Below are 104,551 nucleotides of genomic sequence, written 5' to 3' on the forward strand. Positions count from 1 at the left end.
CGGCTCGTCCTCCTCGGCCGGCTGGAAGATCAGGCGGACGGTGCCGCCGAAACTGTCGCGCGTCCGATGCAGATGGGCGGCCACCGCAAACCCCATCGCGGCATGGGCATCGTGACCGCAGGCATGCATTACGCCGGGATTGACCGACGCGAAGTCGACGCCGGACTCCTCCTCGATCGGCAAGGCATCGATATCGGCACGAATGGCGATTTTGCGGTTCGACGGCCGGCCGGTACCGACAATATCGACGGCAAGACCGTAGCCGGCGACGGCGCGGATATTCTCGATCCCCTGCCCGGCGAGCATCTCCCGCAAATAACTTTGCGTTGCCGCTTCGCGGTTCGAAAGCTCCGGATGGCGATGCAAATGCCGGCGAACCTCGATCATCCGGTCGAGAATTCCGCCGTCGATGCTGATCGGGGCGGCAATCGCGCTATCCTCAGGGTTTGACATGGATTTCTCGCGGGAACCTGGTCAGGGTCTCGTTGCCGGTTTCGGTTATCAGGATGGTCTCGCTGATCTCGATGCCCCAGCCATCCATCCACATACCGAGAATGGAATGAACGACGTTGCCGGGTTGAAGCACCGTCTTGTCGCCGGGCCTCAGGCTGATCGTGTGTTCGCCCCAATCCGGCGGATAGGCGACGCCGATGGAATAGCCGATGCGCGATTCCTTCTTCAGTCCGTAGCGTTGAATGACCTTGCGCCAGGCGGCTTCCACCGCTTCGGCGGTGGTTCCGGGCCTCGCCGCCTCGAGCACCGCGTCCATGCCCTCGATCACCGCCTTTGCCGTGTCCGCGACATTTGTCGGCGTCTTGCCGAGCTGCAGGGTTCTTGCGAGCCCGGCAGCATAGCGACGGCAGACCCCGGCGAGTTCGAGCGCGATCGTCTCGTCTTCGCCGAACCGCCTGTCGCTCCACATGATGTGCGGAGCCGAAGCGTTCTCGCCGCCGAGGATGGTTGGAGGAAGAGCGGTGATGTCGCCGGCGAAGTCCGGGCTGCCGGCGATCTGCGCCGCCTGGATGGCGGCGATCGCGTCGCATTCGCGAACGTCTGGCGCGATGACCTCGTAGGCCCGCGCGACCGCCGCCTCGGCCAGTCTCGATGCCTTGCGCAAGTAATCGATCTCGGGCGCCGATTTGACGGCGCGGATCCAGTTCACCAGGAGATCGGCGTCATGCCATCTGGCATTGGGCAGTCCGGCGACGAGCCGGGCATGCGCTTTCGGCGAAAAGTAATAGGCTTCGAGCTCGATGCCGATGTGACGATTGCCCCAGCCCTTGGCGACGATCCAGCCTGCTATCCAGTCCATGGGATGCCGATCGGCGCGCTGGACATGGTCCTCCGGGAAGCCGACAACGTTCTCGGGCTTCATCCAGGCGGTGAGCAGGCCGCCGGCGGCATCCATGGCGCGGCCGATCCAGACCGGCTCGATCTCCTCGATCGGAACCAGCACCATTTGCGGCGTGTAGAACGACCAGCCGTCATAGCCGGTGATGTAGTGCTGGTTGGCCACATCGTTGACGATCAGAAGCTCCACGCCGCGCCTTGCCATCTCGGCGCGGATCTTGCGAAGCCGCTGCTGGTATTCGTCGCGCTTGAATGGCAGTTCGATCATCTTTTCCCCATGCCTTGCTCGATCAACAGTCGCGGGCGTGCCGCAGCCTACCCTTGAAATGGTTGTGACCTAGCGGCAATCGGCCAAGCCGGCGCGTGGACAGGGCCTGGACCGATATGCCCGGTAATTTCCGGCCGCGCCCGGAAGGTCGTTGACTCGGGTTAAGTTGTAGGATGATATGTATCACCCGATATCCAGACATTACCGCTCATGACCGTTCACCGCCTCTCGCCGGAAATCCTCAGCGCCATGGAGAGCGCTGTCGGGCAGAGCGGCGTCGCCATCTCCGGCTCCGACATGGCTAAATATCTCGGCGACTGGTCGGGCGATCATCGCGGCGGCGCACTTGCCGTGCTGAAGCCGGCTTCGGTCGCCGAGGTCCAGGCCGTGGTGCGGTTGTGCGGCGCGCTTGGGCTCGGCATCATCCCGCAAGGCGGCAACACCGGACTGGTGGCAGGCGCGATCGACATCGAGGCGCGGGGCGCTGTGGTGATCAGCCTGGAGCGGCTGAACCGCATCCGCCTCGTCGACGCCGACAACTTCATCCTACAGGCCGATGCCGGCTGCGTCCTGCAGGCGATCAAAGACGTCAGCGAGGCGCATGACTGCCTGTTTCCGTTGGCGCTCGGCGCCCAGGGTAGCTGCCAGATCGGCGGCAATGCGGCGAGCAATGCCGGCGGCGTCAACGTCTTGCGCTACGGCATGGCGCGTGACCTCATCCTCGGCCTTGAAGTGGTGCTGCCCGACGGCGAACTGTGGGACGGCTTCTGCGGCCTGCGCAAGGACAATCGCGGCTATGACCTGAAGCAGCTTTTCATCGGCTCGGAGGGCACGCTCGGCATCATCACCGGCGTCGAGCTGAAACTGTTTCCGAGGCCGGCCCGCATCGAGACCGCCTATCTCGGCCTTGCCTCCTTCGAAGCGGCCGTCGCGCTGTTCCGGCAAGCGCGCCGGGCCACCGCCGACCTGATCTCGGCCTTCGAGATCATCGGCCAGGAATGCATCGATCTCGCGCGCCTGGTCGACGCCGATCTCGCATCGCCTGTCGAGGCTCCGGTTCATGTGCTGATGGAGCTTTCCGCCAGTGCCGCTGTCGACCTGCGTGCCTTGCTGGTCGATTTCCTCGCCGGCGCCATGGAGAGCGGCCTGGTCGCAGAAGCCCTGCTTGCCGACAGCGATGGCCACGCCAAGGCATTCTGGGCGATCCGCGAGGGGCTGGTCGAGGGCCAGGCAAAGCGCGGCTACCATGTGCGCACCGACCTTTCGGTGCGGATCTCGGACATTCCTGCGCTCGTCGACCAGGCGCGCCACTTCGTGGCGCTGGAGCATCCCGGCTGGCTGCCGCAGGCCTACGGCCATGCCGGCGACGGCAACATTCATTTCAACGTCCTGCCGCCGGAAGGCCTGACGGTAGTCGAGGCGCGCAACCGGGGCGCCGACATCACCGCCGGACTCTACCGCATCGCCAATTCGCTTGGCGGCTCGATCAGCGCCGAGCACGGCATCGGCCGCAGCCGCCATCGCGCCTTCTGGGCCGGGCTGCGCCCGCCCATCGCCGCCTCGTCACCACGCTGAAACAGGCGCTCGACCCTGAGGGCCTGATGAACCCCGGCTGCCTGCTGCCGCCAACGGAGACCGTTCCATGAAGCAAAGACTGGCCGCCATCGGCACCGTCGAAACGCTGCCGCACCGCGTCGCTGCCTTCCTCAGCCGCGAGATCGAATCGGGCGAGCTCAACCCCGGCACACGGCTGCCGACCGAACAGGAGCTTTCGGAAAAGTTCGGCGTCAGCCGCAACGTGGTGCGCGAGGCGATCGCCCAGCTTCGTGCCGACGGCATGATCGAGGCCCGGCAAGGTGTCGGCGCCTTCGTGCTGGCGCCGGAGCAGCGCGCCTCGATCCGCATCGACGGCGAGGCGCTGAAGGACAGCGAGAACATGGAGCGGCTTTTCGAGCTGCGCTGCATCCTCGAGGCCGAATCCGCGGCACTTGCCGCCGAGCGGCGCGGACAGGAGCACCTCGACGCCATCAAGGCAACGCTCGACCGCATGAGCGGCGAGGAGCGCTGGGAGGAAGGCAGCATCGATGCGGACCTTTTGTTCCACCGCGAGATCGCGCGCGCCACCGGCAACAGCTACATCCACACCTTCATCTCCTTCGTCTGCGAACAGATCCGCCGCTCGATCCACTACGCCCGCCTGACCAACCCGCTGCACGATCTGGTCGAGGTCAATGTCGGCGAACATGTGCGCATCTACGAGGCGCTGGTCGCCGGCGATCCCAGCGCCGCCGAGGCAGCGATGCGCGCCCACATCATCGGCGCGGCGGAGCGCGTCGGCGTCAAGCTGCCGGCAGCGCGGCGCAAACAGTCCGGCAAGGGAAAGTAAAATGCCGATCGGGGACACAAACGCGATTTCGGATGTCTGCCTGCTCGTCGAGGACATCGAGCGCACGGTGGCGTTCTATGTCGAGAAGCTCGGCTTCCGGCTGCGCCGCCGCGCCGAGGGTTTTGCCGACTTCCATGGCGAGGGCGTGACGCTTGCCGCCTGGGAGATCGACCACATCAACCGGCATACCGGCGTGTCCAAGCTGAGATCGCCGCGCCAGGCGCACAAGGTCTGCGTGGCGGTGCGGCTCGACAGCCCCGGCGAGATCGACCGGCTGCATAGCGAGCTGAGCGCCAAGGGCGTGCCCTTCTATGGTCCGCCGCAAGACTATGTCTGGAACGCACGCTGCGCCTACTTCACCGATCCCGACGACACGCTTTGGGAATTATACGCCTGGCTCGACGGCGGCCCCGGCGACTACCACGACGAACAGCCGTAGACGGCGCGCCGTGGGAGCGGCGCGCAATGAAGAAACCTCTTGCAACAGGAGCGAAAAATGAGTGGGAACAGGCATTTCGACATGAACCGCCGCAGCTTCGTGAAATCCGGCATCGCCGCCGTCGCCGCCGCGTCCGCCGGCATGCAGCTGGTGCTGACGCCAGGCGCCAAAGCGGCCGGCAAGGTCGTCATCCAGTATGACTGGCTGATGTCCAACGGCCAGATCGGCGATATCGCCGCCGTCGCCAACGGCTATTTCAAGGCCGCCGGACTGGAGGTCGAGTTCAGCCCCGGCGGACCGAACGCAGCGACCGTGCCGCCGGTGGTCTCGGGCGCCGCCCAGCTCGGCCAGTTCTCGGAAACGCCGCAGCTCTACGCGGCGCGCGCCAGCGGTGTGCCGGTGAAGATCATCGCCTGCGGCTTCCGCACCGGCCCCTATGCCTTCACCTCGAAGCCGGCGAAGCCGATCCGCGGCGTTGCCGACCTCAAAGGCAAGAAGATCGGCATCCAGCCGACGGCGCGGTTCGTCATCGACGAGATCCTGGCCAAGAACGGCATCGATCCGTCGGAAGTCACCATCGTCAATGTCGGCTTCGACAAGGCGCCGCTGGTGCGCGGCGATGTCGACGCCATCGGCGGCTGGATCACCAACACGCAGGCGCTGAGCGTCGTCGGCGACGACCGCATCGACCTCCTCGTGCGCGATCTCGGGCTTAGTTCCTACGCCGATGTCTATTTCGCCACCGACAAGGCGATCGAGGAGAATGCAGACACGCTGGCGAAGTTCATCGGCGCCGTCGCCAAGGGTTGGGGCTGGGTGCATGCCAACCCGCAGGACGCGGTGAAGAAGATGGTCGCCGCCTATCCGGAGATGGATCTCGGCTGGGAGGAAAAGACGATCAACCTCGTTCTCAAGCTTTCCTTCGACGGCGCCACCGCCAAGGACGGCTGGGGCACGTTCGACCCTGCCTCCATCGAGGAGCAGCTGGCGCTGCTCGACAAGGTCGGCCAGTACCCGAACGGCCGGCCGGCGGCCGCGGATGTCTACACCACCAAGATCCTCGAACTGTCGGCCGCCGACCGGCCCAAGCTCGACGCGCCCGCCGCCTGATGGCGAACGCGATCGAGGCAAGCCGACTGGATGTCGGCTATGGCGTCCGGCAGACGGCGGTGAAAGTGCTCGCCGGCCTCGACCTCACGGTCGCGGCCGGCTCCTTCCTGTCGATCCTCGGCCCGTCGGGATGCGGCAAGTCGACCCTGCTGCGCGTGGTCGCCGACCTGCTCGACCCGCTCGGCGGCACGATCAGCGTGCTTGGCGACACGCCGCATGCGGTGCGCTCGCGCCGCGATGTCGGTTTCGTCTTCCAGGATTCGACGCTGCTGCCCTGGCGCACGGTGCGCGACAATGTGCGTTTGCCGCTTGCAGTCGGGCAAGGCAGCCTGACGCGCAAGATCGAGGACCGCAGCGAGGAATTGCTGGCACTGATGGGGCTTGCCGGCTTCGGCGAGCGCCTGCCGCACCAATTGTCGGGTGGCCAGCGTCAGCGCGTGGCGATCGCCCGCGCACTGCTCGGCGAGCCCAGGCTGCTGTTGATGGACGAGCCCTTCGGCGCGCTGGACGAGATCACACGCGACCGCCTCAACGACGAATTGCTGGCGCTGTGGCGGCGCACCGGCACGACCATCCTCTTCGTCACCCATTCGATCGCCGAAGCCGCCTATCTCGGCGAGCGGGTCATCGTGCTTGCCGCCAATCCGGGACGGCTGATCAAGGATCTCGACATGCGGCCGTTCAAGCAGGACGGCAACCGCTGCTCGCGCGAAGGTCCGGCTGTCATCGCTGCCATGGCGGAACTGCGCGCGGCGCTGGAGCGCGCGTCATGAGACAGGCACCCTTGCCGCCGGCGCTGGCGATCGCGCTGCCCATCCTTGGCGCGGCCTCCATCCTGTTCACCTGGCAGTTCCTGCTGCCGTGGCTCGGCGTGCCGGCCTATATCGTGCCGACGCCGACGGCGATATTCGGCGTGTTCCAGAAGAGCTTTGCATTGCTGCTCGGCAATCTCTGGCCGACGCTGATCGAGGCCCTGGCCGGCTTCGTCATCGGCAACCTCGCCGCCGTGATGCTCGCCGTGCTGTTCGTGCACAGCCGCGTGCTGCAGGCCGCTTACTTCCCGATCGTGCTGTTCTTCAACACCATCCCGATCCTGGCGCTGTCGCCGATCATCATCCTGATCTTCGGGCTCGGCATGACGCCGAAGATCGTCATCGCCGCGGTGATCTGCTTCTTCCCGACGCTGGTCAACATGATCCGCGGACTCGATTCAGCCAGCAGCAGCGAGCACGAGCTGTTCAGGGTTCTATCGGCGACGCGCTCGGAGATTTTCTGGAGCCTGCGCCTGCCGCGCGCGCTGCCGATGCTGTTCTCCTCGCTCAGGATTGCCTCCGCCACCGCCGTCATCGGCGCCATCGTCGGCGAATGGATCGGCTCGGACAAAGGGCTCGGCGCGCTGATCATCCAGGCGAGCTTCAACTACCAGTCCGACCGGCTCTATGCGGCGATCGTGCTGTCGTCGTCGTTGTCGATCGCCCTGTTCATCCTGGTTGTGGCGATGGAGCGTCGCATCATAAAATACTGAAATTGCTTTTCATTTCGCTCTGCTCACGCCGCCGGCGCGGACCCTCGCAGTCTCCGCCGGCAGGAGCCGTCCCCAACACTAAAATATTTTTGAATTCCATTTGACTGAATAAATCTTCGGTGCGAAGCTCTGCTCTCTTCGGGAGCGCAAGGCATGGCATTGCGGGGGACAAATCAGGAGTTCGGCCGGCCCTACAACCGGCGCATCGTGCTGGAGTCCATCCGCCTTAACGGGCCGATCGCGCGCGGCGATATCGCCAGGGGCGTCGGCCTCACCGTGCAGACCGTGTCGACCATCGTGCGCGAACTGGAGGAACAAGGCTACATCCTGTCGCTGCGTGAAGAGCCTAAAGGCCGCGGCCTGCCGCCGGCGACGCTCAGGATCAATCCCGAAGGGGGCTACGCCGTGGGGATCCACCTCACCCCGCTCGGCATCGACGCGGCGCTGATCAACCTCAGCGGCGACATCATCGAAAGCATGCACAGCGAGGCGCCCAACGTGACGCCCGACCACGCGTTCGACCAGATCGGCGCCATGGTCCGCGACCTGGCCGGACGGCGCGCGGGCGGACGCGTGCTTGGCGTCGGCATGGCGCTGCCCGGCCCGTTCGGCGTCGAGTCCATGAGCTTCATCGGCCCGACGACCATGACCGGCTGGAAGGATGTGGCGCTGCGCGAGCGGCTGACGACGGCCACGGGTTTGCCGGCCTTCTTCGAGACCGACATGGCGGCCGCGGCCATGGGCGAGCGCCTCTACGGCCTCGGCACCGGATATTCGGATTATTACTACCTTTATTTCGGCGTCGGCCTCGGCGGCGCCATGGTGCATGATGGCAGCGTGCTGCGCGGCGCCTGGGGCAATGCCGGCGAGATCGGCCACATCCCGGTCGTGTTCGGCGGCGAACCTTGCCCATGCGGCAACCGGGGTTGCCTGGAGCGCTACCTCTCGCTCGAGGCGCGCGGACGCTGGCACGGCAGCGACGACGCCTGGGTGGCCGAGGTCGGCCCGGTTTTCCGCAACGCCATCACCATCATCGAGAACCTGTTCGACCCCGAGACGGTGGTGCTCGGCGGGCTGGCACCGCCGGCGCTGCTCGAGCGCCTGGCGGGGGCGGCGGAGCTGCCCAATTCGGTCTCGGCCCGCAAGGACCGCGTCACGCCGCGCATCGTCGTCGCCCGCGGCGGCCAGCATGCAGTGCTGCGCGGCGCGGCGGCACTTGCCGTTTCCGGGGTGCTCTCGCCGCGCTTCGGCCAGATCTTCACCGCCAAGCGGCAGCGCGGCGGCGACCTCCTGAAAGGCGGAGACATCGCGGCATGAGCGAACCCCTGCTGGTCCTCGACAACGTCACCAAGAACTACGGCGCCATCCAGGCGCTGAAGGGCATCAGCTTTTCGATCGGACGCGGCGAGGTCGTGGCGCTGCTGGGCGACAACGGCGCCGGCAAGTCGACGCTGGTCAAGATCATCGCCGGCGGGCTGGAGCCGACCTCCGGCCGCATGCTGTTCGAAGGCACGGAGTTCCTGGCCAGATCGCCTGCCGAGGCCAAGGCGGCCGGTATCGAGACCGTCTACCAGGACCTGTCGCTGTGCACCAATGTCGACGTGGTGGCGAATTTCTTCATGGGCCGCGAGATCACCCGCAAAGTGCTCGGCGTCCCCGTGCTCGATGAGCGCGCCATGGAAGACGTGGTCGCCAAGGCGCTCGCCAATGCCGGCACCCGCATCCCGTCGCTGCGCACCAATGTCGAGCATCTTTCGGGCGGCCAGCGGCAAGCGATAGAGCTCAACCGCTTCGTGCACTGGGGCGGCAAGCTGGTGCTGCTCGACGAGCCGTTCGCGGCGCTTGGCGTCGAGCAGACGCGACGCGGCCTCGACATGATCCGCCAGGTAGCGAACCAGGGCATCGGCGTCGTCATCATCACTCATATCATGCAGCAGGCCTTCCAGGTCGCCGACCGGATCGTGGTGATCCGGCAAGGCGTCGTGGCGGGCGATGTCGCACGCAGCAAGACAAGTCCCGACGCGGTGATCAACATGATCACCGGAGAGACGCTGGCCGGTGCCGGACCGGCAAGCTGAGGGACAAATGAGGGGTCCGGCGCAAGAGGAGCGAACGACATGAAGAGAATACTTCTTTCCGTCTTCGGTTTCCTGGCACTGGCTATTGCCACGCTCACGCCGGCATTCGCCCAGTCCAAGGGCACCGTCTATTATCTGGTGCCGACATTGCTCGATGAGTTCCAGACCGGTTCGGTGACCGCGCTGGAACTGTTCCTGAAGCAGGTCGGCTACGACTTCAAATCGCTGAACGCCGACAACAAGACCGACGGCCAGCAATCGCAGATGAACGACGTCATCGCGCTGAAGCCCGCCGCGATCGTCCTTGCGGCGGTCGATTTCAACGCGCTGAAACCGTCCGTCGAAGCGGCCCGCGCCGCCGGCATTCCGGTAGTAGAATTCGACCGCCAGATCACCTCCACCCCGTCCGACTTCACCTCGGTCGCCGGCACGGTCGAGATCGGCTACGTCGCCGCCGACCAGGCCGAGAAGCTCCTGAAAGCGAAGAACGGGGCGGTGAAGGGCAAGATCCTGCAGGTGCTCGGCGATCCCGGCGATCCCTACACGCTCGACATCCAGAAGGGGTTCGAGGAGAAGATGAAGGCGTTCCCGGACGTCAAGATCATCTCGCTTCCGGCCATGCAGTGGGAAGCGAGCAACGCCGGCACCATCGTCGCCGACCAGATGCTCGCCAATCCCGACATCGACCTGATCTTCAGCCATGCCGCGCATCTCTCGGTCGCCGGCGTCGCCTCGCTCGAGGCTGCCGGCAAGAAGCCCGGCGACGTTATGATGATGAGCTCGAACGGCGCACCGGTCGGTCTCGACCTGATCCGCAAGGGCTGGCTCAACGTCGAAGTCGAACAGCCGCTCTACGCCCAGGCCGCGGCCGTCGCCATGTTCATGGACAAGATCGTCAAAAAGGAAGAGATCAAGCCCGGCGAATATGAGGTGCTTGGCCTGAAGTCGACGGTGACCAAGGAAGCCTGGGGCCCGAACATCAAGATCCCCGGCGCCGCCATCACCAAGGAGAACGTCGACAATCCGGCCTTCTGGGGCAACCAGAAGCCGCCGACCGAAACCGTAAAACCGGTCGAGTAACCACGAGGACCGCTCCGGGCTACCCGGCCCGGAGCGCCCCTCAAAAGCGCCGCGCGCGTCGAAACGCGCGAAGCCGCAACATTGTCAAACACCCGCGCCAACCGGATCAGCTCATGAACCCCCGCACCCGCCATGCTCTCGAGCTCATTCTCGACAATCTCGTCTGGTTCATGCTGGTCTTCGTGCTGGTGGTGTTTTCCCTGCTCATTCCGAACTACTTCCAGCTCGGCATCTTCGCCAACATCATCGAGGCCTCCAGCGTGCTGGGCGTGATGTCGATCGGCCTGGCGCTGGTCATCATCGCCGGCCACATGGACCTGTCGGTCGAATCGGTCGCCGCGCTCAGCGCCATGGCGGTCGGCATCCTGTTCTGCTCGTCGGGCATCGGCCTCGGCGTGCAACTGCACCCGCAATGGCTGATGGTCCCGGTTTCGCTGCTGCTCGCCGTCCTCGTCGGCGGCATCATCGGCGTCTTCAACGGCTTCCTGATCGTCAGGCTGAAGATGAGCGCCTTCATCATCACGCTGGCCTCCTACATCTGGGTGCGCGGCCTGGTGCTCGTCGTTTCCGGCGGCCGCTCGGCGCAGGACCTGGCGCCGGCGATCCGCTGGTTCGGCATCCAGCGGCTGATCGGCCTGCCGCTCACCGCCTGGATCGCCATCGCCTGTTTCGTCGTCTTCTCGCTGATCATGGCCAAGACGCCGTTCGGCCGGCATCTGGTGATGATCGGCGGCAACGAGACGGCGACCTTCCGCGCCGGCATCCGCGTCAACCGCAATTTGATCATCGCCTTCGTGCTTGCCGGCGCCATCGCCGGTCTCGCCGGCTGGCTGCTGGCCATCCGCACCTCCGGCGCCACCGCCAATCTCGGCGTCGGGCTTTTGTTCAACGCCTTCGCCGCCGTCGTCATCGGCGGCGTCAGCCTGAAGGGGGGCGTCGGCACCCTGCCCGGCGTCTATGCCGGCGTGCTCTTGCTGTCGGCCATCAACACGGCGATCAACCTGATGGGCCTGCCGGCCAATTTCACCCAGGTGATCCACGGCCTGCTGGTGCTGGCGGCGGTGCTGCTCGACGCCTTCAAGCAGACCATCCGGCAGAGGCTGGCATGACCGGCCGGCTGCAGGACAGGGTCGCGCTCATCGTCGGCAGCGCGCGCGGCATCGGCAAGGGCATCGCGCAGCGTTTCGCCGAAGAGGGCGCGAAGCTCGTGCTGGCCGACACCGAGGCCGGGGCCGGACAAGCCACCGCAAGCGAGTTCGGCGCCGCCTTCATCCGCACCGATATCTCGCAAATGGCCGAGGCCGAGGCCGCCGTGGCGCTGGCGCTCGAGCAGCATGGCCGACTCGACATCCTGGTCCAGAATGCCGGCATTTATCCCTGGCAGCTGATCGAAAACACCAGCCCGGAGGACTGGGACAGGGTGATGGCCGTCAACCTGCGCGGCTCCTTCAATGCCACACGTGCCGCGCTGGTGCCTATGAAAGAGCAACGGGCTGGCCGCATGCTGTTCACCTCGTCGATCACAGGCCCGCATGTGACCAGCCCCGGCCACGGCCATTATTCGGCGACCAAGGCTGGAATCAACGGGCTGATCCGTGCCGCCGCGCTCGAATTCGCCGGCTACGGTATCACCGTCAACGGCGTCGAGCCCGGCAACATCCTCACCGAGGCGATCGAGCTGCATCGCGGCGCGGCCTATATCCAGAACATGCAAGACTCCATCCCGCTCGGACGGCTGGGCAGCCCGCGCGACGTCGCCAATGCCTTCCTGTTCCTGGCCTCCGACGACGCCAGCTACATCACCGGCACGACCATCGTCGTCGACGGCGGCCAGCTCTTGCCCGAGGGCAAGGATTTTCGGCTGCTGCCGCCATGATTGTTGGCGGGCGTGGGCGAACTGCGAGACTCGCTTCAGGGTGACTGCTTGAAGATGGCTGGGATGGTGGGCGATGACGGGCTCGAACCGCCGACATCTTCGGTGTAAACAATGGGCACCCCATTGAACAGCGCGCGATTCCGGGAAAAGAGCACTTCGCAGGATGTCGTTTCCGGCTGGGCGTTCCGTCTAAGTTCCGTTTTCCCGGTTCAGCGTGCCAAAGAGCACTTCGCAAAACAGGCGGCAGGCATGATCGAGAACGAAGTTGGATACGTATATTTCGTCAGAATGGGAACGTACGTGAAGATAGGCCACACGATGGACGTGGCCGCGCGGATGAAAACGATCCAAACGTCATGCCCTGCAGAGATCCATCTTATGACCTTCCTGAAGGACTGCACCGAGCCAGTCGAGATTCCGCCGCCGGTCGTCCGCAAGAATTTCTTCGACGCCGTCCTGAGTTCCCCTCTTGTCGTACAAAGGAGCTAGGAAATGACCGACAGTTGGCTAGACCGTGGCGTCCGGATGATCGAGGCGCTTGACCTTCAGTTGCCGGGTGATATGCCTCTTAGTGACCGGAAGAAGCTGATACAGGCAGAGGCGTGGCGGTTTCACGGCGGCACGTCGTGGGGCCAGAAGGTATGGCCGAAAGCAAAGCGCGCCTATTTCGGCAAGAAGTACGGCGACAGGCCCGCAGTCAAGGCAGGCGTGCCGGAGGGTCATCTGTCGCCGCTGGAGCGGCTTATGGCGAAGTCCGCCATCCGCCAGGACCGCCCCGCATGATCTCGCACCCTCAAGCCCGCTTCACTTTCTTTCTGGTGAAATACATTGGACTGCCATTGGTGGTGGTTGGGGTTGTTTATAGGGTGGGGCAGTGGGTTGGGCGGGCGGCGGGCTGGTGGTAGGCAACCGCTTCCAAAATGGAAGTAGTTCATTGTAGCAAATTACCGTGACTTTTCAAGGAATTATGCTAAGGTGGCGAGATGGAAAATGAGATGATCGAGCGCGTTGCCAAGGCTATTTGCGAAAGCAGCGGGCAGCCTTGGGTGTCGTCCAGTCTAAGCTATCGCGAGATTTGCGAGGGCTTTGCTATCGCCGCCATCGAGGCCATGCGCGAGCCTACCGAAGATATGGTCGAAGCATTCGCGGAAGCCGCCTCTGACGCTCGCGCAGCCGCCCGCGAGGAAAACCGTCTCAAGGACCGCCCGCATCCTAACGCCATCGCGGAATGCCAGTGGTTCCCACCAGCTTACCGCGCCATGATCGATAGTGTCACGCGCGAACTTCGAACGCTGCAGGAAGTCACCGAGAACCCGAGCGGGAAATGGACGCTGTTCCAAGATCGTGCATCCGCGCAAATAGGAGACGAATGAGCATGGACGATCTGACTCAGCACCCTAGCGTTCTGATGATTGGCCGACTGGCCGACTATCTCCTCCCGCTACTGGCTATCGAGGCTCACGATATCGATGACGTCATGACCTCGATGGCCTCCTACCTTGAGGAGGCGCGAAGGAGCGGCATCGAGGATTGCATCGAAGCCATCAAAGAGATCACGCCACCCGGCCACGATGCATTTGGCGCGTTAGCCGCCTGCCGCGATCTCCTGAGGGCCAGCAAGGCATCTTCTCAGCGTGGGGGAAGAGCATGAAACGCTAGACACGCACTCAGGCTGCTGGTACTATTTTCGCATAGGGGCCGCTTCAATGCGCCAAGAAACCGCCACCCGGAGGCAAATTTAACGGGTGGCGGTTTTCATTTCAACTCCCGCTCAAACGCAATCGTCCCCCTCACCCAGCAGGCCAGATAGAGCGGGGCAAGGAGCGGTCAGCCGTTAGCTTCTGCTGGGCTTGGCGCTGCGCCTCTCTGCGATAGTGGGCCTGGATCGGATAATCCTGAGCAGCCCAGATGCCGGAGGGATCATCGGCCGCGAATAGCGCGCGGGCGAGATCGTCTACCGCTTCTGCTCCGTGATCCACCGGAGCGAGCTTGTCGCCTGTAGGCAGTGCTCCAGCAGTTCGGTGTAGGTCAGGTCGCATACCTTGTGTCCGTTGACCATGAGCTCCCATTGCGGCGATTTCCCGTCTGTCGAGACACGAATGCGGATTTTGTCGGTCATAGAACACCCGTCCAGCGTCCGCGTTCATCGAGGGACATTGCTACCGGCACCACGCGGCCATGAACCAGGACAACGGTCCCGAGCTTTTCGGTGCCCTTGGAATAGGAGAAGAACGGATGCCGGGGATCGACAAGGCAGCCGGTGAACGCACCCCAGAAGAACTTCTCACCGATTTTGATATCCGGGGTCGCAACGCCAATGCGCGAATGGAAATGCCCGATCAGGAGGGAGAGATGACGCCCATGTTCTGCGGGGATTTCCTCAACGATGACGCGCTTGAGGCCGGCTGTGTCCCTGTGGCCGTGGCGAATGAGGATGTCGCCCATTCTGATGGAACTATGCCAGCTCCAGCCGATCGGCGCGTCCAGAAGATCCTCCACCGGCCTAAGGAAGGCGGGAGGAATGCGCCCGCGTGTTCTGGCTTTAGCCAGGCGACCCTCAACGTGGTTCGACACGCATGAGACGCCTTCGGGAAACTCCGCATAGAACGCTCGCATGAATGCTTGCGCGGCAGCCCACTCGCTATGCGATTGATCGACCTCGGGGAGTTTGGCGAAGTCGGAGAGCCAGTTCAAATCCACCTCGTCGCCGATGCAGACGGTGTTGAGGGGCTTGAACTTGTCCCGCACCGCACAGAGAAAGGCCAGCGCGTCCGGATGATGTGCGGGCGCCTGGAGATCGGGAACTATGAGGGTTACCCCCTCGGGGATAGTCCTTGACGTGAACCCGCCACGGCCTGGATCGAAGGTGGCGGCTTGGATGAAATTGCCTTTGATGAGGCGTTCGTAGACGGCGTTGTATTTGACTTTCAATCGTCGGGCCGTCTCGCGGATATTGCCGGTCTGCTCCCAATGGAGAAGCAAATCGGCATCGGAAAACTTGGGTGGAGCACCCATGCGGTTTGGTCCCTATGCTGTTGACGGGAGGGTCTATGGGATAGAGACTGCTGGCTGCTCTGCCTGTTTCGGCGGGAGCCCCTGAGCGCCGGGGGGCGGGCCGTCATACCGGACGCCGCCTTCATCGCCCACGGTGGCGATGACCTGGCCGTTCTCGCCAGCGCCGTCCTTGGCCTCTTGGAGGGCTCCAGCTTGTCCCGAGCTGTACGGCAGACGGTAATACACTGCTGGCCCGGCCTCTGGCTTCAGAAGCGCCCATATGGCCACGTCAATCTCGATATCTGCACCAACCACGACATACCGCCCCGGAGGCGGCTCCGTAACGCGCGGCGAGCCTGTGGGGGCATAGACGGCTAGGGCAGCAACCGTGACGGCCAGAGGAAGCGCCAAGGCCAGCCAGCGGCCAGCATACCATGCGAAGACACAAAGCAGGATGGCGAGGGCAAGCCAGTCGGTCGCGAGCAGGATCACTGCCTGCCCCAATACCAGCCGGCCGCAACAGAGACCGCCAAGAGCACGAAGCACCCCATGGCGGCATACCAATATGCGTCGCCCATGCCTCTGGCGAATTCGTCAATGGTCATTGTCCTGCACTCCTCAACGGCTTGAACACCTTGTTCTCCGAGCCGGGAACGAGATTGCCGTGCCCGTCCAGCTTGAAGCGGATCACGGTTCTCTCTTGCTTCGCCCGAATCTCCATGTCGGTCTTGTCGAGAAGCGCGCCATTAAGCGAAATCTCGACATGCACCATGACCGGAGATGGGATGCTGTAGCCGTGCAGATTGATGACGAACTCTCCGGCCGGTGTTGAGCGGGCAAAGACGCTCTCGCAATTGATCGGGCTATCGTCGTTCACGATGCCCATGTCGTCGCGCAGCAGAGCCCAGACCGGCCCGGATTTGCGGCTGTAGCCGACTGGCTTGGTGTCCTTGGGGTCGGATACCCATACGTCAACGTCAGTGGGGCCGGGAGGCCAGCAGGCAAGGACGGCGATGGTGCCGGGCGGCGGGAGCGCTTCCTGATCCTTCGCAATCGGGTTGATCTGCGCGAGGACCAGCACGACAAGCGCCGTGAGGCCCAAGAGCATGTTCATCAAAAGGTCGCGGACAAGGACCGGGGTCATTTCCAGGCCAGAAATCCGCAGGCGAAGAAATTCACCCAGCACAGCGCAGACGACAAAAGCACCACAAGCGCGCGGGCATAATCGCCACTAGAAAGCGCGGTGATCGCGGCGCAAGTCAGCGCCAGAGCAAGTACCCAATTGACGATGCACGGAACAACCAAAAACCATTTGACGTGGAACATCATTTTGCAGTTCCCTCTATCACCCATGCATTGACGCTGATCCAGAGCGCCGCCACAGCCCCTACAAGCGTGCTACAGAAGGCAACACCCATTCCGGCCAGCAGAGACGCGGCGACCTTCTGGACGCCCTCAGCGGTCCCAAGAGAGCCGGTGTCGATGTTCTGGAGAGCGATGATGAAGCCGACGACGTTGCCGATGAGGCCGAGCGTCACCAGCCAGACCTCAGTGCGCTCTAGGTGCCCTGTCTTACCGAGGAAGACGCCGACCATAGAGGCAACGAACACCGCTGTGATCAGATAGCTGATGTGCGACACGTCATGGGTGAAGACGAAGCCGACGTATCCCAGCCACCACGCCCAAGCGAGGAAGCAAAGGCCGGCGAAATTGAGGATTGCGAGCCGGATCATTGCGCCGCCACCGTATTGGAGCAGCGAGGAAGCAGCATCTCAGCCGGGATGATTAACATGGTGTTGGTCTCGTCGCCCGCCGTTGGGGAAGGGACGCGGACGCGCTTCAGGTATTGGCGCAAGAGGGGCGGTAGGCTTTCGAGATAGAGGCTCCATATCTGGCGGGCGGACCTTACTGCAGCCTTGGTGCGCAGGGCTGTCTTGCGGTCAGACTTCATCTGAAAGGGCTTGTGGAAGCCGAACATCGCGCCTGGATCGGCGCAAGCCTTGATGCCGGTGAATTCCGTAAACAAAAACATGGTACACGCGGACATGCACCAGCCATGGAAATGGATCTCGGTTCCGGCGTTCGAAAGCGCCTTGTAGCGCTGATAGTATTCCGTGACGGAACCGCCGCCGTCGTTGGTGATGTGAACAATGGGCGGGGAAGGCATCGGCGCAGCGTGCGCACGAATGGTCAGGACTACAGACATGAACATGGCCAAGGCCAACGAAGCCAGCAGAATCGAAAACGCAACCCAGAAGCGCGGATGTTCACCCACGGCGGTATTCCTTCGATTTGAGGAGGGTAGGCTTAGTCCCGGTCGCGATCCCGGCCGGAGATTTTCCAGTAGAGCTGGACGAGCAGATACAGGCAGCCCAGGATCGGGAGCATGAGCGCGGCGGCTTGCGAAACTTCTGCGAGCGAAGGCAGCCAGAGCGGCGAGATGACGGAGGCGGCGGCTACAGTATTGGTCACTTTTTCCACCGTCATTTTCCCTCCAAAACGGAGGCTGCTTTCGTCAGCGCTCCATGGCGCCGCGCGCAGATTAGCAATGAGGTTCTGTCCTTGGCCCACAACCGCGCGATTTCGCCCTCTGTGAGGTCGCGCTCGGGGATGGCGACAACGCCAGCGCAGGCTTGCTTGAGCGATTGGGGGATTTTCGCGGTGACGGGCGGCAGGACGGAATGGCGATTGAATGAGGCGCAGCCGGAGAGCGCGATAGCAGCGCACAGGAGAAGGATCTTCATCGGCCTACCCCATTGAGCGCCTTGGCGACATTCTTCGACATCGCCGGCTTCTGGTCCGCGCCTTCGGTGTGGATGGCGGTTTCCAGCGCGACTTGCGTCTCGGCAAGCTGACCCTGAAGTGCTAGATTGTCGGCCTCGATCTGGTCTATCTTGCGCTGATCGGCGGCGACCTTGGCGAGCTGCTTAGCCTGGTCCTCTTCGCGCTGCGCCACCCATGCGGCGCGTTCATGCGATGAGCCATCGGCATAGCCCGCGTTGTATTTATGGGCGCTCCAGAGCAAGAACCCGCCACCAGCGACCAAAGCTATGACCGCATAGACGACTAGGCTGTCTAGACCGAGCGCGCGCGCTATGGCGGCAATCATTTCGGCATCCCCCAGAAAAAGCCCGCAAGAACCCACAGGACGATGAGCAGGCAGACGATGAAGCCTATGGTCGCGAGGCCGGCATAGAGGACGGTTGCGATCGCAGCAGCCATCAGCGTAGGCCCTTCCGGCAAAGAGCCGCCTCTTGCAGCCGGCGCGTCACAAGGCCCTTGATGACCTTGCCGCCAGCCTTCACGAACGAACCGAACGTGTTGCAGGCCGCCACGTAGTTCTTGGCATTGAGCTTTGCCGGCATGGATGACTTGCAGAAGCCGCCGACGCCGATGTTGTAGGTGAGCGAGAGTTCCGCGACGTAGATTTCGGCCGGGATGCCATCGGGGTCTTTGAGGCATGCCCGCATGCCGGCCTCATGCCTGGTCAGGGAATCGATGAACATCACGTCGCATTGCTCGCGGGTGAAGCGCATGCCCTTCTTGATGCCGGCCGTCTCGCCGCGACAAGCCGTCCAGACCCCGATCACGTCCTGATAGGCCACAAGGCGAAGGCCCTCGTAGCCGCCAACCGTGTTGACGGCGAGCGTGCCAAGCGCCGTCAGCGCCCCGGCTGCGCCAACCAGGCGTGTTCTCGTTCCCATGGGAACCTCTTGAGGTCGATGTGAATTGATGCGAGAAAGGCTGATGACAGAAAAAGACTCTCTCGAACCCCGCCCCTCAGTTGACGCTGAGACGTTGAAGAAGATCAGAGAGAGTCGAAAGGCTCCCGTCGAAGGCTCTGGCGCTTGGGGCGACCTTGCGGCCTATCCAGAGTACGCTCCGAGCGCTAAGCCGCCACGCCCTTGATAAGGTTGCTGATTAGGCGCTCGGATGAGCGGCTTTGTAGGCGGCTACCGTCGCCGCATCCCAGACGATATTGGCAATCCGGCGCACCTTCGCGGGAAGCGTTGCCGGGTCCATGTCGGGCGTGTAGACGACGCGGGTGATCCTCCGGCCAATGTCTTCATTGGTGACATCGTCATAAACGATGCGATCCATGCGGGCTTGCAACACGCCATCCGGCAGGATGTTCATGGATGTTTCTTGTCGTTCGGCGAGTGCCATCAGATACCCTCACACATGATAGACACCGATTACGCGAAACGTTGACCCATTGGTCGCATGCAGAACGCCGTTGGCAAGTAAAGTTGTCGCGTTTGAGGTTGCCGCCGCAGTGTTGCCCTCGACGACCAAAGTCGTACCGCTGACGCGAACGAGCATGTCGATGTATGAAGTCGTGGAAGCGCTCCAGCGGACAGGGAAAACGCCCGCGCCACCGGCAGATGTGAAGGGCAGCCCCGTGACAGTCAGATTATTTGCTGTAAGCGTATTCCCTGACGTATTCAGGATCAGAGTGATATCGAACTCGACCAATCGGCCGACTTTTGTATAGACGCCGGTCTGGTTTGAATATGAAAAGGTCGATCCGCTTGCTGAAAACGCAGGGGTAAACGTTCCTTCCTCATAGTCATCCAGGTCATTAGCGCCGGCAGAGGCAACCTGAGTTGCCGGGAAGGTGAGTGCGCCGCCAGTCAGCGACGGAACGCCCGAGAAGACGGCAACGCCCGTAACCGTCGGCGCCCCAGCGAAGACCGCTGCACCTGTTCCGGTTTCATCAGTCAACAGAGATCGAAGATTGGCCGAATTTGGTGTTGCGACGAACGTATCGAAGCCCGATGCCCTGGTGATGGCCGCCCAAGACGTAAGCGCCGACGCGAGCGGCTGATAGAGCGTATCAAAATAGGTCTTCAGCGTGGCCTTGATGTTGGCCCATGTTACCTTTTTGACGACGTAGGAAGCGGCGCTATCCGCCAGCGGGAATTCATCGGCATCGGCCGGCGTCGTCTTTGCCGTCGCTCCATGGATGTCGGTCCCGAGGGCCGGTGAAACCGTTTCCAGCGGCGCATGGACGGCGTTGCCGCTCGCCAGCAACTGGACGCGGATTTGCGTCCTGTCACTGATGCTCTCGATCGGGATGGGTGTAGAGACCATAAGACCTCAGAGGCATTGTAAAGCGCCCAAGCAACACGCATATTGTTGTTATGCGGCTCGGCGTTTTACTTTCAATTTTACTAATATTGGTGGCGGATCAAGCATCCGGCAGCACGTATGGCTTTACCGGAGCTTGGCCGAAGGGGTTCCGCATCCTCTGCCAGGACCATCCCGAGCAATGCCAGATCAGAACGGTGGCCAAGCCAGTCAACTACCTTCAGTGGGAAAGCACGCTAGAGGATGTCAATCGAGCGGTTAACCGCTCGATCAAGTATCGCCTCGACGTAGAGGACCACTTCGATGACGGCCCGGAATGGGGCGACTGCGACGATTTCGCGCTGACCAAGCGGAACATCCTGCTCAAGCGCGGATTCGATCCGTCCAATGTCCTGTTCATCTATGCCCATCTCCATGGGGAGAGCGAGGGCAACGACCACAACGTGCTTGCGATCCGCACTGACCACGGCCTAAAGATCATGGACAACATGACGGACGAAATCTACGGCTTTGACCGAATGATGGTTGATTGGGCCTACATGGAAGGCATTGAAAACCCAAAAGCATGGCTTTCTGCTGACTAGCGTCTACGCCGACCACGAGACGACAACCAGGTCATCGCCGCTGTCGGGGTTGCTTCCGGGGTTGGCGGTTATGGTGACGGACCCCGTGCCCAACCCTGATACATCAGCACCCGACGCGTGAATTGTCAGATCTTCTTGATACCTTGACGTTGCATTGGTCCACGTGGGGTCGATGGTGGAAATGTTTGTTGACCCCGTATAGCCTGCAAGCACAAAGCTCGGAGCGGTAGTGGCTATATTTACGATTACAGATCCAGAGGTTACTGATTGTTCGTCGCTGCCGGTAGCCACCACCGTGCTGTATTTGACGAGGCGCCAGACACCGAACGACACCGCGCCTGCACCACCGCTAAGTGTAATAGCCACCGTTGCCGTTGTTCCCGTAGGAACAATGGCGCTGATAATACCCACCCCAAGTCCGGTAACGCCACCTGTATGCCCGCGCTGAACGTGGATCGTTGCGGCCATCCCGCCGATCGTCGCACTGGTGATTGTTCGGTGGGAGGAGAATTCGTTCCAGTGGACTACTACAGCTACTCGGCGGCTGGCTGTTGCGGCCCCGATGTTGGCTGTTGCGGAGTATGGGAAACCAACACTGTCAATACGTTCAATGAACGCAGCCGAACGGGTCTCTCCGGACGCCGGAAAGCTTGTGAAGCCGGGGAGCATCAGGCCACCGCCTGGATGAGATTACCGAAGATGCGGTCGGTGGCAATGATGTGATAGAACAGCAGATCATTGGCACCAGCGGCCGTGCTGAGTGTCGGAGCTGTTCCGCCGGCGAATTCCCAGTCCGTGCCAAAAGAGAGGGTTCTTGATCCCGTACCGTCCTGCGCGATACGGATGACACCGGACTGCCCAACCTTCTCATTTGTCGGGTTCCCGAGAGCTCTGTTGCCGCCGAGCGTCACCACAGCATTGATGAATGTGGAGAAATCAACAGCGATCGTCGCTGCATCGGTCAATGTGACTTCAGCAGCGGCGCCCCACACTTGATCCACGACAAGCGAGCGCCCCGTGTCGGTGCCCACCCTATATTCCGCTGAGGTGGCGAATTCCGAGACACCCTTGCGCGTCGTGGTGGCTGTGACTGCCTGGAGGTTGGCGGGCGTGATCGCCCTCGCGGTATCGGTGCCTGTCTGCGCTTCGGCATCCGTCGCGAGTTCGAGGAAACCGGCAAACGTAGAAGTTCCGCCAAGCGCCGTGAGATTGCTCGGGGTTAGAACGCGAGAAGTGTCTGTTTTGGCCTGCGCTTCTGCATCCGTGGCAAGTTCGACAATGCCAGAGGCCGAAGTCGTGGCGGCATTGATAACAACAGTCGGATTGACCAAGATCCACCCGCCTGCCGCTGCATTGGCCGCAGTCGAATACTGCACCAGATAGACACCGCCGGCCTGGATTTCAGCACCAGAGAGGGCAGAGTCGCCGCTGGTGGTCATCTTGCGGATGGACTTGGCGCCAATCGAATTGACGTTGAGAGTTGCGGCGGTCGTGTTGTCTGAGGCTGCTGTGAAGGCAAGGAGTCGGCCGTTCGCATAGGTGGTGAAGGCTGAGTTCGCCGTCACCGTGAGCGCATCTGCCGTACCGCCAGCAGTGAGAGCGCCGCCGATATCGCCAATCAGTTCCGCAAGGCGGCCCATCATCTGGCGTGCGGAATTGTTCACCGTGGATGGGGCTTGTCCCTCAACCCAGTTGATGCCGCCGTCAGAAGTGGCGTTGCTTGCGGCGGTCGTGGACCAGTCGTAGATCGATGACATCTGGCTATCCCAAGAGGCGCTGTTTCAAGAGAATGTCGGAGATTGGCGTGGCCTGAAGCTGCTTGAGCAGGCTGTTTCCGGTCTGGCGGGCGTCACCCATCTGCTGGAAGCGAACTGGAGGCGCGTCGGGCGTATCGGCCAGTTTGGCGAAGAACTTTTGGAGTGGGGACTTTTCGTCTGAGGCCGCATAGGCTGCGACATCGGAGGGCACATCAGCAAGGATGCCGCCAGACCCACCGAAGGGCGCTAGGCCGGGCGCCTCGTACTTTGGCGCAGAACCTTCAATGCCGCCACCCAAGCCGCCGCCAGTTTGCCCCTCGACTGCCGAGCCATACCCCCCAGGTTGCGGGTTGTTCTGGACGAATTGGGCGGCCTCGGGGCTTAGAGGAGATGGCGCATTCCCGATGCCCATCATGCCTGTAACGCCCTTGGCCTTTGCCCCATACCATTGGCCCCAGCCCTTCCGCTTGGCTTCATCGAGAGCGAAGTCTATGCCGCCTTGCCAGTTCGTGCGCGGGTCTACGCCAGCGGCAACCGCCCGATCCCCCAAGCCAGCACCATTCCCACTGATGTAGAGTTGGAATGGACCGAACGAGTTTTCGAGGCGCCCGAAACGAGGGTCTTGGCTGCGCGGTGCTGGCCCTTCGCCATGACGGAAAGGATTGGCAAGGCCACCCTCACCACTCGCCACGCGCACGGCAATATCGGGATCAATGCCGCGCGCGGCGGCGGCCTGCCGGATGTAGGCTTCAAGGCTCATTGATGACCTCGGAGAGATGTACTATTTGTTTGGGGATGCAGATCGATCACGACCCGCAGGAACCGCCGCGAGACAGGACCGGCAACGGCGTTCTATGGCTAGCTGGGGGTATGGTTCTTGTTCTGTGGCTCGGGTTTTACTTCTTCGACATGCTTGACTGGCACTCTGCCGCCCTCGGGCTTGGGTCGGGCGTCGTATTCGTCGTGATCATGACAGAGATCACCGGCAATAAAGTCCCGCCGTGGATGCGCCGCTAATTTCCTGTGACTGCCAAAACGCTTGCCGGCCCGGCTATGCGCGACAGGACTGCGCTGTAGATTGCACGGCGGCCAGAGGCATTGAGGTTACGCGCGGTGCCCGTCGAGAGCAGAAGCCGAGCCGCAGCCGGATCGGTCTCCATAAGGGACTGCGACAGGCGGGTAAGGACTGACGGCGGCAAGCCGCGAGACTCGTTGAGTGCCTTCGTCACGCCAGCTATGACCGCTGCGACGGGCCTCCCCTGCATCAGGTTTGTCATGATGGTGGGGTCGAACTTGTTCAGATCGGCAGCATCCGCGAGATTATCGGCGGTCTTAGACCCGCCAAGCGCCGAATTGGCCGTCTCGAACATACGCTGTTCACGAGCAATGCGCGTGCCCATCTGGTCGCCACGTCCCGGAGCCGAGAAAACAGGGAACTCCTGACCCGTCTTCTCTGTCATCAGCATGCGCGCCTTGTTGGTTGTCGGCGAGTTGGATGCGCTCTCAACCTTAGCGATGAGCGGGTCCACATACCCAGCCCTGAATGCACTCTGTTCGGCGGGACTAAGCCCGTTGAAGGTCTGGATATTGTCTGGCGCGCGGGTGCGGCCCGATGCAGCGGCGCGGCCAGTATCAACCGCATTGATGGCGTTGCTCTGTGTACGGAATAGGTCGTTGGCCTGCCGGTAGCCCGGTGATGCGCCCTCTAGGGCAGCGTCCAATTGCCTATTGATCTGTCCGAGGATACGCGCCTGGTTGCCCTTCCCCGTCCGAACCGCCGTTTCGATCTGGTCTGCGATATCCTGCTTCGCTCGCAAAACAGAGTTGAAGTCGGAAACTTGGGACTGACCGTCTGTAAGCAGATTGCGCGCACGACGCACTGCGCCTTCCAAGCTGTCATCCGCGATACCAGAGCCAGGATTGACCAGCCTGTTGACGCCCGGCGTCAAAACATCATTGGCAGCGGCAATCGCGCCAGATACATCCACAGGACCAGCGCCTTGACGGGCAGCGGCATAGTTCACATCAGCAGCCGCATTGCGGGCGCCGGTCAGGGTCGCAGCGCGTTGGACTGCCGTATCGGGCGCAGCGAACCCCTCCGAGAGAGCGTTAGCCAGCCGATCGCCCTGGCCCATCTGACGCTGCTGCAAAGCCTCAACAAGAGTTTGCCTGCCTTCATGCGGGTTGCGCGCGGCAGTCGAGAGCATACGCTGGCCGGCATTGCCGAGAGCGTCAGCCAAGGTGAACATGCCCTGATTGTCGGCCTGCGCATCAGCCAGCGTTTGCGCTATCTGAGCAGGAGTGCGCCCCGAGCGCGACAGAGCTTCTGTCAACGCAGCATCGGCATAATTCTGCGGCTGGAGGCGAGCCATGATCGGCGCGATCAGCGGCTTAGCTGCAGCAGAAGCACCAGCCACCAAATAGGGGGCAACCGCGCCGCCAGCCAAGCCAGCAGCGCCACCAAGCAAGCCACCCTTGGCGCGATCGGCGGAGTCGCCGTTGGCATTGCCTGCACCGAGAAGGCCGCCATATAGCGCCCCATCAAGCGCGCTGCCGAGGGCGACTCTGCCAAGCGTCCCACCCGTCTGTGCCGCGTTCAATCCAAAGCCAGCGCCACCCGTTGCAATGCCCTGTGCAAGACCGCCACCGATCTGGCCGCCCAGATAAGAGCCGAAATTGTCTGCCTGCGCCTTCGCGTCATCGGCGCGCATTTCCTGCAGGACTTGCTTGCGCGGAACGCCAATAAGGGCAGAGCCGAGAAGAGAGGCAATCTCGTCGCCGAAGCCAAACGTGGTAGAGTTCGCAGCACCCATCGCCGCCGATCCCGAGCGGCTATAGTTGTTGGGGGAGAACCCGGGAACGCCTGCCGGCTGGCCAGTCTCGGTATTGACCGGAGTTTCCCGCGAGGCACCGTTACGGAGAGCCTGAGCGCGGGTAATGCCAGCCTGAGCGCGTGCGGAGGCTTCGGCTGTGCCATCGCTCTTGAAATCCTCCCAGGGCTTTTTGCCCTGAGACTGGAATTCTTCCCACGGAAGCGGCATTTAGTTCGCCTTTTCCCAGTTCGAAGGCTCGGAGGGATCGCCGCCCTTGAAGCGGTAGCCGTAGCGGGTTTCTCCCACGGTTGGGGCCTTCTTTGGTGCGCTCTGCGGGCCATTGGCTCCAGGCGTAGTGGTTCGCTGTGCGGGGCCAGTCATAGCCGGGACAGGATCAGCCGATTGATAGAGGCTCTGGACGGCAAGCTGCCGATTGGCCGCCTTTTGCTTGATCACATCCTCGCCGTCGCCGGGCTGCGGGAAGTACTGCTGGCGCGCATTTTGGAATTCGGATTCGCTGATGGCCGCGCCCGATTCACGACGGAGGACGGCATTGATGAAATCGCGCTGCGCCTGGTCGAACTGCTGGTAGTCGTTGCTGACCAGATAATTGCCAAGGCCGAACGGCGCCCCAGCCATTGCATTCTGCCCCATTGACGACCCGGCCGCCGTGACATTGGGCTGAGATACGATTTTGTCCGCCTCCTGTGCGCGGACGGCAAAGCCGCCCGCCTTGCGCATGTCCTCGCTGTATTTCGGCCCAGTTACCGGGATGTTGCCGCCCTGTTGAGGTGCCTGCTGCGGCTCGCCAACAGGTTGGGACGGGCCGCCATTCGCTGGCTGCTGATAAAGCCCCTGTGGCGTCATAAAGATGATTTCGCCGTTCGGGCCGGTTACAGTCTTGCCTGCGGCGACGTTGGCCGCCTGCTCCTTCGTCAGAAGTCCCTGGCTGATAAGATAGTTCAGGCCCTGAGCGTCCACGCTCTTGCCGGTGAACATTTCCTTGCCAGTGTTCTGGTCGCCCGGATAAACAGGCTGGCCAGTATCGACATAGCGCGGCGTGCCGTTCGCGTCGTTTCGAATCTCACGCGCCTTCTTTTCGCTGAAATCCGCCAGCACCTGATAGGTATTGGGATCAACAAGGCGTCCGTTAATCTCGATCGGCTTCTGCCCTTGGGATCGCGCGAGGATGTAGGAGCGCAATGCACCCTTATCCGAAGCAAGCACCGTCGCCGTACCCGGATCGAGGCCTTGGGACTGAAGCCAGCCCACCGTGCGATTGCGCGCGGATGCTTTCGGCGCGAAGATATCACCGAGGATGCCCAAGCTGCCACCATTCGAGGCGGGCGCGGCCTGTGGGGCGCCTTGCGGCATCGGCTGGGCCTGCGGAGCCTGCTGGGGCGCGAACGCCATTGGCTGGGCTGTCTGCGGCTGCTGTGCGCGAAGCGCATTCGGGTTGTTGTGATCCCCGACCTGCGGCACGCCCATAGGCGCGGCCTGCTGGGTGCCGTTCGGGTTCAGGATTGCAGCAAGGAGCGACTGAAGGTCCACCGCGAGACTCCTTTAACCGGCCATCGGGCCGCCAAGGCCGCCGCGACCATTGCCGCTACCCCCATGCCTTTCTTCGACGGGCTTCTTTGGTGCTGCCCCAGGCGCGGCCATGGCGGGAGTGCGTGCCAGCATCCTTGCAACGGTCGCGGCCTGCGCCTGCTCAACACTTGGCGACAGTCCCGGATACTGGGGTGCCGAGATGGGGGCGATCGGCGTCTGCATGTAGCCATGGAACGGCGCGTTGGTGCCGGGTGTGACGGCGCCCATCGGGGAGGCGCCCATCTGCGGGGTGGATTGAGTGGAGCCGCCCATTTACTTGCCTCCGAACAGGCCGCCGATGGCCCCAAGAGCGCCAAGCGGGTTTGAGGATGAGGAATGCCCGGTCTGCGTGCCATAGTCGCCAGCCGCACCGGCTGCAGCCTGTTGAAGCAGGCCAAGCCGGGTCCAGTCCTGATTGTCCTGCGCGTACCAGGAGCTAACAAGGTCACTGAGTTGCCGCTGCGCCTGCGTATCGAGCAAGCCGCCAGCCTGCAGCGTGGCATTCGCCCCGGTGAGCGCGTTCTGGAATTGCTGCTGATCCTGGCCCGACATCGCATTGGTTGCGCTCAGGGCACGATCGAGGCCGGCATTGCGTGATGCGTCCAACTGGTTGTTGGCGGCCAGCATGTTCTGGCTGTCCTGATTGAACTGGTTCATCAGGACGTTGGAGCGGATGTTGCCGAGCTGGTTGGTGAGAACGCCGGTATTCGCGCCCGAACCATAGCGCCCTGCCCCGGAAAACTGGCTCTGGACCTGTGATGCCGTCTGATCGAGCTGACCTTTCAGCGCATCGTTGAAATACGGGTTGCCATTGGCGAGATAGGAGCCATTGGCCATATTCTGGAGATTTTGCTCCGAATAGGACGGGCCGGCCGAAGCGGCGCCAATTCCTTCGAAGAGCGGACGGGTGCCAGCCGTGTTGGTGTTCGCGCCGGCCGTGGCAAGCTGGTTGATGCCGCCAACCGTCGTGCCTGACAGATCGGCTACAGTCGGCCCGGTATAGGTGTTCCCACCAGCGCCGGAATTGTAAATATTCTGCGCTTCGGTGGCAGACTGCTTGAACAGCGGTTCGGCCCATTTGGGCGGGCTGTTCGTCTGCGTCGAGCTAGTGGATGTTCCCATCGGCTTCTACCTTGGTCTTGCGGTAAAGCACCGCGAATGGCTTGTAGCCGTACTGAGCAAGGAGAGGCTTCCAGCCCTCCCGACCCTCCACGGCGAAAACTCCACAGTTCTGCTGTTCGGCCCACGCTTCGACGGCGGCGCACAGTTCAGCCGCGTAGTTATGGACATCGCGCCCGGCGAGGTCGCAGAGCGTGGCAATTCTCTGGCCGGTTGCATCGACGGTTCGAATGGACGACATGCCCATCGAGACGAACCTGTCGCCCTCAAGGATGAGCCAGAGCGTTTTTCTCCCGCTCAGGAACTCCTGAAACAATGCCGCCGTCGTGACATCGCCGGGGAAGCGATCAGCTAACCGGCCCATCTCATGGACCACATCGGACAGATATGGCCCGAGCCGATCCAGATTCCATTCGCTGGCGTTGTAGATCGTGTATTTGCTCAACGCCGCCCCGCCGGCTGCGCTGTGATGTCTACGCCCTGCGCCTGCGACCAGTCCTCGCCGGCAGGGATTGTCACCCTCACTCGCTGGAACCTGGCAGCGCTCAGTTTGTCGAAGCGGCCCGTTGCCGATGTTGCAGTGATCTCCCCAGTGTAGGAGACCGTCTGCCCGCGCTTGAACCGCGTCCCGATCGCTATCGTGCAGTTGTCATTGTCCACCACCGGATAGACCGACGAAATCAACGTCACGCCGCCTGTGATGTCGCCCTGCTCCTGCGTGGTAATGACGGCCTCTTTCGGCTGGCCGTTGAAGAAGCCCATCTGGTAGGTGCTGTTGAACGCCGCAAGGACAGGCGCGCCGCCCTGCCAGACCTTGGAATCGAGCGAATAGGGCAGAGCGTCGAGACTGGATGAAACCGCATCCAAGCCCTCAAGCGTGTAGCCAGCCGTCGCGGCCGGGAAGATGCCGTAATTGACCTGGCTGGCCTTCGACCAACGCTGAAGCAGCCAATCATAGGTCAGAATGGTGTTGAACGAGCCCGTTCCGCCGATGTCCATGGTCCAGTAGGCGCGGGAGTAGAACGGATCAATTGCCCCAACCATCGAACCGATGTCGGAGGACGCCAACTGCCCGAAAATCGTCCTCGAAACCTTCTCGAAACCGATATCGGCAATCGAGCCATCCGCCGCGATCTGGAAAAACGAACCCTCATCCGCGAAGAAGGTATTTTCACCCCGAGAGGCGATCGAATAGGGCGATTTTGCGCCTCGTTTGTCGTGGATCTTCACGAATGAGAAGATGATGGACGAGCCGGGAACGAAGGTGCCCAGATAAATGGCCCGCTCCATGAAAATCAGCGGGTTTGTCGCCCGCGATGATCCTTGAACCGCCCCGCCCTCCGGAAAACTCTGCGTGTCCGAATTGTCGGTGCCGATCGTCCAGCCGGTGATATCGTTCAGTGCCGACCAGTGGACCGCGCTAGCGTCGGTGGCGAGCTGCATCAGGCAGAGGAAATCGCCCCATGCCTTGACAAAGGCTGCCTTCGGAGGGGAGCCGGCCAGATTGTCGAAATCGGTCGAGACGCCGAGGTGAAAGACCTGTGGATTGTCGTTGATGTTGACCGCGACGACGTACTCACCAAACTGCTCAAAGCACCACTGCGCATCGTCGTTCGCGGCATAGGTCGTGGCAGATTTTGACACGTCCTCCCAAGTCAACGTCGTGTTGTCGAGCTTCCACAGCTTGGTTGCGGTGCCGGCAAAGGTGCTTACCTGTCCGCTCAGGCTGCGCGCCTGGAAATAACCCAAGGGCTTGGCTGATAGTGCCGAAGTCAGGGCGGAAAAGTCGGGGAACGGAATATAGGAGAAGGTCGAACACAGGACGTTGGACACGTCGCCTGTCGTCTGTCCGTTCAGTTCCGCCTTGTCGGGCTCCCATGCCGCAAACAGGACAGTGGTCACGGATACCAGCCAGTGAGGTTGTTCAGCGGCCACCAACGCTGGCGCTGGAGCATCGTATCGACGGTCAGTGATGCCCGCTTGTTCTTGGAGATCGCGGCGCGAACCGATGGCAGGGCGCTATTGAGGATAGAAACCCACCGTGCGGCGGCAGGATCGTCCTGAATGAAGATCCCACCCCAGACGAGAACCGCTGCGAGATACACGTCAGGATGGTTGGTCAGCAGCCAGTTGGTCGGCGCGCTGTCCGAGAGGGCGAATTTCTGGCGATAGCGGAAACGGAATGGATAGGCCTGATCGAGCGGGCAATCAAAGTCGATATTGGTCCCATCAATCGCCCAAAAGCGCGGGAAGCCAGAGTTCACGCGGTAAGGAAACGTGCCATCGGCCTGTGGCGTAAGTTCCACCTCATCGCGGCTGGCCTCTGCCAAGAAAAGGCCGATCGGAACGACGCAATTCAGCGACGAAATGTCGATGGAGCGGGAATCGAGCGTCCCGGTGATGGTCGCGTCAGTCTCGACGGCGCCGATCTCGCGGTTCAATGCCGCTTCGGCCAAGGAAATGCATTCCTCTGCCTGCGTGGCGACATCCGGCCGCGTCATCCAGTTGGAGAGCGCGGTCTTCAGCTCTGAAAAGTTAGTGATTGCCATCTGTCAGCCCTTCGGCAGGATCACCCCGGCGCGACCGTCTTTTTGCAGTTCGCGACCTTGGCTCTTGGCCCATGCCGTGACCTTGGGGCCGATCACGGCGTCACTGGCGTCGTCGTAGAGAATGACCTTGCAGCGCTCTCCGAAGCGGTCGAAGAAACCCATGCGATCCCCGAGGACGCGTGGCGGCCCATCGACAAACGCCAGCCCGAATTCCGCCGGCAACTCGTCGGTGAGGTCGTACCAGCCGTCCTTGAGATCGGCCGTCACAAGAATGATGTTGTCCGAAACCCCAGCAACCGCCGCCATCTGCTCAAGCTTCTCGGCAAAGTGCGGGTCGTGCTCGATGCACCAGACTTCTTTGCCGGTGGCAGCCATGGCGATGGTCGAGAGCCCGGAGCCGATTTCGAGAACCGGACCATCTGAAGACCGCGCCAGAGAAGTGGCAACCTGAAGCACGTCGGCCGAAGCCGCCCATTTGTTGCCGATTGAACGAAACGCCTCTTCAAAGGTCGAGAGCTTTGCTTTCCTGGTCTGGATCTGCTCAACTATCCACGCCAGAGACGTCCCATTGCGGCGCCGCAGAGACGCGCCGAGCGTGTCTTTCAGCACAGCCTTGCCGCAATGGCCAAGCTTCAACTCCGGGATGGCAAAAACCTTGCCGCCCATCTCGCGCCAGACCATGCAGAAACGGATGTCGCCGCCTCGCCGGCCACCGCCGTAATAGTCCCGTTCGAACAGGACTGGGTGCAGGCCGTCGTTCTTGAGGAAATGCTTGGCGGTGGTGGCCATGTCCTCAAGCACGCGGCGCTTGATCTTCATGAAGCCGGTCGGAAGCCCTTCGACTTCCAGAAGGCCATCCTCATCGACATCGTTGACGCCGGTCAGCATACGCACCGGCATGTTTTCCTCTTCGCTCTCGCGCCGGTAGGGATAGACCCCGCCGACAAGATCACGGTCGGTCTGGCAGAGCGTCACCAGAGCATCCGGTTCCCACGACACATCGGCATCGAGGAACACCAGATCGGTGCAATCGGACTTCAGGAAGTCGCCGACAACGGCATTTCTGCCGTCATCAACGTGGCAATTGCCTTGAAGAAGATAGTAGGCTGACTGAATGCCCGCCGCCGTAAGCGCCTCTCGGCTTCTGGCGATGGAAAACACATAGGATGCATCCGGGCTGTCATAGACAGTGGTGGCAAGCATGACCTTCTGCCCGGAAGCAGAAGGCCCGGCATCATAATATCTGAAGGACACCGGGCCTCGCTTTTCAGGTCGTGACGATCAGGCCGAGATTGACCAGGGCAACCATCAGGCGGTTGGCCTTGGCTTCATTGAGCGTGGTCGTTGCCGTCGCGGTGTTCGGCCAGGTGACCGAGGGGCGCGCGATCGGCGTCGAGAGGGCATAGAATGCCAGTTTGTCCGTTGCGGACTGCCCGATGCGAGTGCCGGCCGGGCTACCGTCAGAGAGCTGCTTGACAGCCATGGGAGTGGTTCCTTGTGAATGGAGGGAGAAAACGGGGCCGGAGCCCCGTCAGGATCAGGTGCCGCTGATGCGCAGAGCCAGCCGGGGATCGATCGCCTTGACGCCGTACAGGATGTCCAGACGCCAGGCGCTTTCGTCGTTCACGCCGTCATAGACCGGGATCACGCGAACGCTGGTGCCCTTGTAGGTCTGGCGGGACACGTCCACGGCGCCGGGAGGCGACACGAGCGGGACCGAGACCAGGGCAAAGGCGTTCTTGGTGAACATCATGTTCTGACGGTAGTTGGTCGCCGCTGTGCCGACAGCGGTGATCGCTGCCGTGTTCAGGTCGGAAGTGCCCGAAGCAACCGCGACGTTCTGGAAAGCACCAGACCAGATCATGGCCGGATAGAAAACCAGCGTGTTGGAGCTGTAGGAAATGACCGTGAACTGCTTGGCGAAGCCCAAGTCGGCCTTCGACACCGGGTTGACCGCGTTCACGTTGGCAATCGTGAACACGTCGCCGGCATTGAGGTTCAGCGACGCAACCGTGATGGTCTGCTGCATCGAGTCCTTGACCGAGGCGTAGGTCGTGGTGGCCGAGGTGATCGACTGGTTGACCGTGCCGGAGACATCCGAACCCACAAGATGGGTCGGGACGTTCTGCGACATGTAGGTGTCAACGCCGCCGATCATGCCCAGCGAGCCGTTGCGATAGGCGCCCTTGGCCGCGTCCTGAATGTAGAGCGCGGTCTGCGAGCCAAGCAGGCCCCAGTGATCGGCCGGCGACAGAACGGCGCTGCGGCCATCTTCCGGCACAGCATATTCGTCCAGACGCTGGGGGCCCAGCGCGAAGTCCGCGTAGCTGTTGATCGTCTGGCCGGCGGTGCCGACCCAGTTGGGAACGTACTTGTAGAGGCCCATCAGGTCACGATCGACCTGGTTGGCAAGCTGGACCATCGCCGGCTTGATGATGCGCTCGGACAAGTCCTCGATCTTCAGGGTGAGGTCCTGCGACGAGAACTTGAAATCGACGCCCTTGCGCTGGTTGACGACAATCGTGGTCTTGCCTTCCACGGCGTCCTGAACGGCCATGACGGCGCCGTCGCGGACGGTGTAGTCGGTCGGCTTGCGGATCGAGATCGTGTCGCCGACGTTGTAGCCGTTGACCTTCTTGTCGAACTCGTTTTCGTAACCGCGAAACACCTGTTTCGCCATCACAAGGTTGTTGTCGAGGATCATCACTGCCTCTTTGGCAATGATGTCCGCAGTCAAAGTGGTGTTAGCCATGGTAGTTCCTTCGGTCGGCCTTGGCCGCGCTGGGACTGGACGTCATCCGACGTTCAATCGAGGGTGAGGTTTACCGCCTCGCCGCTTCCTGCTTCTTGCGGTGCGCTGCGTACTCCTCCATCGACATGGCGCTCAGGCTCTTGGCGGCTGGCGGGTTGGCCTTGGCCGCGACGACCTTCAGAGGCTCAGTCGGCGGAGGTTTTGGGGCGGATGTTGCTGGTTTGGTGTTGAGGGCCTGGTGGCCGAGCCATGCGAGATGAAGCGTGCGGTAGATCGCGGGGTTGTATGCCGATTTCAGCATGTCCCACGTAAACCCAAGCTCCTTTGTCGCGAAGTCCGTGACCTTCGCATCGATCTCTGGCGTCCAGCCCTTGATTTTGGTCTCAGCGTACTGGCGGGTTTCCTGTAGGCGCCTGGCAGAATCCTGCTGCGCCTGAACAGTCCTCGCGTTCTGCTTTTCGTTCAGGTGATTGGCGACCTGAGAGCGCGCCGCCTGCAACTGCTGCCACTTGCGGAACCCGGCTTGGGCGGCCAGCGGGTCCGTCTGTTCCCACGCGTCCCAGTCCACATTGTCGTAGGACTTGAGGTCGCCATCAATGGCGATGAGCGCTGCGCGGGCGTTCATCTCCTCGTCACTCGCCTTGAACTGCTGGTCGAGACGCTGCGCGCGCTCTTCCAATTCCTTGCGAGTGGCTGCGACTTCCTGGGTCTTGCGGGTATAATCGGCATGCATCAGCACGCCGTCCTTGAGGCCTTTCGGCCCCTTTATTTTCTTGCCGTCCCAGTCGAATTCCTCAAGGTCTTCGTCTGGCTCGGGTGCTTCGGGCGGTTCGCCGTCCGCGAGTTCCGGCGGATTGGGCTCCATCTCCTGTTCGATTGCCGGGGCTTCCGGTTCTACTGGGGCAATAGGTTCCTGTTCACCGTCCATGGGTGCACTCCTTTCGGTTGGTGCAGTTGAAAAACTAGGCGAGCAACGCGTCTATGGTGGGCGCGAATGCCGCTGCCCAAAGCTGTTGCCCGGCATCGTTGAAATGCACGATGTCGATCCAGTAGGTCGATGACCACGCCTGGAACTGCGATATCCCGTCGAGATCGACCAGAACCGTCCCGGTCTTCAGGCTGGCATAATTGGCCTTGAGCCATGTGTTGTAGTCGATGCGGGCCTGGTTCTGCGGCGCCGTCGATGTGTCACGCAATGGCACTGTGGCGACAACCAGAGTTTGGTTCGCATTGAGACCAGATGCGTAGGTCTGGATGGATGTCTGCGCTTGCGCTGCTGTCTGGTTGGCGGTGAAGTCGTTGATTGCCGGGCCGCCCATCACCACGATGTTCTTGGTGTAGGCGGCATCGTAGAGAGCCGCTACGCGAGCGGCTACGTTGGTGGCCATGGTCGAGAGCGTCTGACCGCCAACGCCCATGTTGACAGCGTGGATGGATTTGCCTGTGCTGCTTAGGTATTTCTTGACCCACGTCTCGTTCAACGTGCGGCCGGCGCCTTGTGTGCGGCTGTCCCCGTCGAAGATGACGAGATTGCTCGCCGAAGTGAGCACGTTGCACTGAGCGTAAAGCGCGGTCTCAACCAGGAGGCAATCCGCGTCAGAGAGCGCGGCGTTGTAGATGACGATCGCTATGAGGTCGAATTTGCCGTCGAAGCTGGCGGTGGACGAATGGCTGCCAACGGCGATGCCGGTCTCCGGGCCGGCGGTGGGCGCCGTGGAAAGAAGCTGTGTCGAGCCGTTGACGGCGAACTGCTTGCCGGCGGCACTACCCCTCCAACGCAAGACGTGAGGTTGGGCGCGGGGCATCTTGCGGGTGGAATTGAATGGCGACGAGTTGTTGCCGCGAACGCCAACGTTGGTGGTCTGAGTGAACAGGGAAAGCGTCGTCGCGGTGTGCGGCTGACGGAAATAGTAGTTGTCGTTGAACGAGTGCGTCGGCGCGAGGAGGAAGAACGAGGTGAACGCCGACTTTTCCGTTGCCGGGCCAGTGGCACACACCATGTTCTTCGACGTGACGCCTACAGCGAGATCTGAGCTGTCGAAGTGGACGGCTGGACAACCGGCATACTTGAGATTGCTCGCGGCAGGCTGATTGGCCTTGGTCGCCTGGGTGATATGGTTGCCGTTGCCGGTCTGATCGTAGAGCGTTTTCCAGTTGTGCGTGCCGAGGCCAATACCCGAGACGTCGGCAAACTTGGTGCCGAAGGCGACGTCCGCCTCCACATCGTCAGAAATGCGCTGGGTTCGCCCCGCAGCCCCAGCATAGGCCGAGATAAGCTTGGACGTCCCCACCACGAACGACGGGGACGCTGAAACGGTAGGCAGATATGTCGGATTGGGCGGCGCTGGGGCGCCTCCTGCGCCAAGCCCCATGCTGCCCAGACCGCCAAACCCTAGGCCGAGCATGTTAGTAGTTCAATCCCACAATGTTGGTGGCCGTCGTATTGGTGGACATCACCCGATCGCATTTGAGCGGGATGATAGTGCCGGCCGGCACACCGGAGAACGTAACAGCGGTGCCGTTCACCGGGCGCAAGGCAAGATCGCCAGTGCCGCCGACATAGACGGCGTTGAACAGGACCGCCGTGCTGTCGCTTTTCGTGACGGCGGTCGCATTGCACGCCGTGATGGGCTCAACTGGGCTTGCCATTCGGAACTACCTTCGGTTGCGCGGCAACGGCTGCCGCGTGCGTCTGTGCCTTGAAGAACTCGATTTCCTTGTCGGCCTCGATCTTGGCGGCGGCGACTTCCTTTTCGGACTGCAGCTTGAGCAACTGAATTTGCTGATCGGCCTGCAATTCCGCGATTTTCGCGCTCTGGTCCTGCTTGAGCTTCTGGTTTTCCTCAGAAAGCTTTTGCACCTGAACTTGCAGTTGTTGCATCTGCTGCTGCGCCTGCTCAGGGAGCTTGCCCGAGGCCATAGCTTCCATCTTCTCAGCGATCTTGTCGGCGCCTGGCCAATCGAGGTTCTTCGCCAGCTCAGGGCCGACGATCGGAGCGGATTCGGGGAATGCCCGGATCATCTCAGTCATCTGCGCTGCCGCTTCCTCGCGCCTGGAGGTGAAGCTCGGGCCTGTCGTGACAGTCAGATCGTACTTGCCGGCCGTGAGATCGTGCATGGCCATGATGGCCTGCTGCGTCTCCGGATCAACCATTGGCTGGCCAGTCTCCGGATTCTGTGCCGGATAGGGCTGGTTGATTGGCTTTGCCTGCTGTTCGCCGTCCTCGCCGATCACGCGGATGACGCGCTGGCCGGAATAGACCTTTGGAATGAGATCGATGAGGATCCGGCCCGTATGACGTATGGCACGGGCCATATTGTCGATGAAATGGAAGGTTGAAACGTCGCCTTCGCGTTGACGGGCCATGATTGCCCGGCCTGAAGTCTCATTCGAGCGAGCCCCGAGCGAAGCGTCATAGAGTCCGATGATAGACTTGATATCGTCCGAGGCATTCAGCGCCTCCTGAAGCGCGCCAGCGGCCGTTCCCATGTCCAGGGGCTGCCTTTGCGGCGGCTGCTTGCCCTTGGAGTATTCGAGATAGGCGTGGCTCTTGGTGTTGGCCGTCTGCCAGCGGTCCTGGTCAACGTCGAAAGCGCCCTCTTCGCCGATGAAGGGAACTTTCGGGGCAAGCGCGACCAGTTCGGTCGAAGCCGTGCGCCAGTAGTTGAACATGCGCTGGGCATCGATGGCGTTGTGGATCAGCGAGCGGAAGTAGCGCTTGCCCTCCACATCGAACTCATCCCCATAAACCGGGATGATCGGGATATAGCGACCCGGCCATTCCCTGGTTTCGAGGATTTCGGCGCCGGTCATGAAGCGCTGCGTCACTTTGCAGGACTTCGACACGCGCTCGCCGGCAATCTGGACCACGTTGGCGCTCAGGAGCGTCTGAAACTCGGGCGTTTCCAGATCTTCCTTGTCGTGTACTGACCCATCGGAGAGCAGCACGATCGGCCGCTCGATATCCTCACGCGTCCAGTACTCGGCAACAGTGACGGTCTCGCCATCGCGCCATGCTTCGCCGCATGACTGCCAAGACGTATCGTCCCAATCGACTTGGGCCTTGTCGCCCCATTGAGCCTTGAATTGCTCCTTGGTCAGGCGATCGACAACGAAAGCCTTGTCCCAGTCGGAACTGTCGGCTTCCCTTGAATTCGGATCACCGTAGACCGAGAACGGATTAGACACCCGCTTGATGCAGATGTCCATGTCGAAGGCGTCGTCGTAGGAATAGTCCATGCCGACGCGGATATAGCCAAAGCCGCCAGTGACAGCGCATTCGGTGGCCGTGTCGTAAGCCGTGTCCGCGTTCGAGGTGTATTCGATGTTGCGGATCAGTCCGTTGATGACATCGGCCGTCTCGGGATCGGCTCCACTATCGGCCGCATGCACCTTGATCGACGGCTTGTTCTGCCGCGCATCGTTGACGACCTGGCGAATGAAGGTCGGGAGCTTGTTGACCGTCAGGCAAGGACGCCCATCGATCTGCCGCTGCCTTACGACATCGGACGGCCACTGCTCACCGAGGCGAGCGAATGTGATGTCCTCCAATGCCGTGGTGCGATTGAGGTTTTCCGCGTCGAGACAATCCTGAAATGCGTCTTTTGCCGCCTTCAGGATGTCGTCATCGTCGGATTTCTTCTTGGCTGCCATCAGGAACGCTCGCGCTCGCTCAATATCCCCGCGGCAGCGCAGAGCACTTCAAGGCTTGGAACGTTCGGCATGATTTCCGTATCAGCGCCAATGCGCCGGCATACTTCTACAGCCTGCCTCAAGACATCCTCGGGCATATCTGCCAGTGCACCGTGAAGCTTCATCTTCAGGACATGAAATGCGGAATTCATATGTTGGTCATCCCATCCAGCCGCCGGCTGCATATCGAGGCTGCGCAGCGCGCTTGCGCTCGATTGGCTCCTCGTAGGCCACACACATCAGGCCGAATGCATCGGCACCGTGCGATGACCAGTCATGTTCGGGGCCAAGGCCGATATTGCGCGCCTCGTCAAACTTCTCGTGATACCAACCCAGCGCATCGATGCCGGCGGCGCATGTGGCTTCGTTGAACCAGACAGCAGGGAAAAGTCGCCTCGCCACCTCAACGCGCTTGAGCGCTGCGCCCTTGCCCTGGTTGGGCACCGTGCGAACCTTGAAGCCGGCGGCCGAGATATGATCCTCGAAACGGATCGCCGTTACCGCGTCCTCTTTGCTGCCATCATGAGGCAGAATGCATTCTGCCGAGCCGTAGCCCTTGGATCTCAGCCATTCGAGATGAGCGGCGAGCGGCTGCCTGACTGCCTCGTAATAGTCGAGAACCCGGATGGTCTTGCCGATGAACTGGCAAATCCAGATGGCCGTTGCGTCCCGAACCCCAATGTCCCACACCGCGTAGACCGGCAGGATTGGGTCACGTGAAACAACACCGATGCGGCCCTGCCGCCGCGCTTCTGCCAAGCTCCTAGCGTAATAGGCGCCTTGGAGAACCGTGGCGTAGTCGCCTTCCCAGATATGCGCGTATTGATCGGGATCGTCTCTGAGGCAGTCCATGCGCTCTTGGGCAAGCACGCCCGGGAACCAAGGATTGTCCGACCAGTTGGCGCGAACTACAGCGGCGCCGGTTGGTTTCTTCTCGCCCCTCAACAGAACGTCGATCGGATCTGATTTCCTGCGAGGGTTCCAACTCGCCCATATCTCAGAGCCATCGGCGCGGATTGTCGGGCGAAGCAGTGTCAGCGACGTAGTGGAAAGCGTCTGCGCTTCCTCGACCCAGGCGCGCTTGAAGCCTTCCAGAGACTTGATCGATTCCGCCGTATGGTCCTGCAAGCCTTGGAACAAGATCACGCCATCGCCGGGCGTTTCGATCTTCTCGTTGAAGATCTTGAAGCCGTCCGCAGTCCCAAGCCTGTATTCGGCCAGTTTTGCCTCGATCAGGCGCTTGGCTGAATCCTTCAGGCTCTTTTGTACCTCGCGAACACAGACCGAGAGCAGACCCTTTTCCGCCAGGCTGTCCTCGATCATCAGGCCGGCGAAGAAATGCGACTTGCCAGAGCCGCGCCCGCCGTGTGCGCCTTTGTATCGAGCTGGAGTTAGAAGAGGTTCGAAAACCTCCGCCGTCTCAATTTCCAGTGTTCGCCCGGACAAGGCGGCGCTCAATTACATGGACTAGGCTGATGGGATCGCTTTCGTCATCACCGACAACAGCCTGTGGTACTTTCCCGTCGATGCGATCGGCGATTTCCTTGATTGCCCAGCCTTCGCCGAGAAGTGCTTGGTCAACCAGCATTTCCGCGACTTCGCGCAGCTTCGGCTCGCCTGATTTGCCCGTCGCGGTGATCGCGATCTTCAGCATGTTGGCGAAGGACTTTTCCTTCGGAGGACGGCCAGCCATTAAATTGGCCTAACCGTTTGATTGTTCAAGATTGAACACATTGGCAGTTCCTTTCGGATTGTTGCCGGGAATTATCGTCCGATGAGATCCTTGACCATTGTCGGGAAGCTCCCGAACAAAAACCCCGCGCTCGTAAACGCCAGCTTCTGCAACGGGTCGCTGATTGCTTGGCTGGTCAGCGCCAGATAGCAAACCTCTAGGATTGTGCAGAAGCACACTACGACAAGCAGAATCCATCCCGACATGATGATGAACTCGGCTACACGGCCGATGGGAGGCGATGGTTCTGACATCGTGCCTCGCTTCAAGGTTCGAGCGGCCAGACCTCACAGGCTGGACTGCGCGCGAGTAGCGAACCCGCACCGGATGACGCGCTCTGGCTGCCACGTCTGGCAGATCGGGTTTGCAGGCGGCTCCACGAGATCAGGAGCGCTTACCCGTAGGCAATGCCGTTCACGGCGATGTCCGGAGCCTGCAAAGGGTGATTTGTGGGATTTCTGGCAACATTACCGCCAGTACGACGAACCTAGCATCTCGCGCGCACGACTGTCAAGCACCAGAAATTTATCGCGTCGAAAATTTCCACAGAATGGCCAGCACATCGAGATAGGAGCGCAGATTGTCGGTCATTGTATCGCGCTGCCGGCGCGTCTCCGTCAGTTCATGGATCGACATGCCCTGCCCTGCTATGTAGCCCACCAGGCGATAGGCATATTCGCCATGAGCCTTGAGCAGCGCATCGCGCGCCGACCTGAGTTCGAACCCGGCCTCTAACTGACGAACCGTGATCGGCTCCGATATGCCGCCCCCGTCTACCGGCTCCCTGGAATAGTCCAGCGCACCGGCTCCCGCTCCGCCCATGCGCTCCCACAGCGCGCGGAAGCGATCGGCCGCTGCCGTCTGTGCCTCGTCAATCACCCCCTTCGCGGCGAGTGTGGTAATGGCGCTCTCGCGGATGTTGATCGGCTGCTGCACATAGCGGACATTGGTCTTCACGCCGTCATGGTCCCGCGACCAGTTCGGGTTTTCGATGTTAGCCATGCCGATCTCGATATGCTGAGAGACGAACTCTGGCTTTCTCTTCGTCGCTGCCTTTGCCATACTGTCCCCGTTAGGATTGCTACCGAACTTCGCGAAGGACCCGCCCCATCTTGGCGCGTCGTTCTGGATAACGTCTCTTGGCCGCCAAGATTGACGTGTGGTCACGATTCAGGAGGCGGCCGATATCTGGCAATGAGAACGTCGTGCGCCGACATGCCCAGTAGCAGATGAAAGACCTCACGAATGCAATGCGCTGATCCCTGCGAGGGCTCAGGATCTCTATTTTCGTCACGCCGAATAACTTCATGGCCCGATCTTCGATCTGACGGAATATCCTTCCATTGGGCTTCACGCCCGCCTCGCGAAGCTCTTCCTGGATGGCATTGATGCGCTCTTGTCTTTGGAGCACTTCCAGCCGACGACGTTCCTTTGCGGCCTGTTCCGCCTCCCAGGTGGCGCGCTGTTCAGCCAACCGCAGGCGCCGTCGCTCCTCGCGCTTGGCGGAGCCGCGAAGATAGATGCCGCGCTCTGTATTCCGGTATGAAAAAATGTGCATGGGTTTACTCCTTACGCTCGTAGGGAATTGGCAGATTGCGTTCGATGCAGCGGCCGTTGGTTATGTAGCGCAGCGCTGTAGCCTCTGTGATCCGCATCATTTCGGCGATTGCTGCCGTGTCGCGGCCGAGCTTGAAGTGCTTATAGGCGCGGTCGTAGCGATGGTGGTCCGGGTGCGGTTCTTTGCCCGCATATGCGATGAGCATGACGCTACTCCGCTGTCTGTGCTTGTTTCGATTCCGGCCCGTAGACGATGCCTAGCGAGGCAATCCAGATTGCTCCGGTCGGGACTTCCTTGTTGGCGCTCAGCTTTTTCCACTGGTCGAAGTTGATGCCTTCGAAGAGGACTTTGCGGTGGGCATTCTCGGCCAAGCGCTTCTGTTGCCTGACCTGGAACGGAGCTAGAGGGCCGGGGAAATAGCGAGGTGCCGGGAGTGATCTCTGCGGTTTCGGGTTAGCGTACTCCTGACGCTTGCGGGCTTCCTGAGCGAACCTTGCGGGCGTCGGGGCGTAGTCAGCCGATTGTCCCTCGACAAGGCCTGCATTGAATCGCCGCGCCGCCTCAATGATGGCTACTGGTGATAGGCCCTGAATAGCCAATTCGAAGGCGCTGATCGTCAGGTCTGGGTTCCCCGCCGTCAGCGGAAACCCCTCCAACATCCGTGTCAGTTCGAGATACGCTTGCTGATCCATTGAACCTGTCCATCGCGACATCTGTGAAAGTACGTCTGCGGCCTGTTTCTCGTGGGACAGAGGCCCATTCGTCGTCCCAGCATTCGCCATTTAGCCATGTCGCCGGGTGCTTGAAGTCGATGCGCTCTGGCTTGAAGCGGATGTAATCGGCGATTGCCGCAAGCATCGTTTCGAGCGTCGTCTTGCGGATGGCTTTGTCGAACGCCGATCTGGCGTGGCCCTTGGCGACACGGCGCGGATAGGCTGACCAGAAAGCATCGAAGTCGGTCATACGAGTTGCACCTCTCGCCCATAGAGCGCGTGAAAGAGCTTCGCCTTGTTGATGAAGTCGCGGGTGCGAACACCCTTCGAGTCCTCTGTGACGAGCCTTCCCGTCTTGCTCTCGACATATTCGAAGTCGCCGACATAGGTGGCGACATGCAGGCTGTTGACGGTGAGCGGATAGCGGGGCTGCAGGCGAAGCGCCTTGATCTCCCCTGCCCGCTCCAGAAGCTTCAGTTCGCAATACCGATGAGCCTCGCGCTTTGACGCAAAGCGAATGCCGTCAACGGCTGTCGGCACATTCCGGTATTTTCGAGCCGGCTGCCTCATCCCAGCAAAGCCTCGCATGCCCTATACAGGCAATACGCCGCGCCAAATGCAGCACCGAACCCAATAAGCACGATAGGGATAAGCCCGCGCCAGAGGGGTATGCGGGTTTCTTCCTCGATCTCCGGTTCGTAGTGCCCGGTTGTGGTGTCGTAGTTGTAGACAAGCCCATCATGGGCGATGAAGCGGTGGTGTTTCATGGCTACAGCTCTCCCCGCATTAACTGGACAAGAAAGAAGCCGGCGCCGATGGCGAGAACCCAAAGCACAATGATGAGAGGGGCGCCGACGAGCAAACCCATGATGGAGCTGTCCATGATGTGATCCTCACTTGACCTGGATGTCGGGGATGATGACCGATGGCTTGAAGACGACGCGGTAATGGTACGCATCGGCTGATGCCGGTTCGATTTGCTCGGCGAAGAAAGTCACGTTGTCCGAAAGCCCGAGAAAATGCTTTTTGAACTGGCCCGGGCCGGTCTTGCACGTCACTGACAGTTCGCGTTGGTTGTCGAAGTTGCCGAGAGAGCAAAGACCTTCCACAGTCAGGATGTAATCGCCAGTGATGCCGTTGTAGAAAACGATGCGGCGCTGGATTTCGAAGTAGTCAGCCGCCTTTGAAAGATTGTTGGATGCCACGTCGGCATCCGTGCATCCTGCCAGCGCCGCTAGTAGACATGCGACAGCGATTGCCTTCCTCATCTCATTTCCCTTTCCGCGCCTTTCGCAGCGCGCGCCAAGCCTTGAGCCACCGAATGATGGCCTCCCAGAGTTGCATTGGTTTCCTCGATTTCTCGCGCTTCGCGCTCCATTCGCTCGGCGTCGTTCTCAATCCATGAACACAGATACGCGTACTTGTTACGCAGAAGGCGATACACATCCCCATTGGGGAATTTCATCGTCCGCCAGTTCTTCTGGAGACGCTCTGCTTGAGCCGGCGTAATGCCCGCGTCTACCGCCGCACGGTCGCGCGCTGCCGTCCATGTATCGCCTTGCCCGCGCCAATGGAGTTTGGCAGCGGCATTGAGCAGATGGAACGATTCCTCTGCACAGGCACTCGGATTACTCATGACTTCGCCCCGTTTTGGTACGGATTGGTACCGACTTGGTTCGGACATTTTGGCTTCCTCTTCGCTATGGTGTGTCCGTCACCAAGAACGACTAGGCCAGCACCGCTGGCGGATTGGGAAAGATGTACTTGACCCACGACAACTGGAGAGAAACGGAAAGCGTGGGTGATGCTGTTCGCCGCCTCACTGCAATGATCGACGAACGGAATGCGAAGAAACGAAAACACCTTGCCGGCGGTGGGTTTGCGCCGGCAGAAATTCAGGTTGGCAGCGATGTCCCCGCAGCCGACAGTGGCGGCCCGGCCAATGATGTTAAGAGCCGGGCCGCTCATGACGCTGCCTCCAATGGAGCTGCAAAATATGATTCAACCGCTGATTTGCGTGCTGCGATTGCGGCGTCGAGCGTATCGAAGGAGCCGAGATGCTTATTGCCAAACTTGGCGTACCACTTCGCCCCGGTCTTCGACTGGCGGCGCCTCACGCCATCGATACCGCTAGCGCTCGGCGCGACGGTTCGGTTAAGGACGTTGACGAGGCTTTGCACGTCTTGGAGGTTGCTGATCCGGTTATTGTCTCGGCATCTGTCTATGTGGTCTATTTCGAACTTTGGCATCTGGCCAAAAACATAGAGCCATGCCAACCGATGCGCGCGGTACGCCCGCCCGTCCAAGGTTATATAGATGTAACCTTTGCCATTCTTGGATCCGGCAATATTGCCAGATCGCATGGCATTCCATTTGATCGCGCCCGGCACTGGCTTCCACCTGAAAATGCCGGCCTCGGGATCGTAATCCAGGCGCGAGCGGAGGTATTCTGCGGTGATTGTCAACCTATTGCCCCCACTGGCTGCGTGTCTGGAGAAAGAGGCCCGCCGCGATGCGCAAGGGGTTAATGCGCTTCAAGCGGCGGGCCAGTTTACCGCTACCGCCGAGGGGGAGGATGACCAGCGGCAGCGGATTGGAATAGGCGACGGACGCGCGGCGATACTCGTTCAGAGGACCAACGGTTGCGCGCGTCCTGATGCTCCAGGATCGACCGCTGACTCTACAGATCGCGACACAAGGGACGCCCTGGAGGATTGGTGAGGGGGCCATTATCCGGCCCCCCGGCTGAGAGGTTCACCGTGGACGATGATCCCCCCCTGACTGAGCCCATCATCGTAACCGACATTTTTGCTACCGGCGTCGATGTCGAACGCGTCGATGGTGAGGTACGGCTGATTGCCTGGGTTTCGCACGGCGAGGAACATCGCATCGTCAATCGGCTGGTCTTGCCAGATGCCGTCGCCAGAGCGCTCATGCGTGATTTGAAGAAGGCCCTCGCCAGCGGGAGCAACTAATGTTGCGCCATCATAGGTTGCGGCCTGTAACCGTGCGTTACATTCATTTACAAAGCCGTTACCATTCCCGCAGATCGCTGTTAGTTCTTCTACAGGCGCCCCTTGCTGTCTTCCGCCATAAGCCCCAGCCTCGTGTGCGAAGGGCTTTGGAGGAAGAAAATAATGGGCATCATGCTTGTCGAGCCGACGATCGTTCAGGACATCTTCGTCAATGGCGTCTTGCCCGAGGACATGGGCGATGGAACGATGCGGTTTACCGGCTATTCCAAACAGCGCTCCCTCTCCTTCGAGGGCATAGACTACGTGGTGGTGAACCGCGTCATCATGCCGGTGCCCGCAATCATGGCGTCCATCAAGGAGACCATGAAGGCGCTTGGCGTCCAGTGCTGCGGCGGGGAGAGGATGAGGTTGCTGGCGCATTAAGCGACGGCTCCCGACTGGCGCGCCCGGAACCAATGTCCAATGATCGAGTTCCGGGTGGTGCCGCAAGCCTTGGCGATCTGAGCGGCAGTGGCTTTGTCGCGATTGGCCAGAGCCGTTTCGCGCACAGTCTCACGCAAATCGATATCGCTCGGTCCTTGGGACACTGCGACGAGTTTCGGTCGGCGTCCGGGAGACTTGCGCCGGTCCTTCCTCGGTTCCCGATGGGGAAGATCCATGTGAAGGGCCGCCCAATTGTATATTGCGGCGCCGCTGAAGCTGCGCACGCCTTCAACTGCCGCAACCGCAGCGGAAATCTCTGCCCAGCTTTTGCCTTCGGCATAGAGGCGTCCGATCACTTGCGCGCGAAGCGGCGACACAGACCAACGCGAGGCGGCTTGGCTCTTGATGCCCTTGGCGTTGCAGTAGGTCCGCAAACGTCCCGCAAGGGCGCGACTGCCGTTGGCGATCGAATTAATCGACTGCCCTTGCCTTACCAGTTCGGCCAGAGGAGCCAGTTCGTTTTCCCTGGAGAGAGAGATTTTCAGGAACTCAACGCCGCCCACACTCGCTGCATCGCGAAGCCGGGAAGAAGCGAGGCCGAGAGACTGCCCAGCCTCGCTAAGCGTCATAGGGTGTTCTTTGAGGAAATCCGCCAGCTTTTGAAGCGCTGCGTGATGCATCGCGCGCTTCGACTGGCCGCCGAATTTCTTCACGATCTGGCGAACGCGCTCTCGCGTGATGCCGTAGACCTCGCCGATGCTTTCCAGCGTCTCGCCGGCTTCATTTCGGGCGAGGATATCAAGCGCTCGTTCGTTGGGTTCACTCTGGGGTTGCCGCCCGCGCCTCTCCGGCCAGTCAATGCCGAGTTGTTTGCTGCGGTAGTAGAGGACCGAGAGATTGACGCCCAAGGCGTCGGCCGCTTCCTGCTTAGACAGACCCTCATCGCGGGCTTTGACGAGCAGCGTCTTAATAGCTTCCTGAAAGGCGTTCATTTAGGCGGCCTCCATGCCTTCATAAAGATCGGGTCGGAGATCCTTGCGGGGAATGCCCGTGGCTTTCTCGACAGCAACGAGATGGTCGCTCGGGACGCGCTTCCACTGAAGGATCGCTGCGTGAGTGATTTTGCAGGCGCCGGCCAGTTCAGCCAGGCGCCCGCGTTCTGCTTTGATCCATTCGGTGAGTTTTTCCATGACGCTTGCACGTTAGTCTGGCTAACGCCGAAAGGCAAGAACTTTTTGTTAGTTTGGCTGCATAGACCGATTTTGCCTGCGGGCGGATCATGCTAGGATGGCTAAACAGGTCAGAAAACAGACACTCCAGCGCCGTAGGCCGCGTCATTACGTGAAGCAGTGGCGGGAGTATCGCGAGTTGACCCAGGAGCAGCTGGCCGAGCGCGTCGGAAAATCGCGCGGCCTCATTTCGCAGATCGAGAGCGGCACGACCGACTTGACCGAGGAAATGATTTACGCGCTGGCCGACGCTTTCAATCACACGCCCGGCGACGTTTTCCGGGTGAACCCCCTGAAAGAGGGTGTCGTGGTCGATATCACCGATGCGCTCAGAGGAACGCCCGCCGATATCCAGGCTGAAGCTCTTGGCTTCGTGCGCGGTCTTATCCGGCGCCAGTAGCTCTTCCTCTAGGCCCATGACAGTTGGTGAAGCTGTTGTCCGGGCAAAAGGGTGACTAGCCCCGTGCCTTTCGGCATCCGAGGTTCGTCCCCTTGCTCATGACAGTCGGAGCCTAGCCGCCGCCACGGGCATCGACAGACGTACAACAGCGCTGTCGATCTTCCGCTACTTCACAGCCCTCTGGTAAGGACCGGCGAACACCCCTTCGGAATTTCGGGCTGGGGCTTCCATTTGTTCGCGCCCGGTGGTATGGAGATACCGCTTCACTGCGGTCGAAGTCGCCACCGTCTTTCCAACCTTTCCGACTTCGATTCGGCCCCGGCTCACGACCGGGGCTTTTGCTTTTAGGCGCTTCCCTTCCCGACATCAAGAAAAAAATGTTAGCCAAACTAGCGGACAGGGGTTTACATCCCGGCTGACTATGTTAGTGTGACTAACGAGACGACCACGAAGAAGCGCAAGCCGATCAAGTATTGCAACGGAACTGGCCTCATGATGGACACGCGCGAAACGTGGAGAATGAGATGAGCGAGACAGTAGAACCGCTAAAGGATGCAGAGATCGTCAAGCTCTGGCGCGAATGCGGAGGCAAGACGCAAGACTACTTCGGCAACCCGCGCTCACCGGAAGCCTACGACGAAGCCTATATCATTCCCGATCACGGCTTCATGCGGTTTGTCTCACTGCTCGAAACCCGCATCACAAACATTGCCCGTGAAACCGACGGACGCCTCGCCTTCAAGGCCGGCTGGCGAACGAATGCCACGACTGACCAGTCCCAGGAATATCTCGACGGATGCGAGCGCGTCGATTGGGAGGAGTACAGGGCGCGCGGGCTGTCTGCCTACCTCGATGGCCTGAAACCGGACTCCAAAGCCACCGCCTAACCACCACCCCACCTCTGCCACCCGGCGCCGAAGATAGGGAGATACGAGACACCATGACGAACCAGGTTACAGCTTGGCACTTTGCGGGGAAGACATTGCGTGGCGGCCTTCCGCTGCCGGCCGATGGAGCATGGCTGAGGCATGAAGGCGATGTCGAGATTTGCGCCTCTGGCCTTCATGCCTCCGAGCGCGTTATCGACGCTCTGCAGTATGCGCCTGGCTCCACGATCTGCCGCGTCACTTGCCGCGATATCGTCACCCGCCAGTCGGACAAGTTCGTCTGCCGCGAGCGCCGTATCGACTGGCGCATTGCCGATGGCGACGAACTGCTGCGCTCATTTGCCCGCAGGGCCGCCCTGTCAGTTATCCATCTTTGGGATGCGCCGGCAATAGTCAAGCAATACCTCGAAACCGGCGACGAAAGCATAAGGGCTGCCGCGTGGGCTGCCGCGTGGGATGCCGCGAGGGCTGCCGCGAGGGCTGCCGCGAGGGATGCCGCGAGGGATGCCGCGTGGGCTGCCGCGTGGGCTGCCGCGTGGGATGCCGCGAGGGCTGCCGCGTGGGCTGCCGCGAGGGATGCCGCGAGGGATGCCGCGTGGGCTGCCGCGAGGGATGCCGCGAGGGATGCCAAGCTTACCGAGTTCAATAGCCTTCTTGAGCAGATGCTTATCGAGCATCACGAACGCGAAATGGTGGCAGCCTGAAACCGTCGCCCGAGGTCGGCCGCCTAGGCACCAACCCCACATCATCTCTTCGCTGAGATGGAAGAAAGGAACAGAGCAGATGAGCATCAGCAAGGAAACCGCGATTGATATCGCTCTTGCTTACCGTGAGATCGAGACGGCGGAAGGCCTCCTAGCTGACATCAACAAAGCCGTCGAGCGGCGAGAAGTACCCGATGTCAGGGACGCGTTCGGCCGCTTGCAAGGTGGCTTCCAACTCGGCGTCCCGACAAGCGACACATCGCGCACGCTGTTCAATGTCCCGTGGAACTTGGCTCGCCCTATCATCGAGGCGCACATCGCGGCCAAGAAATCGCTCGTCGGCGCACTGAACGAAAAGGCGCGCGTCGAGATCGACCAGCCGGCCTAAGCCCCAACCATCCCCCATTCGCTTCACAGATCGGGGAGAGAAGGAAAACGAAGATGCAGACCGAATGGACAGCCGAGCAGCAGAAAGAGCACCGGAAGCTTTGGGTGCAGGCGCTGCGCAGCGGAGACTATGAGCAGGGTCAAGACTATCTTGCCAACAAAGGCCTGTATTGTTGCCTTGGGGTCGCCTGCGTCCTTACGGGCATGGATGACGACGAGCTTAGCCTCTGCGGAACTCTGAACGAATTTCCTCACGCCATGTCTTACTTCGGACTTGCGACTTGCACCGGCGAATACGGCGACACGTCCTTGGCCAAGATGAACGACGGCGGAAAAACCTTCTCCGAGATCGCCGACATCATCGAATCCGAGCCTCCCGGCCTCTTCGTGGATCACACCCCATGACTGTCCGCGTCAACCCCGAACAGGGCTTCCAGCATACCTTCGCTCAGGTGCGCGGGGCAATCCTTGCGACTGTCTCTGTCGATGAAGCAGATCGCATTGCCGGTGCATGGCGCATCGCCAGCCAGGAAGTGGATAGCTCGATCCTGATGGTTCGCGTCTACCGGCGGGTTCTGGCCGAGGCCGACGAGATGTTGACGCCGACTGTCCGCCTTCATTCCGAATCCGACGTGGCGCGGGCCGCAAGGCTCCTGCCTTGGCAACTGGCGGTCTACCTCGGGCATGTGCGGACCATATCAGAAACCGAAGCAACCATGAAGGCGCGCGGTATCCGGTTCGCGCTTTCCAGCGACGATTGGAACGCGTGATGTCGCCCGAACTCATCTGGATCGAAATGGCCAGACTGGTCGAGACAAGCACGGCCTGGGAGGTGCGCTTCAGGCGCTATGACAGGCTCATCGACTCCGGTCTGTCCTGTGAAGAAGCCGCGCAGATCGTCGCGCAGTCCGAAGCCGATGCGCTCCTGATGCTCGCCGCTCGGGCTGAGACGGAAAGGCAGGCAGCATAATGGATGCGCACACCAAAATGCTCAACGACGCGCTGGCCATGGCGGAAGCGCCACAGGATGGCTACGGCGCGGGGTATCTGGAGTACCAGGCGCGAACCATCTTCCGCGACCTGGCACGCATCTACGGTTTTGAGGGCGCCAAGGTCGTGTTCACCGAAATCATGCTGTCCGAAGCAAGCCGCAAGAGGATCACCATCGATGGCTAAGGCACCGGACCGCATCCGCGTTGCGCAAGACGAAGATGGATTTTGGACGTGCCGAGAAGCCGTTAGTGGCTCGCCAGAATACATCAACGCCGATGTCGCAAATGAAGTAATTAAAGACATCCTAGCAAGTCTTGTGGCGTCTGTCTCTCTTTTGAAGAGAGGGAACAAGAAGGCCGCACCGTCTGACAAGATGTTTGATATTATGATTTCCGACTACGAAAAGTCAATCGAACGCGCCCGGAGGTTCTTATCATGAGCGAGAACACCAAGCTCTGGGATATCCTTGGCAGGACCGACCCCGCGCACACAAAGAGCTTCACACGCGGCGGCGGCTTCAAGGGGACTGCTCTTAAGCCTATGTGGTCCTTCCGCCGCATGACGGAGGAGTTCGGGCCATGCGGAATCGGCTGGGGTGTTGGCGAGCCGACATTCCAAGTCGTTCCGGGCGAGAACCGGGAAGTGCTGGTCTATTGCACCGCGTCCATCTGGTATCGGCAGGAGAACACCGAAGCCAGGGTCTATGGCGTCGGCGGCGACAAGGTTGTGACGCACATCAAGGCCAACGAGCAATACAAGCGTCCCGAGCGCTGGGAAAGCGATGACGAAGCCTTCAAGAAAGCGTTCACCGATGCGGTAACGAACGCGCTCAAGCTGATCGGCGTCGGCGCCGACATCCACATGGGCATGTTTGACGACAACAAATACGTCAACACCATGCGCCATGAGTTTTCGGATGCGCCGGCACAAAAGCCGACCCGCCATTCTCTCAAGAAGGATATCGGCGACATCACCAAGCCAGACCGCTGGGACGAGTTCGAGCGGGAATTGCTCGAATGCACCACCATCCCGCAGTTGAACAAGTTCAAGCTGGCGTGGAGCGCGATAGCCGAGGCTCAGGGATGGCAGGACGGTGAGCTTGGCTGGCGCACCGTGGCCCGAGAGGAGATCAACAAGCGCCAGCAAGTCATCCTGAACGGACTGCCTGACGACGACACCTTCCCAGGCGATCGACCTTCGAACGGCAATTACGTCTCCACCATTCAAGCAGGCTGAACCAGAGAAGCCGGGGCCGCGAATGGCTCCGGCGGAAAGGCCAAGGGACATGGCAAAGCGATCAGACAAGCCGGTATACAGCTTCATCCGTAAGGGGAACTGCCTGGTTCCCGAGATGGACTACGATCTTCGCGCGCTCGACGGCGTGGCGAATGGCCAGCGCGTCCGCCTCGATGTCAAGGAATGGCGCAACCTCGATAGGCTCCGCGCCTACTGGTCGCTGCTCCATGAAGCTGTAGCCTCAACCGACATGTCGATCAGCGCCGAAAAACTGCATGAGGTTATCAAGCTCGAAACCGGACTTGTCGATCTGGTGCGCTTGCCCAACGGCATGACGGTCGCGATCCCCTCCTCCATCGCGCTGGATCGCATGGCCGAGCCCGAGTTTATCGCCTTCTTCCAGAGCGCCGAGGAATTCCTGGCGCGCGTCTACGGCTTTGTCAGCGAGAAGAGCGAGGCCGCATGATCCGCCAGTCCCGCCAAATCTGGCGCCGCGCCCACCCGGTAAAGCTCCCCAGCCGGGATACGAGCGTCCATGCAGAACTTGCAGATGCGAGAGCAAGAGAAAACCTCAAGCGGTCTCAGCTCTCCGATGAACTGGTCCAAGCGCTTTCATTCGTACTGAGTGAAGCCGGGTTTCTGAGGGAGGAGTGAGGGATGGCGAACCGCAAGGAATTCGGCTCCAAGGTTCGCAAGCAGGCGCTGACACGCTCGGGCATGGTCTGCGAAGCGATCGGTGACTGGTATGGCCTACCGGAAGGCCAGCGCTGCGCGCGCGACCTCGCTTACGGCGTCGAATATGATCACTACATCCTTGACGCGAACTCCAAGGACAACAGCTTGGAAAATTGCCGCGCCGTCTGTCCCGACTGTCACAAGTGGAAGACCGCAAACCGGGACACGCCGCTCGCCGCCAAGACCGTGGCTCAGTCCCTCATGGGCATGAAGACCCGCGTCAAAGTGAAGATCCCGCAGCGTCCGAAATCCCCCAAGCCCAACACCCCCAAGCCAGTCCTTCCCTGGAAGGCGATGTACGGAAGGATAGAGCCGTGATCCATTTTCACGGCACCCCGATCTCGCCGCGCTCCGAGCTCATGAAAATGGCCGGCAAGCACTTCTGCGTGTCATTTGCTGATGCGCGAGATGGCGACTGGTGTCTTCAGAATGCCCAGAGCGTCATGTGGGACAACGGCAGATTTACAGCCTTCACACAGGGCAAGGCGGTCGATGATGCCAAACTTTACGCCTGGCTTGAACCTCGCCTTGGTCATCCGCATTGGGCGGTAATCCCCGACGTAATCGATGGGTCTGTCGAAGATCAGCGGCGTCTCGTTGCTGAATGGCCATTCGACCTCTGGCTTGGCGCACCTGTCTGGCACATGGGGCTTCCAATAGACTACCTCCTAGAGTTGGCGGATCAATGGCCGAGGATGTGTTTCGGCAGCTCGGGGCGTTACTGGCAAGTCGGTTCGTCCGACTGGGAACGCCGCGCTGATGAGGCTTTCAATGCTCTAGCCAAACGCGGGCCGCTGCCGTGGATCCATATGTTGCGCGGCCTCGCGCTTGCTGGGGACCGCTGGCCATTCGCTTCTGCTGACAGCACCAACGTTGCCCGCAATTTCAAGAACGTCGGATCGGAAGTTGACCCCGAGCGGATGGCCCGCCGGATCGATTCCGTACAATGCCCGATCAACTGGGCCACGCGCCCCGAACAACAGGACATGTTCGCAGCATGAATACCTACAGTCACCAATTCTACGCTCGTTGCCCCGGCAGTGGGGATACGATCGAGTACTCCCTCAAACTCGAAACAGGTCGCACCGTCATGGTTGAAGATATCGAGAAGGAATGCAGTTTCCCAGAGCCGGCATATCATGAAGATATCGCCAACAAACTCGCAAAGATATTCGGCGGCCGGCAAACGATATCGGCCTACCACGGCTGCATTCACATCGAGACGGTACGGGTGCGGGCATGACCAAGCTTTTCGTATTAATGGCGACATTCGCCGCTACCGTCCCAGCAGCAAACTGGCTCATCGGCCACATCGGAACCGAATGCATCCCCAATGGCCCATGCATCATTCCGGTTGGCTTCGATCTCACCGCCCCGAGCGGTGTTCTAGTCATCGGCGCAGCTATGGTCCTGCGCGATGTTGTGCATGAGGCAGGAGGCGCGAAGGCTGCCATCCTCGCCATTGCTATCGGTGCGCTTCTGTCGTGGTTCCTGGCCCCGCCAGCGCTGGTTATCGCATCCGTCGCAGCATTTGCCCTGGCGGAACTCGCCGACCTCGCTGTCTACGCCCCTTTGAGACAGAAAGGCCTTGGCGTTGCTGTCCTCGCCAGCGGCATTGCTGGTGCCGTCATAGATAGCGCAGTGTTCCTCTGGTTAGCCTTTGGCTCGCTCACCTTCATTGAAGGTCAGATACTCGGCAAGGCCTGGATGAGCATTGCGGCGTTTGCATTCATGGCCATCCGCAACAAAACCGCACAGGTGCAGCCATGACCCCCACCCCCGCAGTCGCCATCCCAGAGACAACACGCGATCTGGAGGCGGATGCGCTGACGCCCATGTCTGGGTTTCTCATATTCCTCAAGGATATGCGATTTACCGGCTCATGGGATGTGCCGACGCTAAACCGCGCCATAGAAGTCGGCGAAACGATTGTCTCGCAGTCGCTCGCCTCCTCCTCGGCAGCACCATCAGGAGAGGCGGAGCCGGTGGCTTGGCGGTGGACGTGGAAAACCGCGACGGAAGACGACGGCTGGGCCTACACCGAAACCGCTCCCTCCGGGTTTGATGGCCAGCGAATTGTCCAGCCCCTCTACGCCACCCCCACCCGTCCAGCATCACCCATAGAACAGGGCGAGGTGGAAAGGCTGATCGAGGAATATCGGAACCTGGTCAAGACTGGTGCTGAATATGCCGCGAGTGAGTTGCGGCTAGCGCCTACATCAGCCTTCGAAATCTACATGGGCCATTTTCGCGACATTGGCCGCGACATTGAGGCCGCCCTTGCCGCCCTCCAAGCAGAACTTGCCCAGGTGCGGACGGAGCGGGATATCGCCGAAGGTACCGACCTTCTGGACGGCGATGGATGGGTTTTCTGGAATCCGGACAGCGGCGAGGAATATTCCCCAAATCACCCCGTAGAGAGCGGTGAATGCGAGGACGCTGAAAAAATCCGCAATGCTACCGCGCAAGAGGACTTGCTTTGGCAATCTATGCAAAACGAGTTCGCCAGAGCCGAAGCCCTCACCGCTGCTACCGCAGTAGCGGTGCCGGGGATGGTGCTGGTCCCGCGCGATTTCATTGAGTTCGTGAAGTCAGCGCCTGTTAGCAGCGGCGTCTGCTGTTGCGGCGACGACATGGAAACGCACCCTGAGCCGATATCGTGCGGTCACACACCTGTCGATCAATGGCACTATTCGTTGTCTCAGTGGCTCGACCAGATCGCCGCCGTTCCTGTGACTGAGGGCGGGCCATGAGCGACGACCGCAAGCACCTGTGGGAAATTGACCACCCGTATTACATGACGGAGGGCAACTACTTCGCCCGCGATTGCCATACGGAATTCAAAACCTGGGACGAGTTCCTAGACGAGTGGCGCGACAGCGATATGGACTACAATTGGTTCGTTCGCTGGGATTGGCGCGAAGGCGAGAATTGGGATTTGGGCGAATACAACGGTGATGACTACTACCGCCACGCCGTATTCCTCCTTCAGATGATCGGCCAGCGCAAGGCAAAGTTGCTTTCATTCGAGGTTTCGGTTTGTCGAGCCGATGAGCCGGCCATCCTCGAATTTCTCAAGCCGCGATGGGAATACATGAAGCTGATGTGGGAGCCGCTGTCCAATGCCCGCTAACCCCAACCAGGAGAGGGCCATGCCCGATGTAGAGCGAATTGCGGCCGAGTTGCGGGCGATCATCGACCACGACGCATCGCTTGGCTTGAAGCCGCCGCTGCACGCCGAAATCCGCGCTCTTCTAGACGAACTGGCACGTCAAGGCGAGGCGTTGAAGCTGGCGAGGGAGGTGATAGCACCCTTCGCGCTACTCGTTGAGCAGCAAGACGCGTCTGACTGGGCCTTCATCCTACGGGAGGGTGGCGATGAATCGGACATGGCGCACTACGCACCTGACAACGCCAAGGTGCATTCGTCGGGCGAGTTGCGCAATGCGCTCTACCTGACGAAGGGCGATTTCCGCAAGCTCGCGAAGTTCTACCGCGCCTTCCTCTCTACACTGGAGGGAAGTAATGGCTCCTGAGCGCGACACGCTGGTTCTTTCGCTCAAACTCGCATCAGGCGAATTCAATAGCGAGCTGCGAATTCCATTTCCGCTGACGCCAGACGAACGGAATCGCGCCGTCGAACGCTGGTTGGACTTCATGGCAACCGGGCTTCGCCTCAGTGCGGAAGCCATGGACGCAACGTTTCCTGCTTTACAGGGGAGGGAAAGGTGAGCCGGCCCGCGACAGAGTTCCCCACTGTATTCACACCCGGCATGCTCGCTGAGCGCTGGGCATGTTCGGAGCGGCATATCCGCAATATGATAGCGGCCGGCGAGCTTCCTGCCTTCCGGCTGGCGGGCAAGCTCTTGCGCATACGAGGGGCCGACGTGGAGAGGTTCGAATGCCAGACTGGAGCATCACAAGACTGCGGGGAGAACTCTGCCTCACATGGTATGAGGGAGACATCCGCCGACGTTATCGACTTGGAACCGATGACCCGAAGGAGGCGTCCCGCCGCGCCCCGGCTCGATACGCGGAGCTGACGCGGCCGAAGGGCTCTACTGTGCAGGATCTTTGGACGGCCTATTGCCTGGACAAGGAAGGCCGATCAGTCGTGACGACGATGGGCTTCACATGGAAGGCGCTGGCGCCGTTCTTCGCCGACAAGCAGGGCGAAGCCGTGACGATAGCCGAGTGCCGCGCCTACACGGCAGCCAGGCGCAAGGCTGGGAAGAAAGACGGCTCTATCCATACCGAACTTGGCCATCTGCGTTCGGTGCTGGTCTGGGCTCAGAAACAACGGCTCATCACCCATGCGCCGCATATCGAGCGGCCGGCGAAGCCTGACCCGAAGGAGGGATATCTGACCCGGCCAGAAGTCTCGGCACTGATGGAGGCGGCGAACGCGCCACACGTCAAGCTCGCAATACAGCTCATGCTCGGCACCGGGGCTCGAAGCGCAGCCGCGCTGCAATTGACCTGGGATCGGGTGGACTTCGCCCGGCGCATGATCCAGTTGCGCAACCCATTCGACAAGGCGCACCGCAAAGGCCGCGCCACAGTGCCGATAAATGACAGCCTGTTTACCGCCCTACAGGAGGCTCACAAGGGCTCACTGACGCCTTACGTGATCGAGTGGGCAGGCGGCTCCGTCAAGTCGATCAAGAAGGGCATAGGCACCGCAGGCGGGAAGATCGGACGCGATGACGTATCGCCCCACATGTTGAGGCATTCGGCAGCGGTTTGGCTGGCGGAAGATGGGCATTCGATGGAGGAGATTGCGCAGTTCCTGGGCCACTCAAATACGGCCATGACCTACCGAGTCTATGCCCGGTACAGCCCGAATTATCTGCGCCGGCTGTCGGCTTCTTTGGAGGTCTGAGGTTCGATGAACTTGCAGGGAACTTCGCAAAAGGGTATTAAGTACTTGAAAACATGGTGGGCGATGACGGGCTCGAACCGCCGACATCTTCGGTGTAAACGAAGCGCTCTACCAACTGAGCTAATCGCCCGCTCCGGGCCGGACCTTTAAGCAGTTAGGGCAGGCTTCGCAAGGCCAAATGAACAGGCGCCGCGTTGGCCGCGTGGCGGTTTTCCAGCGTAAAGAGGCGGTTGTCAAAAAACCTTCTCCAGTTTGCTGATAAGGTGCTTTGCCGCGCTTGACACCCGGTGGCGAACCCCTTATCCAGCGGCCCAACGACGAACACGGCTGACACGTGGTCGTCAAGTGCGCGGGTGTAGCTCAGTCGGTTAGAGTGCCGGCCTGTCACGCCGGAGGTCGCGGGTTCGAGCCCCGTCACTCGCGCCATTTCTTTCAGTGGCTTGGGCCCTGACTCTGCGGAAAAGCTTCAACTTTCAGGAGCCGGCTTGGGCCCGCTGCGGCGGCACGCCGGTTTTCGCCATTCAGGCCGGCGGCGTGTAATTTGCCGACATCTGGGCCGCCTCGGTGCCTTTCGATCCACGTTTGTAGATCAGGCCGACAACCAGACCGATATATCCAACCTGAAGAATGACCAGCGCAAGAATGGCCCAGCCGAGCGCCTTCCAGACCGAGCCGGTTTCTATTTCGGCCCAGATTGCCGTGATGAACGACGTTGCGAGCATGCCTACTAGAAACTGAGGAAAATACATGGCTGCGGCACTCTGGTCTTGGCGATTCAGGCGGCTTTCAAACTCAGTTGCTAAAGAGCCCGCCGCTCCATTTCTGGAGCGGCGGGGCCCCCCGAATTTGCCCCCCGGCTGCCGGGGTAATTAACGACCCCGGGCATTGCTGACAGTGCAATTGCGATGCCAGAAATGATGACCCATTACGGGACACTCGGGGCAAAGGCGCAAGACCGGATTGCCGATAAACATTACCTGTGGCTAATATGTCACCTTGGCCGGAAGGGACCAAGGTGGAGAGGGTTTTGGCAGGTTTTCTGGCCGCGATGCTGGTGGCGTCGGCAGGTCGGTGCTGGTCCAAGGACACCGACAAACAGATTTCCGAAACCGCCCTGAGAACGCTCAGCGCCCAGATGTATTCCGGCATTCTGAGCCATGAATGCCTGTATGGACGACGCTATCCGCAAAGCCGAATCGAGAACGGCTTCAAAAGGCACTTCGAGGAGATGAAGCTGCAGTTGATCGCCGATGGGTACACCATCGTGCCAGGCGCGGAAGGGCGCAACTCACAGTGGCCCCTTTCGGAGATGGCATTTGACGCCAAACGCCGGCTCGGCCTCCCGCGTCAATTCGGTTGCCTTGAAGCGTATTGGCTCGACGACAATCCCGACTGGTGAGGCAGCTAGGCCCGCTGTCGACCTCAAGTCCGCGCCAGCAGCGCCTCGACCTCCTGCAGCGTCGGCATCGACGGCGCAGTGCCGGGGCGAGTCACCGAAATGCCGGCGACGGCGCAGGCGAAGTTCACCGCCTGCAGCGGCTCGACGCCTTTCGCCAGGGCCGCCGCGAGGCCGCCATTGAAGGCGTCGCCGGCGCCGGTCGTTTCCACAACCGGCCCGGCATTGACGGCGCCGACATGGTCGGAACGATCGTTTGTGTGCAGCAGCGCGCCCTTCTCGCCAAGCGTGACGATGACTGCGCCGACACCTTTCTCGAGCAGGCTGTCGGCGGCGCGGCGGGCGTCGTCGATGGACGACACCTTGATGCCGGTCAGTTCCTCGGCCTCGGTCTCGTTGGGCGTGACATAGTCGCAAAGCGTATAGATGCGGTCGGGCAGCCTGGCGGCCGGGGCCGGGTTGAGGATGGTCGTCACCCCTGCCCCGCGCGCGATCTCAAGCGCCCTCAGCGCGGCCTCGATCGGCTGCTCGAGCTGGGTGACGAAGACGCCGGCCGAGCGGATGAGGCCGGCATGGGCATCGATGTCGGCGGGCGAGATCAGCATCGCCGCGCCCGGACTGACGATGATGGCGTTGTTGCCGGTCGTCTCCTCGACGAAGATATAGGCAGCGCCGGTGTAGCTCTCCGGCGTGTCGATGACCGCCGCCTTCACGCCGGCCGCCTGCCAGGTGTGCCTGGCCATGTCGGCGAAGGCGTCGACGCCGAGCCGGGTCAGGAAGGTGGTGTCGGCGCCCAGCTTGCCGGCGGCGACCGCCTGGTTAGAACCCTTGCCGCCCGGGCCCAGCTTGAACGAGTTGCCGAGGATGGTCTCGCCCATGCGCGGCTGGCGGTCTGCGCGGTAGGCTGTGTCGGCGACGAAGACACCCAGGATGACGACAGGCTTGCCGGCGGCCATCGCCCTACTCCGCATCCGGCGGAATGACGCCCTTGCGGAAGGCGAAGCAGCCATAGAAGCGGCGCTCGCCGGTCTGGATGACGCAATAGGCCTTCTTGGCGCGCTCGTAGAAGGCGTAGCGCTCGATCGAGATCATCGGCCAGGCCTTGCCCTCGGCCTTGTCGATCTCCTTCTGCACCTCCTTCTGCACCGGCGGGATCTCGTCAGGATTGCCGACGATCTCCATGCGGGCGGCCGCGTCGTCGACGAAGCTGTCCAGCGGATAGAGCGACAGCACCGCCTTCACCACCTCCGCCGCCGGCGCGTCGATGCGCAGCAGATAGCCGAGCTCCGTCTGGCGGGCGACCGAATCGGCCGGGAAATTGGTGTCGCAGATGATCAGGTCGTCGCCGTGACCCATCGCCCGCAGTGCCTGGAGCACGTCGGCATTGAGCAGCGCATTGATCCCTTTGAGCATGGCAGTCCTCGCGAAAAATCTGTTGGAGATCAGAGCCGGTTGCCGGTCTCTGCGTCGAAAAGGTGAAGCTGGTCGAGACGTGGCCGAAGATGCAGCGTGTCGCCCGGCTTGAAGTCGTGGCGCTCGCGGAACAGCGCCACCATCTCGCTTTCGCCGAAGCGCACGAAGACCAGGGTCTCGGAACCGGTGGGCTCGACCACGGAAATCCTGGCGGCGACGCCGTCGGGATGGATTTCGAGATGCTCGGGCCGTACGCCGTAGACGACGTTCTGCCCATCCCTGGCGGTGCTGCCGGGGGCAAGCGGAAACGCCGTGCCGGATATGTCGACGACCGGCTTGTCGCCCTTGCGCACGACGCCCTTCAGAAGGTTCATCGCCGGCGAGCCGATGAAGCCGGCGACGAAGAGGTTGGCCGGACGGTCGAACAGCTCCAGCGGCGCGCCGACCTGTTCGATTCGGCCGTCGCGCATCACCACGATCTTGTCGGCCATGGTCATGGCCTCGATCTGGTCGTGCGTGACGTAGATGGTCGTTGTCTTCAGCCGCTGATGCAGTTCCTTGATCTCGGTGCGCATCTGGACGCGCAGCTTGGCGTCGAGATTGGATAGCGGCTCGTCGAACAGGAAGACCTGCGGGTTGCGCACGATGGCGCGGCCCATGGCGACGCGCTGGCGCTGGCCGCCCGAGAGCTGGCGCGGATAGCGCTTGAGATAGGGCGCGAGGTCGAGGATGTCGGCGGCGCGCTTGACCCGCTCGGCGACGATCGCCGGATCGGTCTTGCGCAGCTTCAGCGCGAAGGCCATGTTCTGCTCCACCGTCTTGTGCGGGTAGAGCGCGTAGTTCTGGAACACCATGGCGATGTCGCGCTTCGCCGGCGGCAGATTGTTGACGACGCGCTCGCCGATCGCGATCGTGCCGCCGGAGACCGTTTCCAGCCCGGCCACCATCCGCAAGAGCGTGGACTTGCCACAGCCGGAAGGACCGACCAGCACGACGAACTGGCCGTCGGCGATATCGACGCTGACATCGTGCAGGACCTTGACGGGTCCGAACGCCTTGGCCACATTGGTGATCGCGACTTGAGCCATCATCTCCCCTATCGTTTTCGGTGAAGCTAGCCATTGCCAACGGCAAGGGCAAGTCAGTATATTATAGATAAAAAGCCATTCCTGTTGACAAGGTAATCGATTACGCGAATAGTGGCGAGCGCAAAATCCGATGATCGGTGCTTTGCCGGAAATCGGATCTCCACGCGACGCAGGGTGGGGTCCCACGTCCCCATATGGTATAGGAGAAACGCAGACGTTTCGGCGTCCGATAGGTTGGCACGTCAAATTCACGGCTTTTGTTCTGGGAGGAATGTAGATGAGAGTCGGTCTTTACGAAAAACTGGTCCGCGCGGGTGCCACCCGGCGTGACATTCTCAAGGGCGCGGCCAGCATGGCCGCGATCGCCGCGGCTTCAGGCGCCGGCCTCGGCGCGCTGACCCGGCCGGCCGCCGCGGCCGACGATCTGCGCGCGAAGATCCTGCAGATCCCCGGCGTCGGCAAGGGTCAGCCGACCGATGCCGATTTCCAGAAGGTCGGCGAGCTCTGCCTCGAAGCGACCAAGGCCAACGTCAAGGAAGGCGAGTTCGCCGGCGTCGAACTCACCTTCATGGGCCTCAACAACCAGAACCTGCACAATGTTCTGTTCCGCGGCTTCCTGAAGCCGTGGGAGGCCTATACGGGCGCCAAGATCAGCTGGATCGACCTGGCGCAGGCCGACTACAACGCCCGCCTGCAGCAATCGATCGCCACCGGCACCGTCGACTTCGACATCATCGAGATGGGCGCGCCCTTCGAAGGCGATGTCTGCGGCAAGGGCCTGACCTCCGAAATGCCCGACTGGGTCAAGAAGCAGATCGATTTCGACGACCTGGTCAACTACCTGAAGCCGCCGGTCGGCACCTGGAACGGCAAGCAGTACCGCGTCACCATCGACGGCGACGCGCACAACTTCAACTACCGCACCGACGTGTTCGCCGATGCCGACCTCGCCAAGGCGTGGAAGGAAAGCGGCGCGACGACCGAATGGGGAGTGCCGAAGACCTGGCAGGAAGTGCAGGCCGTCACCAAGTTCCTCAAGGGCAAGCAGTTCAAGGGCCAGGACGTCTATGGCTATCTCGACGCGCCCAAGCCCTGGGGCGGCTTCGGCTTCTACTTCCTCGGCAGCCGCGCCAGCGCCTATGCCAAGCACCCCGACGACAAGGCCTGGCTGTTCGATGCCGACACGATGAAGCCGCGCATCAACAATCCGGCGTGGGTGCGGGCGATCCAGGACGTCATCGACGCCCTGCCCTCGGAGCCGCCAGACCAGATCAACGCCGATCCGAACACCACCGGCTTCCAGCAGTTCCTGGCCGGCACCGGCTCGATGATCCCGTGGTGGGGCGACATCGGCTCCAACGTCAAGACGAACGACTCGTCGGTCATCGGCGACGTCACCGGCTTCTCGATCCTGCCCGGCTCGGACGACGTCTACAATTCGAAGACCGGCCAGTGGGACAAGCTTGCCAGCGGGCCGAACTACTCGCCGAACTGCGCCTATCTCGGCTGGGGCGTCTATGTCATGGCCCGCGTCGACAGCGACGAGAAGAAACAGAAGGCGGCCTGGTCGGCGGCGGCCCATCTCGGCGGCAAGGACCTGTCGCTCTGGTGCGCGGCCTATCCGTCGGGCTTCCAGCCCTACCGCAACAGCCATTTCAACATTCCGGAATGGGTGGCGGCCGGCTACGACGAGGCGTTCATCAGCTCCTACCTCAAGTCCGAGGGTGACAGCTACAACCATCCGAACGCGGCGATCGAGCCACGCATCCCCGGCATCTTCCAGTACTACAGCGCCGCCGAGGACATCCTGGCCAACACCTTCGCCGGCAAGATGAAGGCGCAGGAAGGCGCCGATGCCATCGCCGCCGCCTGGGAGAAGCTCACCGACCAGATCGGCCGCGAAAACCAGATCAAGCTCTACAAAGCCTCGCTCGGCGTGTAGCCTGATCGTATGATGAACCGGGGTCCGGCGACGCGTAGCCGCCGGACCTCGTTTTGACCGGCCAGCCGGTCGCTAGCTTTTGTATCGACGGACGGGACGCGTGGCTGACCAGACCTTGCCCACCAATGCATGGCCGGCAAACGGCCTTCCAGCCGATCTGATCCCACCCGGCCGCAAGCGGCTCGGTTTCGCCCTGATGGCCGCGGCGACGCTCGGCCTGCTCGCCGTCATCGCGCTGCAGATCCTCTACAAGACGGAAGTCACCACGCTCGGCTTCGATACCTGGCGGCCGATCGTCTATGCCTATGTGCTGTGGGGCGTGGCGCTGGGCGTCGGTCAGGTGCTGACGCGCGGCGAGGACGGTCAGCGCGCGCTGTTCCTGCTTCCCGCGCTATTGTTCACCATCGCCATGGTGGTGTTCCCGACGTTGTTCGGCTTCTACATCGCGCTGACGGACTGGAACCTCAGCTCCTTCTCAGGGCGCAAATTTAACGGGCTCGACAATTTCTGGCAGATGCTGGCCGACCCCTACTACCGCAACGCGCTGTTCAACATGGTGCTCTATGTCCTCGCGGTGTTCGTCGAATACATCATCGCCTTCGGCCTGGCGCTGCTCCTCAACGCGCAGATCCGCGCGCGCAAATTCTTCCGGGTCGTCTTCCTGATGCCCTTGATGCTGTCGCCGGTCGCGGTGTCATGGATGATCGGCAAGTCGCTGATGGAGTATCGGTTTGGTCCGGCCGCGACGCTGGCGCGACATCTCGGCTGGGACAATCCAGCCTTCTTCTCCAATCCGATCACCGCGCGCATCTCGATCATGGTGCTGGACGCCTGGACCTTCATCCCGTTCATGATGATCATGCTGCTTGCCGGCCTGCAGGCGATGTCGCGCGAGGTGCTGGAGGCGGCCCGCGTCGACGGCGCCACCACCTGGCAGACGTTCTGGCAGGTCACCTTCCCGCTGATGCTGCCGGTGTCGGTGACGGCGGTGATCCTGCGCATCATCTTCAAGCTGAAGCTGGCCGACATCATCATCACCGTGACGTCGGGCGGCCCCGGCGGCGCCACGGATTCGGTGTCGAGCTTCATCTACCGCGAGTACCGCGACCGCTCGAATGTCGGCTACGGCACGATGCTGGCCATGGCCTATCTCGTCATCATCATCGTGTTCGTGACCTGGCTGCTGAAATTCGCCAGCCGCTTCGTGCGCAACGTCAACTGAGCGGCCGGCAACATGAGCGTCCAGACCACCGACTATTCCGTCTCCGAAATCAGCTCGCCGGCGAGCTTCCTGACCAGCCGCGTCTTCATCTATGGCGCGCTGGTGTTCTGGTCCTTCATCTGCCTTTTCCCGATCTACTGGACGATCACGACGTCATTCAAATCGGCGGTCGACGTCACCCAGGGCCATCTGATCCCGTTCGTCGACTTCCAGCCTGACTGGAAGGGCTGGCGCTCGCTCGGCCTGTCGCCGGACTCGATCACGCAGACCTCGACCGTGCGCGACGAGTTCTTCAAGCGCTTCATGAATTCGGTCATCGCCTCGGTCGGCGCATCCGGCCTCGCCATCATCATCGGCAGCCTCGCCGCCTACGGCCTGACCCGCTACCGCTACCACTTCGCCTGGTTCAAGAACGAGGACATCTCCTTCTTCTTCCTGTCGCAGCTGATCCTACCGCCGGTGGTGCTGGCGCTGCCCTTCCTGGTGCTCTACCGCGAGGTCGGCCTGCTCGACACGCGCGTCGGGCTGATCCTGCTCTACACGCTGATGGTGCTGCCGATCGTCATCTGGATCATGCGCGACCAGTTCAACTCGATCCCGGTCGAGCTCGAGGAAGCAGCGCTCGTCGACGGGCTGTCGATCTGGGGAGCTTTCTTCCGCATCGTCATGCCTATCGCGCTGCCCGGCATGGTCGCCGCCTTCATCCTGGCGATGGTGCTGTGCTGGAACGAGTATTTCTTCGCCGCGCTTTTGACCTCGACCGACGCCAAGACCATTCCCGTCATGGTGGCGAGCCAGACCGGGTCGCAAGGCATCAACTGGTGGTCGATGGCCGCACTCGCCACCGCCGCCATCACGCCGCTTGCCGTCATCGGCATCCTTCTGGAACGCTACCTGATCATGGGCATGACGGCGGGCGCGGTGAAGTAGCGCTTCAGCCCGCCGCCTGCCCCAGGAAGACGGAGCTTATCCGGTCGCGAAACATCTCGGCGGTTGCGGCCGTGCCGAAATCGCGCGTCTCAAAACGCTCGCCCTTCAGCGTCGTCAGGACCACCGAGAAGGTCGGGCCGCCGCTGTCCCATTCGATCGTGCGCAGACGGAAATCGGCAATGTCGTCAGGGCCGAGACGATAGCGGCGCAGGACGAACGGATTGCGCGTCACGATATCGATGCGGCCCGTGCCAACGATCCAGCGCACCGCCGGACTGAAGAGCGCGGCGAGCGCAAGCGGGATGCCGACCGCATAGGCGCCGAGGATGATGAACAGGAAAAAGGGGCTGGCAAAGTTCGGTGGCCAGACACCGCGATAGAGTTCCCATGTCGGGACGATGATGCAGAAGAGGCCGGCAAGGCCGATGAACAGGCGCTTGGCGACGTGCATCGGAACGTCGTGCCGCAACCGTCCATCGCTGCCGATCTCGTCCATTCCGGCCCCCTTAGCGCGGCGATCATGGCGGCGGATGGTGAAAATAGGCGTAACGATTGAGAAGTCGCGTTTCTGTCGGGCGTGGCCAGGCGCTGCTCGCCGCGTCAGGCCGACAGGAGGGCGCGCAGATGCTCAAGGATCATGGCGACGCCCTTCCTGCCCAGCTCTGCCGAAGCTTCCGGCGCGCTCGCCGTGTACCAGCTTGTATTGTCGGCGAAGCGGCCGGCGTCGACCGCTTCGGGGCACAGCGCCAGCATCAGCGAGGTTTCGCCGATGCCGGCATGGTCGAACGGGTACTGGCCGTTCATGGCGGCCGACATCAGCGGATGCACCTGAACCCAATTGAAGAAGTTCTCGCCCTTGGCATGGCCTGCATAGTAGTCGGCCATCGCCTCGGAACCCCACCAGCCCTCGCCGCGCTGCTTTTCCAGGAAGCGGAAGATCGCCTGCCGGCCGGCGGCCTTGAAAGCGAGGTCGGTCGGCATGCCGGCGGTGAAATTCTCGGTCTGGTGGTGGATGATGGCGTGGATGTTGCGAAAGCCGATGCGCAGCAGGCTGAAGAACAGCTCCTCGGCGAACGGCGCCAGCTGATTGCCGCCGACCTGCACCGAGCCGCTGCCTTCAGGCGGCGCCACCGCGTAGCTCGCGGCGCCATAGTAGAAGGCCGGCAGGATGACGATGTCGGCCTCCTTCTCGAACAATTCCAGTGTCTTGACGACGGCCAGCGTGTCCATCCCGACGGCCATGTGCTCGCCATGATATTCGAGCACGCCGAGCGGCAGCACGACCGGCCAGTTTTCGGCGATCGCCTTGCGGATCTGGTGCGGCAGCATCAATTCGTAACGCATCGCCCCTACTCCATATTGGTGTGGCGGGCGCGCATCGCCTCCGGCGAGGCGCCGGTCAGGGCCTTGAGCTTCAGCACCATCACTTCGAACAGCAGGAACAGCGCGCCCTCGAACAGCGACCCCATCGGCAAGACGGAGGTCTTTGCCGCGCCCTGGTCGCTGGCCATGGTCTGCGCCGGGATCAGCAAGGAGAAATCGGCGAGCCTGGCCGCGCTGCTTCCGCTTTCAGCGGTGACGAGCAGCACCTTTGCGCCCGCATCCCGCGCGACCTGCATCAGGGTCAGCACCGTCGTGGTCTCGCCCGGCCCGGAGCTTACCAGGAAGACGTCGCCCTTGCCCAGCGGCGGCGTGGTCATGTCGCCGACCACCGACACCGGCAGGCCGAGATGGTAGAGCCGCATGGCGAAACCCTTGACCTGCAGCGCCTCGCGGCCGCAGCCATAGACGGCGATCCTGCCGGCCCCGACGAGCACTTCGCAGGCGGCGTCGATGCTGGCCCCGTCCACCTTGGCCAGCACGCCGCCGAGTTCCTCCAGCGCGATCGCGAACAGATCCGTACCGGCCTTGGTCATGATGGCTTCACCAGTCTGCCCAGGGGTTGAAAAGGTGGAAGCTTCTGGTCACGCCTTCCCGGGAAAGGCTTGTTTTTGTTCATGTTATCACCGCGAAAATGCCTGTCCATCGGCCGTCGGCGCTTTTGCTGTGCCACGGGCGTGATAGTGTCATGTCAGACAAATCAGCTCCAGGAAAACTCCACGACATGAAGACACGGCATTTCGACCGCATCGGCAATGGCGGCATCGACTTCACCGAACTCGGCTTCGGCACGGCGCCGCTCGGCAACCTCTATCGCGCCGTCTCCGACGAGGACGCCCATGCCACGCTGGAAGCGGCTTGGAACATCGGCTGCCGCTACTTCGACACAGCGCCGCTTTACGGTCTCGGCCTCTCGGAAACCCGGCTCAACCCGTTCCTGCGCGGCAAGAAGCGCGACGACTATGTGCTGTCGAGCAAGGTCGGGCGCCTGATGCGCGCCTGTCCGCCGGCTGAGCGCACCGGCATCGGCAAGTTCTTCGACACGCCGTCGCGCCGGGAGGTCTACGACTACAGCTATGACGGCGTCATGCGCTCCTTCGAGGCCTCGCTGGAGCGCCTCGGCGTCGACCGCATCGACATCCTGTTCGTCCACGACGTCGACATCTTCACCCACGGCAGCAAGGAGGCCTCCGACCGGCGCATCGAGGAGTTCATGACCTCCGGCTATTACGGCCTGCTTTCGCTGCGCGACCAGGGCGCGATCAGGGCCTTCGGCGGCGGCATCAATGAATGGCAGGTGTGTCAGACATTGGCCGAGCGCGGCGATTTCGACCTTTTCCTGCTGGCAGGACGCTACACGCTGCTGGAGCAGGAGGCTTTGCAGTCCTTCCTGCCGCTCTGCCAGAAACGCGGCATCGGCATCGTGCTCGGCGGCCCCTACAATTCCGGCATCCTGGCCACGGGGCCGAAGCCGGGAGCCTTCTACAACTATTCCGAGGCGCCGAAGGACGTGCTCGATCGCGTGGCGCGCATCGAGGCGGTTTGCAAACGCCACGGCGTGCGCCTCATCGAGGCGGCGTTGCAGTTCCCGCTGCAGCATCCGTCTGTCGTGTCGGTGATCCCCGGCGGCCAGCGGCCGGGCGAGGTCGAAAGCAACCGCGCGCTGCTCGACGTCAAGCTGCCCGAAGCTCTCTGGAGCGATCTGAAGCAGGAAGGACTGCTGCGCGCGGACGCGCCGACGGGCTGATCTGCCCTGCTGGCGATGGGCAAAAGAAAAGCCGGGCAAGCCCGGCTTTTCTGATCTTTAAAGAAAAAGGTCTTAGTTGACCGCGTCCTTGAGGCCCTTGCCGGCCGAGAATTTCGGCACGGTGCGCGCCGGAATCTTCACCTCGGCGCCGGTCTGCGGGTTGCGGCCGGTCGAAGCAGCGCGTTTTGACACGGTGAAATTTCCGAAGCCGACAAGCCGGACATCGCCGCCCTTCTTCAGTTCGCCAGTGATCACGGAAAACACCGCATCGACGGCTGACTGCGCGTCACCCTTCGAAATGCTCGCGGCATCGGCGACAGCGGACACCAGTTCGTTCTTGTTCATCAAAATTCCCTTCCATGAGAAAACCGGAACTTTCGACTCATCCGGCAGGAAACGGACTTTAGAAAGAAGCGTTCCTGCAACCAAGTCGAAAAAGCGGAAAAAATCCGAAAAAAGCCCGGAATTCCGGGGTTTTTCACATTAAAAAGCCGGGCGCGAGGCCCGGCTTTCGTTTTGTGCGCTGCAACTTTAGCCAAATCTAATGCGCAAGCGACTTTCCGGCATCGTCGCCGCTGTCGGCCGCGGCCGGGGCGTTGACCGGCTCGACCCACTCGATCGCCTCCGGCATCCGCACCAGCGCGTGGCGCAGCACCTCGCCGACCCGCGAGACCGGAATGATCTCCATGCCGTTCTTCACGTTGTCCGGGATCTCCGCCAGGTCCTTGGCGTTGTCTTCCGGGATCAGCACCTTCTTGATGCCGCCGCGCAGCGCGGCCAGCAGCTTCTCCTTGAGACCGCCGATCGGCAGCACCCTGCCGCGCAGCGTGATCTCGCCGGTCATCGCCACATCGGCCTTGATCGGAATACCGGTCAGCACCGAAATGATGGCGGTCGCCATTGCCACGCCGGCCGACGGGCCGTCCTTCGGGGTTGCCCCCTCCGGCACGTGGACGTGGATGTCACGCTTGTCGAACAACGGCGGCTCGATGCCGAAATCGAGAGCGCGCGAGCGGACATAGGAGGCCGCCGCCGAGATCGATTCCTTCATCACGTCGCGCAGGTTGCCGGTCACGGTCATGCGGCCCTTGCCGGGCATCATGACGCCTTCGACCGTCAGCAGTTCGCCGCCGACTTCCGTCCAGGCAAGCCCGGTGACGACACCGACCTGATCGTCAGCCTCGACCTGGCCGAAGCGGTAGCGCGGCACACCGAGATAGTCGGCGAGATTGTCGGCGGTGATGGTGACCGACTTCTTCTTCGTCTTCAGGATCTCGGTCACCGCCTTGCGCCCGAGCTTCATCAGCTCGCGCTCCAGGCTGCGCACGCCCGCCTCGCGGGTGTAGGTCTGGATGATGCCGCGGATCGCGTCCTCGCCGACGGAGAACTCCTTCGGCTGCAGCGCGTGGTCGCGGATCACCTTCGGCATCAGGTGCCGCTTGGCGATCTCGATCTTCTCGTCCTCGGTGTAGCCGGCGATACGGATGATCTCCATGCGGTCCATCAAGGGCGCAGGGATATTCAGCGTGTTCGCCGTCGTCACGAACATCACGCTCGACAGGTCGTATTCGACCTCGAGGTAATGGTCCATGAACGTCGAGTTCTGCTCGGGATCGAGCACCTCGAGCAGGGCCGATGACGGGTCGCCGCGGAAGTCCTGGCCCATCTTGTCGATCTCGTCGAGCAGGAAGAGCGGATTGGACTTCTTGGCCTTCTTCATCGACTGGATGACCTTGCCGGGCATCGAGCCGATATAGGTGCGCCGGTGGCCGCGGATCTCGGCCTCGTCGCGCACGCCGCCAAGCGCCATGCGGATGAACTCGCGGCCGGTCGCCTTGGCGATCGACTTGCCGAGCGAAGTCTTGCCGACGCCGGGAGGACCGACGAGGCACAGGATCGGCCCCTTGATCTTCTTCTGGCGGCTCTGCACAGCGAGATACTCGACGATGCGGTCCTTGACCTTGTCGAGGCCGAAATGGTCGGTGTCGAGCACGTTCTGGGCGAAGGCCAGGTCGTGCCTGACCTTGGAGTTCTTGCCCCACGGGATCGACAGGATCCAGTCCAGATAGTTGCGCACGACGGTCGATTCAGCCGACATCGGCGACATCGTCCTGAGCTTCTTCAACTCGGCTTCCGCCTTCTCGCGGGCCTCCTTGGAGAGCTTGGTCTTCTTGATGCGCGCCTCGATCTCGGCGGCCTCGTCGCGGCCGTCCTCGCCTTCGCCGAGCTCCTTCTGGATCGCCTTCATCTGCTCGTTGAGGTAGTACTCGCGCTGCGTCTTCTCCATCTGGCGCTTGACGCGCGAGCGGATGCGCTTCTCCACCTGGAGCACGGAGATTTCGGCTTCCATGAAGCCCATCGCCTTTTCCAGCCGTTCCTTGACGGAAAGCGTGGCCAGCATCTCCTGCTTCTCGGGGATTTTGATGGCAAGGTGCGAGGCAACCGTGTCGGCGAGCTTGGAATAGTCGTCGATCTGGCTGGCTGCGCCCACCACTTCGGGCGAGATCTTCTTGTTCAGCTTGACGTAGTTCTCGAAGTCGGTGACGACCGAGCGGGCCAGAGCCTCGATCTCGACCTCTTCCTCCTCCGGCTCGACCAGCGCCGAAGCACGGGCCTCGTGGAAATCGGGACGGTCGGTGAACGAGACGATCTTGGCGCGCGAGGCGCCTTCGACCAGCACCTTCACGGTGCCGTCGGGAAGCTTCAGCAATTGCAGCACATTGGCGAGCGTGCCGATGTCGAAGATCGCATCGGGCTCGGGATCGTCGTCGGCTGCGTTCATCTGGGTCGCAAGCAGGATCTGCTTTTCCTGACCCATCACCTCTTCCAGCGCCTTGATCGACTTTTCGCGCCCGACAAAGAGCGGAACGATCATGTGCGGAAACACAACGATGTCGCGCAGCGGGAGGACCGCGAAGACGCCGTCGCCGGGAGCCCTGGATGTTTTGGCCATTGTCCAACCTTTCATGTCGCGGCCGCCAGTCGGCCAACCGCGAATCTCATATTAACGACCGAGGATCGTTCCGCCTACCACCGTTTGTGACGGGAGTTTTACAGCACAGAATTCGGCACCTCGGCCTTCTGCTGTTAGTTGGATGTGTAAGCGGCAAAGATCAAGGGCAAACACGGTCCGTTCATCCTACTCCATCGGCCAGGCGGCACACCGTTTCACAGCAAAACGGCGCCCGTCGGGCGCCGTTCCACAAAAACTATGGGCCAGGTGCCATCTCAGGCGCTGACGTTGCCCTTCTTTTCCTTCTGCTCGGAATAGATGTAGAGCGGCCGGGCGTTGCCGGAGACCACCTCTTCCGAAATTACCACCTCGCGCACGCCTTCCAGCGCCGGCAGTTCGAACATGGTGTCGAGCAGGATCGCTTCCATGATCGAACGCAGGCCGCGCGCGCCGGTCTTGCGCTCGATGGCGCGCTTGGCGATCGCCGACAGCGCGTTCTCGTGGAAGGTCAGATCGACATTCTCCATCTCGAACAGCCGCTGGTACTGCTTGACCAGCGCGTTCTTCGGCTCGGTCAGGATCTGGATCAGCGCCGGCTCGTCGAGGTCTTCCAACGTCGCCAGCACCGGCAGACGGCCGACGAATTCGGGGATCAGGCCGAACTTCAACAGATCCTCGGGCTCGACCTGGCGGAAGATGTCACCGGTGCGGCGATCCTCGGGCGAAGCGACCGTGGCGCCGAAGCCGATCGAGGTCTTGCGGCCGCGATCCGAGATGATCTTGTCCAGCCCGGCGAAGGCGCCGCCGCAGATGAACAGGATGTTGGCGGTGTCGACCTGCAGGAACTCCTGCTGCGGGTGCTTCCTGCCGCCCTGCGGCGGCACCGAGGCGACCGTGCCTTCCATGATCTTCAGGAGCGCCTGCTGCACGCCCTCGCCCGACACGTCGCGGGTGATCGAGGGGTTGTCGGACTTGCGCGAAATCTTGTCGATCTCGTCGATGTAGACGATGCCGCGCTGGGCGCGCTCGACATTGTAGTCGGCCGACTGCAACAGCTTGAGGATGATGTTCTCGACGTCCTCGCCGACATAACCGGCCTCGGTCAACGTCGTGGCGTCGGCCATGGTGAAGGGCACGTCGATGATGCGGGCCAGCGTCTGCGCCAGCAGCGTCTTGCCGCAACCGGTCGGGCCGATGAGCAGGATGTTCGACTTGGCCAGCTCGACGTCGTTGTTCTTGCCGGCGTGCGCGAGGCGCTTGTAGTGGTTGTGGACGGCCACCGACAGCACGCGCTTGGCGTAGGGCTGGCCGATGACATAGTCGTCGAGGACCTTGAGGATCTCCTGCGGGGTCGGCACGCCCTCGCGCGACTTCACCATCGAGGTCTTGTTCTCCTCGCGGATGATGTCCATGCAGAGCTCGACGCATTCATCGCAGATGAAGACCGTCGGGCCGGCAATCAGCTTGCGCACCTCGTGCTGGCTTTTGCCGCAAAACGAGCAGTAGAGGGTGTTCTTTGAATCACCGCCGTTGTTGCCGACCTTGCTCATTTTCCTGTCCTTTCACCGCCCGCCCGCCGATGGTCTGGCCAAGGGCGTCTCATCAATCTATCGCGAGAATGCGCCACCGCCAGTGTCCCAGCTCACACAGCGTATTCCGTACGAAACACAAATCAGAAGACGCGGCAACGATTCGCAGCAACCCCACACAAAGCTAAGCCGTCGAAAATCAACATAGCCTTAACGTAGGCAATCCCACCCGTCGAGGGAACAGCCAATTGTGGCCGAAATGCCGCAAGCCGCGCCAAAAGCGCGTTTTCCCGCCACCCGCTGCCAATCGGCGCCTAGGCGGCGACGACTTCGGCGGCCTCGCGGGACGAAATGACCTTGTCGATCAGACCAAAGTCCTTGGCCTCGTCGGCGGTCATGAAATGGTCGCGGTCGAGCGTCTTTTCGATCTCGTCATAGCTCTTGCCGGTGTGCTTGACATAGACCTCGTTGAGGCGGCGCTTCAGCTTGATGATGTCCTGCGCATGACGTTCGATGTCCGAGGCCTGACCCTGGAAGCCGCCGGACGGCTGGTGGACCATGATGCGGGCGTTCGGCGTGGCGAAGCGCATGTCCTTGTGGCCGGCGCAAAGCAGCAACGAGCCCATCGAGGCGGCCTGACCGATGCAGAGCGTCGACACCGCCGGCTTGATGAACTGCATGGTGTCGTAGATCGCCATTCCCGACGTGACGACGCCGCCCGGGGAATTGATGTAGAGGTTGATTTCCTTCTTCGGGTTCTCGGCCTCGAGGAACAAAAGCTGTGCACAAACCAGCGTCGCCATGCCGTCCTCGACCGGACCGGTGATGAAGATGATGCGCTCTTTCAGCAGGCGCGAGAAAATGTCGTAGGCCCGCTCGCCGCGATTGGTCTGTTCGACCACCATCGGAACGAGGTTCATGTAGGTTTCGACGGGGTTCTTCATGGACTATCCCTTTTTGAAGATGGGATTCCGGCGCCGGGGAGTATGAGCAATCGGGCAGAATCGGTTCTGGATCGTTAGGATGTAAATAGGATGCCGGCTCACCCTAACGCAAGGCCGCCCCTCCTAGCCATCTGGTTAAGCCGAATCAAGCGCTACCAACCGACGAAAGGCGCGGGCGAAGCGTCTTTCGACCCAGTGTCTCCCGGGGCTCTTTGAAACGGTAGCACTTTCTTAACCGCGCCCCTTAACGAAAAGCTGCAAAACCGCTTTCGGGGAACGGAGCTTCCGGTACAACTTCCGCGTTGAACTGGCGTTCTTTTCTATGGGGGAATGTCATGATCTGCAAAAGCCCTGCACCCCTGGCCGTGGCGGGCCTCGCCATCCTTGCCACGATATCGGAAACGGCCGCCGGCGGCCGCGCGCTCGAATGCTACGAGCCGATCCGCAGGCCGGCGCTCTACGATACCGTCTACGAGGACGTGATGGTCAGCCCCGGCGGCCAGTTCGTCGACTACGATGCGCCGATCTACGGCACGCGCGCGAGCGTCGAGCAGATCGCGCCAGCCCGCGTCACTTACGAGGTGGTGCCGGCCATCACTCGCACCGTCTACCACACGGTCAAGGTGGACGACGGCGGCTATGCCTGGGAATGGCGCATCATCCACGGCCGCAATGTGCTGTGCAAGGTGTGGCGCAAGGCCCGCTATGCGCGGGTCGCCGAAACTGCGGTGGTCGAGCCCGAGCGTCTCAGGCGCGTGGTGCTCGCGGCGGAATATGAAAGTGTCGCCCGGGAGGTGCTGGTGCGGCCGGAACGGCGGCGCATCACCGAGATTGCGCCCTCGTACCAGAAGGTGGCGCGCCGGGTGCTGGTCAGGGAAGGCTCAACGCAATGGCGGCGCGTGCATATCGCGCGGCATTGCCGGGATTAGGCCACCTCCGCCCGCAGCCACGTCTTGAGACCCGCGATATCGCCGTCGCCAACGGCCTTGGCGACACGCCGGCCGACAGCCGCGCCGAATTTGTAGCCGTGGCCCGAGCAGGCAGAGACCACCAGGCACTTGTCGCTCTCATACGCCAGGAACTTCTCGTCGGCGGTGAAGGTGTAGGCGCAGGTGACGACCTCGGTCACCCTGTATTCAGCGATGCGGGCGATCGGCGGCGAGAACAGGTTGCGGATCACCTCACCCTCGCCCGGCACCGGCGCCCGGTTCCAATCCGCGTCGCTGGTCGGCACCTTGTGCAGGCCCGAACCGAATTTCATGCCGGCGCCGCGCGTCAGCGGGATCATGTAGCCGTCGGTGACGCCGCCGACATCGAGGATGACGGGCGCCGTTTCCCAGGCCACCCTAAGATCGGCTGGCGGTTCGACATAGGCAAGCGCGGTGCGATAGGTCTTCAATTCACCGCCGAGCTCCGGGAACAGCTTCAGCACCCACGCGCCGGCAGTGACCACGATGCGGTCGGCCTGCATCGTCTCGCCGCCGGCGAGCGTGATCCGACCGGCCTCGGCATCGACCTCGACCACCTTGCTGTGTTCGTAGACATTGGCGCCGTTGGCGCGCAGCCATGCAGCGAGGCCCGACGCGATCCTGCGGCAATGCAGGGCGCCACCCTCCGTCGAAAAATAGGCATAGCGGAACGTGTCGGGCTCGAGGAACGGCCAGCGCTCGACCGCGGCGGCCGGGTCGAGCAACTCGAAGGGAAAGTTCCCCTCCTCCAGGCCTTCGCGGTATTCCTCGGCCTCGTCGCCGGGCTCGCGCGAGATGCAGAGGAAACCCCTGGCATCGAGATGGTTCTCGCCGAGATCGGCCCACATCTCGTCCCAGGCGTCATACGCCTCCGTGATCAGCCTGCCATAGCCGGTGCCGGCGCGGTAGGCGCGACGGATGATGCGGTGATGGTCGCCCGACGCGGCCAGCGGGTTGGGGATCGGCCCCTGCTCGACGATCGAAACGCTGTGCCCGGCTTTGACCAGCGACCACGCCGTCGAAAGCCCGGCAATGCCGGCGCCGACCACGATCACATTCATCGAAACCATCCTTCCGCAGCCATCTTGCTGGCTCAATTCATTGGGTTGCCGGGCGCCAAGATACGGTCTGGCACAGGGCTGGCAAGGCGCGCTAATGATCCAGCATGACCGATTTGATGCCGCCACCCGCCTACCTTGCCTTCGATCCCGCCGGCCGTCGCCTGCGGCTCGACCCGCACGAGCCGGCCTTCTTCCTGAACCCGTACGAGGCCTATGCCTTCCTGCATGGCGCCGCGAACGTCTTCTTCTGGGAGGACTACGGCTTCTGGTGCTTTGGCGGCTTCGACGACGTCAACCGGCTCTTGCGCGACCGCCGCTTCGGCCGCCAGAATCCGGCCGGCATTCCCGACAGCCGTGGCGTCGGCCAGGACCGTTCGCATCTCGCCGCCTTCGACGGCATCGAGGCCAATTCGATGCTGGAATTGGAGCCGCCGGTGCACACCAGGCTGCGGACCCTGGTCAACCGCGCATTCGTCTCGCGCCGGGTCGAACGGCTGCGGCCGCGCGTCGAAGCGCTGGCCAACGAGCTGATCGACCGCTTCGAGCCCAACGGCGTCGACCTCTTGCCCGCCTTCGCCTCGCCGCTGCCGATCACCATCATCGCCGAAATGCTCGGCGTGCCGGTGGCGATGGCGCCGCAGCTGCTCGACTGGTCGCACCAGATCGTCGCCATGTACATGCATGGCCGCACGCGCGAGACCGAGGAGACCGCGAACCGCGCCGCGCGCGACTTTTCCGATTTCCTGCGCGGCTACGTCACCGAGCGGCGCAAGCAGCCGGGCGACGACCTGCTGTCGCTGCTGATCGCGGCGCAAGAAGATGGCCAGAGACTGTCCGAGGACGAGCTGGTGTCTTCAGCCATTCTGCTGCTCAATGCCGGCCACGAAGCGACCGTGCACCAGACCGGCAATGCGGTGCGCTCGATCCTGGCGCAGGGCGGCGACCCCAGCCGCTTTTTCGCCTCGCCGGAGGCGACCGCGGCCACGGTCGAGGAATGCCTGCGCTTCGACGCGCCGCTGCATATGTTCCTGCGCTATGCCTATGAGGAAATCGAGGTCCAGCCCGACATCGTGCTCAAGCGCGGCGACAAGATCGCGCTGCTGCTCGGCATGGCCAACCGCGACCCCTTAGCCTTCGCCGCGCCGCAGGCCTTCAATCCAGGCCGCGCCGACCAGAAGAACGTCTCCTTCGGCGCCGGCATCCATTTCTGCATCGGGGCGCCGCTGGCCAGGCTCGAACTGCAGGTCTCGCTGAAGACGCTGTTCGATCGGCGGCCAAAGCTCCACCTCGCCGAAGAGCCGCGCTTCCGCGACAGCTATCATTTCCATGGGCTGGAACGGCTCGCGGTGGCCTTCTGACAGGCGACGAACGGATATCGGGACAATGAGATTCGCCTTCCTGCAGGAACCGCCCTTCTGCTTCACCGACGCATCGGGCGCCTTGCGCGGCTGCGACGCCGTGCTCGCCGAGAAGGTTTGCGAGACATTGGGGCTGGACGGGTTTTCGGCCATCGAGGCAGAGTTCGCGGGATTGCTGCCCGGATTGGCCGCGAACCGTTGGGACATGACCACGGGGCTGTTCATCTCGGACGAGCGCAAGAAGCGGGTCGATTTCACCGGCCGATCTGGATGCTGCCGGACGGACTGCTGGTCGCCGAGGGCAACCCGCTTGGACTGGGTGGCTACCGGGCACTCGGCCGCGATCCGTCGGCCATCCTTGGCGTTGTATCGGGCCAGATCCAGCACCAGACGGCGCTGCGCAACGGCGTTCCGGCCGAGCGGATCAGGATCTTCGGCACCCAGGCCGAAGCAGCCGAGGCCGTCGCTGCCGGCGTGGTGCATGCCTATGCCAGCGTCGCCATGGCGCATCGCGGCTACCTGGCCGGACGGCCTGACGCGCCGCTCGCCGTCATCGATGTTCCGGCCGAGGAAAAGCGGCCGGCGGCCGGCGCCTTCGCGCTCGCCAAAGGCAATGCGCCCCTGCGCCAGCGCATCGATACCTGCCTGGACGAGTTGCTCGGCGGCTCCTGGCACCGGCAGATGATGCGCGAGTACGGATTTTCCGAGGGCGATGTCGACCGCCTGCTCTGATCCGGCTGGAGGGGTCAGAGCTTGATCACATAGTCCTTAAGGGTCGTTTCAGGCATTCCGGTTGCACCCTGGATCTCAGAGGACCTGCGCGAATTCCCGGCGAATTGGCCAGGTAGGCGCAGCCTACGGAATTCCACTTGGCGCCTTACATGTTCCCAGAGATGCTAAGAACGAACAGGATCGTGGAGGCCAACATGACGATGGTCGCTGCCGGAAAGAATACTACCGCCAGCCAAAATCTCTTTGGGTGCATTTCTCGCAAGTAAACCCTACCACGCGCCGGGTAGATTCCTGCCCTAACGGCCGGCAATACAACATATATACAAAAATTTAAAAGCCACACGTTCGCGAGCACGCAGGCAATGACGATCACTATTTTGTATATATCGATACCTGAGTGCATGGTAATCCCCAATAGGCGCTAGTTCTCCCTGCTACTGTTCTTGGAGATCATTAAAGCTTGATTACATACTCCTTGCGCGTCGTTTCAAGCACTTCCCAGCTGCCCTTGAAGCCCGGCCGCAGCACGAAACTGTCGCCGGCTTTGACGGTGCGCGCCTCGCCGCCGTCCTCGGAGATCACCGAGACGCCGGACAGGATGTGGCAAAACTCCCACTCGTCATAGACGATGCGCCACTTGCCGGGCGTCGATTCCCAGATGCCGGCATAAAGGCCGCCGTCCCGCTCCTCGACATTCCAGGTGCGGAACTTCGGATCGCCCGAAATCAGCCGGTCCGGAGCAGGCGCGCCGGCCTCCGGCTCGGCGCTTGCGACATCGACGGAGAGAAAGTTCGGCGCCGCCATCAGACCTTGTCCAGCGCCTGTTCGAGGTCGGCGACGATATCGTTGACGTCCTCGATGCCGACCGAAAGGCGGACCGTGTCCGGCCCGGCGCCGGCCTTGATCTTCTGCTCGTCGGAAAGCTGGCGATGCGTGGTCGAGGCCGGGTGGATGACCAGCGACTTGGTATCGCCGACATTGGCAAGATGCGAGAACAGCTCCAGCGCCTCGACGAATTTGACGCCCGCGGCGTAGCCGCCCTTGAGACCGAAGGTGAACACCGCGCCGGCGCCCTGCGGCGAATACTTCTTCTGCAGGGCGTTGTTCTTGTCGCCGGGCAGGCTGGGATAGCTCACCCACGCGACCTTGGGATGGTTCGATAGCCAGCCGGCGACGCTCGCCGCGTTGTCGCAATGGCGCTGCATCCTGAGCGGCAGCGTTTCCAGTCCGGTCAGGATCAGGAAGGCGTTGAAGGGCGAGATCGCCGGGCCGATGTCGCGCAGACCGAGGACGCGCGCGGCAATCGCAAAGGCGAAATTGCCGAAGGTCTCGTGCAGCACGATGCCGCCATATTCGGGGCGCGGTTCCGACAGCATCGGGTATTTGCCCGACTTCGACCAGTCGAAGGTGCCGCCGTCGACGATGGCGCCGCCGATCGAATTGCCGTGGCCGCCGATGAACTTGGTCAGCGAATGGACGACGATGTCGGCGCCGTGCTCGATCGGCCGCACCAGGTAGGGCGAGGCCAGCGTGTTGTCGACGATCAGCGGCAGGCCGTGCTTGCGGGCGATGTCGCCGATCTTCTCGATGTCGACGAAGATGCCGCCCGGATTGGCAAGGCTCTCGATGAAGATCGCCTTGGTCCTGTCGTCGATCTGGCTTTCGAAGGTCGAGACATCGTTGGTGTCAGCCCAGCGAACCTCCCAGCCATAATTCTTGAAGGCGTGGCCGAACTGGTTGATCGAGCCGCCGTAAAGCCTTGTCGCGGCGACGAAATTGTCGCCCGGCTGCATCAGATTGTGAAACACCAGTATCTGCGCGGCGTGGCCGGACGCGACCGCCAGCGCCGCGGTGCCGCCCTCGAGCGCCGCGACGCGCTCCTCGAGCACGGCCTGGGTGGGGTTCATGATGCGGGTGTAGATGTTGCCGAAGGCCTTCAAGCCGAACAGCGAGGCGGCATGGTCGGCGTCATCGAAAACATAGGAGGTGGTCTGGTAGATCGGGGTCGCCCGGGCGCCCGTCGCCGGATCGGGCTTGGCGCCGGCGTGAATGGCAAGCGTGTTGAAACCGGGCGTACGCGTCATCGAAAACTCCCTCAGGAACCTGCGCAAGAAATCGTGGGGCATTCTTGGCGAAGGCCACCCCGGAATGCAAAGAAGAAAATACCTTTCGGCGTGCGATCTGCGACGAGCGCCCGAGAAAATCCAATTCTTCCCGGAATAATTTTGCGCCGCGGCGGCCGGGCTATTTTTGCCTTACGCCGAAGCTCTGGAAGCCCTGCCGCATCAGCGGCTTCTTCGACGACAGCACGCCGGAATTGACGCCGGTCCAGCCGATCTCGCCGGACAGCTTGCCGTATTCGATCTTCGGGCAGCGGTTCATCACCACCTTCATGCCGGCAGCCTCGGCGCGGGCGGCCGCCTCGTCATTGCGCACGCCAAGCTGCATCCAGACCACTTTCGGCAAGGGATCGAGCCGCAGAATCTGATCGAGGATACCCGGCACCGCGACTGAGCCACGAAAGATGTCGACCATGTCGACCGGCTGCGGCACGTCGGCGAGGCTTGCGTAGACGGTACGGCCTAGAATCTCCTTGCCGGCATGACCAGGATTGATCGGAAACACCGAGAACCCCTTGGCCAGCAGGTACTTCAGCACGAAAAAGCTCGGCCGAACGTCGTTGGGCGACGCGCCGACCATGGCGACGGTCTTCACCGAGTTGAGGATGCCGGCGATATAGGTGTTGTCGTAGCTGTCGTGGTTCATGCCTCGTCCTCATACAGCGCTTCGGCGAGAAAACCATCCGGATCGCCGCAGAAATCGCGCATCATGCGAAAGTGGTCGGTGTCGCGAAAATCGACCAGGTCGAGCCCGAAGCGGCTGATGCGGAACAGGCGCGCGCCGGGACAGGCCATCAGCAGCGGCGAGTGCGTCGCCATGATCACCTGCGCGGTGCCGGACAGGTCCATTCGCCTCAGCAGCTTGAGCAGTTCGATCTGGCGTGTCGGCGACAGCGCGCTTTCCGGCTCGTCCAGGATGTAGATGCCTTGCCGACGACAGCGCTCCTCGAAGAAGCGGATGAAACCTTCGCCGTGCGACCACGAGAGGAAATCGGGCGGCGGCGGTTTGAACGGGTCTTCGAGTGCCGCCCGATCAAGGTAGCGCGCCACCGAATAGAAGGATTCTGCTCGGAAGAACCAGCCGGCGGTGACCTTCGGCAGCCAATGGGCACGGAGCGTCTGGGCAAGCGCGGTGCCGCTTTTGTCGATGGCGATGGAATGGTCGACCGGCCTGTAGCCCTTGCCGCCGCCGGCCTCGTCGTAACCGGCAAGCGCGCCGATGGCTTCGAGCAGCGTCGATTTGCCGGTGCCGTTCTCGCCGACGATAATGGTGATCGGCGTGGTGAATTCGAACTCGAACGCGCGGCTGGCGAAGATCGGCAGGTTCCAGGGATATTGTTCCCAGTCCTCGACGCCCGCTGGCTCGAGCAGGATGCGCTTGAGATAAGGCGCCTTCAGGCGCGTCAGTTGCTTGCGAGGCGCCACGGGCAGCGTCAGCCCGGCAGCGAGATCGAGCCGTCTTCCGCGATCGGAAAGGCCGGATTGTGCGCGACTTCCCAGACATGGCCGTCGGCATCGGCGAAATAGCCGTACCAGCCGCCCCAGAAGGCGCGGCCGGCCGGCTTGACGATCTTGCCGCCGGCCTTCTCGGCCATGGCGAGGACTTGGTCGACTTCGGCGTCGGAGCGGGTGTTGTAGGCGAGATAGACGGCCGACGGCGCTTTTGCAAAGCTGACGCCGGAATCCTCCTCGGCGCTTTCGCGCGGGAACAGGCCGAGAATGGCTCCACCCATCTGGAAGAAGGCGACGCCCTCGGTGATCCCCGGATGGCGGGTCAGTCCCATGCCCTCGTAGAAGCGCGTCGCGCGATCGAGATCGTCGGTGGCGACGGTGATGATGGAGATACGCGGTTCCATTCGGACCTTCCTCTTTCCGGGCGCCCTACTCGTCCTTCCATTCCGGCTTGCGCTTGCCGACGAAAGCTCCGATGCCTTCCTCCGCGTCGCGCGCCAACATGTTCTCGACCATCACCCGGCCGGTGTACACATAGGCGTCGGCCAGTCCCATCTCGGCCTGAGCGTAGAACGCCTCCTTGCCGGTCTTGACCACCAAAGATGATTTCGAAGCAATGGTTTGCGCGTATTTGCCGACAACCTGATTCAGGTATTCGCGCGGCACGATGCGGTTGATGAGGCCGAATTCTTTGGCGGTGGCCGCGTCGATCGTCTCGCCAGTCAGTAGCATTTCCATGGCCTGCTTGCGCGAGACATTGCGCGACAGCGCCACCATCGGCGTCGAGCAGAACAGGCCGATGTTGACGCCCGGTGTGCAGAAGGTCGCCTCGTGCGAGGCAATCGCAAGATCGCAGCTCGCGACCAATTGCAGCCCGGCGGCGGTGGCGAGGCCGTCGACCTCGGCGATGACCGGCCTGGGGTGGCGCACGATCGCCTGCATCAACTCGGCGCAAGCGGCAAAGGTCTTCTCGAAGAAGGCCCGGCCGCGATCGGCATCGCTGCGATGGGCGCTCAGTTCCTTGAGATCGTGGCCGGCGCAGAACACCTTACCGGACGCCGCGAGGATGATGACGCGCACGGATTTGTCGGATTTCGCGCGATCGAGTTCGGCCATCAGCGCCGCCATCACCGCCAGCGACAAGGCATTGGCCGGCGGGCTGGCGAGCGTCAGGCGAAGAGTGCCTTTGTCCAGGCTGGCGACAACAGGCCCCTCGGCGATTGCCGGCTTGATGGCGACGACTTCAGCCATGTTTTCAAACCTCTCCGCCCAATCCTTCTCGGCCTGCTGTGGCGCACTTCACAGACCATGGAACAAAAGAACTAGCACGCTGCCGATTGAAGAAAAGCCGCTAGCCGTGTTTTCTCGGCCGCAACATTTGGTCCAGGCGCCCTCGCCTTGGGTGCCCTGCCCGTCCCGCACATAGGAAATCGCCGATGCCCGCTCAAAGCAATCTGAAGCCGGTGTTGACCGCGGCTGACGTCAATCGGTTGATGGAAAGCGTCTATCCGCAGCTCAACGACCAGTTTTCCTTCTATCAGGCGCTGGAGGTGTTTCCCGGCGGCTGCATCGTGCGGCTCAATGCCGACGAGCGGCATCTGCGTCCGGGCGGCACGGTGTCCGGTCCTTCCCTGTTCACGTTGGCCGACATCGGCGGCTATGTCTGCGTGCTATCGCATGCCGGGCCGGATGCGCTGTCGGTCACCACCAACCTCAACATCAACTTCGTGCGCAAGGCCAAGGCCGGTCCGATCGACGGCCATTGCCGCATCCTGAAGCTGGGAAAAAGCCTGATGGTGTTCGACATCGACATCGTCGCCGGGCCGGACGGACACACGGTGGCGCATGCCACGGGCACCTATTCGATCCCGCCGAAACGTCCGAATGATGTGGTAAAATAATACCTTTTACTCAATTCATTGTTTTTGCTATGTTTTCCACGCAAAGAGAGATTTCGGTCGCCTTGACGCGCTGATTGCCCTCGCCTATAAGCCCTCGCGAAGCAGCGGCCCGCAACGGCCGCCGCTTTGTTATTGGCGACGGGCGAACACCCCAGCCAATCCAAGCAACAAGAAACGCCTTTCCCTGTCCTTCGCGGGTAGGGAGGGTCCAACCGAGAGCAAGAACCATGGCTACCTTTTCGCAGAAGCCTGCGGATGTGGTGAAGAAGTGGGTGCTGATCGACGCCGAAGGTCTCGTCGTCGGCCGCCTCGCCACTGTCATCGCCAACCATCTGCGCGGCAAGCACAAGCCCACCTTCACCCCGCATGTCGACGACGGCGACAACGTCATCGTCATCAATGCCGACAAGGTGGTGTTCACCGGCAAGAAGTACACCGACAAGGTCTATTACTGGCACACCGGCCATCCCGGCGGCATCAAGGAGCGCACCGCGCGCCAGCTGCTCGAGGGCCGTTTCCCCGAGCGCGTCGTCGAGAAGGCCGTCGAGCGCATGATCCCGCGCGGCCCGCTTGGCCGTCGCCAGATGAAGAATCTCCGCGTCTATGCAGGCGCTGAACATCCGCATGTCGCCCAGCAGCCCGTCACGCTCGACGTGGCCAAGCTGAACTCCAAGAACAAGAGGGCTTCGTAATGGCTGAGCTTTCCTCGCTCGCAGAACTCGGGACTGCCGCTGCCGTCGCGCAGCCGGCCGCTCCCGTCCACGTCCAGAAGCTCGACAAGTCGGGCCGCGCCTATGCCACCGGCAAGCGCAAGAACGCCATCGCGCGCGTCTGGGTGAAGCCGGGCTCCGGCAAGATCGTCGTCAACGACAAGGAATTCGCGAGCTACTTCGCGCGTCCGGTGCTGCAGATGATCCTCAACCAGCCGATCATCGCCGCCAACCGGGCCGGCCAATACGACATCGTCGCCACCGTCATCGGCGGCGGCCTGTCCGGCCAGGCCGGCGCCGTTCGTCACGGCATCTCCAAGGCGCTGACCTACTACGAGCCGGCGCTGCGCGCCGTGCTCAAGAAGGGCGGCTTCCTGACCCGCGACAGCCGCGTCGTCGAGCGCAAGAAGTACGGCAAGGCGAAGGCCCGCCGCTCCTTCCAGTTCTCGAAGCGCTAAGCGCTACGAAATTTGGACAATCGAAAGGCCGCCTCCGGGCGGCCTTTTTGTTTTTGGGATGCTCAGGGACCGCGGCCGGCCGGCGTCTTTATGTAGTCGATGAATGCGCGCAGCGGCGCGGGCACCAGCCGTCGGCCGGGATAGTACAGGAAGGGTCCCGGGAAGCTCTGCCACCACGGCTCCAGCACAGGTTCCAGCGCGCCGCTCTCGAAATGCGGGCGCACCCAGTCCTCAAACAGCCAGAGAATGCCGACACCAGCGATCGCCGCATCGACAGCGAGATCGACGCCTCCACCGATGCTGACGACCAATGGCCCCGTGGGATCGACCCGCACCACCTCGCCGTCCCGCTCGAACTCCCAGGGCGTCATGACCCCGCTCGGGAAGCGGCCGCGCACACAGGCATGGCCAAGCAGGTCGCGCGGGTGCTGCGGCCGGCCGTGCCGGTCAAGGTAGGACGGCGCAGCGGAGGTCGTGAAGCGCTGCGCTCGGGGTCCGATCGGCACCGCGATCATGTCCTGCTCCAGCCGCTCGTCATAGCGGATTCCGGCGTCGCAGCCGGCCACCAGCAGATCGATGAAGTTCTCCTCGGCGATCACCTCCAGGCGAATGGCGGGATAGGCCGCGAGAAATCCCGGAACGATTTTGGGCAGCACCAGCCGCGAGGCGCTTATCGGCACGTTGAGACGCAACGTTCCGGCGGGCCGGTCGCGAAAGCCGTTCACCACATCGAGCGCAGCTTCTACCTCGCCCAATGCGGGGCCGAGCCGCGCCAGCAGGCTGGCACCAGCCTCGGTCAAAGCGACGCTGCGCGTGGTGCGGTTGAAGAGCCTCACACCGAGCTGGGTTTCCAGACGGCGGATCGCTTCGCTGAGCGCGGAGGCACTGCCCGCCGTCGCGCGGGCTCCTTCGCGAAAACCGCCTGCGCGCGCCACCGCCATAAACGCCTGGAGATCGTTGAGATCCGTCGCCATTGTTCGTCATCCCGTACAACCTGTCCGGATTATAAGCGATTATCGAAACAGCCGACAGCGCCTATCTGCCTCGTCGACAGCAAGGAGAAACAGCATGTCCAGCATCCAAAAGTCCGGCACATTCACCCTCGGAAGCCACACCGTGAAACGCCTTGGCTACGGCGCCATGCAGCTTGCCGGCCCGCATGTGTTTGGTCCGCCCAGGGATCGCGATGCCGCACTGGCGGTGCTGCGCGAGGCGGTGTCATCGGGCGTGGACCATATCGACACCTGCGACTATTACGGCCCGCACGTCACCAACCAGATTATTCGCGAGGCGCTGTCGCCTTACCCCAAGGACCTCGTCCTCGTCACCAAGATCGGCGCGCGGCGCGGCAGCGATGCGTCCTGGCTGCCGGCCAATTCGCCTACCGAACTTGAGCAGGCCGTGCATGACAACCTCAGGAATCTCGGACTTGAGGTGCTGGACGTCGTCAATCTGCGCATAATGTTCGGGATGGGGCCGACTGAGGGCTCGATCGAAGCGCAGTTGACAGCGCTTGCCGAGTTGCAGCGCAAGGGACTGGTGCGCCATATCGGCCTGAGCAACGTCACTCCCGCGCAGATCGAGGAAGGCCGCCGGATCTGCAAGATCGTCTGCGTGCAGAACCAGTACAATCTGGCGCACCGCGACGACGACGCGCTGATCGACCAACTGGCGCGGGAAGGCACCGCCTATGTGCCATTCTTCCCGCTCGGCGGCTTCAGCCCGCTGCAGTCTTCGACTTTGTCGAGGGTGGCGGAACGGCTCGGCGCGACGCCGATGCAGGTGGCGCTCGCCTGGCTGCTGCGACGCTCGCCGAACATTCTGCTGATCCCCGGCACGTCGTCGGTCGGGCATCTGCGGGAGAATCTTGCGGCGGCGGAGCTGGAGCTTTCGGCGGAGGTGCTGCAGGAGTTGGAAGGGGTAGCGAAGGCGGCCTAGGTCGGCGCTGTCACCCCGCCCGCGCCTGCGGCGCGACCTCCCCATCAAGGGGAGGTAGGGCGCCGCGCCATAACCTCAAAAGTTCGCTTAGCACTCATCGATTTCGCGGACGTCCAGCGACGGCGAGTTCGCACGGCTCTCTACCTCCCCTCGATGGGGAGGTCGGCGCGCAGCGCCGGGTGGGGTGAAGCGCCGACGCCTAGTTGATGCTCGCCGTATGCGCCGGCTCGGCCGGCCGCGCCTCATCTGCATAAGGCACGCGAAAACCATTGGCGGCGAGCCAGCCGATCGCCGCCTTCGGCTCGTCGGTCTGGATGATGGTGGCGCCGCGTTCGGCCCAGAAGCCCCAGGTCTCGGCGGGAAGGCTTGCGGCGACCGCCAGCTCGTCGCCGCGGCCGCCCGACAGGTAGCCGCCCGGCTTGTTGACGATGGCGTAGGTGTCGGCCCAGAGGTGCCAGCCGCCGCGCACGGCAGACGCCCGCATGCGGTTGGTGAACAGCGGTCCGCCCGTCTCCGTCAACGTCTCGGCGCCGGCCCGCCAGTTGATCAGCTCGATCGCACCCGGGGAAAAGACGCGGCCAACCTTCTCGGCGAAGGCGGCGTCGCGCACGGCATCGTCGGCGATGATCGGCATGAACTGGAAGCCGCCGCCGATAGCGTCGATCGCCGCCTTGACGGTGTCGATCCGCTGCTGGTTCCAGAGGTTCTCCTTGACGATGACCTGATCGGCCATGCCGAGATCGCGGGCAACCGCGATCATGCCGGGCAGAGCATGAACGTCGAGCTTGTTGTCGAGGTTGATCAGGATCCGGTCCCTGGTCGCCATCAGCATTTCGCGCAGCGTCGAGACCGGCTCGCTGGTGATGGCGCCGGTGCCCTCCAGGACAAGCCTGCATCTCTTCAGTTCGGCGACAGTATGGTCGACCACCTCGCCCTTGCAGTTGGTGGTGCGGTCGAGCCAGCTGTCATGCATGACGACGAACTCGCCGTCCTTGGAGCGCCTGATGTCGACCTCGACGATCTCGGCACCGAGCGCGATCGAGGCCTCGACCGCGGCGAGCGAATTCTCGGGGTAAAGCGTCTTGCCGGCCTGCATGCCGCCGGCGCGGTGCGCCGCCACCATGACATGGTCGCGCCACTGGTTGGCATGCTCGAAGCGGTCGAGGATCTGCCTGGCGCGCGTTTCGCCGGCCAAGGCATGGCCGATCGAGACCGCAAGCGCCGCGGAAAGCAGAAGGCCTTGCCAGATGGTACGCATCAAGAATCGCTCCGTCCCGAATGGAACCCCGGTTAGGCGATGCGCATGACAGGGCGGTGAACGAAGCCGGCTATGGGCTTGAACGGATTGGCTTCTCAGATCCGCTTGGCCAGCCGCCGGAACCAGGCCAGGGCCGGCATTTCGACGAAGCGCCAGGTGAACCAGGAGACGGCGATGGTGGCGACGAGCATGGTGAGAATAGCGGCAAAGCCGAGCCATGGCAGATCGGCGCCGAAGCCGGTCGCATGGTCGCCGCGCAGCACGATGTCGCCGAGCAGGTGAAGCCCGAACTTGCGCTCTACCAGCCCGCCGACATTGATCATGCGCGCCTGCACGAAGATGTGGACCATGTAGATGGAATAGGAGAGCGCGCCCAGCATCAGCATCGGCCGGGTGCGCAGGAAGGCGCTGATCCAGCCGCCCTCATGCGCAAAGAGGTAGAGCGCCAGCGCAAACACCAGGGGAGCGGCGATGCCGGCATCGTTGTCTCCGGCCAGCGCGACAAAAACACCGATCACCGCGATCATCACCATCTCGGCCGCCGTCCAGGCGATCCGCGCCCTGCCGTCACCGGCAAGCGCATGTCGCGCCTCTGCAATGGAATCGTGCTGAAACCATGCCAGCAGCGCGCCGAGCGAGAAGCCGTAGAGGCAGCGGATGAAGCCGAAGTCGAAGGACACGTCCATATGCGTGCGAGAGAAGGCAAGCAGGAAAAGCGGCGCGGTGACGGCAGCGGCCACAAGCCAGAACCAGCTGCGCCGGCCCGCCGTGAAGACAACGGCGGCAAACAGCAGATAGGCGAAGAATTCGGCCGAGATGCTCCAGCTCGGCGCGTTCCAGCTCAGATGATCCTCGACGCCCATGCCTTGCAGCAGGAAGAGATTGGCGACGAGGCTGTTCAGGTCGAAGCCGCCGGTGAAGGGCTCGGCACCCGTGCCGTGCAATTGCGGCAGCATGAGCCGCAGCTCCTCGAAGGCGGCGAAGGCGGCGAGCATCACGAGGTGCAGCGGGTAGATGCGGCCGAAGCGGACGGGCGCGAAGCGGGCAAGCTCGACCGGCTCGCTGAGCCGGTTGCCGTAGGAGCTGGCGATGACGAAGCCGGACAACACGAAGAAGAAATCGACGAACAGGTAGGAGCCGCCGACAAAGGCGCTTTGCGAGATCGTCGAGTTGGTCGGGAAATGGAACAGCGCCACCAGCAGCGCGCAGATGCCGCGCCAGGAATCGAGCACCAGGAAACGCTCGCTCGCCACGGTGCCGGTCCGGGTCGCCGCCGGCATATGCGCGGGGTTGAGAAAGGCGGTCTGCGTCATGATGATACAATCCTGTGTTGTCGTGGCACTCGCCGAGCGCCATTCCCGTTTCCCCACTCTGTGACTGGCATGTTGCGTGCCGGTTCTGTAGTTGTGGCAACCCGTTGAAAACCGAGGACCCGTAATGGCGAACCAGAACATCGACCATGCCTTCACCGCCCGCTCCAAGACGGGCGCGTCCTTCGAGCCGACCTATGCCGGCGCGCTGTCGTTCATGCGGCGCAGATACACGAAGGACGTGAAGGGTGCGGACGCCGTGGTGTGGGGCATTCCCTTCGATGCCGCCGTCACCAACCGGCCGGGCGCACGCTTCGGGCCGCAGGCGATCCGCCGCGCCTCGGCGATCCTCGACAACGACCCGCAGTACCCGTTCTCGCGCGATCTGTTCGAGCACCTCGCTGTTGTCGACTACGGGGACTGCCTGCTCGACAGCGGCAACCATCAGAAGACACCCGGCACGATCGAGCGCGAGGCGGCCAAGATCCTGAAATCAGGCGCCTTCCTGTTGTCGCTCGGCGGCGACCATTTCGTCACCTGGCCGCTGCTCAAGGCGCATGCCGCCATCCACGGACCGCTGGCGATGGTGCAGTTCGACGCCCATCAGGACACCTGGCCGGACGACGGCAAACGCATCGACCACGGCTCTTTCGTCGGACGTGCGGTGAAAGAAGGCATCATCGATCCCGATCGCTCGATCCAGATCGGCATCCGCACGCACGCCCCCGATACGTTCGGCATCAAGATCCTCTACGGTCACGAGGTCGAGGAGATGCGGGCGTCCGACATCGCCTATGCTATCGTCGACCGTACCGGCGGCAGGAAGACCTACCTTACCTTCGACATCGACTGCCTGGACCCGGCCTTCGCACCGGGCACGGGCACGCCGGTCGCCGGCGGCCCGTCCTCGGCGAAGATCCTGTCGACGCTGCGCCAACTCGGCCAGATCGACATTGTCGGCGCCGACGTGGTCGAGGTTGCGCCCGCTTACGATCATGCCGATATAACGGCGATCGCGGGCTCCATGGTGGCGATGCATTATCTGGGCCTGGTCGCCGAGCGGAAAGCCCGGCTCGAGGACCTAAACAACGGCAATACTGTTGCAGTCAATCACGCTCAGGGCATATAGCGCTGAAATCGCAGGGACTTTTCAAGGCAATGAAACCGAAAATCTTCATCGACGGCGAACACGGCACCACCGGCCTGCAGATCAGGGCGCTGCTGGCCGAGCGGGGCGACCTGGAGATCATCTCGATCCCCACCGAGCGCCGCAAGGAAACTGCGGCGCGGGCCGAGTTCCTTAATGCCGCCGATGTCGCGATCCTCTGCCTGCCGGACGCCGCCGCCAAGGAAAGCGTCTCGCTGATCGAGAACGACACCACCCGGGTGATCGACGCGTCGACCGCGCATCGCGTTGCCGCCGGCTGGGAATATGGTTTCGCTGAAATGGACAAGGACCAGGCAAAGAGGATCGCTGCGGCGAAGCGCGTCGCCAATCCCGGCTGCTGGCCGCAAGGTCCGATTGCGACGCTCAGGCCGCTTGTGTCGGCCGGACTGTTGCCCGCCGACTTCCCGATCACCGTCAACGGCATTTCCGGCTATTCCGGTGGTGGCCGGCCGATGATCGAGGACTATGTCGGCAAGGGCGAGGACGCGCCCGAATTCCTGCCCTACGGGCTCACCCTGCAGCACAAGCACGTGCCTGAGCTCAGGACCTATGCGAAGCTCTCGCATGACCCGATCATGCAACCGGCGGTCGGCAATTTCGCGCAAGGCATGATCACCGTGGTGCCACTGCAACTCGGCGGCCTCGAGCGCGTGCCGACTGGCGCCGAAATGCATGCAGCGCTGGCCGATCATTTCGCCTCGATCGAGGGCGGCGTGGTCGAGGTCGCGCCCTACACGCATCTGGAGCGTATCCCCGACGTCGATCCGGAAATCTACAACGGCACCAACAAGATGAAGGTCTACGTCTTTGCCAATGACGAGCGGGCGCAGGCGCTCCTTCTCGCCGTCTACGACAATCTCGGCAAGGGCGCGTCGGGCGCCGCCGTGCAGAACATGGACCTGATGCTCGGCCTCACCCCGTAAGCGAACATGCCGGAATTTCCGAAGCGCTGGAAAGTCAGCGCGCCCGAACTCATTGCCGAAACCTTCTCCAGCCGCATCCCTTACGGAAACCACACCGGCGGTAGGGATAGACGTATCCCAGCCGCAACCAACGAGACGCCAACACCGACAAGGAGCACGTACCTGCGCTTCATCGGCGGTCTCGTCGGTAGCGGATAGGCGCCCTTGGTGCCGCGCCAGTGCGCGGCGGCAAATCCGAGCAGGATCAGCGCGAAACCCTGATGGGTCAGCGCCATGTGCAGCGGCACCTGCATCAACAGCGTGCCGATGCCGATCGAGGCCTGCACCAGGACAATCAGAAACAGCAGCGTGGCGCGGCGCGCATGGGTGGTGCCCGGCAGGCGCCGGCGCGTCGCGATCATGTGCCAGAGCGCTACCGCGAAGACCGTGTAGGCGCCGATGCGGTGGACGAACTGCACCGTCTTCGGGTTCTCGAAGAAGTTGCGCCAGGCGGGCTCGAGCAGGAGCAGATCGCCGGGGATCACCCTGCCGTCCATCAGCGGCCAGGTGTTGTAGCTCAGACCAGCATCGAGCCCGGCGACCAGCCCGCCGAGATAGATCTGCACCAGCGCCAGCAGCACGATGACGCCGGCAAGCCGCTGCGTCGAGCGATCGGCGGCGGGCTCGGAATGCGGCGCCAGCCCCCGCGCCACTACCATAGTCGCGGTGAAGATCAGCGCCGCCAGCGTGAGATGCGTGGCTAACCGGTATTGGCTGACCGAGACGCGGTCGACCAGGCCGGACGCGACCATCCACCAGCCGATGGCGCCCTGCAGGCCGCCGAGCAGCAGGATGCCGACGAGCTTCAGCCCCAGACCGCGCTCGATACGCCGCGTCGCCCAGAAGAACAGCAGCGGCAGGGCAAAGACCACGCCGACGCTGCGCGCCAGGATGCGGTGCACCCACTCCCACCAGAAGATCGACTTGAACGCCGCGATGCTCATGCCCTTGTTGAGCTCGGCATATTGCGGGATCTGCTGGTAGCGCTGGAACTCCTCCTGCCACTCGGCGTCGTTGAGCGGCGGGATGACACCGTGGATCGGCTGCCATTCGGTGATCGACAAGCCGGATTCGGTAAGCCTGGTGGCGCCGCCGACCAGCACCAGGGCGAACAGCACGAGAAGCACGAAATATAGCCAGCCGCGCACCTGCGCCCGGTTGCGCAGGTCGCGATCGCGGGCGGCATAGGGTGCGGCAGCAGTGATGGCGGCCATGGTTGTGTTCCGGCAATTGAGGTCGCGGGATTGGTGGACCAAGGCAGCCCCGGTGGCAAGGCCGGGCAGCGCGGCACGCCGTCGCGCCGCCAATGACAGGTTGCGTGCAGCTTGCGATCGGCCTAAGCGATAGCCGTCAAAGAGATCGCGACATGCCCATTCGCCTCAAAAAGCTGATCGGAACCGTACTGCTGGTTGCGCTGGTCGTCATCTACGCGCTGGTGGCGTCGATCGTGGCGGTTGCCCAACTGTCGGAATCGAGCCCGCTGGTGCATCTGCTGTTCTTCCTGTTGAGCGGCCTGCTGTGGGTGCTGCCGGCGATGGGCATCATCAAGTGGCTGATCATCGAACCGCGGCCCAAAGGCTGAAGTCCGGCGCCTGCGAAGGCGCAAACGGGAATGTGATGTGATTGCGCGCGCCGAACACACTTCCACAAGTGTTGATGCTCCGGGCCGGCTATCCGCGACGGCGACATGAAGTTGACCGCGGCGCCGGCACCGGCGCATGAAGTCCAGCGATCCTTGCGACTCCCAGGACCAGGATCATCGTTCCGCTCCACCTTCCCGCTTGACGTACACATATCTCAATGGTTATACGTCAATCAATAGCCACCGGGTTATCGATCCCATGACGAATGCCCACGACGCACTATTCAGGACACTTGCCGATCCGACCCGGCGCGCCATCTTCGAACGACTGTGCCAAAAGGGAGAGCAGACCGTGGGCGCCCTTACTGCCCAGTCCGGGGTTTCGCAGCCAGCCGTGTCGAAGCATCTCGGCGTCCTGAGGCAGGCAGGGCTGGTGCGCGACCGCCATGAGGGAAGGCAGACCCACTATAGCGCGCAGCTTGGCGCGCTTGCTCTCCTGATGGATTGGACACGCCAGATGGCCGGCTTCTGGGAGAGCCGGTTCGACGACCTCGAGGATCTGCTCAAAAGAATGGACCAATGACCAATATTGCGACCGAAACCCGCTCCGTCGTCGTCGAGCGGGAGATACCTTATCCGCCGGAAAAGATCTGGCGCGCGCTGACGCAACCGCATCTGATCGAGGAGTGGCTGATGAAGAACAACTTCAAGCCGGTCGTGGACCATCGTTTCAGTGTCAGCGCGGACTGGGGCGGCGTCGACTGCCAGGTCCAGACAGTCGAGCCCAACAAGACGCTGTCCTACAGCTGGGATACCAAGGATCTCGAGAGCGTGGTCACCTGGACGCTCACCCCTACGAGCACGGGAACCCATTTACGCATGGAGCAGACGGGCTTCCGGCCGGATCAGCAACCCTACTACCGGGGCGCAACCGTCGGCTGGCCGAGGTACCTTGCAGCGCTGGAGCAGGTGCTGGCGCGGATGGACTGAAGTCTGCCGGCAGTTCAAGTCAAGCCCACGTTCACCACGCGCTATGCCGCGCACGATGCCAATGGAGGAAACAGAATGAAGATCAAGCTGACCAAAGTGTATGTGGACGACCAGGAAAAGGCCCTTGCCTTCTACACCGACGTTCTCGGCTTCACCAAGAAGGCCGATTTCAGCAACGGGCCGTTTCGCTGGCTGACCGTCGCCTCGTCCGACGAGCCGGAGGGCACCGAGCTGCAGCTGGCGCTGAACGACAATCCCGCGGCCAAGTCCTACCAGCAGGCCATGTTCAAGCAGGGCCAGCCCGCCGTCATGTTCTTCACCGACGACATCGAGGGCGACCACGAGCGCCTCAAGGCGCGAGGCGCCGCCTTCGCCATGGCGCCGACCGCGGTCACCGGCTCGACCATTGCGCAACTGAACGACAGCTGCGGCAACCTGGTCCAGATCACCCAGCTGGCGCGCTGGTAGCGCGGGCTTTTCCGCTCATTTCTCAGAGGAGGTCGTATTGAACCTTAGCCAGTGGATTCGGCAAATTCACCGTTGGCTGTCGATCGTCTTTACGGTGACCGTCATCGCCAACTTCGTCGCCATGGCATTGGGGGAGCCGCCCGCCTGGGTGGTATACTCGCCGCTCTTGCCGCTCTTCCTGCTGCTGTTTTCCGGCCTCTATATGTTCGTGCTGCCCTACACCGGCAAGTCGCGTAGCGAGCAGCGCGTGGGCGGATAGGGGCGGATGGCGAAGACGCGCGGACAATCGAACGCCAAGCGGGCCGGCACAGAGCCGGTCCTGCTTTCAGGCGGCAACCCGCAGATCGCCAAGGGCTATGGCGACGCCCCGGTGCAGGCCTATATTGCCGCCATGCCGGGCTGGCAGCGCGATGTCGGCCGCCGTCTCGATGCGCTCATCGCGCGCGCCGTCCCCGGCGTCGAGAAGGCGGTCAAATGGAACTCGCCGCTTTACGGGGTCGAGGGCCAAGGTTGGTTCCTCGGCGTTCATTGCTTCGCGAAATACGTCAAGGTCGCCTTCTTCCGCGGCACGTCGCTCAGCCCGCTGCCTCCAGGCGAGTCCCGGACCAAGGAAACGCGCTACCTCGACATTCGCGAGGACGATCAGGTCGATGAAGCCCAGGTCGCCGAATGGGTGAAGCAGGCCAGCCGATTGCCCGGCGAACGGATGTGACCGGACGATGGGTACGTGGCGCAACAACAACACGAAGGGAGTGACAGCCAACCATGAACAATAGCGCATCGCCGGAAAGCAAGTCTCCTTCGCAGCTGATAGACGCCAGGATCGAGGAGTTGGGCGACTGGAGGGGCCGGATGCTCAGCCAGCTCCGCGGCCTGATCAGGGAGGCCGATCCCGACGTCGTCGAGGAGTGGAAATGGAGAGGCGTTCCCGTTTGGGAGGACGCCGGCATGATCTGCACGGGCGATACCTACAAGGCCGTGGTCAAGCTGACCTTCGCCAAGGGGGCTGCCCTGGAGGATCCCTCCGGCCTCTTCAACTCCAGCCTGGACGGCAACACCAGGCGCGCCATCGATTTCCACGAGGGCGATGCGATAAACGCCGAGGCTCTGAAGGCACTTGTTCGCGCGGCTGTGAGCCTGAACAAGTCCAAGGCCAGGAAATAGTCCGCGGGATCGACCGGCGGCGGCCAAGGTCTGTTGAGATTCAGGTCAGGCCGAGTCGAAAACGGTGATTTCCGAGAACCGGAGCGGAGCGTGCGCAAGAAAGCGCGGGCATGCGCTGGCCTCACCTGAATATCGACAGACCTAGATCGTCACCACCATTTTGCCGGCATTGGCGAGCGGCGTCGTCACGCCCGACAACATGGTGCGGATATGGGCGACGCTCTGGTAGCGGCCATTGACCGAGATGCGCGGCAGGGCATGCAGGAAGCCGGCATGCTCGGCGCGCAGCACGCCGTGGCGCGTCGTCACCGCCGAGATATAGCCGGCATCGCGGGCAAAGCCCACTTCGCGGCAGCCGACTGCGCTGACATAGCCATAGGGATAGGCAAGATGGCGCGGCTCCTGACCGAGCTTCTCCAGCAATATGCGCCGGACATCGCCGATCTCATGCCGCGCGTCGGCCTCCGAAAGCCGTTTCAGGTTGAGATGGTTGACGGTGTGAGCGCCGATCGTCACCAGCCCGTGCCCGGACATGGCCCGGATCTCGTCCCAGCTCATCAGCGTGCTCGGGCGCTTTGTCGCCAGATCGATGCCGTTCACGCGCGCAAATTCGCGCAGCGTCGCTCGCTGGTCTTCCTCGCGCACCTCCACCGTCAGCCAGCCATGCAGGCGAGCGTTGGCCTGGAGTTTCCTCCCGCGGGTCGAGCAATCGATCGTCACCGCGCCGTCTAGGGTCGGCAGCGTCAGCCGGTCGCGCGCGTTGACGATATCCTCGATCACGTCCCACCAGAGGTCGGCGGCGCCGTCGATCAGGCCGGGCGCGACATAGATGGTGATGGGTGCGCCGTGCTTTTCCAGCACCGGCAACGCTTCGGTCATGTTGTCGCGGTAGGCGTCGTCGGCGGTGATGGTGGCGAACTGGCCGCCCTTGCCGCCGCACGCGACGCGTTCGATCGCCTCGTCCAGCGAGACGAAGGCGTAGCCTTCGGCCTTCATGTCGGCGATGAGGGCATCGAGGAAGCCGGGCGCAATGTTCAGGTGACGGTTGACGCCGTTCGGCTTCTCCGGCGTCGCGGTGACCCGGTGCAGCATCAGAATGGCGCCGATGCCGCCGACAAACGGCTTCGCCAGTGGCGCAAGGCCGGTGTAGCGGGCGAGGTTCAGCGCCAGTTTCCGGATTGCCTCGCCCCCGTCGATCATTCCTTCACCTTTTGCGCCTAGGCTCATCCAAGCACGGAACGCGCCCACGCGTACCCCCTGACTGGGACCAATACGCCTTAAGGATTGAGGTATGGTTGACGCTAGCGCGTCATTTGACGGCAATCGGCTGGCCGCGAGCGAGACGTCGCCACGCACCTCGCCGGTCGGTCAGGCCGGCCTGTCGGTTACCGTCGGCGACGCTGCGGCGCTTGCAACTTATGCGGGATTCTGCGGTTCTGCGCTGTTTGCGCCGGCGCAAAGTGACGGCTGGATCCGCAACTGGGCGCGAGCGGTTCATCCCGACATTGTCGTCGCGGCACTCCATATGGAAGACGAGCCGGTGCTTGCGCTGGCCCTTGAAGTCGTTCGTCGTGGACCATTCCGCGTCGCCCGCTTCATGGGCGGCCGCCATGCCAACGGCAATTTCGCCGCCGTCGCACCGGGCTGGCTGCCAATGGCCAACGCCGCGGCGATGCGTTCGATGCTGGCGGGCATCGCCAGGGCACGGCCCGACATCGACCTGATCTCGCTGGAGCGGCTGCTGCCCGACCTTGACGGCGCCGCCAATCCGCTCGCCGCCCTGCCCCATTTTCCGAGCCCGAATCTATCGCTCGGCGTCGATCTCGACGGCGGCTTCGACGCCTTGCTGGCGCGCGCCAGCGGCAAGCGCAAGCGCAAGAAGCACCGTTCGCAGACGCGCAAATTCGAGGCGGTCGGTGTCTTCCGCCGCATCGAGGCGCGCACGCGCGAGGATGTGGACAGGCTGCTCGATGCCTTCCTCGAAATGAAGGAGGTCCGCTTCCGCAAGATGGGCATCGCCAATGTCTTCGGCGAGCCGGAAGTTCGTGCCTTCTTTCGCGCCTTGTTCAGCGAAGCGCTGGCCGAAACAAAACCATCCTTCGTGCTGCACGGGCTTGAGGTCGCCGGCAAGTTGCGCGCCGTCACCGGATCGAGCCTGTCGGGCAAGCGCCTGATCTGCGAGTTCGGGGCGATCGCCGAGGATGATCTCGCCTTCACCAGCCCCGGCGACTTCCTGTTCTTCGACAACATCCAGGAAGCCTGCGAAACGGGCTTCGCCGTCTATGACTTCTCGGTCGGCGACGAGCCCTATAAGCGGCTCTGGTGCGATGTCGAGACGCAGCATTTCGAGGTGATGGCGCCGTTGACGCTGAAAGGCCGCGCGCTGGCGCTGGCGATGCGGCAGGGCGCACGGATAAAGGCCTTCATCAAGAACAGCCCGCTCATCTGGAAGCTGACCAAGATGCTGCGCCGCAAGGCCGCCGGACAGGCGGCCCCTGCGAGCGAGGACGACAGCTAGCCATATAGAAGCGCTGGGATCGTGGAGCTCTGCGCCGGCGGGCGGCCGGAGCAGATCCCTGTCTTATGCCGCCGTGCGCCGTCCCGGGACCGGCGTTCCCGGCGACTCGTGGCCGAGCGGCGTCACCAAGGTAAGCTCGGGATAGCCGTTCTCGATCAGCTTGACCGCGGCCTGTGTCACCTCGTCGTCCGCCTCCAGCATCGAGAGGAAGACCTCTGTCGCCTCGCCCGCCAGCCGGCTGATGCCTTGCGCGTCGGCCGGGCCGCATTCGACCACGACAAGGTCGTAGGCGGTGGTCAGCGACTGCATGATGATCGGCAGCCGGTCGGCGGCGCGCATGGCGCGGGCAGGATCGGCGGTGCCGACCGGGATCACGTGGCAGTCCGAGTAGAGATCGGCGTGGATGACGTCGCTGAACTGCGCCTCGGAGGCAAGCAGATCGGTGATCCCCGGGAAAAGCGCGCTGTCCAGCATTGGTCGCGAGGCGGCGCCCGAAGCGGTGAGGTCGAGCAGCAGCACGCGCAGGCCGGCGTCCGAGACCTCGCGCGCCACCAGCACGGCCGAAGCGGCGGCCTCGTCGCCTTCCGGCGACACGAATATGGCCCGCGCGGCACCCGAGGCGATCAGCTTCTCCGCCGCCTTCTCGATGTCGATCTCGCCCAGCGCCGAGGGTTTCGGCGCGGCGCTTTCGTCCAGTGCGTCCGCTGCGGTGGCGGCCTCCGGCTGAACCTCTCGATCAGCCAGGCGATCCCTGGCCAGCCCGGCATCGACAAGTGCCGGCTCGACGCGGGCAACCGGCATCTCGACCTGCTCGATTCGCCCGAAGCGGGCGCCGGCGGCCGGGCGCATGGCGCGGCCCGAGAACAATTCCCCAAGAAGCGTCGCGATCGCCATCAGAAGCAGCGAGGCGACGAAGGCGGCGCCGACGATCGGCACGATCTTCGGGAAATACGGCTCCGACGGCGTCACGGCGCGCGAGAAGATGCGCGCATCGACCGGCAGATAGTTACGGTCGCTGCGCGAGGACGCCTCGCGATAGCGGGTCATGTAGGATTCGAGCAGCTGGCGCTGGGCGTTGGCGTCGCGCTGCAGCGCGTCGAGCTCGACCTGCTGCTCGCCGGCGCGCGCCGATGCGGCCTTCAGCGTGTTGACGTCGCCGAGGAGCTGGTTCTCGCGCGCCTGGGCCGTCTGCGCCTGAGTCGCCAGGCCCTTCATGATCTTTTGCGCCTCGTTGCGAATCTGGCCGTCGAGATCGGCAAGCTGCGATTTCAGGGCGCGGATGCGGGGATGATTGTCGAGCAAGGTGGTGGAGAGGTCGGCGATGTTGGCCCGAAGCTCGACCTGCCGCTCGCGCAGGCGCTGGATCAGGTCGGAGTTCAGCACTTCCGGCACCGCGTCCAGCGAACCGCCGCTTTGCAGCGCCTTGCGCACGCTGTCGGCGGTCGCCTCGGCGGCGGCGCGATTGGCGCGCACCCGCGACAGTTCGGTGGACAGTTCGGAAAGCTGCTGGGTGGCCAGCACCGCATTGTTGCCGCCCATCAGCAGATCCGATTGGGCGCGGAAGTCGGCGACCTTGGCCTCGGCATCCTTGACCCGCTTCGACAGGTCGGCGATCTCAGGCGCCAGCCAGTCGGTGGCGGCGGCGTTCGATTCCAGCTTGGCGTTGCCCTGGACGGAAATGTAGGTGTCGGCGATGGCGTTCGGAATGTCGGCGGCGAGCCGAGGATCCTCAGAAGAAAACTCGATGACGATAACGCGAGATTTTTCAACGCTGTACACGTTGAGCTTCTCGCGCATCTTCTTCAGCACGCGCTCTTCCGGCGGGATTTCGTTGGGGTCGCTTTTCAGCCCGACGATGACCAACAGCCGGCTGAGCGCCGACATCTTGGCCGCCTCGTCGAACTCGGGCAGCCGCGACAGGTTGAGCTTGGCGGCCACCTGCTTGAGGATGTCTGTCGAGGCGATGACCTCGACCTGGCTGGCCACGCCCTGCTCATCGAGAATCGGCTTCTCGCTGTCGTTGCTGGTGCCGTCAGGCCGGGTGAAGACCGATTCGCGGGTTTCGATCAGCAGCTTCGTCTCAGCCTTATAGTGCGGCGTGGCGAGCCAGGCGAAAGCGAAGGCCAGACCGGTGACGGCGAGCGCAACGACCAGGATGCGCAGCCAGTTCCTCGCCAGACTGGCGAAGAGCTGCCTGAGATCGACATCGACGTCTGCGGCCGCGGACTGAACGGACATGCATCCTGCTCCGAACTTTGAGTCTAGGATGGACCGTAAACAACTATGGTAACTCAGCCGTTAAGATCAGTACGAACCCCTATTAGAGACGACTGAAGAACATTCAGCAAAGACAGTAGAATAGCTACGCTTTTTGACGACCGCCGCCGCCGCGGACGGCAAACCTTTACCGGCCATTAACCCTAACAGGACGATAACGGATTCCGTTCCCTGGGGTTTGCCGCAACATATGGCGGCCAGCGATGAAGGTTCGTGACCGGCCATGAAAAGCACTGCCTCCCTCTTTCGTGCTCTGCTTGCCGTGTCGATGCTCGCCGGCTGCTCAAGCTACCGGCCGACGCCGGCGGCCTTTCATGAGGTGCTCGACCAGCCCTACCGACTCGGCGCCGGCGACCGCGTCCGCGTCACGGTCTTCGAGCAGGACGGCCTGACCAACACCTACAGTGTCGACCAGTCCGGCTACATGTCCTTGCCGCTGGTCGGCGCCGTGCCGGCGCGCGGCCACACCGCCCAGCAGCTCGAGAAGGAAATCGCCGACAAATTGCGGCAAGGCTATCTGCGCGATCCCGATGTCTCGGTCGAGATCGACCGCTACCGGCCGATCTTCGTCATGGGTGAAGTGGGTGCTGCCGGCCAGTATTCCTATGTGCCGGGCCTGACGGTGCAAAAGGCGATCGCGATCGCCGGCGGCTTCTCGCCGCGCGCCAACCAGGAAAGCGTCGACATCACCCGCGACATCAACGGCAAGGTAATGACCGGACGGGTGGTCACATCCGATCCGCTGCTGCCCGGCGATACCGTCTACGTCCGCGAACGGCTGTTTTGACAACCAACGTGGCGAACCAATTGCGGATCGTCCATTGCTTTCGCTCACCCGTCGGCGGGATATTCCGGCACGTGCGCGACCTGACCGAGGCGCAGATCGCTTCGGGTCACTCAGTCGGCATTGTCTGCGACTCGACCACCGGTGGCGAATTCGAGGAACGGCTGTTCGAGGGCATGACGGACAGCCTGGCGCTCGGCATCCATCGCACGCCGATGCAGCGCCATGTCGGGCCGGGCGACCTCGCCTCGGCCTGGCGCACCTACCGAATCATCAAGGAATTGCGGCCGGACGTGCTGCACGGGCACGGCGCCAAGGGTGGCGCCTATGCCCGGCTGTTCGGCTCATTGTTGCGGGTATCCAGGTCTCGCGTAGCCCGCCTTTATTCGCCGCATGGCGGCTCCCTCCACTATGACGAAACCACGGCCACCGGAAAGCTGTTCTTCGCGCTGGAGCGCTTCATGGCGCGCTTCACCGACTGCCTGCTGTTCGTCTCCGACTACGAGCGCCGCACCTGGCGCAGGAAGGTGGGCGAACCACCCATCCCCAACACGCTGGTCTACAATGGCCTGCGCGCGGTCGAGTTCGAACCGGTGGGGAGCGTGCCCGACGCGGCCGACCTGCTCTATATCGGCATGATGCGCGACCTCAAGGGTCCCGACATCTTCATCGATGCGCTGGCGCTGGCCGGCAACAGGCTTGGCCGACGCTTGAGCGCCGTGATGGTCGGCGATGGCGACGACCTGCCGCGATACCACGAACAGGTGAAACGGCTCGGCCTCGACGGCCATGTCCGCTTCCTGCCGCCGATGCCGGCCAGGGACGCCTTCACGCTGGCGGAGCTGATCGTCGTGCCATCCCGCGCCGAGGCCATGCCCTATATCGTGCTGGAGACGCTGGCCGCCGGCAAGCCGATGATTGCCACCGCTGTCGGCGGCATTCCGGAAATTTTCGGCGAAACCTCCCGCGCCTTGATCCGGCCCGACCCGAACCAGCTCGGCGACAGGCTGAGCGACGCGCTAGCCGATCTCGGCGCCTACCAGCGCCTGATGCCCGGGGCGCCCGACCTCAAGGCACGCTTCGGCGCCGACGTCATGGCGGCGGAGATCGAGAAGGCCTATTTTGCCGCGCTTCGGCGCTAGAGCGTGGTCGGCTTGATCTCAAGTATTTTTCACGCCGATCAGCGCCCTTTTCCTCAACGCTGGGTGGCAACCGCTTCAAAGCCATCGGTTGTCTCAAGGGTTTCTTAGCTCTCTTTTGCTATTCAGCTGAGCGAAGCCCGCGGACAATCCAATGAACGAGATCGACCCCGCACACCGCTTTTCCATGGACGCGGTACGCAAATTCGACGGCCCTGCCCCGAGCGAAGCATCGAGCAGCCTCAACGATGTGGCGCGCCAGGTCGCCTCGCAATACCGGCGCGATACGATGTCGCCGATCATGGTCAGCGGCGTGCTGCGCATGGTCGAGTTCGCGCTGCTGTTCCTGTCGGGTCTCTGCGTCTATGTCTACTATGTCGGCTTCTTCAAATATCTCGCCTGGCAGTACCCGCTGACGATCGCCGCGGCCTCGTTCCTGGCGGTGGTGCTGCTCGACGTCACCGACAGCTACCAGGTCTCGGCCCTGATGCGGCCGATCGCCAATTTTGGCCGCGTGCTCCTGGTCTGGGCCGGCACTTACGCGCTGATGGCGCTGACGGCCTTCATCATGAAGATTTCGGAGGATTACTCGCGCCTCCTGTTCGGCACCTGGTTTGTCGTCGGCTTCGTGCTTATCTTCGGCCTCAGGCTGGTGATGTCCAACCTGATCCGGCGCTGGGCCCGCGACGGACGCATGGAGCGGCGCGCCGTCATCGTCGGTGGCGGTAAGTCGGCCGAGATGCTGATCCGCTCGGTCGAGAGGCAGCCCTACAACGACATCCGCATCTGCGGCATCTTCGACGATCGCGGCGACAAGCGCTCGCCGCCGATCGTCGCCGGCTATCCCAAGCTCGGCAACATTTCCGAGCTGATCGACTTCGCGCGCATTGCCCGCATCGACATGCTGATCGTGTCGCTGCCGCTGACCGCCGAATCGCGCGTGCTGCAGCTGCTGAAGAAGCTGTGGGTGCTGCCAGTCGACATCCGGCTGTCGGCGCATTCGAACGCGCTGCAATTCCGCCCGCGCGCCTATTCCTACATCGGCTCGGTGCCGATGCTCGACATATTCGACAAGCCGATCAACGACTGGGATTCGGTCGCGAAGCGCGCCTTCGACATCCTGTTCTCGATCATCGGCATCATCGTCTTCTCGCCGGTCATGCTGGCGACGGCGATCGCCATCAAGCTCGACAGCAAGGGGCCGGTGCTGTTCAAGCAGAAGCGGCACGGCTTCAACAACGAGGTCATCGAGGTCTACAAGTTCCGTTCGATGTACACCGACCGCTCGGACCCGACCGCCAAGCAGACGGTGACCAAGAACGATCCGCGCGTCACCCGCGTCGGCCGCTTCATCCGCAAGACCTCGATCGACGAGCTGCCGCAGTTCTTCAATTCGCTGTTCGGCTCGCTGTCGCTGATCGGTCCGCGTCCGCATGCGATCGCCGCCCAGTCGCACAACCTTCTCTACAACGAGGTGGTCGACGGCTATTTCGCCCGCCACAAGGTCAAGCCCGGCGTCACCGGCTGGGCGCAGATCAATGGCTGGCGCGGCGAGATGGACACCAATGAGAAGATCCGCATGCGCACCGAATACGACCTCTATTACATCGAGAACTGGTCGCTGCTGTTCGATCTCAGGATCCTGTTCCTGACCCCGGTGCGGCTGCTCAACACGGAAAACGCCTATTGAGCGCGGTGGCCCATGAGCTGCCGGCGGCCGCGGTCAACAAGTTGCCGCCCCAGGCGGTCAACAAGTTGCCGCCCCAGGCGGTCAACCAGTTGCCGCCTCAGGCGGTCAACGCCAAGCTGGCGGCGCTGATTGCATCGGCCGCGGTGTTCTTCGGCGTCCTGCTTTCCGGCTTCGTCATCGACGAACCGGCGCCTTACGACCTCTTCATGGTCTGCCTGATCGCGGTGTGGGCGCTGTTCGGCCTGCGGATCTCGCGGGCGGCGGTGCCGCTTCTGGTGCTGCTGATAGTGATGAACATCGGCGGCATGATCTCGATGACGCAGATGGCGAACCTCGCCAACACGCCGCTCTATCTTGCCGTGTCGATGTTCCTCGCCTTCACCGCGATCTTCTTTGCCGCGGTCACGTCGGTGCAGCCTCGTCTCTACCGGCTGATCTTCACCGCCTATGTGGTGTCGGCGGTGCTGACCGCGCTGCTCGGCATTGCCGGCTATTTCCACGCCTTCCCGGGAGCGGAGGTCTTCACCAAATACGACCGCGCCGCCGGCGCCTTCCAGGACCCGAACGTGTTCGGGCCGTTCCTGGTGCTGCCCGGCGTCTACCTGCTTTATCTGCTCCTGACCGGCCCCGTCGCGCGCATGCCGCTGGTCGCCGCGCCGCTCCTGGTCATCACCGCCGGCATCTTCTTTTCCTTCTCGCGCGGCGCCTGGGGCATGTTCGCGGTTTCGGCCGTGCTGCTGACCGGCGCACTCTTCCTGCAGAGCAACAGCGGCAAGTTCCGGCTGCGCGTGGTCATCATGACGGTCGCCGCCATGGCGCTGCTTGTCATCGCCATGGTCGTCATCCTGCAACTGCCGGGCGTGGCCGAGATGTTCTCCAGCCGCGCCCATCTCGAGCAAAGCTACGACACCGCCCGCCTTGGCCGGTTCGCCCGCTACACGATCGGCTTCCAGATGGCGATGGAGCATCCGTTCGGCATCGGCCCGCTGGTGTTCGGCACCATCTTTGGCGAGGACACGCACGACATCTGGCTGAAGATGCTGATGGACTACGGCTGGCTTGGCTTCATCTGTTTCCTGACGCTGACAGTG

General features: G+C 62.4%; 135 protein-coding genes, 2 tRNA genes and 1 pseudogene (2 of these 138 running past the window's edge). 66 read left to right on the forward strand and 72 right to left on the reverse strand.

What is annotated here, in order from left to right:
• Positions 1-453: the beginning of an amidohydrolase gene (locus tag EN786_RS12300; protein ID WP_127284399.1), read on the reverse strand. It extends 771 nt beyond the left edge of the window; 453 of the gene's 1,224 nt are visible here — the first part of the coding sequence; the start codon lies at positions 451-453; its stop codon lies beyond the left edge, outside the window.
• The gene (locus EN786_RS12305) at positions 440-1,618 is read right to left on the reverse strand and encodes a M24 family metallopeptidase (RefSeq protein WP_127311948.1); all 1,179 of its coding nucleotides are present in this window, start codon (positions 1,616-1,618) and stop codon (positions 440-442) included. The genes EN786_RS12300 and EN786_RS12305 overlap by 14 nt, the downstream gene beginning before the upstream one ends.
• Positions 1,619-1,828: 210 nt before the next feature.
• Between EN786_RS12305 and EN786_RS12310 the strand changes: the two genes are divergently transcribed.
• From EN786_RS12310 to EN786_RS12380, 15 genes are all read left to right on the forward strand, one after another.
• On the forward strand, positions 1,829-3,193 hold the full coding sequence (locus EN786_RS12310; RefSeq protein ID WP_245478481.1) for an FAD-binding oxidoreductase: 1,365 nt from the start codon (positions 1,829-1,831) through the stop codon (positions 3,191-3,193).
• A 67-nt stretch (positions 3,194-3,260) separates the two neighbouring features.
• Positions 3,261-4,004 carry a FadR/GntR family transcriptional regulator gene (locus EN786_RS12315; protein WP_135908399.1) on the forward strand — a complete coding sequence of 248 codons (744 nt, stop codon included), beginning with the start codon at positions 3,261-3,263 and terminating at the stop codon, positions 4,002-4,004.
• Position 4,005: 1 nt separating this feature from the next.
• A complete protein-coding gene (locus EN786_RS12320; protein ID WP_127284401.1) occupies positions 4,006-4,443 on the forward strand; it encodes a VOC family protein in 438 nt (145 codons plus the stop codon).
• An 81-nt stretch (positions 4,444-4,524) separates the two neighbouring features.
• Complete coding sequence (locus EN786_RS12325; protein ID WP_127284404.1) at positions 4,525-5,553, forward strand: ABC transporter substrate-binding protein; 1,029 nt, start codon at positions 4,525-4,527, stop codon at positions 5,551-5,553.
• Positions 5,553-6,326, forward strand: coding sequence for an ABC transporter ATP-binding protein (locus tag EN786_RS12330; protein WP_127311331.1), 774 nt, complete (start codon positions 5,553-5,555; stop codon positions 6,324-6,326). Before EN786_RS12325 ends, EN786_RS12330 begins: the two co-directional genes overlap by 1 nt.
• The gene (locus EN786_RS12335; protein ID WP_127311332.1) at positions 6,323-7,078 is read left to right on the forward strand and encodes an ABC transporter permease; all 756 of its coding nucleotides are present in this window, start codon (positions 6,323-6,325) and stop codon (positions 7,076-7,078) included. The genes EN786_RS12330 and EN786_RS12335 overlap by 4 nt, the downstream gene beginning before the upstream one ends.
• 153 nt (positions 7,079-7,231) lie before the next feature.
• Positions 7,232-8,395 (forward strand): ROK family transcriptional regulator, encoded by a 1,164-nt coding sequence (locus EN786_RS12340; protein ID WP_127311333.1) that lies wholly within the window; start codon positions 7,232-7,234, stop codon positions 8,393-8,395.
• A complete protein-coding gene (locus EN786_RS12345; RefSeq protein ID WP_127311334.1) occupies positions 8,392-9,156 on the forward strand; it encodes an ATP-binding cassette domain-containing protein in 765 nt (254 codons plus the stop codon). Before EN786_RS12340 ends, EN786_RS12345 begins: the two co-directional genes overlap by 4 nt.
• Before the next feature lie 39 nt (positions 9,157-9,195).
• A complete protein-coding gene (locus EN786_RS12350) occupies positions 9,196-10,236 on the forward strand; it encodes a sugar ABC transporter substrate-binding protein (RefSeq protein ID WP_127311335.1) in 1,041 nt (346 codons plus the stop codon).
• Positions 10,237-10,349: 113 nt separating this feature from the next.
• On the forward strand, positions 10,350-11,345 hold the full coding sequence (locus EN786_RS12355) for an ABC transporter permease (protein ID WP_126054882.1): 996 nt from the start codon (positions 10,350-10,352) through the stop codon (positions 11,343-11,345).
• Entirely contained in the window at positions 11,342-12,112 is a 771-nt protein-coding gene (locus tag EN786_RS12360; RefSeq protein ID WP_127311638.1) for an SDR family oxidoreductase, read from the forward strand. Before EN786_RS12355 ends, EN786_RS12360 begins: the two co-directional genes overlap by 4 nt.
• 111 nt (positions 12,113-12,223) lie before the next feature.
• On the forward strand, positions 12,224-12,601 hold the full coding sequence (locus tag EN786_RS12365) for a hypothetical protein (protein WP_135908401.1): 378 nt from the start codon (positions 12,224-12,226) through the stop codon (positions 12,599-12,601).
• A gap of 3 nt (positions 12,602-12,604) precedes the next feature.
• The gene (locus EN786_RS12370) at positions 12,605-12,895 is read left to right on the forward strand and encodes a hypothetical protein (protein ID WP_246688728.1); all 291 of its coding nucleotides are present in this window, start codon (positions 12,605-12,607) and stop codon (positions 12,893-12,895) included.
• 212 nt (positions 12,896-13,107) lie between these two features.
• Positions 13,108-13,485 carry a hypothetical protein gene (locus EN786_RS12375; protein WP_135908403.1) on the forward strand — a complete coding sequence of 126 codons (378 nt, stop codon included), beginning with the start codon at positions 13,108-13,110 and terminating at the stop codon, positions 13,483-13,485.
• Between the two features lie 2 nt (positions 13,486-13,487).
• Entirely contained in the window at positions 13,488-13,763 is a 276-nt protein-coding gene (locus tag EN786_RS12380) for a hypothetical protein (RefSeq protein WP_135908405.1), read from the forward strand.
• 303 nt (positions 13,764-14,066) lie between these two features.
• Here EN786_RS12380 and EN786_RS37690 read toward each other — a convergent pair whose 3' ends face one another.
• The 13 genes from EN786_RS37690 to EN786_RS12440 form a co-directional block, all read right to left on the reverse strand.
• A complete protein-coding gene (locus EN786_RS37690) occupies positions 14,067-14,231 on the reverse strand; it encodes a hypothetical protein (RefSeq protein ID WP_189524281.1) in 165 nt (54 codons plus the stop codon).
• Positions 14,228-15,127, reverse strand: a complete 900-nt coding sequence (locus EN786_RS12385; RefSeq protein ID WP_135908407.1) for a hypothetical protein — start codon at positions 15,125-15,127, stop codon at positions 14,228-14,230. Before EN786_RS12385 ends, EN786_RS37690 begins: the two co-directional genes overlap by 4 nt.
• A gap of 33 nt (positions 15,128-15,160) precedes the next feature.
• Complete coding sequence (locus tag EN786_RS12390) at positions 15,161-15,598, reverse strand: hypothetical protein (RefSeq protein ID WP_135908409.1); 438 nt, start codon at positions 15,596-15,598, stop codon at positions 15,161-15,163.
• Positions 15,599-15,707: 109 nt separating this feature from the next.
• On the reverse strand, positions 15,708-16,223 hold the full coding sequence (locus EN786_RS12395) for a hypothetical protein (protein WP_135908411.1): 516 nt from the start codon (positions 16,221-16,223) through the stop codon (positions 15,708-15,710).
• A 23-nt stretch (positions 16,224-16,246) separates the two neighbouring features.
• On the reverse strand, positions 16,247-16,435 hold the full coding sequence (locus EN786_RS12400) for a hypothetical protein (RefSeq protein ID WP_135908413.1): 189 nt from the start codon (positions 16,433-16,435) through the stop codon (positions 16,247-16,249).
• The gene (locus tag EN786_RS12405) at positions 16,432-16,839 is read right to left on the reverse strand and encodes a MotA/TolQ/ExbB proton channel family protein (RefSeq protein ID WP_135908415.1); all 408 of its coding nucleotides are present in this window, start codon (positions 16,837-16,839) and stop codon (positions 16,432-16,434) included. The genes EN786_RS12400 and EN786_RS12405 overlap by 4 nt, the downstream gene beginning before the upstream one ends.
• Positions 16,836-17,381, reverse strand: coding sequence for a hypothetical protein (locus tag EN786_RS12410; RefSeq protein ID WP_135908417.1), 546 nt, complete (start codon positions 17,379-17,381; stop codon positions 16,836-16,838). Before EN786_RS12410 ends, EN786_RS12405 begins: the two co-directional genes overlap by 4 nt.
• A gap of 32 nt (positions 17,382-17,413) precedes the next feature.
• Positions 17,414-17,593 carry a hypothetical protein gene (locus tag EN786_RS12415; protein WP_135908419.1) on the reverse strand — a complete coding sequence of 60 codons (180 nt, stop codon included), beginning with the start codon at positions 17,591-17,593 and terminating at the stop codon, positions 17,414-17,416.
• Positions 17,590-17,850: a hypothetical protein gene (locus EN786_RS12420; RefSeq protein WP_135908421.1), complete on the reverse strand. Its 261-nt coding sequence runs from the start codon at positions 17,848-17,850 to the stop codon at positions 17,590-17,592. The genes EN786_RS12415 and EN786_RS12420 overlap by 4 nt, the downstream gene beginning before the upstream one ends.
• Positions 17,847-18,215 carry a hypothetical protein gene (locus EN786_RS12425; protein WP_135908423.1) on the reverse strand — a complete coding sequence of 123 codons (369 nt, stop codon included), beginning with the start codon at positions 18,213-18,215 and terminating at the stop codon, positions 17,847-17,849. The genes EN786_RS12420 and EN786_RS12425 overlap by 4 nt, the downstream gene beginning before the upstream one ends.
• Positions 18,216-18,327: 112 nt before the next feature.
• Entirely contained in the window at positions 18,328-18,810 is a 483-nt protein-coding gene (locus tag EN786_RS12430; RefSeq protein WP_135908425.1) for a lysozyme, read from the reverse strand.
• Positions 18,811-19,027: 217 nt separating this feature from the next.
• Positions 19,028-19,243 (reverse strand): hypothetical protein, encoded by a 216-nt coding sequence (locus EN786_RS12435; protein ID WP_189524283.1) that lies wholly within the window; start codon positions 19,241-19,243, stop codon positions 19,028-19,030.
• A gap of 39 nt (positions 19,244-19,282) precedes the next feature.
• The gene (locus EN786_RS12440) at positions 19,283-20,200 is read right to left on the reverse strand and encodes a hypothetical protein (protein WP_135908429.1); all 918 of its coding nucleotides are present in this window, start codon (positions 20,198-20,200) and stop codon (positions 19,283-19,285) included.
• A 50-nt stretch (positions 20,201-20,250) separates the two neighbouring features.
• Between EN786_RS12440 and EN786_RS12445 the strand changes: the two genes are divergently transcribed.
• On the forward strand, positions 20,251-20,781 hold the full coding sequence (locus EN786_RS12445; protein ID WP_135908431.1) for a transglutaminase-like cysteine peptidase: 531 nt from the start codon (positions 20,251-20,253) through the stop codon (positions 20,779-20,781).
• 3 nt (positions 20,782-20,784) lie between these two features.
• Here EN786_RS12445 and EN786_RS12450 read toward each other — a convergent pair whose 3' ends face one another.
• The 11 genes from EN786_RS12450 to EN786_RS12500 form a co-directional block, all read right to left on the reverse strand.
• The gene (locus tag EN786_RS12450; RefSeq protein WP_135908433.1) at positions 20,785-21,450 is read right to left on the reverse strand and encodes a hypothetical protein; all 666 of its coding nucleotides are present in this window, start codon (positions 21,448-21,450) and stop codon (positions 20,785-20,787) included.
• On the reverse strand, positions 21,450-22,538 hold the full coding sequence (locus EN786_RS12455) for a hypothetical protein (protein WP_135908435.1): 1,089 nt from the start codon (positions 22,536-22,538) through the stop codon (positions 21,450-21,452). Before EN786_RS12455 ends, EN786_RS12450 begins: the two co-directional genes overlap by 1 nt.
• 4 nt (positions 22,539-22,542) lie before the next feature.
• Entirely contained in the window at positions 22,543-23,298 is a 756-nt protein-coding gene (locus tag EN786_RS12460) for a hypothetical protein (protein ID WP_135908437.1), read from the reverse strand.
• A 253-nt stretch (positions 23,299-23,551) separates the two neighbouring features.
• Positions 23,552-25,579: a hypothetical protein gene (locus tag EN786_RS12465; protein WP_246688729.1), complete on the reverse strand. Its 2,028-nt coding sequence runs from the start codon at positions 25,577-25,579 to the stop codon at positions 23,552-23,554.
• A complete protein-coding gene (locus EN786_RS12470) occupies positions 25,580-26,902 on the reverse strand; it encodes a hypothetical protein (RefSeq protein WP_135908439.1) in 1,323 nt (440 codons plus the stop codon). It abuts the gene before it with no gap.
• Positions 26,903-26,914: 12 nt separating this feature from the next.
• Positions 26,915-27,169, reverse strand: coding sequence for a hypothetical protein (locus tag EN786_RS12475; protein ID WP_135908441.1), 255 nt, complete (start codon positions 27,167-27,169; stop codon positions 26,915-26,917).
• 45 nt (positions 27,170-27,214) lie between these two features.
• On the reverse strand, positions 27,215-28,063 hold the full coding sequence (locus tag EN786_RS12480; protein ID WP_135908443.1) for a tail fiber domain-containing protein: 849 nt from the start codon (positions 28,061-28,063) through the stop codon (positions 27,215-27,217).
• Positions 28,047-28,505, reverse strand: coding sequence for a hypothetical protein (locus EN786_RS12485; protein WP_135908445.1), 459 nt, complete (start codon positions 28,503-28,505; stop codon positions 28,047-28,049). The genes EN786_RS12480 and EN786_RS12485 overlap by 17 nt, the downstream gene beginning before the upstream one ends.
• Positions 28,502-29,962, reverse strand: coding sequence for a hypothetical protein (locus EN786_RS12490; RefSeq protein WP_246688730.1), 1,461 nt, complete (start codon positions 29,960-29,962; stop codon positions 28,502-28,504). The genes EN786_RS12485 and EN786_RS12490 overlap by 4 nt, the downstream gene beginning before the upstream one ends.
• On the reverse strand, positions 29,959-30,609 hold the full coding sequence (locus EN786_RS12495; protein WP_135908447.1) for a hypothetical protein: 651 nt from the start codon (positions 30,607-30,609) through the stop codon (positions 29,959-29,961). The genes EN786_RS12490 and EN786_RS12495 overlap by 4 nt, the downstream gene beginning before the upstream one ends.
• Positions 30,610-30,612: 3 nt before the next feature.
• Positions 30,613-31,398 carry a class I SAM-dependent methyltransferase gene (locus EN786_RS12500; protein ID WP_135908449.1) on the reverse strand — a complete coding sequence of 262 codons (786 nt, stop codon included), beginning with the start codon at positions 31,396-31,398 and terminating at the stop codon, positions 30,613-30,615.
• Between EN786_RS12500 and EN786_RS12505 the strand changes: the two genes are divergently transcribed.
• Positions 31,378-31,719 carry a hypothetical protein gene (locus EN786_RS12505; protein ID WP_135908451.1) on the forward strand — a complete coding sequence of 114 codons (342 nt, stop codon included), beginning with the start codon at positions 31,378-31,380 and terminating at the stop codon, positions 31,717-31,719. The genes EN786_RS12500 and EN786_RS12505 overlap by 21 nt on opposite strands.
• 157 nt (positions 31,720-31,876) lie before the next feature.
• On the opposite strand, the gene EN786_RS12510 is transcribed toward EN786_RS12505, so the two are convergent.
• From EN786_RS12510 to EN786_RS12595, 19 genes are all read right to left on the reverse strand, one after another.
• The gene (locus EN786_RS12510; RefSeq protein ID WP_135908453.1) at positions 31,877-32,092 is read right to left on the reverse strand and encodes a hypothetical protein; all 216 of its coding nucleotides are present in this window, start codon (positions 32,090-32,092) and stop codon (positions 31,877-31,879) included.
• A 54-nt stretch (positions 32,093-32,146) separates the two neighbouring features.
• Positions 32,147-33,361: a P22 phage major capsid protein family protein gene (locus EN786_RS12515; protein WP_135908455.1), complete on the reverse strand. Its 1,215-nt coding sequence runs from the start codon at positions 33,359-33,361 to the stop codon at positions 32,147-32,149.
• A gap of 70 nt (positions 33,362-33,431) precedes the next feature.
• A complete protein-coding gene (locus EN786_RS12520) occupies positions 33,432-34,289 on the reverse strand; it encodes a hypothetical protein (protein WP_135908457.1) in 858 nt (285 codons plus the stop codon).
• Positions 34,290-34,323: 34 nt separating this feature from the next.
• On the reverse strand, positions 34,324-35,766 hold the full coding sequence (locus EN786_RS12525) for an SGNH/GDSL hydrolase family protein (protein ID WP_135908459.1): 1,443 nt from the start codon (positions 35,764-35,766) through the stop codon (positions 34,324-34,326).
• Position 35,767: 1 nt separating this feature from the next.
• Positions 35,768-36,010, reverse strand: a complete 243-nt coding sequence (locus EN786_RS12530; RefSeq protein ID WP_135908461.1) for a hypothetical protein — start codon at positions 36,008-36,010, stop codon at positions 35,768-35,770.
• Positions 35,994-38,015 carry a portal protein gene (locus EN786_RS12535; protein ID WP_135908463.1) on the reverse strand — a complete coding sequence of 674 codons (2,022 nt, stop codon included), beginning with the start codon at positions 38,013-38,015 and terminating at the stop codon, positions 35,994-35,996. Before EN786_RS12535 ends, EN786_RS12530 begins: the two co-directional genes overlap by 17 nt.
• Positions 38,015-38,206 (reverse strand): hypothetical protein, encoded by a 192-nt coding sequence (locus tag EN786_RS12540; RefSeq protein ID WP_135908465.1) that lies wholly within the window; start codon positions 38,204-38,206, stop codon positions 38,015-38,017. The genes EN786_RS12535 and EN786_RS12540 overlap by 1 nt, the downstream gene beginning before the upstream one ends.
• A gap of 7 nt (positions 38,207-38,213) precedes the next feature.
• A complete protein-coding gene (locus EN786_RS12545) occupies positions 38,214-39,512 on the reverse strand; it encodes a phage terminase large subunit (RefSeq protein WP_246688731.1) in 1,299 nt (432 codons plus the stop codon).
• Entirely contained in the window at positions 39,475-39,708 is a 234-nt protein-coding gene (locus EN786_RS12550) for a hypothetical protein (protein ID WP_145972925.1), read from the reverse strand. Before EN786_RS12550 ends, EN786_RS12545 begins: the two co-directional genes overlap by 38 nt.
• A 603-nt stretch (positions 39,709-40,311) precedes the next feature.
• A complete protein-coding gene (locus EN786_RS12555) occupies positions 40,312-40,848 on the reverse strand; it encodes a hypothetical protein (protein WP_246688732.1) in 537 nt (178 codons plus the stop codon).
• 19 nt (positions 40,849-40,867) lie between these two features.
• Positions 40,868-41,344 carry a helix-turn-helix domain-containing protein gene (locus EN786_RS12560; protein ID WP_135908469.1) on the reverse strand — a complete coding sequence of 159 codons (477 nt, stop codon included), beginning with the start codon at positions 41,342-41,344 and terminating at the stop codon, positions 40,868-40,870.
• Between the two features lie 4 nt (positions 41,345-41,348).
• Positions 41,349-41,549, reverse strand: a complete 201-nt coding sequence (locus EN786_RS12565) for a hypothetical protein (protein ID WP_135908471.1) — start codon at positions 41,547-41,549, stop codon at positions 41,349-41,351.
• Positions 41,550-41,553: 4 nt separating this feature from the next.
• Positions 41,554-42,036 (reverse strand): FAD-binding oxidoreductase, encoded by a 483-nt coding sequence (locus EN786_RS12570; RefSeq protein WP_135908473.1) that lies wholly within the window; start codon positions 42,034-42,036, stop codon positions 41,554-41,556.
• A 267-nt stretch (positions 42,037-42,303) separates the two neighbouring features.
• Complete coding sequence (locus EN786_RS12575; protein WP_210238901.1) at positions 42,304-42,645, reverse strand: DUF1064 domain-containing protein; 342 nt, start codon at positions 42,643-42,645, stop codon at positions 42,304-42,306.
• The gene (locus EN786_RS12580) at positions 42,624-42,824 is read right to left on the reverse strand and encodes a hypothetical protein (RefSeq protein ID WP_135908477.1); all 201 of its coding nucleotides are present in this window, start codon (positions 42,822-42,824) and stop codon (positions 42,624-42,626) included. The genes EN786_RS12575 and EN786_RS12580 overlap by 22 nt, the downstream gene beginning before the upstream one ends.
• 126 nt (positions 42,825-42,950) lie before the next feature.
• On the reverse strand, positions 42,951-43,325 hold the full coding sequence (locus tag EN786_RS12585) for a hypothetical protein (protein WP_135908479.1): 375 nt from the start codon (positions 43,323-43,325) through the stop codon (positions 42,951-42,953).
• Positions 43,322-43,693: a hypothetical protein gene (locus EN786_RS12590; RefSeq protein WP_246688734.1), complete on the reverse strand. Its 372-nt coding sequence runs from the start codon at positions 43,691-43,693 to the stop codon at positions 43,322-43,324. The genes EN786_RS12585 and EN786_RS12590 overlap by 4 nt, the downstream gene beginning before the upstream one ends.
• Positions 43,690-44,025 carry a hypothetical protein gene (locus EN786_RS37695; protein ID WP_189524284.1) on the reverse strand — a complete coding sequence of 112 codons (336 nt, stop codon included), beginning with the start codon at positions 44,023-44,025 and terminating at the stop codon, positions 43,690-43,692. The genes EN786_RS12590 and EN786_RS37695 overlap by 4 nt, the downstream gene beginning before the upstream one ends.
• Positions 44,022-44,522: an HNH endonuclease signature motif containing protein gene (locus EN786_RS12595; protein ID WP_135908482.1), complete on the reverse strand. Its 501-nt coding sequence runs from the start codon at positions 44,520-44,522 to the stop codon at positions 44,022-44,024. The genes EN786_RS37695 and EN786_RS12595 overlap by 4 nt, the downstream gene beginning before the upstream one ends.
• 294 nt (positions 44,523-44,816) lie before the next feature.
• On the opposite strand from EN786_RS12595, the gene EN786_RS12600 reads away from it, so the two are divergent.
• Positions 44,817-45,032, forward strand: a complete 216-nt coding sequence (locus EN786_RS12600; RefSeq protein WP_135908484.1) for a hypothetical protein — start codon at positions 44,817-44,819, stop codon at positions 45,030-45,032.
• 162 nt (positions 45,033-45,194) lie between these two features.
• Positions 45,195-45,455, forward strand: coding sequence for a hypothetical protein (locus EN786_RS12605; RefSeq protein WP_135908486.1), 261 nt, complete (start codon positions 45,195-45,197; stop codon positions 45,453-45,455).
• On the opposite strand, the gene EN786_RS12610 is transcribed toward EN786_RS12605, so the two are convergent.
• Together EN786_RS12610 and EN786_RS12615 are read right to left on the reverse strand one after the other, a co-directional pair.
• Positions 45,452-46,447 carry a sigma factor-like helix-turn-helix DNA-binding protein gene (locus tag EN786_RS12610; protein WP_135908488.1) on the reverse strand — a complete coding sequence of 332 codons (996 nt, stop codon included), beginning with the start codon at positions 46,445-46,447 and terminating at the stop codon, positions 45,452-45,454. The two genes, EN786_RS12605 and EN786_RS12610, sit on opposite strands and share 4 nt — an antisense overlap.
• On the reverse strand, positions 46,448-46,645 hold the full coding sequence (locus EN786_RS12615) for a YdaS family helix-turn-helix protein (protein ID WP_135908491.1): 198 nt from the start codon (positions 46,643-46,645) through the stop codon (positions 46,448-46,450).
• Positions 46,646-46,742: 97 nt separating this feature from the next.
• On the opposite strand from EN786_RS12615, the gene EN786_RS12620 reads away from it, so the two are divergent.
• The 20 genes from EN786_RS12620 (at position 46,743) to EN786_RS12720 (ending at position 56,908) form a co-directional block, all read left to right on the forward strand.
• Positions 46,743-47,084 carry a helix-turn-helix transcriptional regulator gene (locus tag EN786_RS12620; RefSeq protein ID WP_135908493.1) on the forward strand — a complete coding sequence of 114 codons (342 nt, stop codon included), beginning with the start codon at positions 46,743-46,745 and terminating at the stop codon, positions 47,082-47,084.
• Between the two features lie 524 nt (positions 47,085-47,608).
• A complete protein-coding gene (locus tag EN786_RS12625; protein ID WP_135908495.1) occupies positions 47,609-47,971 on the forward strand; it encodes a hypothetical protein in 363 nt (120 codons plus the stop codon).
• A gap of 53 nt (positions 47,972-48,024) precedes the next feature.
• On the forward strand, positions 48,025-48,675 hold the full coding sequence (locus tag EN786_RS38560; protein ID WP_246688735.1) for a hypothetical protein: 651 nt from the start codon (positions 48,025-48,027) through the stop codon (positions 48,673-48,675).
• 79 nt (positions 48,676-48,754) lie between these two features.
• Positions 48,755-49,063 (forward strand): hypothetical protein, encoded by a 309-nt coding sequence (locus EN786_RS12635; protein ID WP_135908497.1) that lies wholly within the window; start codon positions 48,755-48,757, stop codon positions 49,061-49,063.
• Between the two features lie 53 nt (positions 49,064-49,116).
• Positions 49,117-49,467 (forward strand): hypothetical protein, encoded by a 351-nt coding sequence (locus tag EN786_RS12640; protein ID WP_135908499.1) that lies wholly within the window; start codon positions 49,117-49,119, stop codon positions 49,465-49,467.
• Entirely contained in the window at positions 49,464-49,832 is a 369-nt protein-coding gene (locus EN786_RS12645; RefSeq protein ID WP_135908501.1) for a hypothetical protein, read from the forward strand. Before EN786_RS12640 ends, EN786_RS12645 begins: the two co-directional genes overlap by 4 nt.
• Positions 49,832-50,032, forward strand: a complete 201-nt coding sequence (locus EN786_RS12650) for a hypothetical protein (protein WP_135908503.1) — start codon at positions 49,832-49,834, stop codon at positions 50,030-50,032. The genes EN786_RS12645 and EN786_RS12650 overlap by 1 nt, the downstream gene beginning before the upstream one ends.
• Positions 50,032-50,238: a hypothetical protein gene (locus tag EN786_RS12655; protein ID WP_135908505.1), complete on the forward strand. Its 207-nt coding sequence runs from the start codon at positions 50,032-50,034 to the stop codon at positions 50,236-50,238. Before EN786_RS12650 ends, EN786_RS12655 begins: the two co-directional genes overlap by 1 nt.
• Positions 50,231-50,494, forward strand: a complete 264-nt coding sequence (locus tag EN786_RS12660; RefSeq protein WP_135908507.1) for a hypothetical protein — start codon at positions 50,231-50,233, stop codon at positions 50,492-50,494. Before EN786_RS12655 ends, EN786_RS12660 begins: the two co-directional genes overlap by 8 nt.
• The gene (locus EN786_RS12665; RefSeq protein ID WP_135908509.1) at positions 50,491-51,291 is read left to right on the forward strand and encodes a hypothetical protein; all 801 of its coding nucleotides are present in this window, start codon (positions 50,491-50,493) and stop codon (positions 51,289-51,291) included. Before EN786_RS12660 ends, EN786_RS12665 begins: the two co-directional genes overlap by 4 nt.
• Positions 51,292-51,340: 49 nt before the next feature.
• Positions 51,341-51,757: a hypothetical protein gene (locus EN786_RS12670; protein ID WP_135908511.1), complete on the forward strand. Its 417-nt coding sequence runs from the start codon at positions 51,341-51,343 to the stop codon at positions 51,755-51,757.
• 191 nt (positions 51,758-51,948) lie between these two features.
• Complete coding sequence (locus EN786_RS12675) at positions 51,949-52,344, forward strand: HNH endonuclease signature motif containing protein (RefSeq protein ID WP_135908513.1); 396 nt, start codon at positions 51,949-51,951, stop codon at positions 52,342-52,344.
• Positions 52,341-53,027, forward strand: a complete 687-nt coding sequence (locus EN786_RS12680) for a hypothetical protein (RefSeq protein WP_135908515.1) — start codon at positions 52,341-52,343, stop codon at positions 53,025-53,027. Before EN786_RS12675 ends, EN786_RS12680 begins: the two co-directional genes overlap by 4 nt.
• Entirely contained in the window at positions 53,024-53,269 is a 246-nt protein-coding gene (locus EN786_RS12685) for a hypothetical protein (protein WP_135908517.1), read from the forward strand. Before EN786_RS12680 ends, EN786_RS12685 begins: the two co-directional genes overlap by 4 nt.
• Positions 53,266-53,796: a VUT family protein gene (locus EN786_RS12690; RefSeq protein WP_135908519.1), complete on the forward strand. Its 531-nt coding sequence runs from the start codon at positions 53,266-53,268 to the stop codon at positions 53,794-53,796. The genes EN786_RS12685 and EN786_RS12690 overlap by 4 nt, the downstream gene beginning before the upstream one ends.
• The gene (locus tag EN786_RS12695; protein ID WP_135908521.1) at positions 53,793-54,779 is read left to right on the forward strand and encodes a hypothetical protein; all 987 of its coding nucleotides are present in this window, start codon (positions 53,793-53,795) and stop codon (positions 54,777-54,779) included. Before EN786_RS12690 ends, EN786_RS12695 begins: the two co-directional genes overlap by 4 nt.
• Positions 54,776-55,159 (forward strand): hypothetical protein, encoded by a 384-nt coding sequence (locus tag EN786_RS12700; protein WP_135908523.1) that lies wholly within the window; start codon positions 54,776-54,778, stop codon positions 55,157-55,159. Before EN786_RS12695 ends, EN786_RS12700 begins: the two co-directional genes overlap by 4 nt.
• A 19-nt stretch (positions 55,160-55,178) precedes the next feature.
• Positions 55,179-55,562, forward strand: a complete 384-nt coding sequence (locus EN786_RS12705; protein ID WP_135908525.1) for a hypothetical protein — start codon at positions 55,179-55,181, stop codon at positions 55,560-55,562.
• Positions 55,552-55,758 (forward strand): hypothetical protein, encoded by a 207-nt coding sequence (locus tag EN786_RS12710; protein ID WP_135908527.1) that lies wholly within the window; start codon positions 55,552-55,554, stop codon positions 55,756-55,758. The genes EN786_RS12705 and EN786_RS12710 overlap by 11 nt, the downstream gene beginning before the upstream one ends.
• Positions 55,759-55,927: 169 nt before the next feature.
• Positions 55,928-56,908 (forward strand): site-specific integrase, encoded by a 981-nt coding sequence (locus EN786_RS12720; protein ID WP_135908531.1) that lies wholly within the window; start codon positions 55,928-55,930, stop codon positions 56,906-56,908.
• 54 nt (positions 56,909-56,962) lie between these two features.
• Here EN786_RS12720 and EN786_RS12725 read toward each other — a convergent pair.
• A tRNA-Val gene (locus EN786_RS12725) sits at positions 56,963-57,038 on the reverse strand.
• Positions 57,039-57,257: 219 nt separating this feature from the next.
• On the opposite strand from EN786_RS12725, the gene EN786_RS12730 reads away from it, so the two are divergent.
• Positions 57,258-57,334 (forward strand) — tRNA-Asp (locus tag EN786_RS12730).
• A gap of 95 nt (positions 57,335-57,429) precedes the next feature.
• Here EN786_RS12730 and EN786_RS12735 read toward each other — a convergent pair.
• Complete coding sequence (locus tag EN786_RS12735) at positions 57,430-57,657, reverse strand: hypothetical protein (protein ID WP_127311639.1); 228 nt, start codon at positions 57,655-57,657, stop codon at positions 57,430-57,432.
• 278 nt (positions 57,658-57,935) lie between these two features.
• Here EN786_RS12735 and EN786_RS12740 point away from each other — a divergent pair, with 278 nt between their 5' ends.
• Positions 57,936-58,307 (forward strand): hypothetical protein, encoded by a 372-nt coding sequence (locus tag EN786_RS12740; RefSeq protein WP_127311640.1) that lies wholly within the window; start codon positions 57,936-57,938, stop codon positions 58,305-58,307.
• Between the two features lie 23 nt (positions 58,308-58,330).
• Here EN786_RS12740 and rbsK read toward each other — a convergent pair whose 3' ends face one another.
• The 3 genes from rbsK to ugpC are packed head-to-tail and all read right to left on the reverse strand — an operon-like array spanning position 58,331 to position 60,805.
• Positions 58,331-59,260 carry a ribokinase gene (gene rbsK, locus EN786_RS12745; protein ID WP_127311641.1) on the reverse strand — a complete coding sequence of 310 codons (930 nt, stop codon included), beginning with the start codon at positions 59,258-59,260 and terminating at the stop codon, positions 58,331-58,333.
• 4 nt (positions 59,261-59,264) lie between these two features.
• Positions 59,265-59,717 carry an RbsD/FucU family protein gene (locus tag EN786_RS12750; RefSeq protein WP_127311642.1) on the reverse strand — a complete coding sequence of 151 codons (453 nt, stop codon included), beginning with the start codon at positions 59,715-59,717 and terminating at the stop codon, positions 59,265-59,267.
• A gap of 29 nt (positions 59,718-59,746) precedes the next feature.
• Positions 59,747-60,805 (reverse strand): sn-glycerol-3-phosphate ABC transporter ATP-binding protein UgpC, encoded by a 1,059-nt coding sequence (ugpC, locus tag EN786_RS12755; RefSeq protein ID WP_127394092.1) that lies wholly within the window; start codon positions 60,803-60,805, stop codon positions 59,747-59,749.
• Positions 60,806-61,082: 277 nt separating this feature from the next.
• On the opposite strand from ugpC, the gene EN786_RS12760 reads away from it, so the two are divergent.
• The 3 genes from EN786_RS12760 (at position 61,083) to EN786_RS12770 (ending at position 64,899) form a co-directional block, all read left to right on the forward strand.
• Positions 61,083-62,747 carry a sugar ABC transporter substrate-binding protein gene (locus tag EN786_RS12760; protein ID WP_127282112.1) on the forward strand — a complete coding sequence of 555 codons (1,665 nt, stop codon included), beginning with the start codon at positions 61,083-61,085 and terminating at the stop codon, positions 62,745-62,747.
• Positions 62,748-62,847: 100 nt separating this feature from the next.
• Positions 62,848-63,969, forward strand: coding sequence for a sugar ABC transporter permease (locus EN786_RS12765; RefSeq protein ID WP_127311282.1), 1,122 nt, complete (start codon positions 62,848-62,850; stop codon positions 63,967-63,969).
• Between the two features lie 12 nt (positions 63,970-63,981).
• Positions 63,982-64,899 carry a carbohydrate ABC transporter permease gene (locus EN786_RS12770; protein ID WP_126054889.1) on the forward strand — a complete coding sequence of 306 codons (918 nt, stop codon included), beginning with the start codon at positions 63,982-63,984 and terminating at the stop codon, positions 64,897-64,899.
• Positions 64,900-64,903: 4 nt separating this feature from the next.
• Here the strand turns inward: EN786_RS12770 and EN786_RS12775 are convergent, their stop codons facing one another.
• From EN786_RS12775 to hxlB, 3 genes are all read right to left on the reverse strand, one after another.
• On the reverse strand, positions 64,904-65,395 hold the full coding sequence (locus EN786_RS12775) for a hypothetical protein (RefSeq protein WP_127311283.1): 492 nt from the start codon (positions 65,393-65,395) through the stop codon (positions 64,904-64,906).
• 104 nt (positions 65,396-65,499) lie between these two features.
• The gene (locus EN786_RS12780) at positions 65,500-66,243 is read right to left on the reverse strand and encodes a creatininase family protein (RefSeq protein WP_127311284.1); all 744 of its coding nucleotides are present in this window, start codon (positions 66,241-66,243) and stop codon (positions 65,500-65,502) included.
• Positions 66,244-66,248: 5 nt separating this feature from the next.
• Positions 66,249-66,815, reverse strand: coding sequence for a 6-phospho-3-hexuloisomerase (gene hxlB / locus EN786_RS12785; protein WP_127311285.1), 567 nt, complete (start codon positions 66,813-66,815; stop codon positions 66,249-66,251).
• Between the two features lie 188 nt (positions 66,816-67,003).
• Here hxlB and EN786_RS12790 point away from each other — a divergent pair, with 188 nt between their 5' ends.
• Positions 67,004-68,026, forward strand: a complete 1,023-nt coding sequence (locus EN786_RS12790) for an aldo/keto reductase (RefSeq protein ID WP_127282116.1) — start codon at positions 67,004-67,006, stop codon at positions 68,024-68,026.
• A gap of 72 nt (positions 68,027-68,098) precedes the next feature.
• On the opposite strand, the gene EN786_RS12795 is transcribed toward EN786_RS12790, so the two are convergent.
• The 4 genes from EN786_RS12795 to EN786_RS12810 form a co-directional block, all read right to left on the reverse strand.
• Complete coding sequence (locus tag EN786_RS12795) at positions 68,099-68,371, reverse strand: HU family DNA-binding protein (protein WP_006201846.1); 273 nt, start codon at positions 68,369-68,371, stop codon at positions 68,099-68,101.
• A 196-nt stretch (positions 68,372-68,567) separates the two neighbouring features.
• Positions 68,568-70,979, reverse strand: coding sequence for an endopeptidase La (gene lon, locus EN786_RS12800; RefSeq protein WP_127282117.1), 2,412 nt, complete (start codon positions 70,977-70,979; stop codon positions 68,568-68,570).
• Between the two features lie 275 nt (positions 70,980-71,254).
• Entirely contained in the window at positions 71,255-72,529 is a 1,275-nt protein-coding gene (clpX, locus tag EN786_RS12805; RefSeq protein ID WP_127282118.1) for an ATP-dependent Clp protease ATP-binding subunit ClpX, read from the reverse strand.
• 293 nt (positions 72,530-72,822) lie between these two features.
• A complete protein-coding gene (locus tag EN786_RS12810) occupies positions 72,823-73,452 on the reverse strand; it encodes an ATP-dependent Clp protease proteolytic subunit (RefSeq protein WP_127282119.1) in 630 nt (209 codons plus the stop codon).
• 335 nt (positions 73,453-73,787) lie between these two features.
• Here EN786_RS12810 and EN786_RS12815 point away from each other — a divergent pair, with 335 nt between their 5' ends.
• A complete protein-coding gene (locus EN786_RS12815) occupies positions 73,788-74,381 on the forward strand; it encodes a hypothetical protein (protein WP_127282120.1) in 594 nt (197 codons plus the stop codon).
• Here the strand turns inward: EN786_RS12815 and EN786_RS12820 are convergent.
• Entirely contained in the window at positions 74,378-75,481 is a 1,104-nt protein-coding gene (locus tag EN786_RS12820) for an FAD-dependent oxidoreductase (protein ID WP_135908533.1), read from the reverse strand. The two genes, EN786_RS12815 and EN786_RS12820, sit on opposite strands and share 4 nt — an antisense overlap.
• Before the next feature lie 104 nt (positions 75,482-75,585).
• Here EN786_RS12820 and EN786_RS12825 point away from each other — a divergent pair, with 104 nt between their 5' ends.
• Positions 75,586-76,839 carry a cytochrome P450 gene (locus EN786_RS12825; RefSeq protein ID WP_135908535.1) on the forward strand — a complete coding sequence of 418 codons (1,254 nt, stop codon included), beginning with the start codon at positions 75,586-75,588 and terminating at the stop codon, positions 76,837-76,839.
• 25 nt (positions 76,840-76,864) lie between these two features.
• A pseudogene (locus EN786_RS12830) lies at positions 76,865-77,571 on the forward strand (transporter substrate-binding domain-containing protein).
• Between the two features lie 453 nt (positions 77,572-78,024).
• Here EN786_RS12830 and EN786_RS12835 read toward each other — a convergent pair.
• The 6 genes from EN786_RS12835 to EN786_RS12860 form a co-directional block, all read right to left on the reverse strand.
• Positions 78,025-78,375 (reverse strand): cupin domain-containing protein, encoded by a 351-nt coding sequence (locus EN786_RS12835; protein ID WP_127310820.1) that lies wholly within the window; start codon positions 78,373-78,375, stop codon positions 78,025-78,027.
• On the reverse strand, positions 78,375-79,655 hold the full coding sequence (locus tag EN786_RS12840) for an O-acetylhomoserine aminocarboxypropyltransferase (protein ID WP_126054901.1): 1,281 nt from the start codon (positions 79,653-79,655) through the stop codon (positions 78,375-78,377). Before EN786_RS12840 ends, EN786_RS12835 begins: the two co-directional genes overlap by 1 nt.
• A 160-nt stretch (positions 79,656-79,815) precedes the next feature.
• Positions 79,816-80,337, reverse strand: coding sequence for a CoA-binding protein (locus tag EN786_RS12845; protein ID WP_127282126.1), 522 nt, complete (start codon positions 80,335-80,337; stop codon positions 79,816-79,818).
• Positions 80,334-81,116: an AAA family ATPase gene (locus EN786_RS12850; protein WP_127393938.1), complete on the reverse strand. Its 783-nt coding sequence runs from the start codon at positions 81,114-81,116 to the stop codon at positions 80,334-80,336. The genes EN786_RS12845 and EN786_RS12850 overlap by 4 nt, the downstream gene beginning before the upstream one ends.
• 8 nt (positions 81,117-81,124) lie before the next feature.
• Positions 81,125-81,547: a VOC family protein gene (locus tag EN786_RS12855; protein ID WP_127393937.1), complete on the reverse strand. Its 423-nt coding sequence runs from the start codon at positions 81,545-81,547 to the stop codon at positions 81,125-81,127.
• 25 nt (positions 81,548-81,572) lie between these two features.
• Positions 81,573-82,394 carry an enoyl-CoA hydratase gene (locus EN786_RS12860; RefSeq protein ID WP_127312046.1) on the reverse strand — a complete coding sequence of 274 codons (822 nt, stop codon included), beginning with the start codon at positions 82,392-82,394 and terminating at the stop codon, positions 81,573-81,575.
• Positions 82,395-82,579: 185 nt separating this feature from the next.
• Here EN786_RS12860 and EN786_RS12865 point away from each other — a divergent pair, with 185 nt between their 5' ends.
• The 3 genes from EN786_RS12865 (at position 82,580) to rpsI (ending at position 84,212) form a co-directional block, all read left to right on the forward strand.
• On the forward strand, positions 82,580-83,044 hold the full coding sequence (locus EN786_RS12865; RefSeq protein WP_127312045.1) for a PaaI family thioesterase: 465 nt from the start codon (positions 82,580-82,582) through the stop codon (positions 83,042-83,044).
• Between the two features lie 227 nt (positions 83,045-83,271).
• A complete protein-coding gene (rplM, locus tag EN786_RS12870; protein ID WP_126054907.1) occupies positions 83,272-83,736 on the forward strand; it encodes a 50S ribosomal protein L13 in 465 nt (154 codons plus the stop codon).
• Positions 83,736-84,212 (forward strand): 30S ribosomal protein S9, encoded by a 477-nt coding sequence (gene rpsI, locus EN786_RS12875; RefSeq protein WP_126054908.1) that lies wholly within the window; start codon positions 83,736-83,738, stop codon positions 84,210-84,212. The genes rplM and rpsI overlap by 1 nt, the downstream gene beginning before the upstream one ends.
• Positions 84,213-84,274: 62 nt before the next feature.
• Here rpsI and EN786_RS12880 read toward each other — a convergent pair whose 3' ends face one another.
• Complete coding sequence (locus EN786_RS12880) at positions 84,275-85,186, reverse strand: LysR family transcriptional regulator (RefSeq protein WP_127311851.1); 912 nt, start codon at positions 85,184-85,186, stop codon at positions 84,275-84,277.
• Between the two features lie 94 nt (positions 85,187-85,280).
• Between EN786_RS12880 and EN786_RS12885 the strand changes: the two genes are divergently transcribed.
• Positions 85,281-86,150, forward strand: coding sequence for an aldo/keto reductase family oxidoreductase (locus EN786_RS12885; RefSeq protein WP_127311852.1), 870 nt, complete (start codon positions 85,281-85,283; stop codon positions 86,148-86,150).
• A 199-nt stretch (positions 86,151-86,349) separates the two neighbouring features.
• Here EN786_RS12885 and EN786_RS12890 read toward each other — a convergent pair whose 3' ends face one another.
• Positions 86,350-87,408 carry a glycerophosphodiester phosphodiesterase family protein gene (locus EN786_RS12890; protein ID WP_127311853.1) on the reverse strand — a complete coding sequence of 353 codons (1,059 nt, stop codon included), beginning with the start codon at positions 87,406-87,408 and terminating at the stop codon, positions 86,350-86,352.
• A 95-nt stretch (positions 87,409-87,503) separates the two neighbouring features.
• Positions 87,504-88,721, reverse strand: a complete 1,218-nt coding sequence (locus EN786_RS12895; RefSeq protein ID WP_135908537.1) for an acyltransferase — start codon at positions 88,719-88,721, stop codon at positions 87,504-87,506.
• Between the two features lie 124 nt (positions 88,722-88,845).
• Here EN786_RS12895 and speB point away from each other — a divergent pair, with 124 nt between their 5' ends.
• Positions 88,846-89,847 carry an agmatinase gene (speB, locus tag EN786_RS12900; protein ID WP_127311755.1) on the forward strand — a complete coding sequence of 334 codons (1,002 nt, stop codon included), beginning with the start codon at positions 88,846-88,848 and terminating at the stop codon, positions 89,845-89,847.
• 29 nt (positions 89,848-89,876) lie between these two features.
• Positions 89,877-90,809, forward strand: coding sequence for an N-acetyl-gamma-glutamyl-phosphate reductase (argC, locus tag EN786_RS12905; protein WP_127311756.1), 933 nt, complete (start codon positions 89,877-89,879; stop codon positions 90,807-90,809).
• 80 nt (positions 90,810-90,889) lie between these two features.
• On the opposite strand, the gene EN786_RS12915 is transcribed toward argC, so the two are convergent.
• Positions 90,890-92,062 (reverse strand): COX15/CtaA family protein, encoded by a 1,173-nt coding sequence (locus tag EN786_RS12915; RefSeq protein ID WP_245478448.1) that lies wholly within the window; start codon positions 92,060-92,062, stop codon positions 90,890-90,892.
• 152 nt (positions 92,063-92,214) lie between these two features.
• On the opposite strand from EN786_RS12915, the gene EN786_RS12920 reads away from it, so the two are divergent.
• The 7 genes from EN786_RS12920 (at position 92,215) to EN786_RS12950 (ending at position 95,052) form a co-directional block, all read left to right on the forward strand.
• Positions 92,215-92,430 carry a DUF2842 domain-containing protein gene (locus tag EN786_RS12920; RefSeq protein WP_126054916.1) on the forward strand — a complete coding sequence of 72 codons (216 nt, stop codon included), beginning with the start codon at positions 92,215-92,217 and terminating at the stop codon, positions 92,428-92,430.
• A gap of 259 nt (positions 92,431-92,689) precedes the next feature.
• Positions 92,690-93,013, forward strand: a complete 324-nt coding sequence (locus EN786_RS12925) for a metalloregulator ArsR/SmtB family transcription factor (RefSeq protein ID WP_135908539.1) — start codon at positions 92,690-92,692, stop codon at positions 93,011-93,013.
• Positions 93,010-93,420 (forward strand): SRPBCC domain-containing protein, encoded by a 411-nt coding sequence (locus tag EN786_RS12930; RefSeq protein ID WP_127282138.1) that lies wholly within the window; start codon positions 93,010-93,012, stop codon positions 93,418-93,420. The genes EN786_RS12925 and EN786_RS12930 overlap by 4 nt, the downstream gene beginning before the upstream one ends.
• 75 nt (positions 93,421-93,495) lie before the next feature.
• On the forward strand, positions 93,496-93,888 hold the full coding sequence (locus tag EN786_RS12935) for a VOC family protein (RefSeq protein WP_127282139.1): 393 nt from the start codon (positions 93,496-93,498) through the stop codon (positions 93,886-93,888).
• A gap of 37 nt (positions 93,889-93,925) precedes the next feature.
• A complete protein-coding gene (locus tag EN786_RS12940; protein WP_127282140.1) occupies positions 93,926-94,147 on the forward strand; it encodes a hypothetical protein in 222 nt (73 codons plus the stop codon).
• A 6-nt stretch (positions 94,148-94,153) separates the two neighbouring features.
• The gene (locus EN786_RS12945) at positions 94,154-94,600 is read left to right on the forward strand and encodes a DUF1801 domain-containing protein (RefSeq protein WP_127282141.1); all 447 of its coding nucleotides are present in this window, start codon (positions 94,154-94,156) and stop codon (positions 94,598-94,600) included.
• Between the two features lie 53 nt (positions 94,601-94,653).
• Positions 94,654-95,052 carry a DUF1801 domain-containing protein gene (locus EN786_RS12950; RefSeq protein WP_127312049.1) on the forward strand — a complete coding sequence of 133 codons (399 nt, stop codon included), beginning with the start codon at positions 94,654-94,656 and terminating at the stop codon, positions 95,050-95,052.
• Between the two features lie 141 nt (positions 95,053-95,193).
• Here EN786_RS12950 and EN786_RS12955 read toward each other — a convergent pair whose 3' ends face one another.
• The gene (locus EN786_RS12955) at positions 95,194-96,252 is read right to left on the reverse strand and encodes a polysaccharide deacetylase family protein (RefSeq protein WP_127282143.1); all 1,059 of its coding nucleotides are present in this window, start codon (positions 96,250-96,252) and stop codon (positions 95,194-95,196) included.
• A gap of 91 nt (positions 96,253-96,343) precedes the next feature.
• Here EN786_RS12955 and EN786_RS12960 point away from each other — a divergent pair, with 91 nt between their 5' ends.
• Positions 96,344-97,570, forward strand: a complete 1,227-nt coding sequence (locus tag EN786_RS12960) for a GNAT family N-acetyltransferase (RefSeq protein WP_127282144.1) — start codon at positions 96,344-96,346, stop codon at positions 97,568-97,570.
• Between the two features lie 63 nt (positions 97,571-97,633).
• On the opposite strand, the gene EN786_RS12965 is transcribed toward EN786_RS12960, so the two are convergent.
• Positions 97,634-99,808, reverse strand: coding sequence for an exopolysaccharide transport family protein (locus tag EN786_RS12965; RefSeq protein ID WP_135908541.1), 2,175 nt, complete (start codon positions 99,806-99,808; stop codon positions 97,634-97,636).
• Positions 99,809-100,070: 262 nt separating this feature from the next.
• Here EN786_RS12965 and EN786_RS12970 point away from each other — a divergent pair, with 262 nt between their 5' ends.
• The 4 genes from EN786_RS12970 to EN786_RS12985 form a co-directional block, all read left to right on the forward strand.
• Positions 100,071-100,634 carry a polysaccharide biosynthesis/export family protein gene (locus tag EN786_RS12970; protein WP_127282146.1) on the forward strand — a complete coding sequence of 188 codons (564 nt, stop codon included), beginning with the start codon at positions 100,071-100,073 and terminating at the stop codon, positions 100,632-100,634.
• An 8-nt stretch (positions 100,635-100,642) separates the two neighbouring features.
• A complete protein-coding gene (locus tag EN786_RS12975; protein WP_127282147.1) occupies positions 100,643-101,773 on the forward strand; it encodes a glycosyltransferase family 4 protein in 1,131 nt (376 codons plus the stop codon).
• Between the two features lie 151 nt (positions 101,774-101,924).
• Positions 101,925-103,460 (forward strand): undecaprenyl-phosphate glucose phosphotransferase, encoded by a 1,536-nt coding sequence (locus EN786_RS12980; protein ID WP_127282148.1) that lies wholly within the window; start codon positions 101,925-101,927, stop codon positions 103,458-103,460.
• Positions 103,461-103,549: 89 nt separating this feature from the next.
• Positions 103,550-104,551, forward strand: partial view of an O-antigen ligase family protein gene (locus tag EN786_RS12985; protein ID WP_127311301.1) — the 5' portion only. Its footprint extends 252 nt past the window's final position; the window shows 1,002 of its 1,254 coding nt (coding positions 1-1,002); the start codon lies at positions 103,550-103,552; its stop codon lies off the right edge, out of view.

Origin of the sequence: Mesorhizobium sp. M4B.F.Ca.ET.143.01.1.1 (genome assembly GCF_004792275.1) — a bacterium.
GTDB classification, from domain to species: domain Bacteria; phylum Pseudomonadota; class Alphaproteobacteria; order Rhizobiales; family Rhizobiaceae; genus Mesorhizobium; species Mesorhizobium abyssinicae.

What these genes read in the sequence shown, in the direction of transcription:
- EN786_RS12305 (WP_127311948.1), bottom strand. Translation starts at nt 1,618, where the DNA reads ATGATCGAACTGCCATTCAAGCGCGACGAATACCAGCAGCGGCTTCGC.
- EN786_RS12310 (WP_245478481.1), top strand. Translation starts at nt 1,829, where the DNA reads ATGACCGTTCACCGCCTCTCGCCGGAAATCCTCAGCGCCATGGAGAGC.
- EN786_RS12315 (WP_135908399.1), top strand. Translation starts at nt 3,261, where the DNA reads ATGAAGCAAAGACTGGCCGCCATCGGCACCGTCGAAACGCTGCCGCAC.
- EN786_RS12320 (WP_127284401.1), top strand. Translation starts at nt 4,006, where the DNA reads ATGCCGATCGGGGACACAAACGCGATTTCGGATGTCTGCCTGCTCGTC.
- EN786_RS12325 (WP_127284404.1), top strand. Translation starts at nt 4,525, where the DNA reads ATGAACCGCCGCAGCTTCGTGAAATCCGGCATCGCCGCCGTCGCCGCC.
- EN786_RS12330 (WP_127311331.1), top strand. Translation starts at nt 5,553, where the DNA reads ATGGCGAACGCGATCGAGGCAAGCCGACTGGATGTCGGCTATGGCGTC.
- EN786_RS12335 (WP_127311332.1), top strand. Translation starts at nt 6,323, where the DNA reads ATGAGACAGGCACCCTTGCCGCCGGCGCTGGCGATCGCGCTGCCCATC.
- EN786_RS12340 (WP_127311333.1), top strand. Translation starts at nt 7,232, where the DNA reads ATGGCATTGCGGGGGACAAATCAGGAGTTCGGCCGGCCCTACAACCGG.
- EN786_RS12345 (WP_127311334.1), top strand. Translation starts at nt 8,392, where the DNA reads ATGAGCGAACCCCTGCTGGTCCTCGACAACGTCACCAAGAACTACGGC.
- EN786_RS12350 (WP_127311335.1), top strand. Translation starts at nt 9,196, where the DNA reads ATGAAGAGAATACTTCTTTCCGTCTTCGGTTTCCTGGCACTGGCTATT.
- EN786_RS12355 (WP_126054882.1), top strand. Translation starts at nt 10,350, where the DNA reads ATGAACCCCCGCACCCGCCATGCTCTCGAGCTCATTCTCGACAATCTC.
- EN786_RS12360 (WP_127311638.1), top strand. Translation starts at nt 11,342, where the DNA reads ATGACCGGCCGGCTGCAGGACAGGGTCGCGCTCATCGTCGGCAGCGCG.
- EN786_RS12365 (WP_135908401.1), top strand. Translation starts at nt 12,224, where the DNA reads ATGGGCACCCCATTGAACAGCGCGCGATTCCGGGAAAAGAGCACTTCG.
- EN786_RS12370 (WP_246688728.1), top strand. Translation starts at nt 12,605, where the DNA reads ATGACCGACAGTTGGCTAGACCGTGGCGTCCGGATGATCGAGGCGCTT.
- EN786_RS12375 (WP_135908403.1), top strand. Translation starts at nt 13,108, where the DNA reads ATGATCGAGCGCGTTGCCAAGGCTATTTGCGAAAGCAGCGGGCAGCCT.
- EN786_RS12380 (WP_135908405.1), top strand. Translation starts at nt 13,488, where the DNA reads ATGGACGATCTGACTCAGCACCCTAGCGTTCTGATGATTGGCCGACTG.
- EN786_RS37690 (WP_189524281.1), bottom strand. Translation starts at nt 14,231, where the DNA reads ATGACCGACAAAATCCGCATTCGTGTCTCGACAGACGGGAAATCGCCG.
- EN786_RS12385 (WP_135908407.1), bottom strand. Translation starts at nt 15,127, where the DNA reads ATGGGTGCTCCACCCAAGTTTTCCGATGCCGATTTGCTTCTCCATTGG.
- EN786_RS12400 (WP_135908413.1), bottom strand. Translation starts at nt 16,435, where the DNA reads ATGATGTTCCACGTCAAATGGTTTTTGGTTGTTCCGTGCATCGTCAAT.
- EN786_RS12405 (WP_135908415.1), bottom strand. Translation starts at nt 16,839, where the DNA reads ATGATCCGGCTCGCAATCCTCAATTTCGCCGGCCTTTGCTTCCTCGCT.
- EN786_RS12415 (WP_135908419.1), bottom strand. Translation starts at nt 17,593, where the DNA reads ATGACGGTGGAAAAAGTGACCAATACTGTAGCCGCCGCCTCCGTCATC.
- EN786_RS12420 (WP_135908421.1), bottom strand. Translation starts at nt 17,850, where the DNA reads ATGAAGATCCTTCTCCTGTGCGCTGCTATCGCGCTCTCCGGCTGCGCC.
- EN786_RS12425 (WP_135908423.1), bottom strand. Translation starts at nt 18,215, where the DNA reads ATGATTGCCGCCATAGCGCGCGCGCTCGGTCTAGACAGCCTAGTCGTC.
- EN786_RS12430 (WP_135908425.1), bottom strand. Translation starts at nt 18,810, where the DNA reads ATGGGAACGAGAACACGCCTGGTTGGCGCAGCCGGGGCGCTGACGGCG.
- EN786_RS12435 (WP_189524283.1), bottom strand. Translation starts at nt 19,243, where the DNA reads ATGAACATCCTGCCGGATGGCGTGTTGCAAGCCCGCATGGATCGCATC.
- EN786_RS12440 (WP_135908429.1), bottom strand. Translation starts at nt 20,200, where the DNA reads ATGGTCTCTACACCCATCCCGATCGAGAGCATCAGTGACAGGACGCAA.
- EN786_RS12445 (WP_135908431.1), top strand. Translation starts at nt 20,251, where the DNA reads ATGCGGCTCGGCGTTTTACTTTCAATTTTACTAATATTGGTGGCGGAT.
- EN786_RS12450 (WP_135908433.1), bottom strand. Translation starts at nt 21,450, where the DNA reads ATGCTCCCCGGCTTCACAAGCTTTCCGGCGTCCGGAGAGACCCGTTCG.
- EN786_RS12455 (WP_135908435.1), bottom strand. Translation starts at nt 22,538, where the DNA reads ATGTCATCGATCTACGACTGGTCCACGACCGCCGCAAGCAACGCCACT.
- EN786_RS12460 (WP_135908437.1), bottom strand. Translation starts at nt 23,298, where the DNA reads ATGAGCCTTGAAGCCTACATCCGGCAGGCCGCCGCCGCGCGCGGCATT.
- EN786_RS12465 (WP_246688729.1), bottom strand. Translation starts at nt 25,579, where the DNA reads ATGCCGCTTCCGTGGGAAGAATTCCAGTCTCAGGGCAAAAAGCCCTGG.
- EN786_RS12475 (WP_135908441.1), bottom strand. Translation starts at nt 27,169, where the DNA reads ATGGGCGCCGTCACACCCGGCACCAACGCGCCGTTCCATGGCTACATG.
- EN786_RS12480 (WP_135908443.1), bottom strand. Translation starts at nt 28,063, where the DNA reads ATGGGAACATCCACTAGCTCGACGCAGACGAACAGCCCGCCCAAATGG.
- EN786_RS12495 (WP_135908447.1), bottom strand. Translation starts at nt 30,609, where the DNA reads ATGGCAATCACTAACTTTTCAGAGCTGAAGACCGCGCTCTCCAACTGG.
- EN786_RS12505 (WP_135908451.1), top strand. Translation starts at nt 31,378, where the DNA reads ATGCTTGGCGGTGGTGGCCATGTCCTCAAGCACGCGGCGCTTGATCTT.
- EN786_RS12500 (WP_135908449.1), bottom strand. Translation starts at nt 31,398, where the DNA reads ATGGCCACCACCGCCAAGCATTTCCTCAAGAACGACGGCCTGCACCCA.
- EN786_RS12510 (WP_135908453.1), bottom strand. Translation starts at nt 32,092, where the DNA reads ATGGCTGTCAAGCAGCTCTCTGACGGTAGCCCGGCCGGCACTCGCATC.
- EN786_RS12515 (WP_135908455.1), bottom strand. Translation starts at nt 33,361, where the DNA reads ATGGCTAACACCACTTTGACTGCGGACATCATTGCCAAAGAGGCAGTG.
- EN786_RS12520 (WP_135908457.1), bottom strand. Translation starts at nt 34,289, where the DNA reads ATGGACGGTGAACAGGAACCTATTGCCCCAGTAGAACCGGAAGCCCCG.
- EN786_RS12525 (WP_135908459.1), bottom strand. Translation starts at nt 35,766, where the DNA reads ATGCTCGGCCTAGGGTTTGGCGGTCTGGGCAGCATGGGGCTTGGCGCA.
- EN786_RS12530 (WP_135908461.1), bottom strand. Translation starts at nt 36,010, where the DNA reads ATGGCAAGCCCAGTTGAGCCCATCACGGCGTGCAATGCGACCGCCGTC.
- EN786_RS12535 (WP_135908463.1), bottom strand. Translation starts at nt 38,015, where the DNA reads ATGGCAGCCAAGAAGAAATCCGACGATGACGACATCCTGAAGGCGGCA.
- EN786_RS12540 (WP_135908465.1), bottom strand. Translation starts at nt 38,206, where the DNA reads ATGAATTCCGCATTTCATGTCCTGAAGATGAAGCTTCACGGTGCACTG.
- EN786_RS12550 (WP_145972925.1), bottom strand. Translation starts at nt 39,708, where the DNA reads ATGCTGAAGATCGCGATCACCGCGACGGGCAAATCAGGCGAGCCGAAG.
- EN786_RS12555 (WP_246688732.1), bottom strand. Translation starts at nt 40,848, where the DNA reads ATGGCAAAGGCAGCGACGAAGAGAAAGCCAGAGTTCGTCTCTCAGCAT.
- EN786_RS12560 (WP_135908469.1), bottom strand. Translation starts at nt 41,344, where the DNA reads ATGCACATTTTTTCATACCGGAATACAGAGCGCGGCATCTATCTTCGC.
- EN786_RS12565 (WP_135908471.1), bottom strand. Translation starts at nt 41,549, where the DNA reads ATGCTCATCGCATATGCGGGCAAAGAACCGCACCCGGACCACCATCGC.
- EN786_RS12570 (WP_135908473.1), bottom strand. Translation starts at nt 42,036, where the DNA reads ATGGATCAGCAAGCGTATCTCGAACTGACACGGATGTTGGAGGGGTTT.
- EN786_RS12575 (WP_210238901.1), bottom strand. Translation starts at nt 42,645, where the DNA reads ATGCGAGGCTTTGCTGGGATGAGGCAGCCGGCTCGAAAATACCGGAAT.
- EN786_RS12580 (WP_135908477.1), bottom strand. Translation starts at nt 42,824, where the DNA reads ATGAAACACCACCGCTTCATCGCCCATGATGGGCTTGTCTACAACTAC.
- EN786_RS12585 (WP_135908479.1), bottom strand. Translation starts at nt 43,325, where the DNA reads ATGAGGAAGGCAATCGCTGTCGCATGTCTACTAGCGGCGCTGGCAGGA.
- EN786_RS12590 (WP_246688734.1), bottom strand. Translation starts at nt 43,693, where the DNA reads ATGAGTAATCCGAGTGCCTGTGCAGAGGAATCGTTCCATCTGCTCAAT.
- EN786_RS37695 (WP_189524284.1), bottom strand. Translation starts at nt 44,025, where the DNA reads ATGAGCGGCCCGGCTCTTAACATCATTGGCCGGGCCGCCACTGTCGGC.
- EN786_RS12605 (WP_135908486.1), top strand. Translation starts at nt 45,195, where the DNA reads ATGGGCATCATGCTTGTCGAGCCGACGATCGTTCAGGACATCTTCGTC.
- EN786_RS12610 (WP_135908488.1), bottom strand. Translation starts at nt 46,447, where the DNA reads ATGAACGCCTTTCAGGAAGCTATTAAGACGCTGCTCGTCAAAGCCCGC.
- EN786_RS12615 (WP_135908491.1), bottom strand. Translation starts at nt 46,645, where the DNA reads ATGGAAAAACTCACCGAATGGATCAAAGCAGAACGCGGGCGCCTGGCT.
- EN786_RS12620 (WP_135908493.1), top strand. Translation starts at nt 46,743, where the DNA reads ATGGCTAAACAGGTCAGAAAACAGACACTCCAGCGCCGTAGGCCGCGT.
- EN786_RS12625 (WP_135908495.1), top strand. Translation starts at nt 47,609, where the DNA reads ATGAGCGAGACAGTAGAACCGCTAAAGGATGCAGAGATCGTCAAGCTC.
- EN786_RS38560 (WP_246688735.1), top strand. Translation starts at nt 48,025, where the DNA reads ATGACGAACCAGGTTACAGCTTGGCACTTTGCGGGGAAGACATTGCGT.
- EN786_RS12635 (WP_135908497.1), top strand. Translation starts at nt 48,755, where the DNA reads ATGAGCATCAGCAAGGAAACCGCGATTGATATCGCTCTTGCTTACCGT.
- EN786_RS12640 (WP_135908499.1), top strand. Translation starts at nt 49,117, where the DNA reads ATGCAGACCGAATGGACAGCCGAGCAGCAGAAAGAGCACCGGAAGCTT.
- EN786_RS12645 (WP_135908501.1), top strand. Translation starts at nt 49,464, where the DNA reads ATGACTGTCCGCGTCAACCCCGAACAGGGCTTCCAGCATACCTTCGCT.
- EN786_RS12650 (WP_135908503.1), top strand. Translation starts at nt 49,832, where the DNA reads ATGTCGCCCGAACTCATCTGGATCGAAATGGCCAGACTGGTCGAGACA.
- EN786_RS12655 (WP_135908505.1), top strand. Translation starts at nt 50,032, where the DNA reads ATGGATGCGCACACCAAAATGCTCAACGACGCGCTGGCCATGGCGGAA.
- EN786_RS12660 (WP_135908507.1), top strand. Translation starts at nt 50,231, where the DNA reads ATGGCTAAGGCACCGGACCGCATCCGCGTTGCGCAAGACGAAGATGGA.
- EN786_RS12665 (WP_135908509.1), top strand. Translation starts at nt 50,491, where the DNA reads ATGAGCGAGAACACCAAGCTCTGGGATATCCTTGGCAGGACCGACCCC.
- EN786_RS12670 (WP_135908511.1), top strand. Translation starts at nt 51,341, where the DNA reads ATGGCAAAGCGATCAGACAAGCCGGTATACAGCTTCATCCGTAAGGGG.
- EN786_RS12675 (WP_135908513.1), top strand. Translation starts at nt 51,949, where the DNA reads ATGGCGAACCGCAAGGAATTCGGCTCCAAGGTTCGCAAGCAGGCGCTG.
- EN786_RS12685 (WP_135908517.1), top strand. Translation starts at nt 53,024, where the DNA reads ATGAATACCTACAGTCACCAATTCTACGCTCGTTGCCCCGGCAGTGGG.
- EN786_RS12690 (WP_135908519.1), top strand. Translation starts at nt 53,266, where the DNA reads ATGACCAAGCTTTTCGTATTAATGGCGACATTCGCCGCTACCGTCCCA.
- EN786_RS12695 (WP_135908521.1), top strand. Translation starts at nt 53,793, where the DNA reads ATGACCCCCACCCCCGCAGTCGCCATCCCAGAGACAACACGCGATCTG.
- EN786_RS12700 (WP_135908523.1), top strand. Translation starts at nt 54,776, where the DNA reads ATGAGCGACGACCGCAAGCACCTGTGGGAAATTGACCACCCGTATTAC.
- EN786_RS12705 (WP_135908525.1), top strand. Translation starts at nt 55,179, where the DNA reads ATGCCCGATGTAGAGCGAATTGCGGCCGAGTTGCGGGCGATCATCGAC.
- EN786_RS12710 (WP_135908527.1), top strand. Translation starts at nt 55,552, where the DNA reads ATGGCTCCTGAGCGCGACACGCTGGTTCTTTCGCTCAAACTCGCATCA.
- EN786_RS12720 (WP_135908531.1), top strand. Translation starts at nt 55,928, where the DNA reads ATGCCAGACTGGAGCATCACAAGACTGCGGGGAGAACTCTGCCTCACA.
- EN786_RS12735 (WP_127311639.1), bottom strand. Translation starts at nt 57,657, where the DNA reads ATGTATTTTCCTCAGTTTCTAGTAGGCATGCTCGCAACGTCGTTCATC.
- rbsK (WP_127311641.1), bottom strand. Translation starts at nt 59,260, where the DNA reads ATGGCCGCCGGCAAGCCTGTCGTCATCCTGGGTGTCTTCGTCGCCGAC.
- EN786_RS12750 (WP_127311642.1), bottom strand. Translation starts at nt 59,717, where the DNA reads ATGCTCAAAGGGATCAATGCGCTGCTCAATGCCGACGTGCTCCAGGCA.
- ugpC (WP_127394092.1), bottom strand. Translation starts at nt 60,805, where the DNA reads ATGGCTCAAGTCGCGATCACCAATGTGGCCAAGGCGTTCGGACCCGTC.
- EN786_RS12760 (WP_127282112.1), top strand. Translation starts at nt 61,083, where the DNA reads ATGAGAGTCGGTCTTTACGAAAAACTGGTCCGCGCGGGTGCCACCCGG.
- EN786_RS12770 (WP_126054889.1), top strand. Translation starts at nt 63,982, where the DNA reads ATGAGCGTCCAGACCACCGACTATTCCGTCTCCGAAATCAGCTCGCCG.
- EN786_RS12775 (WP_127311283.1), bottom strand. Translation starts at nt 65,395, where the DNA reads ATGGACGAGATCGGCAGCGATGGACGGTTGCGGCACGACGTTCCGATG.
- EN786_RS12780 (WP_127311284.1), bottom strand. Translation starts at nt 66,243, where the DNA reads ATGCGTTACGAATTGATGCTGCCGCACCAGATCCGCAAGGCGATCGCC.
- hxlB (WP_127311285.1), bottom strand. Translation starts at nt 66,815, where the DNA reads ATGACCAAGGCCGGTACGGATCTGTTCGCGATCGCGCTGGAGGAACTC.
- EN786_RS12790 (WP_127282116.1), top strand. Translation starts at nt 67,004, where the DNA reads ATGAAGACACGGCATTTCGACCGCATCGGCAATGGCGGCATCGACTTC.
- EN786_RS12795 (WP_006201846.1), bottom strand. Translation starts at nt 68,371, where the DNA reads ATGAACAAGAACGAACTGGTGTCCGCTGTCGCCGATGCCGCGAGCATT.
- lon (WP_127282117.1), bottom strand. Translation starts at nt 70,979, where the DNA reads ATGGCCAAAACATCCAGGGCTCCCGGCGACGGCGTCTTCGCGGTCCTC.
- clpX (WP_127282118.1), bottom strand. Translation starts at nt 72,529, where the DNA reads ATGAGCAAGGTCGGCAACAACGGCGGTGATTCAAAGAACACCCTCTAC.
- EN786_RS12810 (WP_127282119.1), bottom strand. Translation starts at nt 73,452, where the DNA reads ATGAAGAACCCCGTCGAAACCTACATGAACCTCGTTCCGATGGTGGTC.
- EN786_RS12815 (WP_127282120.1), top strand. Translation starts at nt 73,788, where the DNA reads ATGATCTGCAAAAGCCCTGCACCCCTGGCCGTGGCGGGCCTCGCCATC.
- EN786_RS12820 (WP_135908533.1), bottom strand. Translation starts at nt 75,481, where the DNA reads ATGAATGTGATCGTGGTCGGCGCCGGCATTGCCGGGCTTTCGACGGCG.
- EN786_RS12825 (WP_135908535.1), top strand. Translation starts at nt 75,586, where the DNA reads ATGACCGATTTGATGCCGCCACCCGCCTACCTTGCCTTCGATCCCGCC.
- EN786_RS12835 (WP_127310820.1), bottom strand. Translation starts at nt 78,375, where the DNA reads ATGGCGGCGCCGAACTTTCTCTCCGTCGATGTCGCAAGCGCCGAGCCG.
- EN786_RS12840 (WP_126054901.1), bottom strand. Translation starts at nt 79,655, where the DNA reads ATGACGCGTACGCCCGGTTTCAACACGCTTGCCATTCACGCCGGCGCC.
- EN786_RS12845 (WP_127282126.1), bottom strand. Translation starts at nt 80,337, where the DNA reads ATGAACCACGACAGCTACGACAACACCTATATCGCCGGCATCCTCAAC.
- EN786_RS12855 (WP_127393937.1), bottom strand. Translation starts at nt 81,547, where the DNA reads ATGGAACCGCGTATCTCCATCATCACCGTCGCCACCGACGATCTCGAT.
- EN786_RS12860 (WP_127312046.1), bottom strand. Translation starts at nt 82,394, where the DNA reads ATGGCTGAAGTCGTCGCCATCAAGCCGGCAATCGCCGAGGGGCCTGTT.
- EN786_RS12865 (WP_127312045.1), top strand. Translation starts at nt 82,580, where the DNA reads ATGCCCGCTCAAAGCAATCTGAAGCCGGTGTTGACCGCGGCTGACGTC.
- rplM (WP_126054907.1), top strand. Translation starts at nt 83,272, where the DNA reads ATGGCTACCTTTTCGCAGAAGCCTGCGGATGTGGTGAAGAAGTGGGTG.
- rpsI (WP_126054908.1), top strand. Translation starts at nt 83,736, where the DNA reads ATGGCTGAGCTTTCCTCGCTCGCAGAACTCGGGACTGCCGCTGCCGTC.
- EN786_RS12880 (WP_127311851.1), bottom strand. Translation starts at nt 85,186, where the DNA reads ATGGCGACGGATCTCAACGATCTCCAGGCGTTTATGGCGGTGGCGCGC.
- EN786_RS12885 (WP_127311852.1), top strand. Translation starts at nt 85,281, where the DNA reads ATGTCCAGCATCCAAAAGTCCGGCACATTCACCCTCGGAAGCCACACC.
- EN786_RS12890 (WP_127311853.1), bottom strand. Translation starts at nt 87,408, where the DNA reads ATGCGTACCATCTGGCAAGGCCTTCTGCTTTCCGCGGCGCTTGCGGTC.
- EN786_RS12895 (WP_135908537.1), bottom strand. Translation starts at nt 88,721, where the DNA reads ATGACGCAGACCGCCTTTCTCAACCCCGCGCATATGCCGGCGGCGACC.
- speB (WP_127311755.1), top strand. Translation starts at nt 88,846, where the DNA reads ATGGCGAACCAGAACATCGACCATGCCTTCACCGCCCGCTCCAAGACG.
- argC (WP_127311756.1), top strand. Translation starts at nt 89,877, where the DNA reads ATGAAACCGAAAATCTTCATCGACGGCGAACACGGCACCACCGGCCTG.
- EN786_RS12915 (WP_245478448.1), bottom strand. Translation starts at nt 92,062, where the DNA reads ATGGCCGCCATCACTGCTGCCGCACCCTATGCCGCCCGCGATCGCGAC.
- EN786_RS12920 (WP_126054916.1), top strand. Translation starts at nt 92,215, where the DNA reads ATGCCCATTCGCCTCAAAAAGCTGATCGGAACCGTACTGCTGGTTGCG.
- EN786_RS12925 (WP_135908539.1), top strand. Translation starts at nt 92,690, where the DNA reads ATGACGAATGCCCACGACGCACTATTCAGGACACTTGCCGATCCGACC.
- EN786_RS12930 (WP_127282138.1), top strand. Translation starts at nt 93,010, where the DNA reads ATGACCAATATTGCGACCGAAACCCGCTCCGTCGTCGTCGAGCGGGAG.
- EN786_RS12935 (WP_127282139.1), top strand. Translation starts at nt 93,496, where the DNA reads ATGAAGATCAAGCTGACCAAAGTGTATGTGGACGACCAGGAAAAGGCC.
- EN786_RS12945 (WP_127282141.1), top strand. Translation starts at nt 94,154, where the DNA reads ATGGCGAAGACGCGCGGACAATCGAACGCCAAGCGGGCCGGCACAGAG.
- EN786_RS12950 (WP_127312049.1), top strand. Translation starts at nt 94,654, where the DNA reads ATGAACAATAGCGCATCGCCGGAAAGCAAGTCTCCTTCGCAGCTGATA.
- EN786_RS12955 (WP_127282143.1), bottom strand. Translation starts at nt 96,252, where the DNA reads ATGATCGACGGGGGCGAGGCAATCCGGAAACTGGCGCTGAACCTCGCC.
- EN786_RS12960 (WP_127282144.1), top strand. Translation starts at nt 96,344, where the DNA reads ATGGTTGACGCTAGCGCGTCATTTGACGGCAATCGGCTGGCCGCGAGC.
- EN786_RS12965 (WP_135908541.1), bottom strand. Translation starts at nt 99,808, where the DNA reads ATGTCCGTTCAGTCCGCGGCCGCAGACGTCGATGTCGATCTCAGGCAG.
- EN786_RS12970 (WP_127282146.1), top strand. Translation starts at nt 100,071, where the DNA reads ATGAAAAGCACTGCCTCCCTCTTTCGTGCTCTGCTTGCCGTGTCGATG.
- EN786_RS12980 (WP_127282148.1), top strand. Translation starts at nt 101,925, where the DNA reads ATGAACGAGATCGACCCCGCACACCGCTTTTCCATGGACGCGGTACGC.